The organism is Rhodococcus sp. IEGM 1305 (assembly GCF_030058635.1).
GTDB classification, from domain to species: Bacteria; Actinomycetota; Actinomycetes; order Mycobacteriales; family Mycobacteriaceae; genus Rhodococcus_F; species Rhodococcus_F opacus_D.
Map to the genome: position 1 here is coordinate 1 of NZ_JASHKX010000019.1, position 115,343 is coordinate 115,343.

Sequence of the window (115,343 nt, forward strand, 5' to 3'; positions counted from 1 at the left end):
TCGCGTGCGAGCTGTCCACGTCTGACGCTGGAACTGTGAGACGGAGAACGAGTAATGGCGATCACCGGATCGGTGACCATTCGCTCGTTGCGGCTCCTCGAGCTCTTCACCCCGTCCACACCGCGGCTGACCCTCAGCGATCTGTCGCGGAAGTCCGGATATCCGCTGAGCACCGTGCACCGGCTGACCAGCGACCTCATCGAATGGGGCGCCCTCGAACGTGACAGCAGCGGCCGCTTCACGGTCGGGCTCAAGCTGTGGGAGATCGCGTCGCTCGCCCCGCGCGGCACGATGCTGCGCGAACTGGCGATGCCGGTGATGGAGGACCTGTCGCAGATCACGCGGGAGAACGTCCAGCTCGGCATCGCCGAGGGCACCGAGGTCGTGTTCGTCGAACGCATCGCCGGACAGAAGGCCGTGCCCGTCCAGACCCGCGTCGGCGGCAGGTTCCCGCTGACGGCGTCCGGTATCGGCCTTGCCCTGCTCGCGTACATGCCCGCCGACGTGCAAGAGCGGGTGCTGAGCGGGCCAATCGAGAAGTTCACCGAGCGGACCGTCACCGACCCCGTCGTCCTGCGGCGGACGCTCGCCGAGATCCGCCGATCCGAGGTCGCGATCAGTGATCGTCAGGTGACCATGGACGCGGTCTCCGTCGCGGCACCGATCTTCGAGCGTCCCGGAGCGGCGGTCGCGGCCGTGTCGCTGGTGGTGTCGGCGGAGAACGCGTCGCTGAACGCGCTGGTCCCCCTGGTGCGTGCGGCCGGCCGGACGATCAGCCGCGCGCTGCGCCCTCGTCAGCCGTCGTAGCCGGCCGGGTGCGACGCTCCCAGGCCCCCGGGTCGGATGTCAGGGTGGTGAGGAAACCCGGCAGCTGCTCGTTTGCCACGTCCGCGAGGCTCACGTTTTCGAGCACGGCGCGCAGGTTCACCCGCACGGCGATCCACACGTCCTGCAGTTTGGCGGCCGGCCCGCAGTAGTCGACGTCCTCGGGGCGCTCCCCCCGCACCGACGCGAGCGGACCCTCGACGGTCCGGATGACGTCGGCGATCGTGATGTCCTCGGCGGGCCGGGCCAGCCAGTAGCCGCCGTCGGGTCCACGTCTGCTGTTGACCAGTCCCCCGCGCCGAAGGTCGGCGAGGACGGCCTCGAGGAACTTGTGCGGAATGGTCTGCGACTGTGCCAGGAACTCGGCCTTGGACGGGGACGGCCCGGCAGCGGCCAGTTCGATCAGCGTCCGCACGGCGTAGTCCACCTTTGCGGTGATGTGCACACCGAATTCCTACCACCCAAGTATGAAAACGGGCAACTCACGCTTCGCCGCGCGAACCCAGAATCTCCAGGTAGTGCGGGTTGTACATGACGCCGAGGATGTTGCCGAACGGGTCCACGACCGAGGCGGTGACGAATCCCGACTCACGTTCGGTGCGCGGCTCGTGCTCTTTCGCCCCCATCGACAGCAGCTTCTCGACGGCGGCGGTCACGTCGTCGACGTGCCAGAACACCACCACGCCGGACGGGCTGTCCGCTGCTGCGTGCGGGGCGTATCGACGGTCGATGATGCCGAGCTCGTGCTGGTAGTCGCCGATCCGGTATTCGATGTACGCCGGGTTCTCGGAGTCGGGGCGTTCGAAATAGGGGGCGATACCGAGCAGCGCGCTGTACCAATCGCGGGCCGCCGCGATGTCGTCGGCGAAGAGGCTGACGGTGGTGAGTCCTCGCAACATGATGAATCCCTTCGACTGATCCGGTTCTTGCTGACGGAATTCATTCTCCGCGGCAAAGTGCGCATCCAATGAGCACTTTGTCTGCCTCTTCGGATCGGGGCGAATAGTGATGCGTGTCACTCCGAGGTACATTGAACTGGACGATCGTCTTGTGTGGAGGAAGCAGCATGTGGGAGACCGTGACGTCGGCGTGGAATTCGGCGCTGCTGACGCCCCTGCACGAGCCGGTGACGCTGGCCATCCCGGCGTTCGTGCTGTTCCTCGCCATCGAATGGTTCGCAGCCCGGCACCTCGAGGACGCGACATTCGACCCCGACGGACGGTCCCGCCCGGTGCGCGGCGGTTACGAGCGCCGCGACGCGCGGGCGAGCGTGTCAATGGGCGCCGTGTCCATCCTGACGACCACGTTCTGGAAGCTACTGGCCCTGATCGGGTACTCCGCCATCTGGGTGTACCTCGCGCCGTGGCACCTACCCGCGGACGCCTGGTACACCTGGGCGATCCTCATCCTCGGCGTCGACGCGCTGTTCTACGCGTATCACCGGATGGCGCACCGCATCCGCCTGATCTGGGCCACCCACCAGGCGCACCATTCGAGTGAGTACTTCAACTTCTCCACCGCGCTCCGCCAGAAGTGGAACAACAGCGCCGAAATCCTGATGTGGATTCCGTTGCCGCTGATCGGCATTCCGCCGTGGATGGTGTTCATCGGATTTTCCGTGAACCTCGTCTACCAGTTCTTCGTCCACACCGAGCGCATCGACAAGCTGCCCCGGCCCGTCGAGTTCGTATTCAACACTCCCTCGCACCACCGCGTTCACCACGGCTGCGACCCCGAATACCTCGACCGCAACTACGCAGGCATCCTCATCGTGTGGGACCGGATGTTCGGCACGTTCCAACCCGAAACCCACCGCCCCACCTACGGACTCACGACACCGGTGGGCACCTACAACATCTGGAAGCTGCAGACCCGCGAATACGGTGCCATCGTCCGGGACTGGCGCCGGGCGTCGTCGTGGCGCGACAAGCTGGGCTACGTGTTCGGGCCGCCCGGGTGGGCGCCGTCAGGAACGCGCGAAGCTGACCAGGAAGTCGACCGTGCCGTTGCCGTCCACGGTCACGAAGCCCAGTGACGGCGGCGTCACACCGAAGTCCGTCCAGGTGACCGGGATGCTGCCCGAGGCGATGAGGTCGTCGCCGGAACGCAGCACGTCGATGTCGACGGTCACCGGACGCGACTGCCCCTTGAGCGTCAGCGTGCCCTGCGCGGAAACCGTTCCCACGGAACCGTCCGCAGGCAGCCCCGACAGATCGACCGGGGAATCGACCGTGAACGTGGCGGTCGGGAACGTGCCCGTGTCCATGACGTTGCCGCGGAACTGGTTGTCGCGGCGGGACTGATCGGTCGCGATGGTCGCCACCTGCACGGTCACCTCGCCCGCGGTGAGTTTCTCACCCTCGACGGTCGCGTTGCCGGTCACGTCGCCCGTCGACCCGACCACGGTGACGCTGGCGCCGTTGAGGATCTCGTGGACGGTGTACCCCGCGGCCGTCTGATTGGAGCCCTGCCCCGGCGTGACGGTCCACTGCCCGTCGACCGCTCCGGTGGCCGCCTCCGCGCCCTCGGTCGACACCGAGGCCGCCGGTGCGTCGTCCTCTGCGATGAATTGGCCGTAGAACCACGGGCCCACCAGCACCGCGATCACGACGATGACGACTGCGCCGACCAACCACCACAGCTTTTTCATGGGATCAGGCTAGTTGCAGCTTCAATGGATGTCACTCGGTACGACCTGGGAGAGGGCTGTGAACGTCGGTCACGGGACGATGGAATCGATGTAGCCGCCATCGACCCGCACCGCGGCGCCGGTGGTCGCCGACGCCTGCGCCGAACTGAGGTACACGACCATGTTCGCGATCTCCTCCGGCTCGATGAGGCGCTGCAGCAACGACTGCGGCCGGTACTTCCTCATGAACTCGCGCTGCGCCTCGTCCCACGGCAGGTCCGTGTCGACCAGGCTGTAGACGAAATCCTCCACGCCGCCGGTGTGGGTGGGGCCGGCCAGCACCGAATTGACCGTGACCCCCGTCCCCGCCGCCTCTTTCGCGAAGCCCCGCGAGACCGCCAGCAGCGCCGTCTTCGACATCCCGTAGTGGATCATCTCGGCGGGAATGACGATCGCGGAGTCACTGGCGATGTCGAGGACCCGGCCCCAGGACCGTTCGACCATGCCGGGCAGGACCAGGCGGGTCAGCCGGATCGCCGACAGCACGTTCACCTCGAAGTAACGCCGCCACTCGTCGTCGTCGATCTCCAGGGCCGGCTGGGAGCCGAAGATCCCGAGATTGTTGACGAGGATGTCGACGCCCGGAACGATCTCCAGGACCCGCCGCGCGCCCTCGTCCGTCGTGACGTCGGCGGCCGCCGGAACGAATTCGCCGTCCGGGACCTCGGCCCGCAGTCGTTCGATCGCCTCGCCCACGGATTTCTCGGTGCGGCCGTTGATCGCCACCCGCGCGCCGGAGCGGGCGAGGCCCGCTGCGATCGCGGCGCCGATGCCCTGCGTCGATCCGGTGACCAGCGCCGTTCTGCCCGTCGAGTCGATGCGCATGTCGCCTGCCCCTTCCCTCCAGGACACGCTAACGAATATCCCCGGCCCGGATACACAAAAAAGCTCCCCACCTGCGTGTGCAGGTGGGGAGCCTTGGCGGTGGCGGAGGGATTTGAACCCTCGGACGGGGGTTACCCGTCACACGCTTTCGAGGCGTGCTCCTTAGGCCGCTCGGACACGCCACCGCCGGTGACTTTACCGGATGTGACGCCCGAGCCCGAAATCGCCAGGTGAAGCCGTTTAACTCAGCTTGTCCTTGAGGTTCTTGGCGGCGTCCTTGACCTTCTCGCCGGCATCCTTCACCGCCGAGGACGCCTGGTCGGCCTTGCCCTCGTCGCGCAGGTCCGGATCGCCAGTGGCTTTGCCGGTGGCTTCCTTCGCCTGGCCCTTGAGGTCTTCCGCCTTGTTCGAAGCTTTGTCTGCGATTCCCACGAGATACCTCCGTGAATCCGATTTCGAACCCGGGGACGGGTCCGGCGGCGCCTCGTCGGCGCCTGTCTCCAGAGAAGCACGGGTCATGCGGACCCGGCCACATAGTGTCGAGTACCCCACGAAAGAGTTTGAAACCGGTCAGCGCCGTTCACGAAAGAAGTCTTCGAGGATGCCGGCGCATTCGTCCTCGAGAACACCGCCCCTGACCTGCGGTCGGTGGGTGAGACGGCGGTCGCGGACCACATCCCACAGTGAGCCGACCGCACCGGTTTTCGGCTCCCATGCCCCGAACACCACCCGGGAGATCCGGGCCAGCACGAGCGCACCCGCGCACATGGTGCACGGCTCCAGCGTCACCGCGAGCGTCGCCCCCTCGAGGCGCCACCCGTCGCCGTACACCCGCGCTGCGGCCCGCAACGCGATGATCTCCGCGTGCGCCGTCGGATCCGACATCGCCTCCCGCGAGTTCACGGCCCGCGACACCTCCACACCGTCGGCGTCGAACACCACCGCACCCACGGGCACGTCGGCGTCGGTGGCGGCGCGGGCCGCCTCGATCGCCGCGCGGATCATCCGCTCGTCGTCCTGAAGAGTCACGGCGCGTGGAACTACCGGGGAAGCTTGTCGAGAACCCCGGCCAGCTCCGTGGTGAACCCGAGCCGCTGCGCGATCATCCCGAGCTGCTCGTCGGGATACAGGTCCGTCTCGGACGTGATGACAGCCAGAACGGGTTCGGGCAGACCGAGGTCGGCGAGCAGCGACAGGTCGCCTTCCTCCCACGGCTCGATGTCGTCGAGTTCGTCCGGGTCGATGTCCGGGACCTCGACGTTGAGCGCCTCGAGGACGTCGGCGGCGATGTCGTAGTCGATGGCCGCGGTGGCGTCGGACAGCAGCAGACGCGTTCCCGACGGCGCAGGCCGGAGCACGACGAAGAATTCGTCGTCCACGTCCAGCAGACCGAAGAACGCGCCCGCGCTACGGAGGGCCCGAAGCTCCTCCTCCGCGACGCTGAGACTGGTCAGAGCAGCCGAAGTGAGGGCCTTGACCTTCCACCGGCCGTCCTCGTGTACTACCGCGACACCGAAGCCCTCCAGATCCTCTGCCCGATCCGAGGAGGCGCTGTTGTTTTCCGCGCGCTGTGCACCCATGAGCGCAACGGTAGCCCGCGGGGTGCCGGTAAATGAAGTCCGCACTCGAATGTGCCAACCTGTTCGGGTGTCTGATACCCCTTCCGCACCTCCGGTGTGCGTGCTCGGCCTGGGCTTGATCGGCGGTTCACTGCTGCGTGCGGCGGTCCGGGCCGGCCGCGAAGCGTGGGGTCACAACCGATCCGCGCCGTCCGTCGACGCCGCCCGGGCGGACGGTTTCGACGCCGACACCGATCTGGTCGCGGTGCTCCAGCGCGCGTCGGCCGAGTCGGCGCTGATCGTGATCGCGGTCCCCGTGCCCGCCGTCGCCGCCACCCTCACCGCGATCGCCCTGTACGCCCCGAACTGCTCGATCACCGACGTCGTCAGCGTCAAGGCGGAGGTCGCGGCGGCGGCAGCCCGTCAGGGACTCGCCGACCGCTACGTGGGCGGTCACCCGATGGCGGGAACGTCGGCGTCCGGGTGGAGCGTCGGCAGCGCCGACCTGTTCCGGGAGGCCGTATGGGTGGTCGGCACCGACGACGGCGTCGACCCCGCCATCTGGACACAGGTCGCGCAACTCGCGTTGGACTGCGGTTCCGTCGTCGTACCCGCCGAGTCCGCCGAACACGACCGGGCGGTCGCACGCATCTCGCACCTGCCGCACCTACTGGCCGAAACCCTCGCGATCACCGGTGCCCGCGGCGGACCGCTCGCCCTGGGTCTGGCGGCCGGCTCGTTCCGCGACGGCACCCGCGTGGCCGGCAGCGCGCCCGGACTCGTCCGGGCCATGTGCGAAGGCAACCGGGACGCCCTGCTGATCGCCCTGGACGAGGCGCTGGTACTGCTGCAGGACGCGCGGACCGAACTGGCGGACCAGTCGTCGACGGCGACGCTCGTCGAGGCCGGCCACACCGCTCGCCTGACGTACGACAACCAGGAGACGTGGGAGATCACCGGCATCGTTCCCGGCCGCGAAGGCTGGATCGACGACATGCGTGATGCGGGTCGGCGGGGAGGGCGGCTCCGCCGCCTGTGAGCCTTTCTGGTTGCCGGAGCTACCAAAAAGGCGCACGGGCGCGGAGCGCCTAGATCCGTTCGGCCAGGCCCGGGTAGTCGATGATGAACCCGTCACGGTCGACGGTCACCGAGGAACTCGACACCGGCGACAGCACGTGGATGCCGTCCGGACCGCTGCTGTAGGTGAGGATCGCGCCCTCGACCCGCAGGTCCAGGAGGTTCACGTAGACGACGGGGACCTCGACGTCCTCGGATCCGAGGTGCAGTCCGTACCGCCGGATGGGCAGGGCGTTGAAGAACGGGCTGAGCACCATGTCGACGTCGAGGGCGCCGTCAAACGTGGACCGCTGGTGGTTGGCGCCGTGCTCCACCATCCACGTGCCCTCTTCGTCGCGGCTGATCGACATCTGCCGTTCACCGGCCGCGACGGACGTCCGCAGCGACAGCCGGCGGGTGACGCCGCTTTCGTCGGTGACGAGGTCGTAGGACGCGCTGAACGCCGGATGCTCGGGGCACTCGCCGCCGATGATCCGGCCTGCTGCCTTGATGCGGTCGCCGCCCAGCTGGACGCGCACCGATTCCATTCGGGGTGCGTTGTCCGCCCGCCACGTCAGTACTGCGGGCCAGGTCGAGGCACCGGAGGCTTGGATGCTCACCTGTCTACGGTAAGCGACGACGGCTCCCGGGGTGGCAACGGGCCGAGTTTCGTTGCAGCAGAGTTGTCGAGAGCCAATGCCCGGGCTCGTTCCGTGACCGCGATGCGCGACGAGAAGACGACGAGGGCGCCGAGTCCGACCGCCACGTTCAGCAATGCCCCGAACTCCTGGGCGACGAAGTCGAACACCTCGGTGAGCAACACCGTGACCAGGGCCGCGGCCCGCAGGAACTGCAACGGCCACAGCTTCCCGTTCCGCAGTCGCACGATCGCCGACCAGCACAGGACGAACGCGATCGCGGACCCGGTGAGCTGGCCGACCGTCGTGATGTCCGTTCCTTCGTCGCCGCGGAGGTCCTCGTCGAGCGTGACCACGGCGCTGAGCAGTCCCAGGGTGGAGAACAGGGTGAGGAGTACGGCCGCGGTCCACAGCATGCCGGGCCCCTTGGCGAAGGCGGGGGTAGCGCGCCGGGCCAGCTCCCGGGCCGTGGGCACGGTCCGGCCGTTCCGGTCCGGGCAGTGGGCGAGCAGATCCCGAACCGATGTCAGCGTCGCCTCGTCCGCGCCGGCGGCGGCCGCCCGGCGCAGTTGCGCCAGCGCCTGCTCCCGGCGCACGTGGTCCAGACCACGGTCCAGGCCGCCGAGCGCGATGGCGGCGGCGTTGGCGACGTCCTCCGTCGGGGTCGGCGGCCGGACGTCGTGCAGCGACCGGTTGACCAGCAGCAACACGACGACCACCACGTACATGATCGCGACGGACGGCCGGTAGAAGTAGTCGTTGGTCTTGGTGACGAACTTGCCGATCTCGTCGAGGAACAACCCGAACCCGATGCCGCCGATCACCACGCCCAGGACGCGCGGTTTCATCCCGAGGAACGAGAACACGGTCACCAGGGCCACGACCATGCCGAGCCCGCCCCACAGGACGTGCGCGATGTGCAGCGACGAGCCCCCGACCTGCGGGTAACCGGTGAGGTGCAGGTAGGCGCGGGTGAGCAGGATCGTGACGATCCCGATGATGACGAACGCTTCGACGAGGCCGCTTCCCTGGGCGTCGCGCAGGAGGTGCGACCGGTTCCGGAAACCCGAGATCCGGAAACCCGAGATCATGGCGCCTCCCTGTGCTCCCACCTACACGAAGTCTATGTGGCTTCGCCACCCGTGAGTACTTATTAACCCCCCGCGGTTAACAAGTACTCACGGGTCGTTGGTCAAAGCAGGCACAGATCTCGAGTAACGTTCTCGGGTGACTGGTTCGTGAGGAAGGGTGCCGTGACGTCAACCGGGAGCATGGTGGGCCTGTTCGCCGGTATCGGCGGGCTCGAGTTGGGTCTGAGAGAGCACGGCTGGAACACCGAACTGCTCTGTGAGATCGACCCGGGCGCCCAGGCGGTTCTGCGTACCCGATTCACGGACGTCCCTGTGCATTCCGACGTCACCAAGCTGCGTTCCCTCCCCCAGGACATCGAACTCGTCGCCGCCGGTTTCCCGTGCCAGGACCTCTCGCAGGCGGGCCGGACCGCCGGTATCACGGGTTCGCGTTCCGGCCTCGTCGACGAGGTGTTCCGGTTGGTGAAGCGGAAGAAGGGTCCTCGCTGGCTCCTGATCGAGAACGTGCCGTTCATGCTGCAGCTGGGGCGCGGGGCGGCTATGAGGCATATCACGGACGCCCTCGAGGACCTCGGTTACACGTGGGCGTACCGGGTGGTCGATGCGCGCGCGTTCGGGCTCCCTCAGCGCCGCCAGCGGGTCCTGATGCTCGCCTCGCGCACCGAGGACCCCCGCGCGGTGCTGTTCGGTGAGGACGCCGGGGAACGCCCCGTCGACGACCATGCCGACTTCCCGTGCGGTTTCTATTGGACCGAGGGCACCCGCGGTCTCGGGTGGGCGGTCAACGCGGTTCCCACGCTGAAGGGCGGTTCGTCCGTCGGTATCGCGAGCCCGCCCGCCGTGCGACTGCCGTCGGGCGAGATCGTGACGCCCGGGCTCGTGGACGCCGAACGCCTGCAGGGCTTCGACCCCGACTGGACGGCGCCCGCCGCGCTGGTCCCCGGGTTGCGGAACAGTCATCGGTGGAAGCTCGTCGGCAACGCGGTGAGTGTGCGGATGGCGTCGTGGGTCGGTCGGCGTCTGCTCGAGCCGGCGGACTACGAGCGGGGTATCGAGACGCCGATGAAGCCCGGCGACGCGTGGCCGGTGGCAGCGTGGGGTAGCAATCGTCAGGCGTTCCGGGTGCACACCTCGACGTGGCCGGTGCAGGAGCCGTACGAGGATCTCAGCGGATTCCTGGAGGACACCCGGCTGCTGTCGGCCCGCGCGACCGCCGGCTTCCTGAAGCGGGCGCGGATGGGCAATCTGCGTTTCGTTCCGGGGTTCATCGACGACGTCGAGAGCCACCTCGACCGCATGGGCGGCTTCCCCGAGGCCGCCGCGTAGCGGACGGACCCGCGATGCCCGCCACCGATCCCACAACCAGCGCCCGGATGCGGGCGCAGCGGCGTCGCGACACCGCACCCGAACTCGCACTCCGCAGGGAACTGCACCGGCGCGGGGTCCGGTACTACGTGGACCGGGCGCCGATGAAGGGCGTCCGGCGGCGCGCCGACCTGGTGTTTCCGCGGCGGAAGGTGGCCGTGTACGTGGACGGGTGCTTCTGGCACAGGTGCCCGCAGCACGCCACGTTCCCGAAGAACAACGCGCAGTGGTGGGCCGAGAAACTCGCCGGGAACGTCACCCGCGACCGTGACACCGACACGAGGCTGACCGACGCCGGGTGGACGGTGGTGCGGGTCTGGGAGCACGAGAATCCGGTGGTCGCGGCGAACAGGGTCCAGGAAGCCCTGGACGACGCGTGACCCCCACTTCGCAGGCGGTGGCAGGTCGAGGTGTTGAATTTTCCACCCCTAGGGGTCTGGTCGCCGACGACGGATCGGTGCAGGATGGTCTCAACAGCAACCATTCGGACCCCCTTCGGAGGAGCATGATGATCCGCCGAATCGTCGCGGCGGCCTCCATTGCCTTTGCAGCAGCGGCCGTCCCACTCGTCGGTCCGGCACCCTTTGCGGTGGCTGCACCGGGCGACACCTACATCAGCAATCCCCCAGCCAACCCGACGGACCAGAGTTTCTGCGACGACCAGGCCGCCCTCGCGAACAACCTTGCCTCGAAGGGCGACTACGCGCGTGCCGACGGGGTCGTGTCGGCGGCGAACATGAGCGGTTGCCGCATCTACACGTTCTCCAGCCCGTAATCGGTTGCCGCTCCGGCAACGGGATTCCCTGTTCGGCGGGCCCGGCGGCCACAGTGGGAGCATGACCCAACCCGCACCTCGTCGAGCAGGTCGCGGACGTGGCCCCGGGCAGCGCCCTGGACGTGGGCAGCGGCGAGGGCGCCGACGCGATCTGGCTGGCGGCCCGCGGATGGAACGTCACCGGAGTGGACGTGTCCACGGTGGCGGTGGAACGGGCCGCCGCGGCCGGCGCCGACATCGCGGACCGGACGACGTGGGAGCAGGCCGACATCCTGGAGTGGGAGCCGCCGACCCACCGATTCGACCTGGTGTCGGCACATTTCATGCACCTGCCTGGGCCTGCCCGCGAGACCCTGCACCGTCGCCTCGCCGGAGCGGTCCGACGAGGCGGGCGACTTCTCGTCGTCGGACATCACCCTTCCGATCCGGAGACGTCCGTCGGGCGGCCCAATGTTCCCGACATGCTGTTCGCACCGGAACAGGTCGCTGCCGTGCTGGACCCCGCGGAGTGGGACATCCTGGTGTCGGCGGCACCCTCGCGTGAGGCGCACGACCCCGAGGGACAACCCGTCACCGTTCACGACACCGTTCTGCACGCAGTTCGCCGGGCCTGACGACGGTCTACTGTGTGGGCACGATCTGTTCCGAGTGCCGAGACGAGGACGCCGTGGCCGACTTGTTCGTGAAAGCCCTTCAGCTGCATCAGTTCGTCTACGAACGCAGCGGCGGATGGGTGGGGTATCGGTTGCTGTTCGGGATGCCGACCCTGCTGCTGCACAGTGTCGGCCGGAAGTCCGGGCAACCGCGCACGTCCGCGTTGACGTACGGCCGCGACGGCGCGCGCTTTCTGGTCGTCGCGTCGAAGGGCGGTGCGCCCACGTCGCCCGCGTGGATGCACAACGTGCTGGCCGCGCCGACCTGCGAGATCTAGGTAGGCCGCGACCACATCACCGTGGCGGCGCGGAAGGTTCTGCCGGGCGACCCGGATTACGACCGGATGTGGGCGACGATGAACGCGATCAACCACGGCCGGTACAGCGACTATCAGAAGAAGACGGATCGGCCGATCCCCGTCATCGCGCTCACCCCGACCCGCTGAGGCCTCAGCGGAACTCGTCGACGTGCGCCGACGCCCACTGCGCGAAGGTGGTCGCGGGGCGTCCGGTGAGTTGTTCGACGAGCCAGTTCGCCTGCTGGGGAGCGTCGACCAGGCTCGCCATCCCTTCCAGGTACCAGCGTGCGTACTCCCCCATCGCCGGCGTCAGGACGTCGACGGCCTCGTCCAGCGACACCTGCCGGTACTCGATGTTCCGGCCGAGGGCGGCGCCGAGTTGTCGGACGATCTCGGCGCGGGTGATCGTCTCGGGGCCGGTGAGTTCGTACGACGCGCCGACGTGCCCGGACTCGAGGAGAGCGACGGCCGCGACCTCGGCGATGTCGTTCATGGCGATCGGCGCGTTCGCCGCCGTCGGGTACGGCTCACGCACGGTGTCTCCTGCGGCGATCTGCGGTGCCAGGATTCCCGCGTTTTCCATGAACTCGCCGGGCCACAGGTGCGTCCACTCGATGCCGGACGCCTCGACGGCCCGTGCGACGTCACCCCAATGGCCGTCGTGAGGACCGGACAGGTCGACGACGTGCCGGACCCCGGCCTGCTTCGCCAGGGCGAGCGCGTCCGGGGCGGTGTCGGGAGTCGGTGCGAGGTAGAGGGAATCGACACCCTCGAACGCCGCGGGCAGGCTGTCGAGCCTGCGGAGGTATCCCTCGACGACGGTGACCGAGCCCGGAAGTTGCGCCTTGTCAGGATGATTCGTGAGGGCCCGGACGTCCGTCGCACCCCGCGCGAGCAGGTGGTCGACGAGCATTCTGCCGATGTTCCCGGTTGCCCCCGTCACGAGAATCGTCATGCCCAGCACGCTACCGCCGCGGGAGGGCATGTGAGTGGCAAAGTGTGCTCGCGCACGCTTTGCCACTCACATGGGGTCAGCTGGTCGGCGGGGCGGAGGTCGAGGATGTCGCCGGGGCCTCCGAGGGCGTCGGCGTGGCCGGGGTCGACGCGTCCGGATTCTGCACTCCGGCGCTGAGCTTGTAGATGTGTTCCGGCGAGATGATCTCCGTGACGGCCCCCGCCAGCGCGGTGCTCGGTTCGCTGCCCTGGTAGGGGACGTCGGTGTTGATCATGATCGCGAGGGTGGTCTCCTGCTCCGGAAGGTAGACGCAGACCGTCTGATACCCGGGGAGGCTGCCGTTGTGCCCGATCCAGCCGGCGACGTCGAAGATGCCCAGCCCGTAGCCGACGTCCGACGCCAGACCCGGCGCGTTGACCGTCTCGAGCCGTTGCGCCTGTGTGGCCGGCTGCAGCAGTGTGCCGGTGGCCAGCGCGGGCGCCCAGATGTGCAGGTCGTCGAGGGTCGAGATCATCGCGCCCGCCGCCCATCCCCAGGACGGATTCCAGTCGGTGGCCACGGCTTCCTTGTCGTCCAAGGTCTGCTCGGTGTAACCCTGCGCGTGCGGTTCGGGGAACGCGTTGGTGGTCGGGAAGCTCGTGTCCGCCATCTTCAGCGGCTGAACGATCTTCTGCGTCACGTACTCCGGGAGCGGCAGCCCGCTGACCTTCTCGATGACAAGTCCCAGCAGGGTCGTGTTCGTGTTGGAGTATTCGAATCCCTGCCCGGGTGGGAACGTCGCGGGTTGCGCAAACGCGTACCCCAGCAGTTGCTGCGGGGTGAACGCGGCCTGCGGGTCGCTGAGCAACGCCTTCTGGAAGTCCTCGTTCGCCGAGTAGTTCGCCAGCCCGCTCTGCATCCGGGCAAGCTGGCGCAGCGTGATCTGATCACCCAGCGGCACGCCCTCCACGTACTTCGAGATGGGGTCGTCGAGCGCAACCTTGTCTTCGTCGACCAGCTGCAACAGACCCGTGACCGTGAACGTCTTTGTCACACTGCCGATTCGGTGGAAGAAATCGGTCTCCATCGGCGCGCCCGTCGTCTTGTCGGCGACGCCGAACGCCTTCACGTAGTCGCCATCGGGCCCCCACACGCCCACAATCGCGCCGGGAATCGACGCCATCGACATCGTCTTCTCGATCGCCTCGTCGAGTCGGTCCGCGACACCGGGGTCGATCTGCGCGTCGGCCCCGGCGTTCGGTGATCCCGTCTGCGTCGTCGTGGAGGTAGCGGAGGTGCCCGTGGAGGAGGAGTCGTCGGAGCACGCCGCGGGCACTATCAGCAGCAGGGCCGCTGCGGCCGCCGCGAGGCCGCGTCGCCGATTCGTCCTGGTCACGACCTGAGCTGTCATCGTGCGTCCCGTCGTCGAGGTGCCCCTCCCGGGAACTTACTCCGCGACCGCCGGGTGAATGTACCTTTCGGCGCTTCTGAGGCGACCGGCGATACATTCGCCCTACTGTGCTCTGTCGGTCGCGTATTCGGCCAGCAGCCGCTTCTCCTTCTCCCGGTGCGGGTAGAAGAAGAACACCACCACGGCCCCCGCGCACACCACCAGGATCGCGGCGAGGTACGCCCGATCGTCGCCGTCGAGGAAGGCGTTGCGGGCGGCCGCGATGATCTGCTCGGCGTACTGCGGATAACGTTCCGCGAGCACTTCGGCGCTGGAATACGACTTCGTGAGCGCCGCTTGGGTTTCCGGGGTGATCTGGCTCGAGTCCGGCGACGAGGCGATCGTGGCCGACAGCGACTTCGCGTAGCCGGCGGTGAGCACCGCTCCGAGGATCGACTGCATGATCGCGCCGCCGAGGTCGCGTTGCAGGTCGGAGGTGCCGGACGCCATGCCCGCCCGCGACACCGGCACCGAACCGGTGAGCGACCGCGACGCCGGGGTGCCGGCGAACCCGACCCCGATGCCCACGAACGCGTACGCGAGAGCCACCCACCAGAAGGTTGCGTCCTCGTCCCACCACACCAGCGCGACAACCAGTCCGAGGACGACGAACAGGTAGCCGAGCAGCAGTGTGAACCGGGCGCCGTGCGATTCGACGAGTTTCGCGGAGCGGGGTGCGACGACGACCATCGCGACGGCCGCCGGAATGATCGCCGATCCGGCGGCGAGCGTGGAGTACCCGAGCACGTTCTGGAGGAACTGCTGCCCGATGAACATCGCACCCATCAACGCGCCGAACACGATCACCCCGCCGACGGCGGCCACCCAGAACGTCGGTCGGGCGGCGACGTGCAGATCGAACAGTGGGTGCGCCGCCCGTCGTTGCTGCAGGAAGAACGCGGCTCCCGCGGCGAGTGCGATCAACCCGAGACCGACGGCGAGCGCCCCGGCACCGTCCACCGGCGCGAAATTGATCGCGAGGATGAGGGCGGCGATGAAGACGACGGAGATGATGCCGCCGAGATTGTCGACGGGATCGGTCGTCTCGTTGACGTGGGCGGGCACCCACAGGATGGCGGCGACGAGGGCGAGAGCGGCGAGCGGAAGGGTCACGAGGAACACCGAGCCCCAATGGAAGTGCTCGAGCAGCGCGCCCGACACGATCGGCCCGAGCGAGGAGATCGCACCACCGAGCGCCGACCACAGTGCGATCGCCTTGGTCCGGGGCGGTCCCGACCACAGCGCGGTGATGATCGCGAGCGTGGTGGGGAACGCGAGCCCGGCGGAGACACCGCCGAGAACACGTGCGAGGAACAGTATTTCGAAGTTCCCGGCGAAGCCCGCGATCGCCGACGCCGGCAGCGACAGCGCCATGCCGAGCACCAGCATCTGTTTACGCCCGTAGCGGTCGCCGAGCGCCCCCAGATAGAGGACCGACGCGGCGAGCCCGAGGGAGTACGCCACGGCGACGAGGTTCAGCTGCGTCTGACTCGCGTCGAAAGCGCGGCCGATGTCGGGGAGCGCGACGTTCGCGACCGACAGATTCAGGTTGGCGACGGCGGCGACGAGGATCAGGGTCGCGAGGATCAGCGTCGCGCGGGCCGGCGCCTGCGTCGTCTCGGTTCGAGTCACTGTCGGCTCCCGGGGTTCTGGTCTCCTCGTGGAAGCCCCGAATCGGCCGCCGGTTCGGGGCTCGGTGCGAGCAGCGACGCGGCGAGCGGGAAGAGGAGGACGGTGATCGCGCCGGCCGCGACGAGCACGGAGGCGTTGGCGGACGTCATGTCACCGGAGTCGACGGCCACTCCGGTGACGGCCACGATCAGCGGCAGGCCGGTTCCCGCGTACAGCGCCAGCTGGGTGCGTTCGCGGGCGGTGAAGGGTGGATCCGTGCCGTCGGCACCCCGGTCGAATCTCCCGGCGAAATAGACCGGGCCTGCCCGCACCAGCAGGATCAGCAGGACGAACGCGATGAGGACGCCGGGTTCGGACGCCACCGCGGCGACGTCGATGGCCATGCCGGACGTCACGAAGAAGATCGGGATCAGGAACCCGAACGCCAGGCCGTCGAGCTTCGTTTCGAGCGTTTCGTCGCCTTCGGGCGTGGCCCGCCGCAGGATGAACCCCGCCGCGAAGGCACCGAGGATCGTGTCGAGCCCGAACGACGCCGCGAGCACGGTGAGTGCGACGAGGAGCAGCATGGTCAGTCGCACCGTGGTCTGCGACGTCGTCTCCGATCCCGACCGGATGATCGCGGTGATCCGGGAACCCTCCCGCCGCACTCGGGCGGGGATGAACGCGACCAGCACCGCCGCGGCCGTGAACAGTCCGAGGACCACGATGGACGCCACGGACCCTCGGGAGCCGAGCAGAACCGCCATGGCGACGACGGGTCCGAGTTCGCCGAACGCGCCGTGATTGAGGATCGTCCGGCCCAGCCGGGTGTCGAGGGCGCCCGCGTCACGAAGGATCGGGAGCAGCGTGCCGAGCGCCGTCGACGTCAGGGCAATGGCCACCGCGGTTCCGGCGTCGACCACGTGGACGAGGCTCAGCAGCGACACCACCGCGAACGCCAGGGCCAGCGAGACCAGCCACGTCAGCAGGGCCCTCCTGCCGCCGCGACCGGTGATCTCGGCCGTGTCGATCTCGTACCCGGCCAGCAGGAAGAGCAGACCCAGCCCCAGGTCGCGCAGCAGCTCGATCTCACTGCCCTCGACCGCAATGTCGAACACGTGGGGGCCGATGACGATCCCGGCGACGAGCAGAAGTACCACCTCGGGCACCAGCTTCCGGGGAAACAACCCGGCGAGCAGCGGGGCGATCACGGCGCATGCCACGATCCAGAACAGCGACGCTCCCACGGAAGGCATGCATCACCCCGTCTCTCGAACCGCCGGACACAGCACTGCGTTCGAGCCTCACAGAGCCCGGACGACGAGACATCATCCGTGAGGGATGAACGCCGCCGCGCCGCCGACATGCACCGGAATCGTCAGTAGAACTCGACGGTGTCGACGCGGTTGATCAGCTCCTCGCCGTCGAGGAACCGGGTGGCGTTGCGCGCGAACAGTTCCGCGATGAGGCGGTCCTCCGCGGGGTTCAACGCCGCGGTGTGCGGGCTGACCAGCACGTTCGGATGAGCCCACAGCGGACTGTCCGATGCCAGGGGCTCGGACGCGAACACGTCCAGCGCGGCGAACCCGACCCGCCCGTCCCCGATCGCGGCGGTCATGGCGACCTCGTCGACGACGGTGCCCCGGCCCACGCTCACCACCGTGACTCCGGGCTTGACCGCGCCGAATACCTTTGCGCTGACGAGGCCTTCGGTGGCGCTGGTTCCGGGAAGCGTCACGACGATGCCGTCGGCGTCCCCGACCACATCGGCCAGCCGGTCGGGGTGGACGATCTCGTCGACGCCCTCGACCGCGGTGTCGCGCCTGCTCGTTCCCACGACGGTGGCGCCGAGGGCCTTCAGCTTCAGTGCCGTCGCACGGCCGATGCTGCCCAGTCCGACGACGACGATGCGCTGCCCGGACACGGTTCCCATCGCCCAGCGGCCGCTCCACACCTTGTCGCGCTGCTGGGCGAGGAGACGCGGGAGGGTCTTGGCGCCGGCCAGCAGGCCGAAGACGGCGAACTCGGCCAACGGTTCCGCGTGCACACCGGCGGAGGTGCTGAATGCGATGCGGTCGAGTTGCTCGTCGGTGAGCCCGGCCGCCTTCACCTGGGCCCCGCCGCCGGCGGGCATCGTGTGCACCCAGCGGAGGTCGGGGTTGGCGCCTGCCGTCCTCGTCAGTGCCGCGGGATTCTCGTCGGGCACGCCGTACAGGGCGTGCGCCGAATCGACCAGGTCGTCGAAGGCCTTCTGCTGCTCCGCGGTCCGGGAGAACGACGGATCGCCGGAGTGATCACCCGGGAATCGGGAGGGCGGCAGCAGATCCTGCTCGCGGATGAAGTCGATGCGCGGTTCCGCCCGGGTGACGAGACTGATGAGCTCTTCGCTCACGGGGGTCGCGGCGACGACGCGGAGTCGCCCGTCGAGTGGCTTCGGGTCGTGTGCGCTCACTGCAGATTCCTCCGGTACGGGCCATTGCTGACCATATGTTCAGATCAAAAACTTTGCACTAATCATGTGATTCAGTCAACACTTTCAGTTATGTATGACAAATAGCCGTCCGCGCGGTATCGTCCTCGACACGCCAGTGACCTGGGTCACTACACCGACCTGTTTGTGACCGCGCTCGACGTGGTCCCGTCCCACAACGGAGCAGAAGATGTCCCCAGAATCGAAGATTCAAGTAGGCGCAGACTCGAAGATGCCGGAAGGCAGCAGCCACTCCACCCCACCGGTGCGCGCCTCCGACGACCCGGAGTACGCCGCAAACCTCAAACGCGCGACGCTCGCCAGTTCCATCGGCAGCGCGCTCGAGTACTACGACTTCGCCCTGTACGGCCTGGCGTCGGCACTGATCTTCGGCCAGCTGTTCTTCCCCGCCATGGGTGCGTCGGCCGCGTTGATGGCCAGTTTCGGCACGTACGCCGTCGGCTTCCTCGCCCGGCCCGTCGGCGGCCTGTTCTTCGGCGCCCTCGGGGACCGCCTCGGACGCAAGGCCGTCCTGATGATCACGATCGCGATCATGGGCGGTGCGAGCACGCTGATCGGGGTCCTGCCGACCGGCGCGCAGGTGGGCATCTGGGCCCCGATCCTGCTGGTCGCGCTGCGACTGCTGCAGGGCTTCGGCGCGGGCGCCGAACAGGCCGGTGCCACCACGCTGATGGCGGAGTACTCGCCCACCGAGCGCCGCGGATTCTTCTCCGCACTCCCGTTCGTCGGGATCATGGTGGGCACCCTGATGGCGTCCGGGGTCTTCGCGATCCTCGGCCAGATCGATCGCGAACTCCTCCTCGCCTGGGTGTGGCGGGTGCCGTTCCTGGCGTCGGTCTTCCTCATCGCGGTCGCCGTGTTCATCCGGCTCCGCATGCAGGAGAGCCCCACGTTCATCAAGCTGGAGAAGCAGGATCAGATCAGCGAGAGCCCGTTCCGGGAACTGATCGGCAGCTCGATGCCCAGCGTGCTCCGCGGCATCGGCCTGCGGATGGCCGAGAACGGCGGCTCGTACATCTTCCAGACCCTCGGCATCAGCTACGTCACGACCGTGGTGGGTGTCAGCAAGTCGATCGGACCGCTCGCCATCGCCTGCGGCGCCGCCATCGGCATGCTCGTCATACCGTTCTCGGGTGCGCTGTCGGACCGCTTCGGCCGGATGCGGGTGTACCGGTTCGGTGCGGCGCTGCAGCTCGTCCTCGCGGTCCCGTCGTGGTGGCTGCTCTCGCTCGGCAATCCGTACCTCGTGGTGGCGACGCTCGCGGTCAGCTACGGGATCGGTGTCAACGTGATGCTCGGCGCGCAGTGCGCGGCCCTGCCCGAACTGTTCGGAAATCGCCACCGCTACATCGGCGTCGCCGTCGCCCGGGAGACGAGCGCCATCCTCGCCGGCGGCATCGCCCCCTTCGTCGGCGCACTGCTGCTGTCGCTGCTGAACAACTCGTGGGTGCCGCTCGCGATCTACGTTCTGGTCCTCAGCGTCATCACGTTCGCCACCACGTTCGTGACACCCGAAACCCGTGGTCGCGACCTCGGGCTGGCCTGGGATGCGATGGCCGACCCGGTCCACGGACCGGATGTCGCGACCGCCGAGTCGAAGGCGCGGGTCGACGCATGAGGCTGGCCCGCATCGCCACCGACACGGGACCGCGGCCGGTGTGCCTGCGCGACGGTCGCTGGCACGAGGTGGCGGATCCGTACGCGGACACTCCGGCATTCACCGGACCCGCACACGACCTCGCCGGCGCACGGCTGCTCGCGCCCGCCGAACCGCGGGTCCTGCTCGGGATGGCCCACAACGGCGCACCCGGAGATCGCGACCTGCCGTTGCAGGCGTTCATGAAGTCGACGCGCACGGTGATCGGCCCCGACGATCCGATCGTCGTCGACGAAGGGCTGGGGCAGGTCAACGTGGAGGGCGAACTGGCCGTCGTCATCCGCCGCACGTGCCGCAGGCTTCGCCCGGAGGACGTCCCGTCCGCGATCCTCGGGTACACGATCGGCAACGACGTCACCGCCGTCGAGCAGATAGCGCTGGACGACAAGCTCACCCAGGCGAAGCACGGCGACGGTTTCACCCCGCTGGGACCGTGGATCGAGACGGATCTCGACTCCGGGGACGTTCCGATCACCGTGCGCGTCAACGGCGTGACCGTGGCGGAGGCGTCCACGCGGCAGCTCGCATGGAACGTGTCCGAGCAACTGGTCCATCTCACCCGGTATCTGACCCTCGGGCCGGGAGACGTCGTGCTCACGGGTTGCCCGTTCACGCTCGGCCCGGTCAAACCGGGTGACCGTGCCGAGATCACGCTCGGCGGTATCGGCACGCTGGCCAACTCGGTGCGTGCGCTGTGAACCTCTTCGATCTGTCCGGGCGCATCGCCCTGGTCACCGGTTCGAGCCGGGGAATCGGCTACGCACTCGCACGCGGCCTGGCCGAGGCGGGCGCCACGATCGTCCTCAACGGGGTGTCGGGTGAGCGTCTCGCACAGGCACGTGAGCGCCTCCGCGAGCAGTTCGGCGAGACACGCGTCCACGCGTACGCGTTCGACGTCACGGATCCCGAGCGGGTGACCGACGCTGTCGAACGGATCGAATCGGAGGTCGGGCCGATCGAGATTCTGGTGAACAACGCTGCGCTGCAACACCGTCAGCCGCTGCTCGACATCACCCTCGAGGACTGGAACAGGGTGCTCACCACCGACCTCACCAGCGCCTTCCTTGTCGGGCGGGCCGTCGCACGGTGCCAGATCGCCCGAGGGAGCGGCAAGATCATCAACGTCTGCTCGGTGCAGAGCGACCTGGCCCGGCCCACCATCGCGCCGTACACCGCCGCGAAGGGCGGACTGCGGAATCTGACCCGCGCGATGACGGCCGAATGGGCGGCGTCCGGGTTGCAGATCAACGGCCTCGCGCCCGGCTACATTCACACCGAGATGACGCAGGCCCTCGTCGACGACCCCGAGTTCGACGCGTGGCTCCGCGGCCGCGCGCCGGCAGGCCGGTGGGGCACCCCGGACGATCTCGTCGGTCCGGCGGTGTGGCTGGCGTCGGACGGTTCCCGGTACGTCAACGGTCAGGTGATCTTCATCGACGGCGGGATGACGTCGGTGGTGTGAGGATTTACCGGCCGACCGCGGTCGGCACTTCCCCGAAGGAGCGGCGGGTGTGCAGGACGAGTTCACGGAGCGCCGGACCAGCGAGACTCTTCCACACCAGCGCGAGCACGGCCGGGATGTCGACGTCGTCCAGTGCGACCGCCGTCAACCGCCCCCGGTAGTCCGTCGCCATCGACTCACTGAGGATCGCAACCCCCAGCCCGCGGATCGCGAGGTCGGCGACGGCGTCGGGCGCACTCGCCTGCAAGGCGATGTCGGGGCGGAGGCGGGCGGCCGCACACGCCTGGTCGAAGACCGTTCGGATCCCCGTTCCGGTCGGCATACATACGATCGCGTGGTCGCCGAGTTCGGCCAGGGTGACGCGCGAACGCCCGGCCAGCGGGTGCCCGGGCGGCACGGCCGCGACCAGCCCCTCGCTGATGATCGGGAAGGCGTCCAACCCGTCCGGCGGGGCGGTCGCGGTGCCCACGAGAGCGAGATCGATCGCACCGGCGCGGACCCGTTCGACGAGGCGGTCGGAACTGTCCTCGGTCAGCGTGATCTCGATCCCGGGGTGCGCGACGTGGAACGCGGACAGCGCGTCGAACAGCGGCTTCACCGTGCAGGCGGTGACCATCCCGACGACGAGCCGGCCCCGGATCAGCTGGTTCACGTCGTCCACGGCCTGCCGCATCGCGTCGGCCGAGGCGAGGGCCGCGCGGGCATGCACGAGCGCCGCTTCTCCCGCGGACGTGAGCGTCGCCGTCCGGCTCGACCGGTCGATCAGCGTGGCGCCGAGGTCGTGCTCGAGCTGCCGGATCTGCGCGCTGATCCCCGACTGGCTGATGTGGACGCGTTCCGCGGCACGGGTGAAGTTCGCTTCCTCGGCGACCGCGACGAAGTACTCCAGCTGCCTCAGTTCCATAAGCAGTAATTCTAGTATTCAGCAGAACTATCGGTTGGACTTCCGGTTGCGGCGACACCACTCTGGGATGTGACAGCAGTTCACCCACGAAAGGATCCCCGTGTCCGACCACGAGAAGGCCCTGAACCCCGAAGATCTCACCCGACTGTTCGTCGAGCGCAGCAACGCCGGCGACGCGGCCGGAGTGGCCGCCCTCTACGAGGAGAACGCCGTCATGGCGTATCCGCCCGGGAGCCGGACGGTCGGCCGGGCAGCCATCCAGAAACTGTGGGAGTCGGTGCTCGCGAACGCGCCGCACTTCGAACCGGAGACGCCACTCCCCACGCTGATCAGTGACGACATCGCACTCACGTCCACCCCACCCAAGGACGGATCCGGCGCGCGGGCGCAGGTCGTCCGCAGGCAACCGGACGGAAGCTGGCTCCGACTGCTCGACCAGCCGGAGTTCGTCCCGCCCACCCGCTGAGGTCGCGGCTGCGCCGACCCCTACACGGCATGAACTTCGTTGTCCACCATTGCATCTGCATTCGGATCGGTGGGACTATAGGGGTCATGCGCAGACCGCGTTGGCCGGCAGTAGCACCACCCACCACCGGAGGACACCAGGTGCACGGCCCCCTGCTGCTCACGGCCGAAGACCACCTCACGCTCGAGCTGTTCGAGGTGGTGGCGTTCCCGGACGGCCTCCACCTCCGGATGGCCCTGACCGCGACGGGCAGGCCCGCGGAGCTGGCGCAATACGAGACCCGCCCGCTGTCCGACCCCGACGATCCCTCGACGCGCTGGTCCTATCTGTCGGTGCGGGCGCGCGTCGACGACATCGAAGGCGAGGCCGATCCCTACCATCCGGCGGCGGCGTCGAAACCGTGCCGGAGCGGGCCGCCCGAGTACCGCACCGAACCGCACTACTGGCTGGACGCGATACCCGCGTCGGGATTCATCGCGGTCACCGCAGGCTGGCCACGGATCGGTCTCGGTTCGACCACCACCACGATCGGTCTCGAATCGAGCACGCGAACGTCGTGACCGATCCCGGCCGGCGTCAGGTGCAGCAGTTGGGGTCGAGGACCACCCGCAGTGCGTCGAGGGCGTCCGCCCGCGCACTGTAGAAGACGTTCATTCCGCGGCGGACGGGCTGGACCATTCCCGCCTTCTTCAGCTGGCCGAGATGGTGACTGACGGTCGACTCGGACAGGCCCACGCCGGTCGCGAGATCGCACGTGCACACCTCGCCGTCGCTCGCGGTCAGCAAAATCGACATCAGCTTGATGCGGACCGGGTCGGCCAGCGCCTTCAGGCGCAGCGCGAGGTGCAGGGCGGCCTCGTCGGTCATCGGGGCGGCCGAGACGGGCGCGCAGCAGATCGGCGCGGAGACATCTACGACCGGCAACGTCTTGGGCATGGCTCCATCGTCCCACCTTCTTGACATATGTCAAAAAGGTGGGACTCTATGGGTGCAAGCAATTCGACATATGTCACACAGGTGGAGGTTGTCATGTCCCGCGCCCAACTCGCCCTCAATGTCGACAATCTGGAGGAAGCAGTCACGTTCTACTCGAAACTGTTCGATACACAACCGGCGAAACTGAAGCCGGGCTACGCGAACTTCGCCATCGCGCAGCCACCCCTCAAGCTGGTGCTGATCGAGAACCCCGGCGAGGGCGGCACCATCAACCACCTCGGCGTCGAGGTCGAATCGAGCGCCCGGGTGCACGAGGAGATCACACGGCTGTCCGGGGAAGGCCTGTTCACCGACGAGGAGATCGGCACCACCTGTTGCTTCGCGACCCAGGACAAGGTGTGGGTCACCGGCCCCGCCGGCGAGAAGTGGGAGGTCTACACCGTGCTCGCCGACTCCGACACGTTCGGGTCGAGCCCCCGGCACCTCGACCCCGACGCCGAGGGGGCCACCTGCTGCGGCACCGCGGACGGGGCGAAAGCCTCCGCGGGCACGTCCTGCTGCTAGGCGGCGACGGCCCGGATCGGCGACAAAGAGAAACCCCGCCACCTGCATCACTGCAGCTGACGGGGTTTCTTTGTGCGCCCGAAGGGATTCGAACCCCTAACCTCTTGATCCGTAGTCAAGTGCTCTATCCGTTGAGCTACGGGCGCATGTTCTTCAGTTGTCTAGCTTGCACCGGCCGACTAGGCCCGGTGTGGCGGAGGCGAGAGGATTTGAACCTCCGGTCCCTCGTAAAAGGGACAACTCATTAGCAGTGAGTCCCATTCGGCCGCTCTGGCACGCCTCCCTGGGGTGGTTCCGATCCCTTCGGACCGCCGGTGCGAAAGATTACACACCTTTCCACCACAAAGGCAAAACGGCTGGTCAGAGCGCATGGATGGCCGCTTTATCGCAGGTGGCTGTCGAACCAGTCGAAGATCCGCCGCTGTGCGTCGACGATGGCCTGGGCACCCGGGTCGTCGTCCCTGCCGTCGGGCACCTGGGGCGGTTCGTCGGCCCGGTGCGCGAGGCCGGCATAACTCACGACGAGCCCCGCGACGTCCGACTTGGCGGTGGCGTCGCGCAGCCGCTCGACCTGATCGGGCGGCGTGGACGGATCGTCTTCCCCGTACAGACCGAGCCAGGGGGCCTTCAGGTCGGGGGCGGCGTGCACCAGCGCAGGCGCGTCCTCCGACAGCGGCTCGACGATCCCGCGGGCGGCGACACTCACGGCTGCGCCGACCGGACGCGTCGTCGCGACGAGCAGGGCGGCGGTCCCGGCGTCGTCGAAACCCAGCACGCCCACGCAGTCGGCGTAGATGCCCCGCGCGATCAGCCAGTCGAAGGTGGCGTCGAAGTCGGCGAACAGGGCGTCGCCGAACACCTCGACATCGCTCGGCGCCGGTTCCCGGTGGAAGAGGTGCGGCGCCACCGCCACCCACCCCTCCATCGCGAGCGAGCGCATCAGATCGAGGAGAGGTTCGCTGAAGGTACGCGACTCGTGCAGGACCACGATCCCGCCCCGCGCCGGACCGTCCGGTTCGACCGCGGTGAGCGGAACACGCACCTGAGGGCTTTCCGGCGCGTCTCCGGACGTCCGCAGGGCTGCACTGTCCCTGAAGAATCCCGACATGCCCCTACCTTGGCACGAAGGGGGCGTCGGCGCAGTGGATCGGGAGGCGCATAATCGCCTGGTGACTCCGCGAACCAGGGCAGACCTCGAGACGATTCCGGCCTACATCCCCGGCAAGAACTTTCCGGGCGCCATCAAGCTGGCGAGCAACGAGACCACACTGGGGCCGTTGCCGAGCGTGCGGGACGCCATCGCGGACGCCGCCGCCAATGCCAACCGGTACCCGGACAACGGTCACGTCGCCCTGATCGCGGCGCTCGCCGACCACCTCGGGGTGGCCACCGAGAACATCGCCGCGGGTTGCGGTTCGGTGAGCCTGTGCCAGGAGTTGGTGCAGGCCACCTGCAACGACGGTGACGAGGTCATCTTCGCGTGGCGGTCGTTCGAGGCCTACCCCGTGGTCACGCAGGTGGCCGGGGCGACGCCCGTCAAGGTTCCGCTCACCGCCGACCACGGTCACGACCTCGACGCGATGCTGGCCGCGATCACCGACCGCACCCGGCTGATCTTCGTCTGCAACCCGAACAACCCCACCGGCACCGCGCTGACGAATGCCGAACTCGAGCGGTTCCTCGACGCCGTCCCCGCCGACGTCCTGGTGGCCCTCGACGAGGCCTACTTCGAGTACAACCGGTCCGACGCCGACGGCATCGAACTGTTCCGCGGGCGCCCCAACGTGGTGGTGCTGCGCACGTTCTCCAAGGCCTACGGTCTCGCCGGCATCCGCGTGGGGTACGCGGTCGCCGATCCCGCGGTCGTCACCGCGCTGACCAAGGTGCACATCGCGTTCGCGGTCAATGCCGTCGCGCAGGCCGCCGCCATCGCGTCGCTGGCCGCGTCCGGAGAACTGCTGGCACGCACGGACGGGGTCGTCGCCGAGCGGAACCGGGTGCGCGACGCCCTGCTCGCCGCCGGGTACGAGGTGCCCGAATCGGCCGCCAACTTCGTCTACCTCCCGTTGGGCACCCACTCCGGGGCGTTCGCCGCCGCCAGCGCCGAGGCCAGTGTGCTGCTGCGCCCGTACGGCGACGACGGGGTGCGGATCACGATCGGCGATCCCGCGGAGAACGACGCGTTCCTCGCCTTCGCGACGAGCACCGAGGCCCGCTCGATCGCGAACGTCGCGGTCCGGGCGTAACGCTCGAGACGTAAACGTTACCCACGGGTATAACGCTCGTGACTCCTTGTTGGCAGACTCAGTGAGGTTTTGCCGAAGGGAGCCCCCACATGCGTCGCCGCGCCGCGCTCCGCACTGCCGTGCCGGCTGCCGGACTGGCGATGGCGCTGGCGATCTCGGTGACGGCGGGGCTGTCCGTGGCGCAGGCGCAGGACACCGCGGTCTCCGTCCGGCTCCTCGCCTTCAACGACCTCCACGGCAGCCTCGAACCGCCGCCCGGCATCCGCAGTCAGGTGAAGCACGCCGACGGCTCGCTGGTCCCGGCCGGCGGTGCCGCCTACCTGGCCGCGTACGTCGATCAGCTGCGCGGCCAGGCGACGCATTCACTGCTGTATTCGGTGGGCGACAGCTGGGGATCGTCGGCGCTCGAATCCGCGATGTTCCACGACGAACCGACCGTGCAGCTGCTCAACAGGATGGGCGTCGACGCGTCCGCGATCGGCAATCACGAACTCGACGAGGGATACACGGAGTTCCGGCGTATGCAGACCGGAGGCTGCCACCCCACCGACGGCTGCCGCTTCGGAAACACGTTCGAGGGCGCGAACTTTCCGCTCCTCGCAGCGAACATGGAGTTCGACGACGGCGCGCCCGCGACCCTGCCGTTCACCGTCGACTACGTCGAGGGAATCCCGGTCGGGGTCATCGCGACCATGCCCGCCGACACCGCGACGATGGTGACCCCGGAGGGGGTGGGAGGGCTGCGTTTCACGGACGAACTCGCGGCCGTCGACCGGACCGCGGATCTCCTCGACTTCTTCGGTGTGCGGGCCATCGTGCTGCTGATGCACAAGGGAGCCGAACCCATCGCCGACAACGGTCCCAATTCGTGCGAGGTGACATCCGGCCCCGCTCGCGACCTCGCACTGCGGGCGTCCCCGAAGGTCGACGTCATCTTCACCGCCGACAACCACCAGCAGTACAACTGCTCGTTTCCCGACCCGATGGGGAACCCGCGCGTCATGATGCAGGGCGCGTCGCACGGGCGCATCGTGTCGGTGGTCGACGTGTCGGTCGACCGCACCACCCGCGACGTCCTGCGCGACCGCGCGTCGGCGTTCAATCAGGTGGTCACCCACGACATCCCGTCGGACCCCGACATCCAGGCGCTCGCCGACGGTGCCGCCGCCCAGGCCTCCGAGATCGGTGCGGCGCGCGTGGCGTCGTTGTCGGGCGACCTCACCCGCGACGAGACCGGCAGCGGCGAGTCCACCCTCGGTAACGTCGTCGCCGACGCCCAGCTCGCGGCGGGGTCCGGGCACGGCGCCCAGGTGGCACTCACCAACCCGGGTGGACTCCGCGAGGATCTGCTGCGCGGCCCGGACGGCGCTGTCACCTACGGGCAGGCCTACGCCGCCCAGCCCTTCGGCAATACCCTCGAGGTCCTGGCAGTCACCGGCACGACCCTGAAAACTGCCCTGGAGCAGCAGTTCCAGCCGCGCGGAGACGGCACGATCACGGAGCGGATCCTCGCCCCGTCGAGTTCGCTGGCGTACACCATGAATCGTTCGGCGACTGTCGGCGAACGCATCTCGGACATCCGGGTGAACGGCGACGCCGTCGTCCCCGAGGGCACCTACCGGGTGGCCGTCAACAAGTTCCTCGCCGACGGCGGTGACGGTTTCGACGCTTTCCGCACCCGCGCCGAGGCCGTGCACGCGGGCTGCGACCTCGACGCGTTCACGGCGTATCTGGGGACGAATTCACCGGTGACGACACCGAACACCGACCGGATCACCGTGGTCGGCTAGAGACGCCGGTCAGACGCCGAGCGCGCTCTTCAGGACGGGCCACGACGTGCGCAGTTCGTCCTGCCAGTACGGCCACGAATGCGTGCCGAAGTGGCGGTAGATGAACGTCGCGGGGATCGCGAGGTGGGTCAGGCGCTGCTGGAACGTCTGCGTGCAGAGGTTCGCCGCCGCCTCGAGGGGGCCGCCCACCGCGATCGTGGACGCGATGTCTCCGCTGATCTCGTACGGTCCGGGGAGCCCGTTGCCCGTCGAGATGTAGATCTGCTTGCCGCGCAGGGCTTCGGCGTTCACCGAGGGGTCGTGCGCGGTCCAGGCCGGATCGGTGTCGGGACCCCACATGTTGGCCGGGTTGCCGCCCTTGAACGCCACCGTGCCCCGCACCGAGTCCCGCGAGCTGGGCTGGGTGTTGTCGAGGCATCCGCTGTAGGCGGCGAGCCCGCGGTAGAGCTGCGGGTGCCGGGTGACGAGGTTGGCGGCTCCCATCGCGCCCATCGACACACCCGCGACGGCATTGACGCCGTTGCCGCTGAAGTTCTTGTCGATGATCGGCGGGAGTTCGTTGGCCAGGAATGTCTCCCACTTGTTGACCCCCAGCGTGGGGTCGGGCTGCTGCCAGTCGGTGTAGTAGCTGGCGGTGCCGCCGACCGGGAGCACCACGTTGACCTTCTTGTCGGCGAAGAACTGGACCACGTCCGTCTTCTGCGTCCAGGTGCTTTCCCGGAAGTCCGACTCGGCGCCTGCGCTGACCCCGTCGAGCAGGTACAGCGACGGCCTGGATCCGCCACCGGCGGGGTGCAGCACCTGCACCTGCACGACGCGGCCCATGGCGGGGGAATTGATGAAGACGGCACTACGGGTGTCGGTGAGCGGCACGATCTTGTCGACGCTCGCGACGCCATTCAACGGAGGCGCGACCGGAGCAGGCGCCGGATCGGCCACTGCAGTGAACGCCGGCCCCATGAGGGTCAGTGACACTGCCAGACCGACGGCAGCCAATGCTTCGCGACGCATAAAGAAATCCCTCTTCCCCGGACTGTGTGGACCCCGATTGCACAGTACAAACTGCGTCCGGTCAACAAGAGCTTAGAGGTTTTGTGACAGCTGTGTGCTCCAGCGTGATCGGGTTGTAGTCATCACGGTCCGCGGCCGGTCGTCCGGGCTCATCCGCCTCGGCAGACGCACCCGTTTCACGCAGCCGAACCCCTTCCGGGGCCCTGACGGGTGCGGCTACTCAGAAGGGGTGCGTGTGGATGACTTGCCGTTACTTGGGCAGGGCGGACTTCAGCTGGTCGAGACCGTCGCCGCCGAGTTCGTCGAGCGCGGCGCGGCGACCCGTCATCGCCAGCACGAGCGCCAGCATCGGCCCGGAGACCTCGGGCCCCGATCCGGTGGACCAGTCGGTGTCGGTTGCCCGCAGCGTCAGTCCCGCGACCCGGGACTTCGACCCGATCAGCAGGTTCGAGTTCTTGTAGAAGTCGGCGACGCGGACGACCGCGTCCATCGGGTACTCGTGTGCGATCCCGAGCGGTCTGCGGATGTCCTCGGCGTGGACGATGATCTCGCCCAGCATGGCGTCGATCGGGCCGGGCGGGCGCGTGGAGTCACTCATGTGCGCCCGGAACTCGTCGAGCGACTCCGCCGGTGTTCCTTCCTCTTCGTGTGCGATGTCCTTCTCGAACATGGTGTTGATCCGGAATCCCGACCCGACGAGTTTTCCGACGAACTTCGGCGGCGTCATCTTCTCCGTCGCCGTGATGTGCGCGAACACGTCCCGCACGGTCCACCGTTCGCAGAGCGACGGCGTCGACCACTGGATATCGGTCAGCGGTTCGAGGTCGTCCACCAGGGCGCGGCGTTCGTCGTGAATCGTGGGCCAGGGGCTTGACGTTGTCATTTCTCACTCCCTCGTCGCCATGAATTCTCCCACCTCACGACCGCTGCGGCGAGACCCATTGCACAACGTGTTAGTCACGACTAACGTATTGGTCGTGCTCGATCAGTTGGAAGTCGCAGCTGAGCCCACCCGGAGACGCCTCATGCAACTGCTGACGTCAGGTGAACAGACCGTCAACAACCTCGCCGCACACTTCCCCGCGAGCCGGTCGGCGATATCGCAACATCTCCGGGTGCTCACCGAGGCCGGGCTGGTTACTGCGCGCAAGGACGGACGCTTCAGGTACTACCGGCTCGACCCACAGGGACTCGCGCAACTGCGCGCGTTGTTCGACTCCTTCTGGATCGACGAACTCGACCGCCTCGTCGCGGACGCCACCGAGGAAGCAGCTTCCAAAGGAGACAGCTGATGCCATTCGACAAGACCGTCGTCGTCCCGCTGGACCCGGACGCCACGTTCGACCTCGTCACCCGACCGGAACGCTTGCGGCGATGGCAGACCGTCGCGGCCCGCGTCGACCTGCAGGCAGGTGGCGAGTACCGGTGGACCGTCGTTCCCGGACATTCGGCCGCGGGCACGTTCCGCGAGGTCGTGCCCGGCAAGCGGGTGGTGTACACGTGGGGCTGGGAAGGTGACGACGAACTCCCACCGGGAGCGTCCACCGTGACGGTGACACTCACCCCCACCGCCGGCGGGACCGAGGTGCGACTCGTGCACGACGGACTCACCGACGAACAGGCCGTCCGCCACGCGGAGGGCTGGAACCATTACCTCGACCGTCTCGTCGCCGCCGCGCAGAAGAGCGACGCCGGACCCGACGACTGGGCGGCCGCGCCCGATCCACTCGACGAACTGTCCAGTGCCGAGGCGACACTGGCCGTCGTCCAACGCGTTCTGCGCGACGTCACGGCCGACGACATGTCCAAGCAGACGGCGTGCACCGAGTTCACCGTCTCGCAGCTCGCCGACCATCTCGTCGGTTCGATCACGGCCCTCGGAGGCGCGGCGGGCGCGACGTTCGACGACGACCCCGGCAAACCTGTCGAGGCCAGAATCGCCGACCTCGCGCAACCCGCGCTGGAGGCGTGGCGCACTCGCGGGCTGGACGGCACGGTGACGATCGGGACGAACCACCCTCCCGCCACCGTCGCCGCGGGAATCCTCTCGATCGAATTCCTCGTCCACGCCTGGGATTTCGCCGCAGCAATCGGCGGCGACGTGGCCGTATCCGAGCCTCTCGCCGAATACGTGCTGTCGCTGACCCACAAGATCATCACGCCCGAAGGCAGGAAGGCCGTCGGGTTCGATGACCCCGTACCCGCCCCGCACACCAGCGACGCGGTCACCCGGCTCATCGCCTACACCGGTCGCCGCCCCGTCCCGGCGGCCTGACACCTCACACGGAAAGGGTCCAGTCATGCCCATCAAGTCGGAATACGCCCAGGGAACACCGGACTGGGTAGACCTGCAAACCAGCGATCAGGACGCCGCCAAGAAGTTCTATGCGGAACTGCTCGGCTGGGAATACGACGACCGGCCGATGCCCGAAGGCCCCGTCTACTCGATGGCCACCGTGCGCGGCGAGAACGTCGCCGCCATCGCGCCACTACAACCCGATGCGGCCGCAGCCGGGGCGCCGGCGAATTGGAACACCTACATCGCCGTCGACGACGTCGACGCGACGGTCGCGAAGGTCCCCGGCGCAGGCGGCCAGGTCCTGATGCCCGCGTTCGACGTGGGGGAAGCGGGCCGCATGTCCTTCGTCACCGACCCCACCGGGGCGGCCGTCGGATTGTGGCAGGCGAACAAGCACATCGGCGCCACCCTCGTCGGCGACCCGGGCGCCTGCCTGTGGAACGAACTGAACACCGACGACGTCGACACGGCGCTCGCGTTCTACAACAGCGTCTTCGGGATCACGTCGTCGAAGATGCCGATGGGACCGGAGTACACCTACACGCTGCTGGAGGTGGGCGACGACCAGGTCGGTGGATGCGGTGAGCCGATGAAGCCCGGCACCCCGAACCACTGGCGGGTGTACTTCGCCGTCGAGGACGTCGACGCCAGCGCCGCGAAGGCCGTCGAACTCGGCGGCACGATCGTCGAAGAAGCGATGGACATCCCCACCGTCGGTCGCATGGCCGCGGTCACCGACCCGCAGGGCGCGATCTTCAGCATCATGACGCCCGAGGAACGTCAGGATCAGTAGACCGTGAAGATGCCCAGACCCTCCGAGGAGGACAAACAGTTCTTCCGGTCGCTGATCCCCGACACCCCCGGCATCGAGGTGAAGCCGATGTTCGGCAACCTGGGCGCGTTCGTCAACGGCAACATGTTCGCCGGACTCCTCGGACCGAAAGTCGGGGTGCGATTCCTGACCGAGCAGGCGAGGGACGAGCTGGCGTCGTCCGACGGCGTCGGCCCGTTCGGTCCGGGAGAAAAGCCGCTACGCGAGTACCTGGCCCTGCCGGACCGGTGGCGCGACACCCCGAACCGCGCCGCACCGTGGGTGGAACGCGCGATCGCCGAGATCGGCGCACTGCCGCCGAAGCAGCCGAAACCCCGGAAGAGGTAGAGATACGACAACAGCCCTGACCTGGAAGAAACCAGATCAGGGCTGCCGGTCGTTGGCGGAAGCGGAGGGATTTGAACCCCCGGTCGCTTTCACGACGCTCGCTTTCAAGGCGAGTGCATTCGGCCGCTCTGCCACGCTTCCGTGGGCGATCTTATCGGTAGGGAGGCGTCGGCGGGCAACCGGTCAGCGGTCGCCGATGGCCTTGTCGACGCGTTCGAACACCTCGGCGAGAACCTTCAGCTGAGACTTGGTGAGCAGATCGACGAGGTTGCTGCGCACCCCGGCCACATGGGTGGGGGCCGCCTCGGCCAGCCGGGCGCGACCTTCGTCGGTGATGACGGCGAGCACTCCGCGGCCATCTTCGAGGCACGTGTCGCGGGTGACCATGCCCTGCGCTTCCATCCGCCGGATCTGGTGGGTGAGTCGGCTGCGGGAGGACAGGACGCCGTCCGCGAGATCGCTCATGCGCAGCGAACCGTCCGGCGACTCGGACAGCAGCACCAGAATGCGGTAATCCGCCAGCGACAGATCGTGTTTCTCCTGCAGATCCCGGTTGAGGACGTCCATCAGCCGCTGATTGCCGTCCATGTACCCGCGCCAGGCGCGCATCTCGGCCGGGGTCAACCAATTGGTCGCGGCTTCGGCGTCGGAGGTTTCTGCTGTCACAGGTTCACAGTCTAGTAGTGCGACATTACTTTCCAGTAGCGTGCGGTCCCCGGGAACGCCGAGGGACCGCTGTGATCGGTCACATCCACCGGGCGCCGACGCATTTCGCTAGCGTCGTCCCCATGTATGCGATCACGATCGATCAACCGGGCGGCCCCGAAGTCATGAAGTGGGCGGAGCAGCCCGACCCGGAACTTCCACCCGGCCACGTCCTCCTCGACGTGGCCGCGACGGCCGTCAACCGCGCCGACCTGTTGCAGCGTCAGGGGTTCTATCCCCCGCCGCCCGGAGCCAGCGACATCCTCGGGCTCGAATGTTCCGGCACGATCGCCGAACTCGGCGAGGGAGTGTCGGGGTGGTCCGTCGGCGACCAGGTGTGTGCGCTGCTGGCCGGCGGCGGATACGCGGAGAAGGTGGCCGTCCCCGCGTCGCAGCTGCTCCCGCTGCCCGAAGGGGTGGACCTGCTCGTCGCCGCGTCGCTGCCGGAGGTCGCGTGCACGGTGTGGTCGAACGTCGTGATGGGCGCCGGACTGTCCCGCGGCGACGTGCTGCTGGTACACGGCGGTGGCGGCGGCATCGGCACCCACGCCATCCAGGTGGGCGTCGCACTGGGGGCGCGCGTGGCCGTCACCGCCGGCTCCGAGGAGAAGCTGGCGCGCTGCCGCGAACTCGGCGCCGACATCCTCGTCAACTACCGCGAAGCCGATTTCGTCGACGAGATCCGCAAGGCGACCGATGGACACGGCGCCGATGTGATCCTCGACAACATGGGTGGCTCGTACCTCGACCGCAACGTCGACGTGCTTGCCGCCGACGGCCGGCTGGTCGTCATCGGCATGCAGGGCGGCCGCAAGGGCGAACTGGACCTCGGCAAGTTGCTGTCCAAGCGCGGCCACGTGACGGCGGCCGGACTGCGGGGGCGGGCCGAGTCGGGACACGAGGGCAAGGCCGAGATCGTCGCCGACGTCCGCAAGCGGCTGTGGCCGCTGATCGCAGAGGGCGCGGTCCAGCCCATCGTCTCGGCGGAACTGCCCATCACCGAGGCTCCGCGCGGGCATGAACTGCTGGACTCGGCGGACACCGTCGGCAAGGTGATCCTGACGATCCCGCGGAACTGACGGTCTGCCTGCTTCCGTCGCCCGATGTGACATTCGTCCACTCGAGCGGAACGAATGTCACATTGGGCGCACCGGGCGGCGGACGCAGCGGGCAAAGCGGGCGGCGGGCTCAGCCCAGGGTGGCGAGCTCGTTCACGAGCTGGTCGATCTCGTAGCGGGTGGTGTACGGCGCGAGACCGATGGTGACGGCGCCGCCCTCGTCGTTGACGCCGAGTGCGTCGAGCAGCCGGGAGCCGCCGTGGACGCCGCTGACGGTGGCGATGCGCTTGTCGGCGAGGTGCGACGCGACCTTGTCGGCCGAGACTCCGGCGACGGTGAAGCTGAGCGTCGGGACCCGGCTGGGCGAGCGCCCGATGACCATGACCTGCGGCAGCCGCTTCAGCGACGACATGAGGTGGTCGAACAGGGTGTCCTGGTAATTCTGCAGCGAGCTGATGGACGTCTCGAGTTTCTGACGCCGGGAACCGGTGGCCGATTCGTCGAGGTTCGCGAGGAAGTCGATCGACGTGGTGAGGCCGGCGAGGAGCGCGAACTGGTGCACCCCGACCTCGAGACGTTCGACACCCCGCGCATACGGGTTGAGCGACACGGCGGGGATGCGGTCGAGGAGGGTGGGGTCGCGGAAGACGAGCGCCCCGACCTGCGGCCCGCCCCAGGAGGTGGCGCCGACGGCGACGACGTCCGCTCCGAGTTCGTTGATGTCGACGTGCGCGTACGGGGCGGCGCCGATCGCGTCGACGACCATCAGTCCCCCGACTTCGTGGACGCGGTCCGAGGCGACGCGGACGTCGGGCGCCGATCCGACGATCGGGGATGCGGCGGTGAGTGCGACGAGACGCGTCGTGGTGGTGATGAGGTCCTGGAACTGCCAACTGGGGAGTTCGCACGTCTCGATCTCGACCTCCGCCCACCGCACCTGGGCGCCGTAGCGGCTGGCGACTCGGAGCCAGGGCGCGACGTTCGCTTCCTCGTCGAGGCGGGAGAGCACCAGCCCGGTTCCGAGGCCGAGTCGCGTGCTCAGCGACTCCGCCAGCCAGGCGAGGAGAACGGATCGGTCGGGTCCGAGTACGACCCCGGCGGGATCACCTCCGACCAGGTCGGCGACGGCTGCTCGGGCCGCATCGAGTACCGCCGCACTGCGCCGACTGGACACATGTCGCCCGGTCGACGAAGAGGCAGACGCCCGGAAGGCCGTGGAGACAGTGCGCGACACCGCGTCCGGAATCTGCATGCCGGCCTGCGGATCGAGATGGATCCAACCGTCGCCGAGTGAGGGGATGAGTCCCCGAACGCGGGCAACGTCGTAAGCCATGCCCGACACTCTAAGACCCCAAGTCAATACGGTCGAAGCCAGCCGTCGATTGTTGTGGAGTGCAACAAAGGTGGAATGGGCCCAAATCGGACGCACCTTCGCACTGCCGAGCGGGAACAGCCAAGATGGAGGCATGACGAACTCGGAGAATGAACACGTCGTCGTGATCGGCCCCGACGGTCAGCCCATGGCCATCCCCGTCGCCGAGGCCGCGACCAAGCCCGAGGGCTCCGAATCCGCCGCGGACGCGAACGGCAACGGCACGGAGTCGGTGGCCGACATGGTGGAGCAGCCGGCCAAGGTCATGCGCATCGGCACGATGATCAAACAGCTCCTCGAGGAAGTGCGCGCCGCACCGCTCGACGACGCCAGCCGCAACCGGTTGAAGGAGATCCACAAGTCGTCGATCCACGAGCTCGAGCAGGGCCTCGCCCCCGAGCTGCGCGACGAGCTCGAACGTCTCACCCTGCCCTTCACCGACGACACCACCCCCACCGACGCCGAACTCCGCATCGCGCAGGCGCAGCTGGTGGGGTGGCTCGAAGGACTGTTCCACGGCATCCAGACGGCCCTGTTCGCCCAGCAGATGGCGGCCCGCTCCCAGCTCGAACAGATGCGTCAGGGAGCACTGCCTCCGGGCATCAGCATGGGCAACCCGCACGGGGCGCACAATCACGATCCGGGGTCGCAGTCGAGCGGTACCGGCCAGTACCTGTAGCAACGGGCGAAACAGCATGGAACTCGACTCCCGGTAGGCTCGGTGCCCGTGTCAGCATCCGCTATCGAAACCGAGGCCGCAGGCGGCCCGCTCCCGGCGTCCGACTCGCAGACCTTCCGTCGCGCGTTCAAGGACCTCAGGGACGGCTTCGCTCAGCGCGAGCTGTGGCTGAGCCTCGGCTGGCAGGACATCAAGCAGCGCTACCGCCGGTCGGTGATCGGCCCGTTCTGGATCACGATCGCGACCGGCGTGCAGGCCGCGGCGATGGGCATCCTGTACTCCGCCCTGCTGGACATCCCGCTGGACGAGTTCCTGCCGTACGTCACCGTGGGTCTGATCGTCTGGAACCTGATCAGCGCGAGCATCCTCGAAGGATCCGAGGTGTTCATCGCCAACGAGGGGCTGATCAAACAGTTGCCGTCGGCGCTGAGCGTCCACGTCTACCGGCTGGTGTGGCGGCAGCTGCTGCTGTTCGCCCACAACCTGGTGATCTACGTGGTCATGTTGTTCGCGTTCGGCGTGTGGCGGCACCTGACCTGGATGTCGCTGGCCGCGATCCCGGCGATCGCGCTGATCGTCGTCAACGCGGCGTGGGTGTCGATCATGTTCGGCATCTTCTCCACCCGGTACCGGGACATCGCGCCGATCCTCGGCAGCATGACGCTGCTGCTGTTCGTGCTGACACCGATCATGTGGACGACGCAGAGCCTCGAAGCCCAGGGCGGGCAGGCTGCCGAGCGCGTCAAGCTCGCCGAGCTGAACCCGCTGTTCCACTACCTCGACATCGTGCGCGCGCCCATGATCGGTCAGGACCAGCAGGCGTACCACTGGTACATCGTGCTGGCCATCACCGTCGTCGGGTGGGCCGCCGCCATCCTCGCGCTTCGCAAGTACCGGGCCCGAGTGCCCTACTGGGTTTAGGGGTCTGAAGCAATGACAGAGCATGTGAGTATCGAGACGCGGGACGCCTGCGTCGACTTCCCGATCTTCGACGCCAAGTCCCGGTCGCTGAAGAAGGCGTTCCTCGGCAAGGCCGGCGGGTCGATCGGGCGCAACAACTCGGACGTCGTGGTGGTCGAGGCCCTGCGCGACATCAACCTGTCGCTGAAGGAAGGCGACCGGATCGGCCTGGTCGGCCACAACGGCGCCGGCAAGTCGACGCTGTTGAGGCTGCTGTCCGGCATCTACGAACCCACCCGCGGCAGCGCGAGCATCCGCGGCCGCGTGGCCCCGGTCTTCGACCTCGGTGTGGGCATGGACCCCGAGATCTCCGGCTACGAGAACATCATCATCCGCGGACTGTTCCTCGGGCAGACCCGCAAGCAGATGCTCGCGAAGATGGACGAGATCGCCGAGTTCACCGAGCTGGGCGAGTACCTGTCGATGCCGCTGCGCACGTATTCCACCGGTATGCGCGTGCGCGTCGCGATGGGTGTGGTCACCAGCATCGACCCGGAGATCCTGCTGCTCGACGAGGGCATCGGCGCCGTCGACGCGGAGTTCATGAAGAAGGCACGCGTGCGTCTGCAGGCGCTGGTGGAGCGCTCCGGCATCCTGGTGTTCGCCAGCCACTCCAACGAGTTCCTCGCCCAGCTCTGCGACAGGGCGATGTGGATCGACCACGGTCAGATCCGGCAGCAGGGCGGCATCGAGGACGTCGTCCGCGCGTACGAGGGTGACGACGCCGCCGACCACGTCCGCCACGTCATCTACGAGATGGACCGGGAGAAGTCCGGGCTCACCGCTTCGGCCGAACGGGACGCCCGTAGCGACAGATCGAACGAGCGACCCGTTCGTACGGCCGCGGAAGCCGAGGCGGAGTCCGCGTGAGCGCTGCTGCCGAGCGGATCGTCGGTGTCGTCGTCACCCACAAGCGCCGCGAACTGCTGGCGGAGTCGCTGAAGGTCCTCGGCTCGCAGACGCGTCCGCTGGACCATCTGGTGGTCGTGGACAACGCCGCCGAGGACGACGTGCGTGAGCTCGTCGAATCGTCCGGGATCCCTGTCAGCTACCTCGGTTCGCAGCACAACCTGGGCGGGGCGGGCGGCTTCGCGCTCGGCATCCTGTACGCCCTCTCGCTCGGCGCCGACTGGGTGTGGCTCGCCGACGACGACGGACGGCCCGAGGGGCCGAAGGTCCTGGAGACGCTGCTCGACTGCGCGCAACGGCACGGGCTGGCCGAGGTCTCCCCCGTGGTCTGCGACATCGACGACCCCGACCGTCTCGCGTTCCCGCTGCGCCGCGGGGTGGAGTGGCGACGGCTGCGTTCCGAACTGTTCGCCGACGGCGACGACTCCGCCGACCTGCTGCCGGGCATCGCGTCGCTGTTCAACGGCGCCCTGTTCCGCGCGTCGGCGATCGACACGGTCGGCGTTCCCGACCTGCGTCTGTTCGTCCGCGGCGACGAGGTGGAGGTGCATCGCCGGCTGGTGCGGTCGGGGCTGCCGTTCGGCACCTGCCTGCAGACGGCGTACGTGCACCCGAACGGCGCGGAGGAGTTCAAGCCGATCCTCGGCGGCCGGATGCACACGCAGTACCCGGACAACGAGACGAAGCGGTTCTTCACCTACCGCAACCGCGGCTATCTGCTGTCCCAGCCGGGCATGCGGAAGCTGCTGCCGCAGGAATGGGTGCGGTTCGGGTGGTACTTCCTCGTCACGCGGCGTGATCCGCAGGGTCTGCGGGAGTGGATGCGGTTGCGGAAGCTGGGCCGTCAGGAGCGGTTCGAGCGCCCGTAATTCGGTTGCGCCCGGGTTCCGCCGGGTGGGAGCATCGTGGGGTTCCGGTCTGAGAATCTCGATGTGTTGCGAAGGAGTGAGTGTCCGATGACTGTCTCGTCGGTCGACGCCGTGTGCGTCCACTCCCCCTTCCCCCTCGCCTGACCGAACCCGCGCAGTGGTCCGGTCGGCGCTCATCGACCCGAGGATCACACCCACCATGTTCGACCCTGGACAACTCCTGCCCTACGGCTGGAACGACACACTTTCCGACACCTTCGACAACTACCCGGCCGACGGTCGCGAGCCCGGTCGGGTGATCCGCGTGGACCGCGGTCGCTGCGACGTCGCGACGCCCGCGGGCGTCGTCCGCGCGCTCGCGGGCGAGCACCCGCTCTGCACCGGCGACTGGGTGACGCTCCACCCTCACGGTGACGAGATTGCCGTCGCCGACCTGCTCCCCCGGCGCAGCGCGATCGTCCGGTCGTCCGCGTCCGGCCGGTCGGAGGGCCAGCTCCTCGCGGCCAACGTCGACACGGTGGTGATCGCCGCCGCACTCGACACCGCCCTCGATCTCGGACGCATCGAACGCCTGCTCGCCCTGGCGTGGGAGAGCGGCGCCCAACCGGTGGTCGCGCTCACCAAATCCGATACCGTGCAGGATGTTTCCCTCGCGACCGCGGAGGTGGCGGCGGTAGCGCCGGGTGCGACGGTGCTCGCGGTGAGCGCCGACACCGGCGACGGCATCGACGTCCTCACCGCCGTCATCGACGGAACGGTCGCGCTCATCGGACCGTCCGGCGCGGGCAAGTCGACGCTCGCGAACGCGTTGCTCGGCGAGGACGTGCTCGCCACCGGTCGTGTCCGCGAGGGCGACCACAAGGGACGTCACACGACGGCGCACCGCGAACTCCTGCCGCTGCCCTCAGGGGGTGCCCTGATCGACACGCCGGGACTGCGGGGTGTCGGCATGTGGGACACCGCCGACGGCATCGACAAGACGTTTCCCGAGATCGAGGAGTTCGCGGCGCAGTGCCGGTTCGCGGACTGCTCCCACACGGCCGAACCCGGCTGCGCGGTGCAGGGCGCGGTGGAGCGCGGCGCACTGCCCGAACGCAGGCTCGCCAGCTACCGCAAGCTGATTCGGGAGAACGGCTGGATCGCGTCTCGCACCGACGCGAGGCTCCGGGCCGAGCGTGAACGCGAGTGGAAGAGCATCGCCCGCTGGCAGCGGCAGATGTACCGCAGTCGCGGTCACTGACGCGGGCGTCCGACCCGCATCCCGGTTCGAGCGGTGAGCCGGGATGCGGACTGGCAACATGGGTATATGTTCGATCTTCGGAGAAAGGCCCGTCTCAAGCTTCAACGTGCCATGTCCGAGGTGGTGGCCGAATCGGATCGGCGGTCCCGCGAGCTCACCGAGAACCAGCACGACCAGACCCTGGCCGAGCTGAGCGCGACCAACCAGGAACTCGCGCGGGTGCTGTCCGAGCTGTCCGATGCCCGCATGGAGATCTCCGACGTCCAGCAGCGGCTCGGCGAACTCGAGCAGCAGGCCCGCCGCGACATCACGCAGGCGCTGGACGTGCGGGCCACGAACGAGGCCGCGGCGTTCGTGCTCGAGCACATGCCGAAGGCGCCCGTGTTCTGGAATCCGCAGGACACACTGCGCTACGGACTGTCGCAGGTGGAGGTCGAGGGACTGGCCCTCGAGTTCGGGGTGGCGTCGGGCACCACGCTCCGGATCATCGTCGAACAGTTGAAGGACGCCGAGCACGAGGTGTTCGGGTTCGACGTGTTCTCCGGTTTGCCGCAGACCTGGCGCACCGGATTTCCCGCCGGGGAGTTCGCGCAGCAGAAACTGCCGCACGTGCGGGGCGCGCAGCTGGTGCCCGGACTGTTCGAGGACACGCTGGCGGGCTTCCTCGAGAAGCACCCGGGTCCGGTGTCGTTCGTGCATCTCGACGCCGACCTGTACTCGTCCACGAAGTCGGTGCTCGACCGGCTCGAACGGCGGCTGGTCGCGGGCACGGTGATCGTGTTCGACGAGTTCTTCAACTTCCCGGGCTGGCAGGAGCACGAGTACCGGGCGTGGACGGAGTTCGTCGACCGCACCGGCGTCCGCTTCGAGTACCTGAGTTACACCGCGAACCACGAGCAGGTGGTCGTGCGGATCACCGCACCAGCTTCACCGCCTGCGTGACGTTGAACGTCGCGCGTTCGTCGATCCGCAGCCCGGACCGCGCGAGCACGGCGAACGCCTCGGTGTCCTCGAAGTGGTACGGCGGCAGCGTCCACACCTCGTTGGACGTGTGCCGGATGACGCGCTCGGTGTCGCGGTCGTAGTCGGTGAAGAACCAGACCACCGAGCAGGAGCCGATCGGGCCCGCGAGGTCCGGGACGGCGAGTTCGTCGTCCCACAGCGACCCCCGGCTCGCGGCCGTGGTCCCGAGCCCGATGTCGCGGGTGCCGTCGAATGCCTCCGGCCGCACGTTCTTCACGAGCCGCAGCGACGTGGGATTCCAGGCCGGTTTGTCGAACAGCACGCAGTCGCCGGGGCGGAGGTGTTCCCCGGCGAAACCGTTGACGGTGCTGAAGTCCATGCCGCTGGGTTTCGCCCACTGCTCGCGCTGGTCGAGGTAACTCGGCGATGCGGCCACCGCGAACACCGCGATCACCGCGGCGGACTGCCACCACTTCCGGGCCAGGGCGGCCAGGCAGAGTCCGCCGACGAGGGCCACCGCGGGCGTCGTGAATGTGAAGTACCGCGGGAGATACACCGGGCTGCGCAGAAGCGAATACGCGAGCAGCGTCGCCATCGGCACCGCGATCCACGGCAGCGCGACGGACAGCACCGGGGGCAGACGGCGACCGCGCACCAGCGCCACCGACCCGGCCACCACCAGGACGGCGAACAGCATCGCGAACCACGGTGCGCCGACGAACCACTGGTACTCGGCGACGGCCCGCGGCAGGTGCCCGTCGAGCGGCGGGATCCACGCCACCTGGACGGATTCGCGGCGCACCAGCACCACGAACGGCGCCGCGACCAGCGCCCCCGCTGCCGCGGCGGACGTCCATCCGAGCCAGGACCGCCGGGCCTCGCGCAGCAGCAGGATCGTCAGCAGGTGCGCGGGAACGAGGGTGATCAGGTAGACGAACAACACGATCGACACCGCCAGGGCGGCGGCGTACAGCGCCCACAGCCACCACCGCCGGAGCCTCAGTGCCGCAAGGAGAATCACGGTCAGCCAGACCGCGGCCGCCGCCGTGGCCGCGTAGCCGCGAGCCTCCGCGGCCGCCCACGTGACGCTGGGCAGGATCACGAACAGGATCCCGGACGGCACCGCCACCCGCCTGGTCGAGATCAGCGCACCGAGCACCACCACCCCTGCGCCCGCCGCGCCCGCGGCCAGGGCGCTCGGGAACCGGGCCGAGAACTCGGAGGCACCGAACGTCGCGAACCAGTAGCGCATCCCGACGTAGTACAGCCCGTGCACGGCATCGATGTGGCCGAGCAGATTCGACAGGTCGGGGCGGGACCGCTGACTCGAGTACAGCGTCGCGACCTCGTCGTACCAGAACGACGGACGCCAACTCCACGCCGCGCCGAGCACCACACCGACAGCGAAGACGAGGAACGAATCCCGGAGCAGCCCCCGCACATCGCGGGCCTGCAACGGTCCGGCCGACGTCACTGACCGTAGAGGCGAGCCCAGTTCTCCCGGCTGGTGAGCTGCGGCAACGCATCCCGGTACTGGCGCTGCGTCGACGCCGCATCCTCGCGGAACCGCTTCATCAGCTTCGCCGTCCGGGCCGTGAGCTCCCGGGCCGTCTCCTTGTCGCGGCGGCGCACCCGCACCCCGGACTGGGAGGCGTCGGTGATGACCGCGGTGTCGAACAACGACACGTGCCACCAGTGTGCCTCGGCCACAGGGATACTCGCGACACCGTGCTGGGTGCGGCCGAGCCACTGGTACGCGGCCCGCTTGGCGAGGACGAGGTCGATCTTGCTCTTGTCCGGCTCGAAACCGGCGTACCGGGTGACGAGGTCGGAGTTGCGGACACCGGGAATGTTCGACGCGGGGTGCTTGACGGTTTCGGGGAACCGCTTGCGCTCCTCACGGATCGACGCCAGCACGGCCTGACCGCCGTCCTCGAGCACCTTTGGGCCCTCGAGGAAGTCCTCGATACCGCGAATCATGGTGTACGCCAACCCGTACTGCATCGACACGAGGTACTGGGTGATCTCCCGCGTCATCCTCTTGCTCAGCGACTTGGCGTCGAAGTCACTGTGCAGCGCGGCCGCGATCAGCGAGTTGCGGATGCTGAAGTACTTGGCCCAGTCATCGCGGTCCTTCCAGTGGAAGTCCGCGTGCCACACACCGGCGTTGGGCAGGGTGACCGTGACGAATCCGGCGGCGCGGGCGCGGATGCCGTACTCGATGTCGTCCCACTGGAAGAACATCGGCAGCGGGAGCCCGATCTGCGCGACCACCTCGGCGGGGATCAGACACGACCACCACGCGTTGTAGCCGGCGTCGACGCGCTTGTGCTGCTTCTTCTTGATCAGGTTGATGTCGTGCCGCGACCCGGCCGCCCAGCGGCCCGCCTTCAGCTTCGACAGGTCCGCTTCCTCCGCGCTGACGTGCAGGTGCTCCGGGTTCATCAGGTACAGCATCTGCGCGCCGACGAGCGTCGGCTCGGTGGTGACGTTGGCGAATGCGTTCATCCGCAGGATCGACTCCGGCTCGCACAGGATGTCGTCGTCCATCAGGATCAGGTTGGCGTGCTCGTTGATGCCCGAGACCTCGTACATGCCGCGGGTGAATCCGCCGGCCCCGCCGAGATTCGGCTGCCGCAGGTAGACGAGCTTGTCGCCCAGGATCTCGGCGACCTCGGTGAACTTCTCCCGGTCCGACACGTGGTCGCTGCCCTGGTCGACCACGTACACGGCGTCGATGCCGGACGCCATCGTCGAGTCGTTCGCGATGGCGGCGACGGTCTCGGCGCAGTCGTCGGCGCGGTTGAACGTGCAGATCGCGATCGCGGCGGGCCGGATCACCGACGGCGCGGCGACGGTCCATTCCAGTTCGCTCACCGCGAGGGGGCCGTCGACGGCGGTGAACTCCACCCACAGGGAACCGCCGTCGAGGTACGCGTCCAGCTTCGCCGACAGCGTCGCCGTGCCCGAGCCGTCGATCTGCGTCGTCGCGAGGATGCGCGAGTTTCCGCCCGAATCGGAGCCGCGCAGCGCCACCACGGCGCGACCGTCGGCCTCGTGGTGGAACCCGACGGTCACGTCGGTGACCGTGGTCCAGCGCTGGTAGTAGCTGGCCGCGAACCGGCCGAAGTAGGTGTCGGTGTCGACCGTCGCACCCTTCTCGAGGTTCACGACGTGGCGCTCGCGGTGGGCGCGGCCCTTGACGATCCTGGCGTACAGGTCGTCCTTGACCCGGGTGGTCGGTCCCGTGAAGAGACCTCGCGCCACCACGAGGCGGTCGGGTGCGCGATGCTCGGTGAGAGCACTCCGTACCGCGGCCGTGCTCCCGTCCACAGGTGCTACCGACGCAGACTCGTTCATAGTGCTCCTACTGTTCCCCGCGAGAGGTGGGCTGGACCGCGCCACGGCGACGGCACGATCCTCTTCTCGGTTCGCAGGGTATCAACCCCGCGACGCGCTCCCCGACCATGCGAGGCGCCCTCCGTCCCGGTGACGGGCCCGCAGCCGGAACAGCCCCACCCCCATCGCGAGCACATCGGCCCTGGATATGCGGGTTTCGTGGCTGTCGTGATCTGCGCTCAGACGCACCGGGACCTCGACCGGCACGATGCCCGCCCGCTCCGCGAGGTAGACGAGTTCGGTGGTGAACAGGAACCCGGGCTCGACGAGGTCGGGAACCAGTCTGCGCATGAGGTCGCCGTCCATCAGGACGGTGCCCTGGGGGTCGCCCGTGCGCATCCCGAGAACCACGCGGCGCAGCGCCGCAAAACCCCACGTCAGGGTTCCCCGGAGCGCGCCGCGTCGCACCTGCGAGTCGGGGTGGGCCTTGGAACCGATCACGACTTCGGGCAGCCGGCCGTCGTGGCCGGCGGCGAGCGTCTCGGCACCGTCGAGGTCGTCGAACCCGAACGGCAGGTCGTCGGCGGTCAGCAGCACGTGCGCGCCGCGACTCGCCTCCGCTCCCGTCCGCAACGCGTTGCCCATGCCCTTCTCGCTCCGCAGGACGGTCAGCGACACGGGTCCGGGTGCCCAGTCGGCGGCCAGGCGGCCGCAGATGTCCACGGTGGCGTCGGTGGAACCGTTCTCCACCACGATGATCTCGACGTCGTGACCGGCCAGTCGTTCGGCCAGCCGGTGGACGGTCTGCTCGATGACGGCGGCGGAATTGTAGGCGGGGACGACGACCGACAGCGCCTTCGGCGCACGTGCGCCTTTCTGGTCGTGGGAACAACCGAAAAGGCGCACGGGCGCAGCCTAACTCGTAGGCTCGGAGTCCGTGGCACCCTCCGCGTCCGTGTCCTCGACGTTCACCCGATCGATACACCGCATGCCCGAGTGGATGGTGGCACTGGCGGTCGCGGTGGCTGCCGCGGCAATCGCGACGATTCCCCGGATCGTGTACGACCGCTTCTACTACGGCGGCGACATGCTGGAATCGTTCGTGCCGTCCTGGCACCGGATCGGCGCGGAACTCCTGGCCGGGCGGTGGCTCACCGTCAATCCCGACGCCTGGATCGGCGGAAACTACGCGGGCGAGGCCGCGTACGGTCTGTACAACCCGGTCAATCTGGCCAACTACATCCTGGCCGCGACATTCGAGAACCTGTCCGTCGCGGCGTTCGTGATCATGGCCGAGTTCCTCGCGCTGTTCGCCCTCGCCACGTATCTGCTGTGCCGCGAATACGGTGCTCGCCGCGGTCCCGCGATCCTCGCCGGACTGACCATTCCGTTCAGCGGTTTCACCCTGTTCTACGAGGCGGCGGGCTGGCCGTCCGGGATGATGGCCGTCGCGTGGGTGACGCTGTTCTGGTGGTCGGCGTTCCGCCTCTCCCGCGGTCGCACGAACCCGCTGGTCACCTTTGTGATCGGCGCACTGACGGTGAGCATGGGCAACCCGTACGCCGCGCTGGGTGCCGTCGTCGTTCTCCTCGGCATCGGGATCGGCCTCCTCGCGCAGCGGCAGTTCTTCCGGTTGCTCGTGCTGGTGATCACCGGCGCGTGCGCGGGCACCGCCGCGCTGGTGACGTACCTGCCGCTGTTCCTCAGCGTCGACGTCACCACCCGCGCAGGCAGCACCGGCATCTTCAACGACACGTTCCTGCAGCCGCAGAGCGGTGGCCTCGCGGGAATGAGCAGCCCGTCGTATCTCCCCGTCATCATGACGTTCGGCGGGCCGGTCGAGGTGATCCCGTCGCTGTACCTCGCGTGGTTCGTGCTGCCGCTGCTGCCGTGGCTGCCGTGGGGCCGGATCCTCACGCTGTTCGCGTCCGCGGAGTTCCGTCGCGCGCACGGGCGACCACTGATCAGCCTGCTCGTGATCGCGGTCGTCTACTTCCTCTTCACGTTCGGACCGTCGAACGTCGGGATGTTCCGGTGGCCGATCCGGCTCGTCGAATACCTGTACCTGTGCGTGGTGATCGGCCTGGCGCTCGCGATGTCGCTGGGCATCGCGCGCGACCGGGTGCGTCACCGGGCTACGGCGTCGGCGGTGCTGATCGCGCTGGGCTTTTACCTGGCGTTCTCGTCCTCACCCGCCCTGACGCTGCGGCACACCCTGTTCGCGCTGCTCGTCGCGGCGCTGTGCGTGCTCGCGTACACCGGCTGGCGCACGCGGGGCCCGAATGCTCTCGTCGCCGCCCTGGTCCTGGGCACCGTGGTGGTGGCCGCCGCGCAGGTCTGGTCCCTCACCCACGACGTCGAGCGCGACAGCCGCGTCGACCCGGCGAGCACGTCGGTGCTGTCCGAGCAGACGGACCGCTACCAGGGCACCGTGCTGCAACTCGCCGACCTGGACGACACGTCCCACGAGGACGTCACCGCCGGCCGGATCCTGTTCGGCAACGAGATCATGGCCTCGTCCGTCGAGGGCAGCATCAACGCCTACACCGGCATCGGGTTCACCGAGTTCCAGGAAGCCCTGTGCATGGACTACCGCGGCGCCGTCTGCCCCGGGGTGTACGCGGCGCTGTGGCAGCCCGTAAACGCGGACATCCCGATCCCGCTGATCGACTACCTGCGGGTGTCGACGCTCGTCGTGGAGCACGGGCTCGTGCCCGAGGTCGCGACAGCACCGCCCCCACCCGGCTGGCACGTCACCGAACGCAGCGACTCCCGGACGGTGTTGCAGCGTGACCGGCCGCTTCCCCTGCCCGGCCGCGTGGCGTTCGCGTCCGACGGCGTCCGGGTGCTCTCGTCCGACACGAGCGCGGTGACGGAGACCGTGCGGGTGGCAGGCAGCGGCGGCACCGTCTGGTTCGCGCGCCTCGCGTGGCCCGGCTACTCGGCCACCGTCGACGGCGAACCGGTGGACGCGACCGCGGGGTGGCACGGTCTGCTCGAGGTGTCGGTGCCGCCGGGTGACCACGAACTGGTCGTGACGTTCCGGCCGCCGCGGCAGAACCTGTCCGTGGCGGCGTTCGGCGCCGCGACGGTCGTGGTGCTGATCCTGTCCGTCGTCGATGCGGTGCTGCGCAGGCGCAGGCGCAGGCTCAGCGCGGAGACCACTCGGACGACGTGAACGCCGACGCCTCGGTGGAACCGGATCCCGCGACCGCCGCGGACGACAACGCGTCGGCGATCAGCTGGTGTCCGATCTGGTTCGGGTGGTCGCCGTCGTCGGCGAGCAGTCCGGTGGGGTCGCCGTCGCCCCACGTCCCCTTGAACGTGCTGAACAGGTCGACGTAGGTGGCGCCCTCGGCACCCGCGACCTCCGAGATGACGTCGTTGGCGCGCAAGGTCAGCACGGCGCTGTCCCGGAGGAACTGCGGGCCGTACAACTCGCGGGCCACGTCGCCGTCGGGGAAGACGTCCCAGTACCCGGTGACAAGCACCGCGGTCGGCTGCCCGGCCCGCAGTTCGGCGATGCGGTCGAGCACGGACGTCAGCGTGGTCTGCAGCTGCGGGAGAACGGGTTCGAAGCAGCCGAGGCCGTCGTCGCCACCGCAGTCGCCGTCCAGGTAGTCGTCGAGTTCGGCGTAGAAGTCGTTGGCGCCGATCGTGACGGTGACGAGGTCGGCGTCACGGACGGCGTCGGCGTCGTATTCGCCGGGTTCGAGGGAGTCGAGCAGGTCGGTGCTCGTCCAGCCCCCGACGCCCAGGTTGGCGACCTGCACCGGCAGCGCGTCGTCGCCGGACAGCTGATCGCCGAACAGTTCCACGAACGGCGTGCAGCCGGGGCATCCGTCACCGGCCGGGATGGAATCCCCCAGGCCCACGAGGGTCGCGGCCGGCGGCGGCGATTGTGGCTGCGGCTGCGCCACGGGCGGTGCCACAGTCGTGGAACAGCCGGCGAGGAGCGGAATCAGGACCGCTACGGGAACACCGAGAATCCAGCGTCGCACGGGGCCTCCCCATCACGTCCTGCGCCTCGGAGGGAGCGCTCGTCACCGGTCCGGACGAATCCTACCGACGGTCGCGCTCGGCTGCCGTTCCCCGCGGGACCGTGCGGACGTGCGCCCGCTCGCCCTGGGGACCGAACAGGCTGAGGATCTCCGCCGGTTGCGGTCCGGGGTTGCCGAACCAGTGCGGGACGTGGGTGTCGAACTCCGCGACCTCCCCCGGGGTCAGGATCACGTCGTGTTCGCCGAGCAGCAGTCGCAACCGGCCGGACAGGACGTACAGCCATTCGTAGCCCTCGTGGACCTGCAGGTTCGGGATGCCGTTCGGGTCACCCGGCGGGATCACGTGCTTGAACGCCTGGATCCCGCCGGGCCTGCGGGTCAGCGGGATGATCGTCGAGCCGTTCCGCTCCAGGGGCCGCAGATGGACGCGGGGGTCGCCGGTGGCGGGTGCGTCGACGAGTTCGTCCAGGGGCAGCTGATGGGCGCGGGCCAGCAGGAGCATCAGCTCGAGAGTGGGTTTCCGCTGGCCGGACTCGAGCCGCGACAGGGTGCTCACCGAGATCCGGGTGGATTCGGACAGCTGGGCGAGGGTCGCGCCGCGCTGCTGGCGGAGGGCTTTCAGCCGCGGTCCCACGGCGTCGAGGACGCCGTCCAGATCGGGTACGTCGTCGTTCACACCCACCATGTTGCCACAGCGGCAAACTTGCTTGCCAGTTTCGCTGGCTCCCCGGACAGTGGACGTCACGAGGTCGACGAACGAAGGAGAACGCGATGGAAGATAGTTACGACGTAGTGGTCGTCGGTGGCGGAGCGGCCGGACTCGGCGGGGCACTGACCCTGTCGCGGGCACGCCGCTCGGTGCTCGTGATCGACGCCGGCGCCCCCCGCAACGCACCGGCCGGGCACATTCACAACTACCTCGGCCGAGAGGGCACACCGCCCGGCGAACTACTGGCCATCGGACGCGAGGAGGTCGCCGGGTACGGCGGCGAGATCGTGACCGGCACCGTCACGTCCGCCGACAAGGTCGGGGACGCCCAGTTCCGGGTGACGCTCGCCGACGGCGCGACCGTGCGGGCGCGCAGACTGCTCGTGACCACCGGCCTCGTCGACGTGCTCCCCGACGTCCCCGGGGTGGCCGAGCGCTGGGGACGCGATGTCCTGCACTGCCCGTACTGCCACGGCTGGGAGGTCCGGGACCAGCCGGTCGGCGTCCTGGCCGGCAGTCCGCTGGCGGTGCACCAGGCGCTGATGTGGCGGCAGTGGACAGAGAACGTGACGCTGTTCCTGAACGACGCGAACGAACCCACCGGCGAGGAGTACGAGCAACTCGCTGCACGCGGTATCGCCGTGATCGACGGCGGTGTGGCCGGGCTCGACGTGCAGGACGACCGGCTGACCGGGGTCCGGCTGCGCACGGGTCAGGTCTTCCCCGTGACCGCCGTGGTGGTCGCACCCCTGTTCCGGGCCCGCGCCGACTTCCTCACCAGCCTGGGCCTGGACACGACCGAGATGGAGATGGCCGGACACGTGATCGGCACCGCCGTCGCCGCCGACGCGACCGGCGCCACCGAGGTTCCGGGGGTGTGGGTGGCCGGCAACGTCGCAGACCCGAAGGCGCAGGTGATCGTCGCCGCCGGAGCCGGCCTGAGTGCCGCGGCTGCACTCAACGCCGACCTGATCGCGGAAGACACCCGCCTGGCGGTCGCCGGAGCGCTCAGCCGGTAGCCGACACCGTCGCCTCGTGGACCACGCGATGCGCGGGCAGGATCGAGTCGCGCTCCGCGTCGGCGTCCCCCTCGCCGCCGATCAGACCGACGTAATGCGCGAGCTGGGCGGCGAGGGGTTCGTCGCTGTAGCGGAGGGTGGGGATCTCGATCACCGTCTGCTGCTTGTAGCCGTCGCGGTCGGCGGGCAGGTCGTCGTCGATGTGCCGGTAGATGGTGATGTCGCGGCGCAGAAGGTCGATCTCGATCAGGCGGTCCGGCTCCAACAGCGACAACTGCCGGACCTTCCGCTGACTCACCCGGCTGGCCGAGATGGTGGCCACCGCACCGGATTCGAAACGCAGCACCGCCTCCGCGCAGTCCTCGGCCTCGTTGCGCCGCGAACTGTCGTGGAAGTACCCGAACTCGGCCTTCACGCCGACGGGCGGTGACCCGACGAAACCGATCGCGAGGTCGACGTCGTGGATCAGCAGGTCGGTCGCGACGCCGGTGGGGATGCGGGAGACGAACGGCGAGTGCCGGATTCCGTTGACCTGCCACACGTCACCGGCGAATTCGCGGGCCGTCCGGACCGCCGGGTTGTATCGCTCGAGCAGGCCGCACATCAGCGGGACACCGGTCGCGGCCGCGCGCTTCACCAGATCCGTGCTCTCCTCGTACGTTGCGGCGAGCGGCTTTTCGACGAGCACCGGCTTGCCGAGGTCGAGGACGCGGCCCGCCAACTCGTAGTGGGCGGGTGTCGCCGCCGCGACGACGGCGGCATCGATCCCGTCCAGTTCGTCGAAATCCGCGGCCCACGTGGTGTCGAACCGTGCGGCGACCTCCCGCCCGTGTTCCTCCCGCGGTTCCACGAGCAGGGCGAGGTCACACAGCGGGGACTGCGCGAGAACGCGGGCGTGCAGCGAACCCATCTTGCCGGATCCGACGAGCGCGATCCGCGGTCGCGTGGACGTCATCACGCCTCCATCGCCTCGCGCACCGCGGCGACGATCCGGTCGACGTCGTCGGTGGAAAGTGCGGCGTGAACGGGGATGCTGAGGCACCGGCGGGCCACGGACGTCGCGACCGGCGTCGGTGAGGCGATCACCCGGGGATGCTCGCGGTAGCAGTCGTAGTCGTAGACGGTTTTCGGGTAGTAGACGCCGCTGCCGACGTCCCGATCGCTCAGGCGCTGCGCGAGGGTGTCGCGGTCGATCGGCGCATCGGGTGCGAGGATCACGGTGAACTGGTGCCACACGTGCCCGCGGCCCGCGAGTTCCGAAGGCAGAACGAGACCTTCGACGTCCTTCAGACCGGTCCGCAGCGCTTCGGCGTTGCGGCGGCGCGACTCCACCTGTTGCAGATAGGAACCCAGCTGCGGCAACCCGAGACTGGCCTGCAGATCCGTCATCCGGAAGTTCTGGCCCGCCATCTCGTATTCGTAGCGCCGGCGCATGCCCTGATTCCGCAGCACCCGCAACCGGTCGGCCACCGCGTCGTCGTCCGTCGTGACCATGCCGCCCTCGGCGGTGGTGAGATTCTTGGTGGCGTAGAACGAGAAGCAGCCGAGCCCGAAACTGCCCGCGCCCTTGCCGTCGAACGTGGCACCGTGCGCCTGCGCGGCGTCCTCGACGACGGCGAGCCCCTCGGTCTCGGCCAGCGGCATCAGCGCACCCATGTCCGCGGTCTGCCCGTAGAGATGCACCGGCATCAGCACCCGGGTGCGCTCGTTCACGCACTGCGCCGCGACGTCGGGGTCGAGCGCGAAATCGGCCTCCCCGATGTCGGCGAACCGGGCCGTCGCGCCGGAATCGAGAATCGCGTTGAGCGTGGCCACGAACGTGAACGGGGTGGTGAGCACCTCGTCGCCCGGTTGGAGATCCAGCACCCGCAGCGCCGCGATCAGCGCGGTGGTGCCGCTGTTGACGGCCACGGCGTGCCGGGTGCCGACGAGTTCGGCGAACCCCTCCTCGAACCTCGCGACCTTCGGTCCCTGCGCGACCATCCCGGATCGCAGGGTGTCGAGAACCTCGCGCTCGACGTCCTCTCCGAAAGAGATACTCGAGATCGCGATCACGGTTCCTCCGATAGATTGACGTGCGTTCACACCGTCTTCACAGATTGCACCCTCTTGAAGGTTCCCACGGTCTGCACGGCTCCTGGAAGGAATCGCCAACTTTCATGACCATCGGTGAAAACTGCGAGATCCACCCGACCGTCGTGATGGGCGACGGCGTCACGATCGGGGCCCGGGTGAGCATCGGACCGTATGCCGTCCTCACCGGCCCGCTCGACATCGGCGACGACTGCTGGATCGGCGCCCACGCGACGCTCGGGGCGCCGCCGGAATGGATCGGGAAGACCCATCCCCGCACGTGGACGGAGGTCAGCCCGCACCAGGGGGTCGTGATCGGCGCGGGCACCGTGATCCGGGAGATGAGCGCCGTCCAGCAGGGCGCCGAGCGGCCGACGACCATCGGGCGCGGCGGATTCGTCATGAACCACACGTCCGTCGAGCACGACGTCCGGATCGGCGAAGACTGCGTCCTCTCGCCGTCCAGCACCCTCGGCGGTCATGTGACCCTCGGCGACGGAGTCAATCTCGGCATGAGCGCGGTGGTGCATCAGCGGCGGGTGATCGGTGCGCGCGCGATGGTCGGAATGGGATCGGTCGTCGCCAAGGACATTCCGCCGTTCGCCACGGTGTTCGGCAATCCCGCCGCCCTGCGCGGCACCAACCGGGTGGGTATGAGCCGCGCCGGGATCGCCGACCGGGACATCGCGTCCGTGGCGGCGCTGTATGCCTCGGGGCGGCTCGACGCCGACGCGGAACTCCCGAACTCGCTCGCCGACGCGTTCGCTTGGTGGCGGGAGCTGGCGGTGAAACCGCTCGTTTCCTGATCCGGCGCCCGCCGATTGCTATCGTCGGAAACGAACGCTGCACTGCCGCAGCGCACTGCCGGTGAGGGGGTGGTCCTCGTGGACGCCGATCCCGAGATCGTCCCGGACCGCGGCGGTCGCGCCGTCCTGATGAACGCGCTGCGGATCCTCGTCACCCTCGCGATCGTCGTCGCCGTCGCGTTCGCCGTGAAATCGCAGTGGGCCGAGGTCAGGGACACGATCACCCAGCTGGACTGGTGGGCGCTCGCCGTCTCCGCGGTGTTCGTCTTCCTCGGCATGGGCGCGGCGGTGCGCGCGTGGCAGCACGCGCTCGGCGCCCTCGAACACCCGATCCCCGCCTTCGACGCCGCCCGCTGCTACCTGGTCGGTCAGCTCGGCAAGTATCTGCCGGGCAGCGTGTGGGCGTTCGTGCTCCAGACCGAGCTCGTGCGCCGGGCCGGGGTGTCGCGGGCCAACGGATTCGTCGCCGTCCTCGTCACCGTCGGGCTGAGCATCACGTCGGCGCTGGTCGTCGGGCTGCTGGCGCTGCCCGCCCTGTTCCATATCAGCACCGTCGCGGCGGTCGCGGTGATCGTTCTCGTCCCGATCGCCCTCGTCTGCTGCTATCCACCGGTGCTCACCCGGCTGGTGAACCTCGCCCTGCGGATCCTGCGGCGCGCCCCGCTGCAGCGGCAGCTGACGATGCACAAGATCGCGCGGGCCCTCGGCTGGTGCGCCGTCAGCTGGGTCCTCTACGGCGTGCACCTCTGGTTCCTCGCGTCGAGTTCGGTGGGATTCGCGGCGGGCACCCTGGTCCAGTGCATCGGCGCGATCGCCCTCGGCATGTGCGCCGGCGTGCTGGTGGTGGTCGCGCCGTCCGGCATCGGGGTCCGCGAGGCCGTCGTCGTCGCGGCGCTGTCCCCGTTCATGGACAGCGGGGTCGCGCTCGGGCTGGCCCTCGCATCACGCCTGGTGTTCACGCTGTGCGAGGTGCTCGCCGGGTTCGTCGCCGCGATCGCCGGTTCCCGTTCGCTGCGCAACGCCCTCGTCCACGAGGATTCCCGGGTACCGCAGCCGTCCTGAGGAGATCGCGATGACGGACGCCTGGGAGATCGATCCCGCGTACGAGCGCTACATCGGCCGCTGGAGCCGGCCGGTCGCAACGCAGTTCCTGCGGTGGCTGGCCGCGGGCCCGGACGAGATGTGGTGCGACGTGGGTTGCGGAACGGGCGCCCTCGCCCACACCGTTCTCCGCACGGCGGAACCGGCCCGGGTGGTCGGCGTCGAACCGTCGCGGCCCTTCGCGGCGGCGGCTCGGGCCGGCACGGACGATCCCCGGTTCGACGTCCGGTCGGGCACCGCCGAATCCATCCCCGCCGACGACGGCGAGTTCGACCGCGTGGTGTCCGGGCTGGTCCTCAATTTCGTTCCCCACCCGATCGACGGGCTCGCCGAGATGCGCCGAGTCACGCGAACCGGCGGGACGGTCGCCGGGTACGTGTGGGACTACGCCGAGGGGATGCAGATGATTCGCGCGTTCTGGGACGCCGCGCGCGAACTCGACGAGGCGGCGGCGAACCTCGACGAGGGCGTCCGTTTCCCGCTCTGCCGGCCGCAGCCGCTCCGCGATGCGCTGTCCGCCGCGGGGCTGGCCGGGGTGGAGGTGCACCCGCTCGACGTTCCGACCGTGTTCGCCGACTTCGACGATTTCTGGCTCCCGTTTCTGGGCGGGCAGGGACCGGCGCCCGGGTACTGCGCGTCCCTGACCGCCGGGCGCCGAGACGCCCTTCGCGACCTGCTCGATGCCCGCTCGAGGCGCGACGACGCAGGCCGCATCGCACTGACCGCGAGAGCGTGGGCGTTCCGCGGAACCGTCAGCCGATGACGGATTCCGTGGCCGCGTACGCCTTCTCCGCGGATTCCTTCTGCGTCCGCCACCACGACTCGTTGTCGCGGTACCACCGCACGGTGGCCTCGAGCCCGGTGCGGAAATCCTTGTATTGCGGCGTCCAGCCCAGTTCGGTGCGCAGCCGCGTCGAATCGATCGCGTAGCGCAGGTCGTGGCCCGGGCGGTCGGTGACGAAGTCGAGGTCGTCGGCGTCGCGGCCGAACAGTTCGAGCAGCGTTCCGACGACGGTCCGGTTGTCGACCTCGCCGTCCGCGCCGATCAGATACGTCTGACCGAGACTCCCCTTCTCCAGGATCGTCCAGACGGCCGCGTTGTGGTCGTCGACGTGGATCCAGTCGCGCACGTTCTTCCCGCTGCCGTACAGGCGGGGGCGCACCCCGTCGATCAGGTTGGTGATCTGGCGCGGAATGAATTTCTCGACGTGCTGGTACGGGCCGTAGTTGTTGGAACAGTTCGACAGGGTGGCCCGCACCCCGAACGACCGCGCCCAGGCCCGCACCAGCAGATCGCTGGATGCCTTGGTGGCCGAGTACGGGCTCGACGGGTTGTACGGGGTCGACTCGGTGAAACGCTCGGGGTCGTCCAGTTCGAGGTCGCCGTACACCTCGTCGGTGGAGATGTGGTGATACCGGACGTCGTGTGCGCGGACGGCCTGCAACAGCGAGAACGTGCCCATCACGTTCGTCTGCACGAACGGCGTCGGATCGGCCAGCGAATTGTCGTTGTGCGATTCCGCGGCGAAGTGGACCACCGCGTCCGAGTCCGCGACCAGACGGTCCACCAGCGCGAAATCCGCCACATCGCCGTGCACGAACTCGATGCGGTCGGCCACCGGGTCGAGCGACCGCCGGTTGCCGGCGTACGTCAGCGCGTCGAGCACCGTCACCTGCGCGTCCGGGCGCTCGGCGACCGTCTGGTGCACGAAATTCGCACCGATGAACCCGGCGCCGCCTGTCACGAGAAGCCTCATGTGCACCCACCCTAGTGGCGCGCCCGAGTTTCTATCCGACGCGAACACTGGAACACTGCGCACATGCGCGGAATCATCCTGGCAGGCGGTACCGGGTCCCGGTTGCACCCGATCACTCTCGGAGTGAGCAAGCAACTGGTCCCGGTCTACGACAAGCCGATGATCTACTACCCGCTCTCCACCCTGATGCTGGCCAACATCCGGGACATCCTCGTCATCACCACCCCGCACGACGCGGAGCAGTTCCGCCGGCTCCTCGGCGACGGCTCCCAGTTCGGGGTGAACCTCACGTACAAGGTGCAGGAGGAACCGAACGGCCTGGCGCAGGCGTTCGTGCTCGGCGCCGACCACATCGGCAACGAGTCCGTGTCCCTCGTCCTCGGCGACAACATCTTCTACGGCCCCGGACTCGGTTCCCGGCTGAACCGCTTCGAGAACATCGACGGCGGCGCCGTGTTCGCCTACTGGGTATCCGATCCCAGTTCCTACGGTGTGGTCGAATTCGACGACACGGGCCGGGCGATGTCGATCGAGGAGAAGCCTGCCACCCCGAAGTCGAACTTCTCGATCCCCGGGCTGTATTTCTACGACAACGACGTCGTGTCGATCGCGCGCGACCTGAGGCCGTCGGACCGCGGCGAGTACGAGATCACCGACGTCAACCAGGCGTACCTGCAGGCCGGACGGCTACAGGTCGAGGTGCTTCCCCGCGGAACCGCCTGGCTCGACACCGGCACCGTCGATTCGCTGCTCGAGGCGGCGAACTTCGTGCGCACGCTCGAACACCGGCAGGGGCTGAAGATCGGCGTTCCGGAAGAGGTCGCGTGGCGCCGCGGGTTCATCACCGACGCCGAATTGTGCGCCCGCGCCGACACTCTCGGCAAGTCCGGATACGGGGACTACCTCCTCGAACTTCTCGAACGCGGCAAGGACTGGTGACGTGGAGTATCGGGAACTGAAGGTTCCGGGCGCCTGGGAGATCACCCCGCGGCAGTTCGGCGACGACCGCGGCGTGTTCCTCGAATGGTTCAAGGGCTCGGAGTTCGAGGCCGCCGTCGGGCACAGCCTCGAACTCGCGCAGGCCAACTGCTCGGTGTCCGCCGCCGGTGTCCTGCGCGGCATCCACTTCACCGACAACCCGCCCGGGCAGGCGAAATACGTCACCTGCGTCAAGGGTGCGTTCCTCGACGTCATCGTCGACCTGCGCGTCGGGTCGCCGATGTTCGGGCAGTGGGATTCGGTGCTCATCGACGACGTCGACCGCCGTGCGATCTACCTTCCGGCCGGTGTCGGCCACGCGATCCTGTCCCTCGAGGACGCGTCGACCGTGATGTACCTGTGCTCGATCGAGTACACCCCCGCCCTCGACCACGACCTCCACCCACTCGATCCCGAACTGGGAATCGATTGGCCCACGGTGGGCCGGGACGGCAGCCCGCTGACGTTCCAGCTGTCCGAGAAGGATTCGGCCGCACCGTCTCTGAAGCAGGCCCTGGACGCCGGAGTGCTGCCCACCTACCCCATGTGAGTGTTTTTGCGTGCCCGAGCACTCGATGGCACTCACATGGGGTGGCAGGATGCGGACATGACAACTGACACCGGCGAGCGGTTGGAGGTCCGGCGGGCTGTCGCCGCGGACCCGGCGACGATCTTCGGCCTCCTCTGCGATCCCGTGGGACACGTGGCGATCGACAGTTCCGGGATGCTGATGTCCGCGGAAGGGGACCGCGTCACGGCGGCGGGCGACACGTTCGTCGTGCACATGGACCGCGACGCGTTGAACGACTTCGACCTCGGTCTCTACGACGTGACGGTGACGATCGAGACGTTCGTGCCCGACCGGGAGATCTCCTGGAAGGTTCTCGGCCAGATCCGGCCGCAGATCGGGCACGTGTACGGGTACCGGCTCGAGCCGATCGACGAGGGAACGATGGTGACCTCGTTCTACGACTGGTCGTCCATCGACCCGGTGTGGCGCGATTCCGGGATCTTCCCGGTGATTTCCGAGAATGCCCTGCGCGCGACGCTGGGCATCCTCGCGCGCACGGTCGCCCCCGGGCGTCCGCGACCACAAATCGATCCACAGAATTGAAACGTGTTCTAGTATCGAGTGCGTGAACTTCGTCGTCGTCGACCACCCCCGGCCGGGCATCGCCCTCGTAACGCTCAACCGCCCGGAACGCATGAATGCGATGGCGTTCGACGTGATGATCCCGTTCCGCGACGCACTCGAGGAGATCAGCAACGACAACGCGGTGCGCGCGGTGGTGATCACCGGCGCAGGCCGCGGCTTCTGCTCCGGCGCCGACCAGAGATCCGCGGGCACGCTCCCCCACGTCGACGGCCTCACCCCGCCGACCGTCGCCCTGCGGGCCATGGAGATGCTCGACAACGTGGTGCTCTCGCTCCGCCGGATGCACCAGCCGGTGATCAGCGCAGTCAACGGCGCGGCCATCGGCGGCGGCCTGTGCCTGGCGCTCGCCTCCGACATCCGGATCGCGGCAGACGACGCCTACTTCCGGGCGGCGGGAATCAACAACGGCCTGACCGCGAGCGAACTGGGCCTGAGCTACCTGCTGCCCCGGGCGATCGGCTCGTCCCGGGCGTTCGAGATCATGCTGTCCGGTCGCGACGTGCACGCCGACGAGGCCGAGCGGATCGGACTCGTGTCGCGGTGCGTGCCCGGCGAGGACCTCCTGGACGAATGCTTCGACCTCGCCGAGCGCATGTCGCGGTTCTCCCGGCCGGGCCTGGAACTGACGAAGCGCACGCTGTGGTCCGGGCTCGACGCCGCCTCACTCGAAGCCCACATCCACCAGGAGGGACTCGGGCAGCTGCTGGTGCGGCTGCTGACCGACAACTTCGAGGAGGCCACCGCCGCGCGGAAGGACAAGCGCGAACCCCGGTTCCGGGACCGGCGCTAGGAGTATCTTTCGGACATGTCGAAGCCACCTCTGACACCGAAAGCCGCCGAGATGTTCGCTCGGCCCAATTACGCCACCATCGCCTGCGTCCGACCCGACGGCCAGCCCGTGTCCGTGGCCACCTGGTACCTGTTCGAGGACGGCAGGGTGCTGGTCAACATGGACGCCGAGCGTCGACGCCTGGACTACCTGCGCGGCGACCCCCGCGTCAGCCTCACCGCGATGGACCCCGACGACTGGATCACCCACGTCAGCGTCCAGGGCCGGGTGGCCGAGTTCGTGGACGACGAAGAACTCGCCGACATCGACCGCCTCGCGACGCATTACACCGGCAAGCCGTACCCCGTCCGCGACCGCAAACGGGTCAGCGCCTGGATCGAGATCGACACCTGGCACGGCTGGGGATCGCTGAAACAGTCCTGAACCGACTCCGCGACGACGACAACCGGGCATGACGACCCCCCGCGTCGCAACGGTCCTCGCCGTGGCCACGGCGGTGATCGGCAGCCTGCTGCTGAGCGCACCACCGGTCCGCGAACCGGGGACGCCCGCGGCGACGGTCGCTCAGCCCGCAGCGCCTCCTCCGCCGCCGCCCGTGGTCCTGACCCCGGAGGAGGTCGAGGCCAGGGCGATCCCGGCGATCGTCACGCTCGTCGCGGATTCGGGCCTCGTCGAAACCGCGGGAACGGGGATCGTGCTCACCCCCGACGGCGTCGTCCTCACCAACCATCACGTGATCGACGGCGCCCTCGACATCAGCGCGGTGAGCCTGGGCAGCGGTGCGGAGTACGTCGCGGACGTCCTCGGGTACGACAGTTCCCGCGATGTCGCGGTACTCCGGCTCCAGGGCGCGGGCGACCTCCCGGTGGCGACCCTCGCGAAGGACACCGCCATCGGAATCGGCGACCCGGTGACCGCGGTGGGTAACGCGGAGGGAGGCGGGGTTCCGGTGGCGGCCCGCGGGTTCGTGACCGACGTCGAGCAGACGATCACCGCCCGCAGTTCCACCGACGGTTCCCGGAACCGGCTGAACGGGCTGATCCAGATCGACGCGGCCGTACGTCCCGGCGACTCCGGCGGCCCCCTCGTCGACGCCACCGCCGCCGTCATCGGCGTCAACACCGCGGGCAACGCCGACTCCGACCCCACGAAACCCGCTCCCATTCAGCCGAGATCGTATGCGGTGCCCATCGACATCGCGATGACGATCGTCGATCAGGTCCGCGCCGGAACCACGTCCGCCACCGTGCACATCGGCGACACCCCTCTCCTCGGGATCAGCGTCACCGACGACGATCGGGGCGCCGAAGTGCTCTGGGTCAGCATCGGCACCCCCGCCGACGACGCCGGCATCGAGATCGGAGACGTCATCACCGAATTCGACGGAACACCCGTCCGGTCCTCGGACGATCTCAGCGAACGCATGATCGCGCGGCACCCCGGCGACGAGGTCGCGGTGCGCTGGTTCGACGAGAGTGGACAACAGCGATCGACGACGATCGTGCTCGAGAAAGGCCCGCCGCGGTAGTCAGGCGGTCTTGTCCCGGGCGACACCGTCGTCCGGTCGCACGCGTGTCGTGACGAAACGCGCGATACGCCGAAGCACCGCACGGCTTTCCGGCAGACCGGGCCACAACGCCGGGAACGCGTGCACCTGGCCGTCCCAGATCTGCAGCGTCGTCGGAACACCCGCAGCGCTCAGCCGATACGCCATCAGCTCCGAATCCGACCTCAGCACCTCACCTTCCGCAGCGACCAGCAGCGCAGGCGGCAGACCCTCGAGAGTCCCGTTCACGGGCGACAGCGCGGGGTCGAGCACGCCGTCCACCTCGCCGCCGAGCTTGCCGATGGTGACGAGCGCCTCCACGGGCGCGAACACGTCGCGGGCGGCGTTGGCGTGCACCAGCTTGTCGGCGCAGTCCAGGTCCAGCAGCGGCGACAGTCCGACCAGGCCGGCGGGCAGATCGACGCCCTCCTCGCGGGCCTTCAGCGCGGTCGCGAAGACGAGGAACCCGCCGGCCGAGTCGCCGGCGAACACCGTCCCGCCCGCGCGGGCTCCGTTCTCCAGCAACCACTTGTACGCCGTCAGGCAGTCGTCGACCGAACCGCTGATGTTCGTGTCGGGCAGTTGCCGGTAGCCGACGTGCATCACCGGCAGCCCGGTCAGCTTCGCGATCGTCGCGACCACCGGCCGATGCGTGTTCAGCCCGCAACACAGGAACCCGCCGCCGTGCAGGTAGAGGACTACACCGTCACCCAGATCCGGAGACACCCCCGGCGCGCGCACGATCTCCGCGTCGAATCCGGGCAGTCGCACCTTCTGTCGGCGAATTCCGGACGCGGGACGGATCCCCGCCGCCAAGTCCAGCAACGCGGCCCTGCGAATCGCCGATTCGTTGATCGGGGCCATCCGCACCACAGGCCGGAGAAACCACCTGCACGCCTGGTAGAGAACCTGGGATTCGATACTCGGCCCCGCGAGCCTCGCCCCCGAACGGTACTGGACGATCGGTGTCCCGCTCCGCTGCTGCGCGGACGGCTTGCGGTCGTTCGGCACAGATTTCATGCCTTCTCCCCTGGTCGCCGGTACCCGTCGCCGTTGACGGATACGTAACTTCAACCTTGGAGTACCCGCCGCGGTCGTGTGTCACTCATGGTGGCTTCGGCCCCAAGTCGTTATCCCCTTTGCCCGAATCGTTATCGCAGGCGTGGCAAGTGGGCCATCGAGGGGTCGACTCAGCCGAAATCGAGCTCGTCGAGCTCGTCCACCACGGTGACCTTGCGCTTTCGCCCGCCCATCATCCTGCCGATGCCGCGACGCCCGCCGGTGTCCGCGCTGCCCGAGGGCAGGATCCGCTGCGGCGCCACCCGGGGTCGTGCCACGTGCACGGGGGGAAGCGTCGCGGCCGGGGGTTCGACGGTGTCGGGAGTCGCTACGGGTGCCCGGGGCGGGAGGGGAGGCCGGGGCGGGAGCGGAGCCGGCACCGCGATCGCGGGCGGCGGCGGCAGGACCGGTTCGAAGACCCGCTCGCGGCGAGGCACGTCCGTGTCCCGGAGATCGACGTCGTCGAGATCGACCACCCACCGCACCCGGTTCTCGAGGCCGCGGTCCTGCAGCTCGGCCCAGATTTCGTCGTGCCACGTCGAGGGTTCGCCGCTGCCGAACGCCCGGGAGTTCGCACTGACCCACACCACGTCCTCGGACGGGCGGCGATCGGCGATGTCCAGGACCGTCAGCCAGTTCACCGTGGCGGTGTAGCCGTGCCGCTTCTTGTCCACGTACGGGCGACGACGCTGCAACTCGCGACCGGCGATGTCGAGGTGCGATACGTGGGCCGGCTCGATCACGTCGCAGCCCATCGCCTCCAGCTGCCGGGCGAGCGAGTCGACGTACCCGTCGGCCTTGGCCCGGGCGGCGTCCACGAAGACCGACAGGTCCTCCCGGAGCCCGAGCCGGTCGTACATCCGCGCCTGGACGGTCAGGGCGTCGATCATGGCGACGGATTCCCGCTGGTACCGGTGCGCTACCTCGACGAGGACGAGGCGGGGAACGAGCACCCGGCCGCCGTGGTCGAGGGCGTCGCGGACGAACGTCTCGAAGCGCGCGTCTCGTGTGACGGCCGAGGTGTCGAGAACAATCAGCATTGATCGATTCTCACCGAACGCGCCTGCCGCGCCAGAGAAGTTGCTGAGTCGTTACCCAAACACCCGGATCGGGGTCATCGCAGCACCCATCGGGGCATTGCCGTGTGGTTGCCCGGCAGGCGCTAGTGGATCTTGAAGATCACCGCGCGCTGCACGACGAAATTGATGACCGTCGCCGTGCCCTGGGCGATGACGAACGCAAGCGGCAGACGCCACCATTCGTCGGGGAAAGCGTGATACATCACCCAGTTGAGGCCCACCTGCACGGCGAACGTGACCGCGTAGAGGATGACGACGGCCACGAAGCGGGCACGGCTCGGTTCGGCCTTGAACGTCCACCGGCGGTTGATCAGGTACGCGGTGGTGGTGCCCGCGATGAAGCTGATCGACTTCGCCACGTTCACGGGGAGCCCGACCACTTCGAACAGCAGGACGTACAGGCCGAAGTCGACGATCGCCGACAATCCGCCGGTCAGGACGAAACGGATGATCTGCGTCTTCAGGTCCAGTGCGTCGTCCGCGATGTTCTCGGTGACGGGGATCTCGACGGGGAGCGGAACGTGCGGTTCGTGCTCGTGACTCGGCTGGGTTTCTGACACGACGACGAGGCTAGCGCCCCGTGAGTACTTGTCGACCGCGTGCGGTGGATAAGCACGCACGGGCCCGCGGGGCCGGCCTCCGGGTACCCTCTACCTCGATGTCCACGACAGCAGAAGAGACGCCCACCCAGGCGCTCCCCACACAGACCCGCACCCTCACCGGCTGGGGACGCACCGCGCCCACCACCGCGCAGGTGCTGTCCACTCCCGACGTGGAAGTGATCGCGCGAGCGGTCGCCCAGGTCGCGGAGCAGAACGAGTCGAAGCCCGCTCACCTGCAGCGTGGGGTGATCGCCCGCGGCCTCGGCCGCTCCTACGGCGACCCGGCGCAGAACGCCGGTGGCCTGGTCATCGACATGAATGCGCTGAACCGGATCCACCGCATCGACCGCGACACCCACCTGGTGGAGGTCGACGCCGGCGTCAACCTGGACCAGCTGATGAAGGCGGCCCTGCCGTTCGGTCTGTGGGTTCCGGTGCTGCCGGGCACCCGGCAGGTCACCATCGGCGGCGCGATCGGCTCCGACATCCACGGCAAGAACCATCACAGCGCCGGCAGCTTCGGCAACCATGTGGTGTCGCTGGACCTGCTCACCGCCGACGGCAAGGTGCGCACGCTGACGCCGAAGGGCGGCCGCAACGACCCCAGGGGCGCGCTGTTCTGGGCGACGATCGGCGGCATGGGCCTGACGGGCATCATCCTCAAGGCGACCATCAAGATGACGCCCACCGAGACGGCGTACTTCATCGCCGACGGCGACGTCACCCAGACGCTCGACGAGACCATCGCGCTGCACAGCGACGGCAGCGAATCCAACTACGAGTACTCGAGCGCCTGGTTCGACGCCATCGCGGCGCCACCGAAGCTGGGTCGCGCGGCGATCTCCCGCGGTTCGCTCGCGAAGCTCGACCAGTTGCCGGCCAAGCTGCAGAAGAACCCCCTCGCGTTCGATGCCCCGCAGCTGCTGACGTTCCCGGACGTCTTCCCGAACGGCCTTGCCAACAAGTTCAACTTCTCGATGATCGGCGAGCTGTGGTTCCGGAAGTCCGGCACCTACCGCGACAAGGTTCAGAACTTGACGCAGTTCTACCACCCGCTCGACATGTTCGGTGAGTGGAACCGCGCCTACGGATCCAACGGGTTCCTGCAGTACCAGTTCGTGGTGCCGACCACCGCGGTCGAGGAGTTCAAGGCCATCATCCGCGACATCCAGAAGTCGGGGCACTACTCGTTCCTCAACGTGTTCAAGCTGTTCGGCGAGGGCAACCAGGCCCCGCTGAGCTTCCCGATCCCGGGCTGGAACATCTGCGTCGACTTCCGCATCAAGCCCGGCCTGAACGAGTTCGTCACCGAACTCGACAAGCGGGTCCTGAAGTTCGGCGGCCGCCTCTACACGGCCAAGGACTCGCGGACCACCGCCGAGACCTTCCACGCCATGTACCCGCGGATCGACGAGTGGATCGCCACCCGCCGCAAGTACGACCCCACCAATGTCTTCGCCTCCGATATGTCCAGAAGGTTGGAACTCTAGTGATCAACGCTGTCGGGAACCCCCAGACTCTGCTGCTGCTCGGTGGCACCTCCGAGATCGGTCTCGCGATCTGCGAGGAGTACCTGAAGAAGGCGCCGATGCGGGTGATCCTCGCCGCGCTGCCGGGTGATCCCGGTCGCGATGCCGCCGTCGCCCAGTTGAAAGCGGCCGGCGCCAACGCCGTCGACGTCATCGACTTCGACGCCGTCGACACCGAGAGCCACCCGAAGGTCATCGACGAGGCGTGGGCGAAGAGCGACGTCGACGTCGCCATCGTCGCGTTCGGCCTGCTCGGCGACGCCGAGGAACTGTGGCAGAACCAGCGCAAGGCCGTCCAGATCGCCGAGGTCAACTACACGGCCGCGGTGTCGGTGGGCGTGCTCGTGGGCGAGAAGATGAAGGCACAGGGCTTCGGCCAGATCATCGCCATGTCGTCCGCCGCGGGCGAGCGCGTGCGCCGCTCCAACTTCGTGTACGGATCCACCAAGGCCGGACTCGACGGCTTCTACCTCGGACTCGGTGAGGCGCTGCGCGAGTTCGGTCCGCGCGTCCTCGTCATCCGTCCCGGCCAGGTCCGCACCCGCATGTCCGCGGACGTGAAGGAAGCCCCGCTCACCGTGAACAAGGAAGACGTGGCCAAGCTCGCCGTCACGTCGGCGGAGAAGGGCAAGGATCTCGTGTGGGCGCCGGGCGCCTTCCGCTACGTGATGATGATCCTGCGGCACATCCCGCGACCGATCTTCAAGAAGCTGCCCATCTAAGCTTCGCCCTCGTGACGGAAGCAGACGTAGCACCGGCCCGACGGTCCCTGTCGACAGCTGTCGAAATGCTGCTGGGGGCCGTCGCGGCCGCAGTGGTGGCGGCGGTCGGACTGTTCGCGTTCGCGCGGGTGCAGTGGCCGGCGTTCAACTCGTCCAACGTGACCCAGGCCGTCACCACGGTCGGCCAGGTCGTGGCCATCGCCGGTATCGCGGTGTCCGTCCTGCTCGTACGACTGCACCGGGCCCCGCGGTTCGCCCGGCTGCTGTCGTGGGCGAGCCTGTCCGGGTTCGTGACCGTCACCCTCGGTCTGCCTCTCGCAGCCACCAAGCTCTACCTGCACGGCGTCTCCGTCGACCAGGAGTTCCGCACCGAGTACCTCACCCGGCTGACCGACTCGGCGGCGTTGCGCGACATGACGTATGCCGACCTGCCGCCGTACTACCCGGCCGGCTGGTTCTGGGTGGGCGGGCGCGTCGCCAACCTCCTCGGCATGGACGGCTGGGAAGCCTTCAAGCCGTACGCCATCGGATCGCTCGCCGTCGCAGCCGTCGTGGCACTGGTGTTGTGGAGCAACCTGATCCGCCACGACCTGGCCATCGTCGTGTCCCTCGCGACCACGGCACTCGTCCTGGCCTACGGATCACCCGAACCGTACGGCGCCGTCATCACCCTGCTGATCGGTCCCGCACTCGTCCTCGCCTGGGGCGGGCTGAACCGCGTCGACGGGCGCGGCGGCTGGGGCGCCGTGATCGGCACCGGACTGTTCCTCGGCCTCGCCGCTACGTTCTACACGCTGTATCTCGGGCTCGCCGCCTTCGCGATCACCCTGCTCGCACTGCTCGCCGCGACCCTGCGGATACGCGCCCGGAAGTCGTGGCGGGCGGCGATCGATCCGCTGGTCCGGCTGATCGTGATCGCCGCCGTGTCCGGCCTTCTCGCACTGACGGTCTGGTTGCCGTATCTGCTGAAGGTCGTGGGCGGTTCGCCCGCGGCGTCGGGAACAGCGCTGCACTATCTGCCCGAGGCAGGCGCACATCTGCCACTGCCGATGATCCACTTCTCCCTCACCGGGGCACTGTGCCTGCTCGGCACCATCTGGCTCGTCGCCCGCGCGTCGACGTCGCGGCGCGCGCAGGCACTCGGCGTCGGGGTGGTGGCCATCTACCTGTGGTCGCTGCTGTCGATGGCGGTCACCGTGCTCGGCAGCACCCTCCTCTCGTTCCGACTCGAGCCTGTGCTGATCGTCCTGCTCGGCGCAGCAGGTGTCTTCGGATTCGTCGAATTCGCAGGCTGGCTCGTGCTCGCGACCAGCGACAACCCGCGGGTCAAGGGGGCGGTCCTGGTGATCGGCGTGCTGGGCGCGCTGTCGTTCGTCCAGAACATCCCCAAGTTCCTCGACTCCGACATCGCCGTCGCCTACACCGACACCGACGGCAACGGTGAACGCGCCGACCAGCGCCCACCCGGCGCCGCCGCTCACTACGCGGCAGTCGACGAGCTGATCCAGGCGCAGGTCCCCCGCGACCGCGACGACACGGTCGTCCTCACCGCCGACACCAGTTTCCTCAGCTTCTATCCCTACCTCGGGTTCCAGGCGCTGACGTCGCACTACTCGAATCCCCTGGCGGACTTCGCCGGACGCGCCGGGACCATCGCGGACTGGAGCGAACTCGAGACGCCCGACCAGCTGGTGACCGCACTCGACGCGGCGCCGTGGCGCGCCCCCGACGCGTTCGTGTTCCGCCAGGGCCCCGACGGGTACACCTTGCGGCTCGCCGAGGACGTGTATCCCAACGATCCCAACGTGCGCCGCTACACCGTCACGTTCCCGAAAGAACTGTTCGACGACCCCCGATTCACGGTGTCGGAGACCGGACCGTTCGTGGTCGTCACACGAAACTGATCGGTCTGTTCACGTTTATCGCGCCAACCTCGCGGGAACCCCGCAGCCAATCAGGGAGGCGGGTATTTCCCGCGCCCCGAGGGGAATTGTCGGGTCGTCGCGAGGAGCGGTCATGCCGGATGCAGTGGAGCCTCGACGTGCCGATAGCGGTGCCGAAGACTATCTCCTCGGCACCGCCGGCGGTGAGGTGGTCGTGCATGCCGGACTCGCCGTGACGATCGGAGCGATCGTCGGTGTCTACGCCGGGCACTGGGTGCTTTTCGTAATCGCCTTGCTCGGCGCCGCCGTATGGATCACCGGCGACGCCGTCGTCCATGTCAGTCGACAAAGGTCGCCGGACATCAGTCCGGCGACCCCTGTCAGGCACCCTGTCGGGCGGGCTGCCTAGTTGAGCTTCTGCGGCACACCGTAAGTCATCACGGTGTCACCGTTCTCCGTCACGGCCATTGCGTACGGACGGATGGTGACCGGCCCGATAGCACCGGAGATGGAGCCATGAACTCCCTGCATCCTGACCACAGCGGCCGATCCGTCGAACTCCTGACCCTCGAGGATCGGAACGGTGGTGATTCCACCGGGCTCCAGGTCGATGTCGAGTTCCTGCGACGGAATGATGTCACCGGCGAGTTCGACGTTCGTCCCGGCATTCAGACCCAGCGAGAGCTCCGGGAGGAGTCCCAGGTCGATTCCGTTGCTCGACCCGATCGCGAACCCGAGTCCGGGCGTGTTCAGGACGATCGTCGCGCCGGCCAGTGCGACCGGGTAACCGATCTGATAGCCGACGGTGAGCTGAGTTCCCTCGAACTCTTCCGCGTTCGGCCCGGTGATGGCGACCCCGGCGTAACCGTTGTGGAAGAACTCCACGCTGGTGGGTACGCCGTCCAGCGGCGGAACTGTCTGATACTGCGTGTCGCCCTGCACGACTTCGATGCGATTTCCCTGTGCATCGATCACGGAACTGGAATTGTCCACGCCGGCCGACGCGGTGCCATTGCCCATGACCATGGCGAGCGCGGCGATGCCAGCGACTGCCACCGAGCGTGTAAACCGTTTGTACCCAAATCGAGATGTGCTGATGTCCGTCATGCCGACCCCATTCAGAGTGCACTGCAACCGATACGAAAAAGCATGCTGAGCGTAACCAGTGGGGCAGGAGAATATCCTTGTATTGATCAGAAGTTCACAAATCAACTTGATGTGATACACGCAACAATCACGAGATCGCAACCAAGGAAGCTCTCAGCGACCTCCGGTACCCTCGGTCGATTGACATCGACCCGAGAACCGGAGGCGCAGCTGCGTGACTGAGATACTCACCCAGGTCGAGACCACTCGGCAGGCAGAGAGCACCAGCACCACTGCTCGCCCTCTCCGCTCCCGTCTCCGGCCGCACCCGGCCGATGTCGCGGCGGTCGTCTTCTACGTCGGCCTCGCGGCATTCGTGTTGGCCCGCCAGTGGAAACACCTCGGGACCGGCTATCTGGTGCGCAGCGGCCAGGACCAGACGATGTGGGAGTGGTTCTTCGCGGTCGCCGCACGCTCACTGGTCCATCTGGACAATCCGCTCTCCAGCGACCTGCAGAACTACCCGCTGGGCGTCAATCTCATGGGCAACACGGCGATGTTCGGCATCAGCATTCCGCTGGCGCCGGTCACGCTGTTGTTCGGACCGAACGTCACCTTCACTCTCGCGCTCACACTTGGCCTGTCGGGCACGGCAATTGCCTGGTATTGGGTGTTTTCGCGGCATGTCGTGTCGTCGCGACTCGCGGCCGCCGTCGGCGGTGGTCTGTGCGGTTTCGCCCCCGCCCTGATCTCGCACACCAACGGGCACCCCAACTTCGTCGCCCTGTTCCTGTTGCCCTTCATCGCGCTGGCCGTGATCAGGCTGGGCAGCGGTGCGCGCCCGGTGCGCGACGGCATCGTCCTCGGCTTGCTGATCGCCTATCAGATCTTCCTCGGCGAAGAACCCCTGCTTATCTACGCGCTGGCGTTCGCGGTTTTCGGTGCCGCCTTCGCGGCGTCGCGTCCGCGCGCGGCATTCACGGCGGTCACGCGCAGCATCAAGGGTTTCGCGATTGCCGGCGGCGTCGCGCTGGCCATCGCCGCCGTGCCCCTGTGGTGGCAGTTCTTCGGGCCCGACAGCTACCGGGCGATCGAACACGGCCCCGTCGGCAACGACACCGAAGCGTTCACCAGCTTTCCGACGTCCTCGCTGGCAGGCGAGCCCGGGTCCGCCGAGTTCAGCATGAACGCCACCGAGGAGAACGCGTATTTCGGCTGGCCCCTGCTGATCCTCCTCGGCCTGTCGGCCCTGTGGCTGTGGCGCATGCCGCTGGCTCGCGCCGCGGCCGCGACCGTCGCAGTGATGGGCGTCCTGTCGCTCGGAACTTCGCTGACGATCGGTGGCTGGGACACCGGAATTCCCCTGCCGTGGAAGCTGATCTCACACCTGCCGCTCCTCGAATCCGTACTCGAATCGCGCTTCGCGATGGGCTGCCTGCCCGCCGCCGCCCTGCTGCTCGCGCTGGGCACCGACCGCGCCCTGGCGTCCGCCCGAGAGGGCCAGCGGACCACCACCCTGCTGTGGGTCGGCTGGCTCGCGGTGGCGCTGCTTCCGCTGGCGCCCACGCCGCTCGCCGTCGTCCAACGCGATACCGCACCGAGCTTCTTCACCGACGGCACGTGGCGGGAGTACGTCACCGACGGCTCCGTCGTCACGGTGCCGCTTCCCTCCCCGGAGAACGCGCGGATGCTGCGCTGGCAGACCGAGCAGGATCTCGCATTCCCCATCGCCGGTGGGTATTTCGTCGGCCCGGCCGGCAGCGAGGACAGGGGTAAGTACGGTCCCGACGACCGCCCCACCGCCCTACTGCTCGCGTCCGCGCAGTCGTCCGGCCAGGTGCCTGCCATCGACGAGGCCACGAAAGCCCAGGCACTGGCGGACCTGAAATTCTGGAACGCCGACGTCCTGGTCCTGCCGCACACCCAGAACGATCGCGTTCTGCGCGAAACGGTCCAGCAGCTCGTCGGGGCACCCGCGAAGCCGGTCGACGGCGTGTGGGTGTGGGACGTGCGAGCACTGACGTAGGAAAGTTCTACCGCGTCAACACTTCCGGTCCGTCCTCACCGATGGCGACGGTGTGCTCGCTGTGCGCGGCACGGGCGCCCGTCGCCGTGCGGAGCGTCCAGCCGTCGGCCTCGTGCCGGTAGTCGTCGGTGCCGTCGGCGATGAGCATGGGTTCGATCGCGATCACCATCCCGGGACGCAACAGCATCCCCTTCCCGACGCGACCCTCGTTGGGCACGTGCGGATCTTCGTGCATCTGCCTGCCGATGCCGTGCCCGCCGTGGTCGGCGAGCATGCCGTACCCCGCGCCGCGCGCGAACAGTCCGATGGCGGCACCGATGTCTCCCAACCGTTTTCCCGGCCGGGCGGCCGCAATACCGTGCGCGAGAGCGGCTTCGGTGGCCTCGACGAGGGCGATGTCGGCCGGGTCGGCCGTTCCCACGACGAAACTCACGGCGGCGTCCCCGCACCAGCCGGCGAGCCTGGCGCCGCAGTCGATGCTGACGAGGTCACCGTCGCGGAGTCGGTACTCGCCGGGAATGCCGTGCACCACCGCATCGTTCACGCTCGCGCAGATGACCCCGGGAAACGGGCTGGGCGCCCAGTTCGGGTGATAGTTCAGGAACACGGGCTCCGCCCCCGCGTCGCGGATCACCGTCGCGGCCACCGCATCGAGGCCCTGAAGTGTCACCCCGATCGCGGCCGCCTCGCGCACTGCGGCCAGGGCGTCGGCCACCACCCGGCCCGCCGCGCGCATCGCCTGCACCTCGGCCGCCGACTTCAACTCGACCACGGCTCACCCTCCACGTCGGGATCCAATTTCTATACCGGTATTACTATATGGCACATGGTGCGTGTGCCGTTGACAGCAGAGGAACTCGAACGCGGGCAGAGGCTGGGTGAGCTGCTGCGATCCGCGCGGGGAGACATGAGCATGGTCACGGTCGCACTCGACGCGGGCATCTCCGTCGAAACCCTGCGCAAGATCGAGACCGGACGCATCGCCACACCCGCGTTCTTCACGATCGCCGCGGTCGCCCGGGTTCTGGACCTCTCCCTCGACGACGTCGCCGCGGTCGTGACCTTCGGTCCCGTGAGTACTTCTTAACCGCCGCGCGTTAACAAGTACTCACGGGTGGCGGAGCCACCATCGCCTAACATCGTCCTGTGCCGTCCCAACCCCCGCCGCCTGACCTTCGGACCATCCGCACTTCCCGGCTCGTCGCGATCGTCACCGGCCTGATCGGGTTCGTGCTCGCGCTGGCCACCCCGTTCCTCCCGGTGAAGCAGGACGCCGCGTCGATCGACTGGCCGCAGGACGGCACCGTGAACAGCGTCGAGGCGCCACTCGTCTCGTACACACCGCTGGACATGCAGGTGACCGTGCCGTGCTCGGTGTTCACGCAACTCGGACCCGACGGCGGCACCGTCGTCTCCACCCTCCCGAATCGCGCGCCCGACTTCGAGAAGAACGGCCTCGTGGTGAAGGGCGGCGCCGGCGGCACGGTCGACGTCACGATTCGCGGCATCTCCCTGATCTCGGCGGACGCCGCGGATGTCCAGGGCTGCACCGCCCTCACCGTCACGTCCGACCACCAGCGGACGTCGGCGGAGATCACGGGCACCGCCGAACCCCTCGCCGGTTCCGTCGAGGGCGACCAGCGCCCGCAGATGGTCGGCCTGTTCACCGACCTGCAGGGGGCGGCGCCGTCAGGGTTGAACGTGCACGTCCACCCGGACTCCCGATTCTCGTCCAGCCCCACCCTGCTCAAACTGCTGGCGATGATCGTGTGCGTCCTCGCAACACTGACGTCGCTGTACGCGTTGCACCGTGTGGACGGCATCGACGGTCGCCGCGCGCGCCGCTTCCTGCCCGCGCACTGGTGGAAGTTCACCGGTGTCGACGCCGTGGTGATCGGGACGCTGCTGCTGTGGCATGTGGTCGGCGCCAACACCTCCGACGACGGTTATCTCCTCGGCATGGCGCGGGTGTCGGAGCATTCCGGCTACATGGCCAACTACTTCCGCTGGTTCGGTGTCCCCGAGGCGCCGTTCGGGTGGTCGTACGAACTCCTCGCGGCGCTGGCGAAGGTGAGCACGGCGAGCATGTGGATGCGACTGCCGACGCTCCTCGCCGCCCTGCTCTGCTGGATGGTGATCAGCCGGGAGGTCATTCCCCGCCTCGGTGTGGCCGTGCGGCGCAACAGAACTGCCCTCTGGACCGGCGGGCTGGTCTTCCTGGCGTTCTGGTTGCCGTACGACAACGGGCTGCGTCCCGAACCGGTCATCGCGCTCGGCGCCCTCCTCACGTGGTGTTCCATCGAGCGCGCCATCGCCACCGGACGACTCCTCCCCGGTGCCGTCGCCGTGCTCATCGCCGCGTTCTCTCTCGCGGCCGGACCGTCGGGCCTGATCTGCATCGCCGCCCTGATCGCCGGTGCGCGGCCGATCCTGCAGATCGTCATCGCGCGCGGCCACCGGGTGGGATTCGCGTCCCAGATCCTGCCGATCCTCGCCGCGGGAACCGTCGTCATGGTGGCCGTCTTCGCGGATCAGACATTGGCGACGGTGCTCGAGTCGACGCGGGTCCGCACCGCCCTCGGCCCCAACGTGGCCTGGTTCGACGAGCGGCTGCGCTGGGATTCGCTCATGGGGATCTCGCCGGACGGCTCGCTGGCCCGCCGCTTCGGCGTGTTCGTGATGCTGCTGTGCGTCGTGGTCTGCGTGATGCTGATCCTGCGCAAGGGGAAGGTGCCCGGGACCGCGATCGGACCGTCCCGCCGAATCCTCGGCATCGTGTTCGCGTCGCTGCTGCTGATGATGTTCACGCCCACCAAATGGACCCACCACTTCGGTGTGTACGCGGGTCTCGCCGGCTCCGTCGCGGTGCTCGCCGCGGTCGGGGTGGGAGCCGCGAGCATCCGCTCCAAACGGAACCGCACCCTGTTCGCCGCGGGTGTCCTGTTCATCCTCGCGGTCGCGTTCACCAGCTCCAACGGCTGGTGGTACGTGTCCAGCTACGGCGTCCCGTGGTGGGACAAGCCGCCGATGATCGCGGGCAAGGGCTTCTCCACGCTGTTCCTGGGCCTCACGGTCCTGACGCTGCTCCTCGCCGCCTGGTACCACGTCCGCGAACCGTACGAGAGCGGCAAGAAGCCCAACGGCAAACGTGCCCGGATGCTGGCGCCGTCGCCGCTGACCGTCGCGGCCGGTGCCGTCGTCCTGTTCGAGGTGCTGTCGCTGCTGAAGGGTGCTGTCGCGCAGTACCCCGGGTACTCCATCGCGAAGGCCAACATCGAGTCGGTGACCGGCAACTCGTGCGCGCTCGCCGACGAGGTCCTCGTCGAGACCGACCCCACCGCCGCACTGCTGCAGCCGCTCACCCCGGTCACCGACCCGAACGGCGCAGGCGCGTTCGGCACGACGTCCGCGGAGGGCTTCACCCCCAACGGCATCGCCGACGACCTCACCGCCGACTCCGAGAAGATCGCCACCGGCGGCGCGAACACCGTCGACACCGAGACCGACGAGACGACGACGGGCACCAGCTCCGGCACCGGTGGCGGTACCGAGGCCACCGCCGGCGTCAACGGCAGCACCGTGACGCTGCCGTTCGGCCTCGACCCCGCCCGGACCCCGGTTCTCGGCAGCTACCAGCCGGGCGGGGATCAGACACCCGCCTCCCTCACCACCGGCTGGTACGGGCTGCCCGACCGCAGCGACGACGCACCGATCCTCACCCTCTCGGCCGCCGGGCGCATCCGGTCGGTCGACGCGGACGGCGTCGTCACCCCCGGTCAGAGTCTGAAGGTCGAGTACGGGGTCACCGGCCCCGACGGGTCCGTCACCGCGCTCGGCACCGTCGACCCGATCGACATCGGGCCGTCCCCGTCGTGGCGCAACCTGCGCGTGCCACTCGACCAGCTGCCCGCCGAGGCGAACACGGTCCGGCTCGTCGCGGACGACCCGGATACCGACCCCGGCCAGTGGCTGGCGGTCACACCGCCCCGGGTGCCGACGATGCAGACCCTGCAGACCGTCGTCGGCTCCAGCGACCCCGTGCTCCTCGACTGGGCCGTCGGGCTCGCTTTCCCCTGCCAGCGGCCCTTCGACCACCGCTACGGCGTCGCCGAGGTCCCGCAGTGGCGTGTTCTCCCCGACCGCATCGGCGCCGAGTCCACCAATGCCTGGCAGGACAAGTTCGGCGGCGGCCCGCTGGGCTGGACCGACCAGCTGTTGTCGGCGAGCACCCTGGCCACCTACCTGTCGAACGACTGGGACCGCGACTGGGGCTCGCTCGAGCGGTACACACCGCTCGACGAGTCGGCGACGCCCGCGCGGGTCGAATCCGAACAGGTGACCAGGTCTGGTACCTGGTCGGCCGGACCGGTGCGTTACTACTAGAAGTGTCCCTACCCTCTGGTAGGCGGCAATATGCCTACTCAGGTTCCTGACATACCATCGACAACCGTGCCCGACGCTCTGACAACTTCCGTCTCCGACGCCGAATCCACTTCGCCACCTGCTCGCCAGGACCGGCGGAGTGAATACCGGACCGCTCGTCTGATCGCCATCGTCACCGGACTCATCGGGTTCGTGCTGGCAGTGGCCACCCCGTTCATGCCGGTGCAACAGACCACCGCAGCGGTGAACTGGCCGGAGAACGGCGTCGTCGGCGACCTCGAGGCACCGCTGATGTCGCAGGTCCCGGTCGACCTGTCGGCGGCGATCCCGTGTTCCGCCGTGGCCGGGCTCCCCCCGCAGGGCGGAATCCTGCTGGCCACCGCCCCCGCACAGGGCGAGGGTGCGGCACTGAATGCGATGTTCGTGCGGGTATCGGACAGGTCGGTCGACGTGCTCGACCGCAATGTCACCATCGCGACGGCGCCGCGCGAACAGGTGCAGTCGGGCGCCTGCACCGAGATCCGCATCACGTCGAACATCGACGCGACGTCCGCCGAATTCGTGGGTCTGACCACTCCGACCGGTGACCCGATCGCCGGTTCCCTCACCGGCGACCTCCGCCCGCAGGTGGTGGGCGTGTTCAGCGACCTCCGTGACGGGGCGGCGCCGGCAGGCCTGTCGTTCACGATGAACGTCGACTCCCGGTTCTCGTCGAGCCCCACGCTGATCAAGCTCGTCGCCATGATCGTGGCCCTCCTCGCCACGGCCGTCGCCCTGGTCGCCCTCGGCCGCCTCGACGGCACGGACGGGCGCGGGCACCGCAACTTCCTGCCGTCGCACTGGTGGAAGTTCACCGGACTCGACACGATCGTCGTGGGCACGCTGGTTCTGTGGCACTTCATCGGCGCCAACACGTCCGACGACGGCTACCTGCTCACCATGGCCCGGGTCTCCGACCACGCCGGCTACATGGCCAACTACTTCCGCTGGTTCGGTGTCCCCGAGGCGCCGTTCGGCTGGTACTACGACGTCCTGGCCGCGATGGCGAAGATCTCGACGGCCAGCCCGTTCATGCGACTGCCCGCCCTCATCGCCGGCATCCTGTGCTGGATGGTGATCAGCCGGGAGGTCGCTCCGCGCCTCGGCCGGTCCGTCCGGCGCAACAAGGTCGCGCTCTGGACCGGCGGACTCGTCTTCCTCGCGTTCTGGCTGCCCTACAACAACGGGCTGCGGCCCGAGCCCATCGTGGCGCTCGGCGCCCTGCTCACGTGGTGCTCCATCGAGCGTTCCATCGCGACCGGACGTCTCCTCCCCGCGGCTGTCGCCGTCCTGATCGGCGCGTTCACGCTCGCGGCCGCCCCAACGGGACTGATGTGTGTGGCCGCCCTGCTCGCCGGCGCACGTCCGCTCGTCCGGATCGTCGTCAAGCGCCACCGCCAGGTGGGGACACTGCCACTGCTGGCTCCGATCGCGGCCGCGGGCACGATCGTCCTGGTGGTCGTGTTCGCCGACCAGACCGTCGCCGCGGTGATGGAGGCCACCCGGGTCCGCACCCTGATCGGCCCGAACCTCGAGTGGTACAAGGACTTCCTGCGCTACTACTACCTCTTCGTCCCGACCGTCGACGGTTCCGTGGCTCGTCGTTTCGCGTTCCTGACGATGATCCTGTGCCTGCTGACGACGCTGTTCATCCTGTTGCGCCGCAAGCGGATTCCCGGCGCCGCCACCGGCCCGTCGTGGCGTCTGCTCGGTGTCGTGTTCGGCACGATCTTCTTCATGATGTTCAACCCCACCAAGTGGACCCACCACTTCGGGGCGTACGCGGGCATCGCCGGTTCCCTGGCCGCACTCACCGCCGTCGCGGTGTCGGCGTCCGCGCTGCGGTCGCGCCGCAACCGCACGATCTTCCTCGCCGGCCTGCTCCTCATGCTGGCCCTGACGTTCGCGGGCATCAACGGCTACTGGTACGTCTCGAGTTACGGGGTGCCGTGGTTCGACAAGACCGTCTCCATCGGCGGCCGCCAGTCCAACACGTTCTTCCTCGTCCTGTTCGCGCTGGCCGTCGCGCTGGCCGCCTGGCAGTACCTGCGTGAGGGATTCGCGGCGCCACCCGCCCGCGCCAACACCGAGAAGGGCAGGCGGATCAGGAAATTCGCGGCCGCCCCGCTCACCGTCATCGCCGGCATCATGGTGCTGTTCGAGGTCCTCTCGCTCCTCAAGGGCGCCGTCTCCCAGTACCCGGCGTACTCGCTGGCACGCTCGAACTTCGACTCCCTCACCGGGCAGACGTGCGGACTCGCCGAGGACGTCCTCGTCGAAGGCGACACCAACGGCGGAAACCTCACACCCATCAACGATCCCGCGCAGCCGCTGGCGAACCCCGCCGACCCGCTCGGCGGAGCCGATCCCGTCGGCTTCTCCCCCAACGGGGTGCCGTCCGACCTGACCGCCGACTACGTCGAGGTCAAGCAGGGCATGGGCAACACCGACAACCAGAGCGTCGGGCCCAGCTTCGAGACCGGATCGAGCGCCGGAACCAGCGGCGGCACCGGCAACGTCGGCGTCAACGGCAGTACCGCCAAGCTGCCGTTCGGACTCGACCCCGGCACCACACCCGTCATGGGCAGCTACCAGGAAGGCGTGCAGGAACCGGCGACGCTGTCGTCCAGCTGGTACGCACTCCCCGAGCGCAGCGACGACGCCCCGCTGATCGTCATGTCCGCCGCGGGCCGCATCTGGTCGGTCGACTCGACCGGCGCCCTCACCTACGGTCAGTCACTGCTCCTCGAATACGGCAAGCGTCAGCCCGACGGCACCGTGCAGGCCCAGGGCACCTACCTGCCCAAGGACATCGGTCCCGCACCGTCGTGGCGCAACCTGCGCGTCCCGATCAGCGAACTGTCCCCCGACGCCGACTCTGTTCGGATCGTCGCCAACGATCCCAACCTCACCGGCGACCAGTGGCTGGCCTTCACCCCGCCGCGGGTTCCGAAGCTCGAGACCCTCAACTCGACGATCGGCAGCTCACAGCCGGTGCTGCTGGACTGGGCCGTCGGGCTGCAGTTCCCGTGCCAGCGTCCGTTCGACCACCAGTACGGTGTCGCGGAGATGCCGAACTACCGCATCCTCCCCGACCGCCCGCTGGCCGTCAGCTCGACCGACACCTGGCAGTCCCCGGAGAACGGTGGCCCCCTCGGCTTCACCGAACTGCTCGCCAGCGCCACGGCCATCCCCACCTACATGCGGGACGACTGGGGCCGCGACTGGGGCTCCCTCGAGCGCTTCGACCGGTATTACCCGGACGCCACCGCGGCCACGGTCGACACCGAGACCGCCACCCGATCCGGACTGTGGAAGCCGGGCACCCTGCGGGTGTACAGCAGCCCCTAGACCTGCCTGCCTGCGCCTGCCCTGCTTGCGACGCCCGATGTCACACGCGTTCACTCTGACTGAACGAATGTCACATCGGGCGCCGCGCCGGGCGGTCCGAAACGGCGAAAAGCTCCGTCGCCCGCGGAGTTGTCCACAACCTTCCGTCCATCCACAGGGCAATTTCCGACGTGGGCTTTCCGGCGACGGTCCGATTCGCCCGCGGCATGCTCGGACCCATGCGACGAGGAACCTGGGCCGAAGATCTCTCTGGGATAGCCGCCGTCAGCCGCGGCGGTGTGATCCGCGCGGCCACCCTGGAACGGCTGGGGGTCGCGAAGGGCACCATCTCCGCACGCTGCACCGACGGCGGTCCCTGGCAGCGGATCCTCCCCGGCGTGGTCCTGCTGCACAACGGGCCGCCGACGACGCTGCAGCGCAATCTGGCGGCGCTCGAATACGGCGGTCCGGACGCGCTGCTGTCGGGTCACGCCGCGCTCGCCGCGTTCGGCTACACGTCGTCGGCGGCCCGGAACGACGTGCTGCTGCTCATCCCGTCCACCCGGCACCGTCGGGACTGGGCGTACGTGAAGGTCGAGCGGACGTGGCGCATGCCCTCACCGGTCCACCGGGGGCTCCTGCGCCTCGCTCCCCCGGCGCGCAGCCTCCTGGACGCCGGACGTCGCACGCTTCAGGCCGACAGCTGCCGGGCGCTCCTCGCCGGCGGCATCCAGCGCGGCGACGTGACCGTCGACGAACTCGTTCGTGAACTCGCGCACGGCAGCGACCGCGGAAGCCGCCTGCCCCGCGCGGTCCTGCGTGAACTGAGCGACGACGCGCATTCCGTCGCCGAGGTCCACGCGCAGAAGGTGTATGCGACGAGTGGTCTTCCGCCGATGCGGCACAACGTGGACGTCCTGTCCGCTGCCGGGCTGTGGATCGCACGTCCCGACGGCTGGCTGGACGATGTCGCCGTCGCCTGGGAGATCGACTCGCTGAAGTACCACTTCTCGCCCGAACTCCACGAGGCGACGATGAGGCGGCGGGCGCGCATGCAGCGCGAGGGCATCATCGTCGTGACGCACCTGCCGAAGCAGATTCAGGCCGACCCGGCGACGGTGCTCGCGGACCTCCGCGCGGCGCACACGCTCGCGGCGTCGCGCCCGCGGCCGCCGGTGTTCGTCCACACCGAACCGAAGCTGCGGTCGGCATGAGTCACCTACAGAGGCATCAGATCGTGCTTGCGCGGGTTGCGCTGCACCTTCTTGTCGCGCAGCATCGTCAGCGCCTTGCGAATCTCGAGCCGGGTGGTGGCGGGCTCGATGACGGCGTCGATGTAGCCACGCTCCGCCGCGATGTACGGCGTCGCGATGTTCTCGTTGTAGAAGTTGATCAGCTGCCTGCGGACGGCGGGAGCGTTCTCACCCGCGGCCTCGATCTGCCTGCGCCCGATGAGGTCGACAGCACCCTCCGCGCCCATCACCGCGATGCGGGCGGTCGGCCACGCGAAGTTGATGTCGGCGCCCAGCTGCTTCGAGCCCATGACGGCGTACGCGCCGCCGTACGCCTTGCGGATCACGACGGTCACCTTCGGGACCGTCGCCGTCACGAACGCGAAGATGAACCGGCCGCCACGCTTGATGACGCCGATCCGCTCCTGTTCGAGGCCGGGAAGGAACCCGGGCGTGTCGACCGCGAACACCAGCGGGATGTCGAAGGCGTCGCAGATGCGGATGAAATGCGCGGCCTTGTCCGAGGCCTGGGCGTCCAGCGCGCCCGCCGCGACCAGCGGCTGGTTGGCGATCACGCCGACCGTGCGCCCGTCCACGCGGGCGAAGCCGGTGATGATGTTCAGCGCCACCTGCCCGCCGATCTCGTGGAACTCACCGTCGTCGAATATCCGCAGCAGGATGTCGTGCATGTCGTAGCCGGCGTTGTCGGCGTCCGGGATGAACGTGTCGAGGTCGCGGTCGGAGTCCGTGATCTCCGGTTCCAGACCCGGGTTGACCACCGGCGGCTTCTCCATGCAACTCGACGGCAGGAAGCTGAGGTACTTGCGCACCCACTCGAACGCGGCCTTCTCGTCGGCCGCCACATGGTGCAGGTTGCCGTACTGGGCCTGGTTCCGGGCGCCGCCGAGTTCTTCGAGACTGACGTCCTCGCCGGTGATCTTCCGGACCACGTCGGGTCCGGTGACGAACATGTACGACTCCTCGGTGGCCACCAGGACGTCGGTGTTGATCGGCGCGTACACCGCACCGCCCGCGCACTTGCCGAGGATCATCGAGATCTGTGGGCACATACCCGACAGCGGTTCCTGCCGACGGCCGAGCTCCGCGTACCAGGCCAGCGACGTCACCGCATCCTGCACCCGCGCTCCACCGGAGTCGTTGATGCCGACGCAGGGGCAGCCGATCTTGGCGGCGAACTCCATGATCGCGGCGACCTTGCGGCCGAACATCTCGCCGACGGAACCGCCGAACACGGTCTGATCGTGCGAGAACACCGCGACCGGGCGTCCCTCGACGGTTCCGTGGCCGGTGACCACGCCGTCGCTGTACAGGGCACCCGGATCACCGGGCTGGCGCATCAGGCCGCCGACCTCGATGAAACTTCCCGGGTCGAGCAGCATGTCGATGCGTTCGCGCGCGCTCGGGATGCCCTTCTTCGCGCGCTTGGCGATAGCCTGTTCGCCCGCGGGTTCCTTTGCCGTTTCAAGCTTTTCGCGCAGTTCGGCAAGCTTCTCTGCGGTGGTGGTGGTCACTGATGCGCTCCGGTTCCGGCGGCCTGGATCGCCGCCAGCTTCTTGGTGAGGTCGGCACCGACCTTCGCGATGTACGGCTCGTCGACGATCTGGATGTGATCGCCGCCCACGTGGATGATCTCCAGGTTCTTCACCGCGTCGCCCCAGCCGCCGTCCGGCTTCCGGGTCTTGAACGCGGGCTCCAGGTTCATCACGTCGTCGTGGTAGCGGTCGGCCATGTACAGGACGACGTCGCCGTCGTACTGCTCGAGCTCGGCGGTCTGGATGGCCCGGTTGTCGAGCCACGACGTGCGCTGGTGCTCGATGATTCCGCCCGGAATCTTCGTGCCACTCAGCTTGAGCAGTTCCGTCAGGATCTTGATCTGCTCTTCGTCGCTCTCTGCCGCGGCGAGTTTGTCGTACGGCAGCGGGTAGTCCACGTTGTACGTCTTCTTCGCGAACGCGGCGTACCGCTGCCAGCGCTTACGGATCTCGTCCGGGGTGTCCTCGACCTTCTCACCGGCCATGACCGTGTCGATCAGGCCGACGATCCGGACGTCGGCGCCCGACTCACGCAGCAGCTTCGCCACCGCGTAGGCCAGCACACCGCCCAGCGACCAGCCGTACAGCACGTACGGTCCGTCACCCTGGATCTCGCGGATCAGCGGCAGGTACTCCACCGCCCGGACCTCGATCGGACCCTCGGTGCGCTCGAACCCGTACATCGGCGTGCCCTCGGGCAGACGCTTCAGCAGCGGCTCGTACGCGACGGTCGAACCACCGGCCGGGTGGAACACGAACACGGGGACGGCGTCGGATCCTTCCGGGCGAGGCCGCAGCGCGCGGACCAGCCCGTCGATCTTGCCGGAATCCTCGAGGAATCCACGCACCACGTTAGCCAGTTCCTCGATGGTGGTGGAGTCGAGGACGTCGTCGAACGTGATTTCACCGTTCGCGCGTTCCGACAACCGCGCCGCCAGCTTCTCGGCCGTCTCGTCGTTCAGGATCGGCAGCGTGTTGAAGATGCCCTTGGCGGACTCGCCGGTGACGACGGCCCACGTGGCGAACGTCAGACGCTCGGCGGCATCGCGCGGCGGAACGTCGGAACCGGTCGCGTCGGCGAACGCCTCCTTGCTGTCCACGGGGGCCGTCTCGGGAGCCGCGGCCGTCGCCGGCACCGGGGTAGTGGCGAGGATCGCCTCGGCCTCGGCCTCCACGGACGTGTCCTCGGCGTCGAGCGGGGAGCCGGAAGCCTCCGAGTCACGGTCGGCCTCCGCGCCCTCCGCGGCCTCCTCCGCCTCCTTCTCGGCCTTCTGCTTGTCCGCCAGCGCCTGCACCTCTTCGCGGTTCTCGACCGCGTAGCGCAGGTACTTGCCGACCTCCATCAGATTCGCGTCCCGGACCGCCTGCAGCTGCAGCTGCGGGATGTCGAACTCGTACTCGACGCGGTTCTTGATGCGGACGGCCATCAGCGAGTCGAGGCCCAACTCGATGAGCGGGATCTCGGCGGGCAGGTCTTCCGGGGCGTAGCCCATGGACTCGGCGACGATCAGCGCCAGACGGTCTTCGAGGGTCTGCGAACCGTTGGGGTCCCACTTCTCGCCGATATCCTCGACGACCTCGGGCAGCTCCTCCACCGGGGAGGTCGACTGCACCGGCGGCGCGACGACGGGTTCGGGAAGCGCCTCACCGGACGTGACGGCGGCATCGAACAGCAGCGTGAAATTCGGGCCGCTCTTCGCGTGCACCTGCAGCGACGCGCCACCCGGATGCGAGTTGAGCGTGGTGGTGAGCGTACCCTCCGCCGGAGCGTGGGCGTGCAGAACGGACGCGGCGAGCGTCACGTCCGACAGCACCTGCGACGCGGCGGCGGTGACCAATGCGGGCAGGTCGGTGACCGCGCCGGCCTGGACCTCCCACACGTGGCGGCCGTCGGGCAGCGACACGTGCGCACCGGGGACGCGGGTGTTGCCGCTGGAATCGATGCGGGTCTCCACCCAGTACGGCTTCCGGATCCACGCGGTGCGCGGAACGGACGCGAAGTCGCCCTCGGGGAGCAGCGACGACAGGTCGACGGCGTGCCCGTGCACGTACAGCTGCGCGAGCGCGGCGAGGACACCGAGCGGCTCGTCCTCCTTGCGCTTGAGCGTCTGGATGAGCTGCATGTCGTGCAGACCGGCGTCGAACGCGGTGGCGGCGACGGACATCAGGGCCACCGGGTTGGGCGCCAGCTCCACGAACGTGGTGTGCCCGCTGCCCACGGCGAGGCGGACGGCATTGGTGAAGTACACGCTGTGGCGCAGACCCTTGGTCCAGTACTCCTCGCGGTGGATCGGCTCGTGGCCGGCGCGGTAGTACGTGTCCTGGTCGACCGACGAGTACACACCCAGCTTCAGCTTGGTCGGCTCGATGCCCGCCAGTTCCGCGGCCAACTCACCCAGCAGCGGATCGACCTGGGAGGTGTGGCTGGCGCCCTTCGTCTTGAGGACGCGGGCCATCTTCTCCTCGCCCTCGGCGCGCGCGACGATGGCGTTGACCTCAGGCTCGGGGCCACCGATCACGGTGTGCGTCGGGGCCGCGTACACGCAGACCTCGAGGTGCGGGAAGTCGGTGAGGACGGTCTCGATCTCGGACGCGCTGTACTCGACGAGCGCCATCAGGCGGATGTCGTCGCCCTCGAGCGTGGCCTCGGCCTCACCCATGAGGCGGGACCGGGCGCAGATGACCCGCACCGCGTCCTCGAGCGGCAGACCACCCGAGATGTACGCGGCAGCAGCCTCACCCATCGAGTGTCCGACCACGGCCTCGGGCTCGGCGCCGTGGTGACGCAGCAGGGCCGCCAGACCGATCTGGATGGTGAAGATGCCGACCTGGGAGGTCTCGACGTCGTAGTCGATCGCGTCGTCGAGGAACTTCTCCTTCATGGAGTAGCCGGCCTCGTCCTCGATCAGCGCGTCGACCTCGTCGATGGCGGCCGCGAAGACCGGGTTCTCCAGGTAGAGCTGCTTGGCCATCTTGCGGTGCTGCGAACCGAAGCCCGACAGAACCCAGACGGCGCCCTTCGACGACGGCGAATCCGCCGAGAACACACCCTGCCCCGGCTTTCCGGCGGCGATGGCGCGGAGCCCGGTGACGGCCTCGGAGCGGGTCTTCGCCAGGACCACGGCACGCGAGCGACCGTGGTTGCGGCGGGCGAGAGAGCGCGCGACGTCGGCGAGCGGAGTGGTGCTGCCCTCTTCGGTCTCCAGCCAGTCGGCCAGATCCGCGGCGGCACGGCGACGACGCGACGGCAGCGCACCCGACACCGCGAGAACGACCGTCGGCTCGACGGCCTCGGCGACCAATTCCTCGGCGGGAACAGCGGGCTCGGTGACCTCGGCCGCGTCGTCCGCGGCAGGCCCGGTGTACTCACGCACGACGACGTGCGCGTTGGTGCCACCGAACCCGAAGCCGGACACACCGGCGACGGCCGTGCCCGTGTAGCGCGGCCACGCCGCACCCTCGGGAATGACCTGCAGGTGCGCCTTGTCGAACGCGATGTACGGGTTGGGTCCGGCGAAGTTCAGCGTCGGCGGCAGGGTGTCTTCCTGCATCGACAGCACGACCTTGATCAGGCCTGCGGCGCCTGCGGCTGCCTCGAGGTGACCGAAGTTGGTCTTGGCAGAGCCGAGCAGCGCGGGCTGGTCGTCGGCGCGTCCACGCCCCACGACGCGTCCGAGCGCATCCGCCTCGATGGGGTCGCCGAGGATGGTGCCGGTGCCGTGCGCCTCGATGTAGTCGACGCCGGCCGGGTTGATGCCCGCATCCCGGTAGGCGTGGCGCAGGACGTCGGCCTGCGCATCCGGGTTCGGCGCCGCGAGACCGTTGGAGCGGCCGTCCTGGTTGACCGCGCTGCCGGCGATGACGGCGAGGATCTCGTCGCCGTCCCGCTCCGCGTCCTCGAGACGCTTCAGGACCACGAGACCGCCGCCCTCGGCGCGAATCATGCCGTCGGCGTCGGAGGAGAACGCCTTGATGCGGCCGTTGGGGGCCATCACACCCAGCTGGTCGAAGCCCAGCGTGGCGGGCGGCGCCACGAGCATGTTCACGCCGCCGGCGAGCGCGAGATCCGACTCACCGGACCGCAGCGAGCGCACCGCCTGGTGCACCGCGACGAGCGAAGACGAGCACGCCGTGTCGAGGGCGATGGACGGCCCGCGGAAGTCGTAGAAGTAGGAAACCCGGTTGGCGACGATCGACGTCGACGTACCGGTCAGCGCATACGGGTGCGCGTGGACGGGGTCGCTGACCGCGAGCAGCTGGTAGTCGTTGGCCGAGCTGCCGATGAACACACCGACCTGCTCACCCTTGAGGTCGCTGGCCGGGATGCGCGCGTGCTCGAGTGCCTCCCACGTCAGTTCCATCGCGAGGCGTTGCTGCGGGTCGACGTTCGCGACCTCCAGCGGGGACATCGCGAAGAACTCCGCATCGAAGGTCTTCACGTCGTCGAGGTAGCCACCCTGCGTGTTGGCCTTCTCGACGGCCGCCTTGATCTGCGGGTCGGAGGTGAACTCCTCCCAGCGCCCCTCGGGCAGGTCGGAGATGCCGTCGCGGCCCTCCGCGAGCATCTGCCACATCTCTGCAGGAGTCTTACCCGCGCCGGGGAAACGGGAGGCCACGCCCACGATCGCGATGTCGTGCGCATCCGACGTCGGCGCCGACGCGTAGTACGCGGCGTCCGCGGAGTCGTCGAGCTGCTCGGGTTCGCCCTCGATGATGCGGGTGGCCAGCGACGCGATGGTGGGGTGCTGGTAGGCGACGGTCGCGGTGAGCGTGACGCCTACCAGTTCCTCGATCTCGCCGCTGAGCGCGACGGCGTCGCGAGACGACAGACCGAACTCTTCCATCGGACGGTCGTCGGTGATCTGACCGACCGGTTGCCCGGTTGCGTCGGCAATCCAGTTACGCAGCCACTCGCGCAGCTGCGCGACCGTCATGTCACCTGTGCTGCTGGTCCGGTCATCATCTTTTTCAGCCATCAACTCACCAAGCTACCCGTCAGGAAGTGGACTATTCGGAAACGCTATCGGGGAAGGCCGTCTGCGTGTATCCGCCGCGCAGGGTGCCTTCGATGTAGCTCGCCTTGCACGCGCGGCGGGCGATCTTGCCGCTCGACGTACGAGGAATCGAGCCCGCGGGCACCAGCAGGATGTCGCGCGCGGTGACCCCGTGCCTGCTCGACAACGCCGCCCGCACCGTGTCGGCGATCGGCTGGGGGTCGGCCTTGCCCGCACCCGGTGCGCGCTCGGCGACGATCACGAGCTGCTCGGAGGAGTCGCCCGCGTCATAGTTCAGACCCGAATGTGTGTTCTCGAACACGACGGCGGGCAGCTGGTTGGCCGGGACCGCGAATGCCGCGACGAAACCGGGGCGGAGCGCGGTGCTCGCCTCCTGCGCCGAGTACTCGAGGTCCTGCGGGTAGTGGTTGCGGCCGTCGACGATCACGAGGTCCTTGACGCGGCCCGTGATGAACAGCTCGCCGTCGATGTAGACGCCGTAGTCGCCGGTCCGCATCCAGTTGGCGTCCTCGGGCGTGCCCTCCGCGTGGCTGCCCTCGGCGAGCCGGTTGGTGAGCTTGTTGTGGAACGTCTCGGCGGTCTCGTCGGTGCGACCCCAGTAGCCGATCCCGATGTTCTCGCCGTGCAGCCAGATCTCTCCGACCCGGTCGTCGGGCTGCTCGATCCGCGACTCCGGGTCGACGATGGCGGCCCACTGGCTGCGGGCGACGTAGCCGCACGACACCTGCGGGATGGCGTTCTCGGCGTCCTGGTCCACCTTCACGACGCGACCGGCGTTGAGCTCGTCGCGGTCGACGTAGATGACGCGGGCCTCGTCCGAGTGCCGGGTGGAGGACACGAACAGGGTGGCCTCGGCCATGCCGTACGAGGGCTTGATCGCCGTCTTCGGCAGGCCGTACGGCGCGAACGCCTCGTTGAACTTGCGCATCGACGACGTGGTGACCGGCTCGCTGCCGTTGATGAGACCGATCACGTTGCTCAGGTCGAGGCTCTCACCGTTCTTCGGCAGACCGCGGGCGGCCGCGTGCTCGAACGCGAAGTTGGGTGCGGCCGCGAACGTGCCCGCACCGTCGGAGACCGCTGCCAGTTCCTTGATCCACCGGTACGGCCGCTGCACGAACGCACGCGGGCTCATGATGGTGATGTACTTGCCGCCCAGGGCGGGCAGGATGACGGTCAGCAGACCCATGTCGTGGAACAGCGGCAGCCACGTGACGCCGCGCGAATTCTCGGTGAGCTCGATGGAGTCGACCATCTGCAGCGCGTTGGTGCCGACGGCGCGGTGCGTGATCTCCACACCGGCGGGCACACGGGTGGAACCGGACGTGTACTGCAGGTACGCGACGTCGTCGAGATCGATCTCGGGGCGCACCCAGGACTCGCCGACGCTGTCGGGGATGGCGTCGACGGCGATGATGCGGGGGCGCTGGGCGGCGGGGAGGGACCGGAAGAACTGTCGAACACCCGCGGCGGAGGAGGTGGCCGTGAGGATGGCGGCAGGCGTGCAGTCACCGAGGACGGCGTGCAGACGGTCGGTGTGGCCGGGTTCGTCGGGGTCGAACAGCGGCACCGAAATCGTTCCGGCGTGGATGGCGGCGAAGAAGGAGATGACGTAATCGAGACCCTGCGGCGCCAGGACTGCGACACGGTCGCCGGGCTTGGTGACCTGCTGGAGGCGAGCCGCGACGGCGCGCAGGCGGTGGCCGAACTGTTCCCAGGTCAGCTCCTGTGCTTCGCCGTCTCTGTCCCGCGAATAGTCGATGTAGCGGTATGCCAGCTCGTCCGAGTTCTCCCGGGTGTGCCGCTGGACGTAGTCGACCAGCGTGCTTCCCGAGTCGAGCCTGATATGGCCCTTCTCGTCGATAAAATCATCGAACTTCGCGTTCATTCCATCTCCTCCGAAGCGATCACACAGGCATGCCACCGGCATGACTGCGCCCCAGACTTCCTTCGCCGAATCGGATCTTGTACAACTCGTGGGGAATGACGTAACACGCCACTCACCCGAATAAGTTCATCGATTCCAAACCATCGATATGTTACAGATTGGCATCGCCGCCCTCGGTACGCTGCGTCTACTCGCCCTTCAGTTGCGAGATGATCGGCGCGAACGCATCCATCTGTGTGGGGAACACACCGACGTAAGACATTGTCGTCTTTTCTCGCACCATACGTATCTGATCGGCGATCTCCTCGAAGCTTCCGATCGCGAGATACGGCGAGCTCAGGATGTCTTCGACGGACAGTTTGGTGTCGACCTCGATGTTCGGCGGGAAGCCCTGATCGAGTGCGGCGAGCGCCATCTCGGCGGTCTGCTCACGGTCGTCGGTGATGACGATGGTGGTGATCGTCCAGTTCAGTTCGATGTCGTCGAACCGGTCGCCGGCAGCCTCCCGGATCCGGTCGACGCGCTCCATCGTCTTCTCGAGCGTGACACCCGAGAGCAGGAGCTTGCCTTCCTTGCTGGTCGGCGTCGCCACGGAGATGATGTCGGCGTACTTGGCCGCGAGCGCCAGCATCTTGGGGCCGCCGCCGCCGACGGCGATCGGGGGACGCGGGCCCTGCCGCGGTCGCGGGCTGCCCGTGAGGCCCTTGATCTGGTAGTACTTGCCGTCGAAGTTGCACTCCTGGCCGCGCAGCAGCACGTCGAGGATCTGCAGGGTCTCCTCGAGCTTGGCGATCCGGATGCCCGGGCGCTCGTAGTCGATGCCGCCCTTGTCGAACTCTTCCTTCATCCAGCCTGCGCCGATGCCGAGTTCGAGGCGACCACCCGACAGGACGTCGATGGTGGCGGCGTCCTTGGCGAGGATCGCCGGGTGCCGGAACCCGTTCGCGAGGACGGCGGTGCCGAGCCGGATCTTGTCCGTGGCGATCGCGAGTGCACCCAGAGCGGCGATCGGTCCCACCTGGTTACCCAGGTGGTCGGGGATCATGAAGCTGTCGAACCCGAGTTCCTCGGCCTTCTGCGCGAGCTTGACGAACCGACGCGCGCCGCCCTCGTCCGCGTTGCCCTCTCCGCCTGCTGCGAATCGGAACTTACGCAACGAGCTGGCGTCGGAACTCATGAATAGCTTCTCCTGTGGTGAAACGCCCGCGTTTCAGGACGTGAACATCGGTGGGGTCGGGCACCGGTGATGCCGCAACAGTGCAGCACTCTACCGGTGCCGAGAAACGCACACTACCGGCCAGTACGCGTCTCGCCTATCTGTTTGGGACGTTTCACGGCTCACCGACCACGGTGAACCCATCCGCCACAAAATCAACTGTGTGCCGGGGTCGGAGCGGCTTCGATCTTCTCGGCAGCCCAACCGGCGATCCACTGCGTGGCCGTGGTGCCGGAGTCGTCGACGACGTACGAGTTGTACAGCGCGTGGACGGGGTTGTTGTTGTACTCGAGCAGACGCAGACCGCTTCCGATCCAGTTGCTCGGTTTCAACGCCTGCGCCGGGGCGTCACAGATTCCGTCCGACGGGGCGCAGATCTCGACCGCCTGGTCGGTGAGATCACCGAAACCGCCGGGGCGGGGACCGGTCATCGTGATTCCCGGGATCTGCAGACCGGCCAGCGACAGTTCGGCTCCGACACCGGCGACCGGCTGCCCGATATTCGTGGCGGCGGCCGGGTCGCGGCGACCGTCGGCGATGAGCCCGACACCCAGTACGAGATCCGCCGGAACAGGACCGTCACCTGCGCCGATACTCGACGCGACGTCGCCGGCGATGACCGCGCCCTGGGAGAATCCGGTGAGCAGGAAGCTGGTCAGCGGGCACTCGGCGTGACGACGGATCAGGATGTCGTTGGTGGCGGCCGTGCCCGCGCCGCGGCTGTTGTTGTACGACTGCTGCCCGTCCGGCGGGAAGGCGACCGGGTTGGAGAACTGTGCGACGTACGGAACCGTGTACACATCGGCGCGCGACGGCTCGAACTGCTCCTGCAGCGGCCGCGACACGTTGAGCATCAGCGACGCCGGGTTGGCCGTCGGGTTGTACGGGTCGTCGACGGCGCTGGACTCCCACGTGCCCGGGACGACCACCACCTGGACGTCGGGGCAGCTGGCCGGCTGGGCGTTGGGACGCTCGGGACCGGGAGGGGTCGGGATCGGCTTGGGCAGCCGCCCTGCGAGGAGATACCAGAGCGCGATCACTGCGACGAGAATCACCAACAGGATCACGATCAGCACCATCAGCTTGCGCAGGAGGCTGCTCTTCTTCTTCCGCGTTCCGCGCCCGGTCAACGACATCGGCGTCTACTTGCAGTACGTCGCGTGGGCGACATCCATGTAGGTCTGTGCGTTGGCCGTCGCCTGCTCCTGGGTCAGTTCCTGACCCGCAGCCGACGCCTCGGTGCCGACCATCGCTGTGACGAACACCATCGCTTCGGCGTCGCTCTTGCCTTCGGCCTTGGCCTGGCAGATGAAGTCGGCGGTGCTCACGGCCATGGTGCCGTCAGCGGCCGGCTCGATGCCCTTGCTCTTCAGCGCGTCGAGGAACTTCTGGCCTTCGGCGCTGACCGGGACCTCGGCGGGGCCGGGGAAATCGCCCGGAACTTCCTCGGGCTGCTGCGGCGGCGCGGTCGCCGCCTCACCCGGGCTCGTCACCGGCGCGGAGGCCGAAGCCGAGGCGCTCGCGCTGGGCGCGGCGGACGCCGAACTCTCGGCGGAACTGGACGCCGCAGCCGACGTCGCGGCGCTGGTGGACGGGTTCGACGTCGCCGTGGAATCGTCGCTGCCGCACCCGACCAACAATCCGCTCGCTGCGACGGCGAGCGCGCCTACGGCGATCGCCCGTCGGAAGGTGGTGCTGATACGTGAGTGCTGCGGCATCTATTTCCGTCCTTGCTTTCCAAGTCGTTGTCTCTCGACAGGGTACAGACGCAGATCGGGCGGAAGCCGGGTCCGCTGGACCCCGCCCCGCCCGCTGCGCGTGAGATTTCTAGTGCGGTCCGGCCATCAGTGAATCTCGGCCTTGTTGTCGATCACTGTGACGTAACCGGTCTGGAAGTTCTGCTGAACTCCGCCGGGGATGGCGAATTTGTCGCTGATCGGGAAGCCGAGCCGGCCGCCCTCGTAGCCGGCGCTCTTCCAGGCGTCGAAGATCGGTCCGTTCTCCACGGCCCACGCACCCGACAGCGGACTCCAGTAGATGTTGCCGCCCTCGAACTGGTTGAACCGGCCGCCGTCCTTCACCGCGATCTCGCTGGTCTTCGGGAATCCGAGCCACCCGCCCTCGTAACCGAGTTCGGCGTACTTGCCCATGATCATTCCCTGCACGCGGTGGGTGCCGTTCGCCGGACTGAAGTACATGGCGCCGATCTCGAAGCCCTGCACCGCGCCGTCCTTGCCTGGCGTCGGAACTTCCTCGGCCACCGGGTATCCGAGCGGTCCGCCCTCCCAGCCCTGACGTGCCCACTCGTCGCGGATCGCGCCGCGGACGGCGTGCGCCCCGGTCTGCGGCGACCAGTACACGGACCCGTGCTCGAAGTGGTTGAAGCGACCGCGACCGTCGGGGGTGGCCAGTTCGGGCGTCGTCGGGTAGCCGAGCGGCCCACCCGGACCACCGGTCGCCTGGTAGACGCCGCCGATGGCGCCGGCCACCGGCTGCGCGCCGGTGTCGGACTTGGCGAAGATCCGGCCGTTGCGGAAGTCCTGGACCGTGCCGCCCGCGAGGCTGTACTCGGGGGTGAGGCAGTCGCCGATCCACGGGTTCGCGCCGGCGACCCCGGCGATGGAACCGCCTGTGGTGCATACCGGCTTGTCGGGTTCGACGTCGACGGCGCTGGCGAGCTGCGGCCACAGCTGGTGGAGCTCGAACTGCCAGTACGGCCATGAGTGCGTGCCGGACGGCCGGTAGTTGACCTGGGCGGGGATGCCCAGCTTGTTGAGCTTGGTCGCGAAGGTCTGGGACGTGAGCCGCGACAGGATCTCGAGGCCCATGCCCGCGTAATTGGTGCTGACGCCGGGGATTCCGGAGGGCTGGTCGTACGGGCCCGTGGTTCCGCTACCGCTGGAGATGTACAGGCTGACGCCCTTGAGCTTGTCGGCCAGCAGGTAGGGGTCGTGTTCCTCCCACGCCGAACTGGTCGGGGGACCCCACATCGCGTCCGCGTCGAATCCGCCCGCGTCGCTCATCGCGTACGCGACGGCCTGCGGCATGCCGAGCGCGGTGGTGGTGAGCATGCCCGACAGCGACGCGGCGAACGTGAAGAATCCCTGGTTGCGGGCCGCGAGGAACATCGCGGAGGTGCCGCCCATCGAGAGTCCGATGACGCCGCGGGTCTGCGTGGTGCGCCAGTCGCTTTCGAGGATCGGGGGCAGTTCCTTCGTGAGGAACGTCTCCCACTGGTAGTTCTGACCGTTGTCCTGGGCCACCCAGTCGGAGTAGAAGCTGGACTGGCCGCCGACCGGGAGGACGACGTTGATGTTCTTGTCGGCGAAGAACGATTCGGCGTCGGTCTCGAGCGTCCAGCCGTTCTCGTTGTCCTGCGCGCGGAGTCCGTCGAGCATGTAGACGGACGGGAACTTCTCGGTGGGCTTCGAGTTCCAGTCGCGCGCAAGCAGCATCTGCACCTGGATCGGCACGCCCATCGACGGGGAGTTGATCCAGATCGCCACGCGACGGTCGGTGAGCCAGTCGACGTGATGGATCGTCGCGCCGCCCGGGGCCTGTGTGGCCACCGGAGCGTGCGCGGCGGCGGGCGCAGCCGAGACGGTGGCGGTCTGGGTGAACCCGACCGCCACCGGCACCACGAGCACAGCGGCAAGCGAGGCCAGCGTCCGCCTTCGAACATTTCCGGCCGACGAACGCTGACGTTCTGCCTTGAACAGGCCTACTCGCATGACGTTCACTCTCTCTCTGCGCGTCGAGGCCAACACGGAGCACGGCCTCGCGTTCCGGTTCTTTCTACACGCAAACGACAGACGAGTGGGAGTGCCGCGCTGTTACAGCTGGTGCAATTGTTACTTCCGAGCTACCCGATCGTGTTGCCGAGGTCGCCGGCCAGATCGTGGATCTGCTGCTGCCAGTAACGCCACGTGTGGATGCCGCGGGGCGGGAAGCTGTAGGTGACGTTCTTCGCGCCGAGGGTCGCCATCTTGACCTGGAAGGCACGGGTGTTCGCCAGCGACAGCGCCTCGAGGCTCGCACCGGTGCTCGCGTTGAAGACGTCCATGAATCCGGTCGGTGCGGCTCCGCCGGGGGCGGGGATGCCGTTGGCGGCCGACACCCACAGGCGGGTGTTGTTGTCGCGAAGCTTGTTCGCGAACACGAACGGGTCGTTGCGCAGCCACGCCGGGTTCCACGGCGGGCCCCACATCGAGTCGACGTTGTAGCGGCCGGCGTCGAGCATCGCGATGCGGATCGCCTCACGCATGCCGGGAGCCGAGATGTTCAGGTAGCCGGACAGCGAGCCCGCGTAGTTGAACTGCTCGGGGTGGTAGGCGGCGAGGGTCAGGGCGGCGCTGCCACCCATCGACAGGCCGATCACGCCGTTACGGGTGGACTGGAACCCGAGGCGGTTCGCCAGTGCGTCGCGAAGTTCCTGAGTGAGGAACGTCTCCCACTTGTACGGGGTCTTCTGGCCGTTGAGGTTCGAGTTCGAAATCCAGTCGGAGTAGAAGCTGGACTGTCCGCCGACCGGCTGGACGACGTTGATGTTCTGCGACGCGAGGAACGGGCCCGCGTCGGTGTTGACCTCCCAGCCGCTCAGGTCGTCCTGCGCGCGCAGACCGTCGAGCAGGTAGACGACCCGGTTGGTGTTGCCGTCGGCGGCACGCCAGATGCGGCTCTTGATCGGTCCCATGGCGGAATCGACCCAGAAGTCCTGTGCGGCGGGGTCGAAGGCTGCGGATGCCGTTGCGCCGCCGCCCACCATGGTCACGCCCAGTGGCAGTGCGACCGCCAGAGCAATCGCGGCGGCGGTACGCCTGGCCCATCCGCTTGTTCTCGTCGAACCCCCAACTCGCATGAACTCGTCTTCCCTCCGCTTGATCCGTCTCGCGCCGCGGCCGCGGCAACCTCTCGATAACTCTCGTGAAAATCTCACGTACAGACGCCACCCGCGCAGCGCTCGCTGCGCGGGTGGCGTCTCGACGGGATCACCTTACTGACAAAACGTTCCGTTGTGCACTCCCGGGGAAGGGAATCCTGGGTTTTCCCTCACGTTCCCGGTCCGGGCACATGCACTCCAGAGCGCACGAGTGCCGCCCCGCCGGTGAGGCGGGGCGGCATTCGTCACGAGGGTGGCGTCAGATCACCAGGCGCCCAGTGTGTCCAGGATCTGGCCGCGCGCCTTGAACAGCTCCGAACCCCAGTACGGCCACGAGTGCGTGCCGTTGGCGGGGAAGTCGAAGGTGGCCGGGACACCGAGGGTGGCCAGACGCACCTGGAATGCGCGGGTGTTGGCCAGGGCGAGAGCCTCGAGGCCCATGCCGTTGGCGGTGTTGTAGTAGTCGATCGGAGCGCGCGGGTGGTCGAACTCACCGGGCAGACCGCTGGCAGCCGAGATGAACATCGACAGGCCGTTCAGACGCGGCGCGAACACGAACGGGTCGTTGCGCAGCCACGCCGGGTTCCACGGCGGGCCCCACATCGCGTCGACGTTGAAGCGGCCGGCGTCGAGCATTGCGACGCGGATCGCCTCACGCATGCCGGGAGCCGAGATGTTCAGGTAACCGGACAGTGAACCGGCGAACTTGAACTGGTCGCGGTGGTACGCGGCGAGGGTCAGGGCAGCACTACCACCCATCGACAGGCCGAGGACGGCGTTGTTCGTGCGCGAGACGCCGTAGTTGGCCAGGAAGTCGGGCAGTTCCTGCGTCAGGAACGTCTCCCACTTGTACGTGACGGGCTGACCGTTGAAGTTGCTCGCCGAGTACCAGTCGGAGTAGAAGCTGGACTCGCCACCGACGGGCATGACCAGGGTCACGTTGTCGTTGCGGTACTGGTCGAACGCGTTGGTCTCGAAACTCCACGCGTTGCGGTCGTTGCGGGCGCGCAGTCCGTCGAGCAGGTACAGGGCGGCGCTACCGCCGCGGGCTGCCCACTGGACCTGGACCTTGATCGGTCCCATGGAAGAGGGAACCCACAGTTCCTCGTAGCCACCGGCCGGCGCGGTCTTGGCGGGACCCGCGTGCGTCGGTGCTGCTGCGGCGACGGCTCCACCAGCGATTCCTGCGCCCATAGGCAGTACCAGTGCGACGGCTCCGATGGCCATCGCACGCTGCTTGAGGCGCTGAGACAACCTCGGTCTGGCAAAACGCATGAATACTGCTCACTCTCTTCGTCTGCGGACTCCGCCACTGGGCGGCTCCGGCGGATTCCGTCGGGGAACAGGCGACCTGCCGGCCCGGGCGTTGAAGCCGGGTCGGCAGCGGACCTCTTCCAAGTCACACTGCGCTCGGTGGACTGTATGTCACACGAACTTCCCTGACAAACGCTCACGGAGCGCTTTTCGAGGAACTTCCAGACCACCGTCACGATGACTCATCATCGACGTACATCGTCGCCGACAGTTCCCGCGTTACACAAACGAGATCTGATGTTCCGACATCGAGATCTACCCGGGACGCCCCGGTGACACCCGCCCCGCCCGGTTCGCCCTATTTGGCCGGTTCCGGGAACGGCGGCTCGAGATTGCACCGCTGAATTTCATATGCGGGCACTCGCTCGAATCGATAACTCGCGAAATGCAGCGCATCCTTGAAATTCTGCTTGAATCGCGGCCACGTCAGTTCCGACCGGTACGACGTCAGCAGGTCCTGCGTCTCGGGGCACGTGAGCGCGACCCGCGCCTCGGTCACCCATTCCTCGTCGAGGAATCCGGGCATCCACGGGTGCTTGTCGATCATTCCCGTGTCCACCACGACCCAGTCGGGGTAGAGGGCCTTGTCGTGCCCGATACGGCCGTCGTCCAACCGCTCGGTGTGCGCCGCGAGCGGGTAGGCGAGACCCATCTGGTCCAGCACCCGCACGTCGAGTCCGACGTTCATGCTCGTCATGCCCAGGTTCAGGAAGTACACGGTGTGGCCTGCGCCGCCGTCCGGGATCGGAAGGGGCGGAGGAACGACGAACCAGTACGTGTAATCGGCGGACGGGATGAGCAGGCCACCGTCGGGGGTGTCCGAGATGGTCTGGACCATGGCGCGCATCCGCGGGTAGTCCAGATAATCGTCCGCGCGAATCGGGTGCGCATGACCGGTGTTGAGAACGTAGAAGGCGCGTTCGTCGACAATTCCGGACCGTCCGATAACGACGCCCTCCGGCATTCCCGTCGTGTTCGACGCGAAGAATGCCCACACAACGGTGCCGACCCACAGGGAAGCCATTGCGAGGAAAATCGACGATTCCCTATTACGCCCCCACGCGGCCCGGTCCGGAATTCGCACCGGAATTACGGCGACGGGAACGATGAAACAGAACAGAACGGGGAGAAGAACGCGGCCGTGCATGAAGTCGCCGCCGACGCGCAACGAGTACAGACCGAGGATCAGCCCGCTCGCGAGAATGAAGACGACGACGGCATTCTGAGTCCGCAGCCATCCGCGCAGACGCGTCAGCCGATTCCCCTCGGTGTGACGAACACCATCTTCGATGGACTTGTCCCGGCCCCGCCAGGCGATCACGGCGCCGGCGAAAAGGAAGACCAACGGCAGCCACAGCAGGTACGGGCCCAGCAGATTCCAGAGGTAGGCGAAACCCTGCGCCCACTTGGCGCCGCCGGCGTCCTTCGACACCGCGGTGTTCGGGTACGGGAGGGCGTAGTAACCCATGCGCCAGATCTGGTAGCCCACCGGAACGATGCCGGCGACGAACACCATCGCCACGCGCACCACCCACGTGAGACCGGGCGCGAGGAAGACCATGGCCAGCGACAGCACACCCAGGATCGCCAACTCGGGGCGCACGAGGGGCCCCATGCCCGCGACGAACGAGAGCACGAGCACCGAGGTGGTGGACGGGGTGGTCGCCTGACTCCATCGGACCAGCAGCAGCCAGAGCAGCGCGATCCAGAAGATGACGAGGCAGCTTTCGAGACCCGACGTCGCGAAATCGCGGGCCGGGGGCACCGCGATGTAGACGAGCACACCGGCGGGCATCAGGAACAGCGTGCCGCCGCCGGCGAAGGACCCACCGCGGTACAGGCGCGCGGTGCCGAACATGGCGAGCACGATCGCCGCCGTGGACAGGATCAGCGCGATCGTCAGGACGACGTATTCGAGCCGGGCCTGGGAGAGCCAGCCGAACGCGTAGACGATGTACGTCCACGCGGTGCTGGTGTTGGCCTCGACACGCTCGCCCGAGTTGAAGACCGGACCGTTGCCTGCGAGGAGGTTGCGGACCGTGCGCAGCACGATCAGGCCGTCGTCGGCAATCCATCGCCGTTCCCAGGCACCCCAGAACATCAGGAGAGCCGAGACGGCCACACCCCCGAGGAAGACCACCCTCGAGAGGATGGCCTTCCGGTGGCGTTCGGTGGTCCGCTCCGCGGCGGCGTCCGAGTCCTCGGCGCCTCCTACCAAGTCAGACGAGGTAGACAGCGACACCCACCACTCCGATCCAGGCAATCGCGAGGAGTTGGAGCACGCGGTCGCCCAGCGCAATCTCCTCGGGCTCCCCCGCCTCACCGCCGTCGACGTCCACGGCGTAACGCAGGATCGCGATGGTGAACGGCACCATGGAGATGGCGTACCAGTTGGTGGCCTTCAGGTCGTCCTGCTGGAACGCCCACAGCCCGTAGCAGAGCACGACCGCGGTGGCGCTGAGCGTCCAGACGAAACGCAGGTACGTCGTGGTGTAGTTCTCGAGGGATTTGCGGATCTTCGCGCCGGTGCGTTCGGCGAGCTGCAGTTCGGCGTACCGCTTACCGGCCGCCATGAACAGCGAACCGAAAGCCATGACCAGCAGGAACCACTGCGACAGTGCGATCTCGGCGGCCACACCACCGGCGATGGCGCGCAGCAGGAACCCGGACGAGACGATGCAGATGTCGAGGACGGCCTGGTGTTTGAGACCGAAGCAGTAGGCCAGCTGGATGCCGATGTAGACGGCCATCACCACCGCCAGCTGCCAGTTGGCGAGGAACGACAGGGCGATCGACGCACCGAGCAGCACGACCGCCATGCCGAACGCCAGGTTGACGGGCAGCACACCGGCCGCGATGGGACGGAATCGCTTGGTGGGGTGCGCGCGGTCGGCCTCGACGTCCATCGCGTCGTTGACGAGGTAGATGCCGGACGCTGCCATGCAGAACACCACGAAGGCGAGTGCGACGGGAAGCAGGACGTCGGATTCCGTCGCCGTGCCCGCGGCGACGGGAGCTGCGAGGACGAGGACGTTCTTGACCCACTGACGCGGGCGAACGGCCTTGACGATGCCTGCCGCCAGGGATGTCGGGGGTCCGGTGACGACGGCCGGTTCCTCGCTCATTTCTCTCCAAACTTCTGCTCGGCCTTCAGCACCGCGACCGCAGAGGCGGCCCCCAGGGCAGATCCGGCGAGCACATCGGTCGGGTAGTGCACTCCCAGAACGAGCCGGGAGAGCAGCATCGGCGGTACCAACAACGCAGGCAAGGGTAGCCCGGTGAGGCGGCCGAGCAGCACGGCAGCCGCTGTCGTGGACGTCGCGTGCGACGACGGGAAGCTCAATTTGCTGGGCGTCGACACGTTGACCTGGATCGACGGGTCGTTCGGCCGGGGGCGGCGGACAATGCGTTTGATCACGATCGACGCGGCGTGGGCGCCGACGGCACCCACCGCGACTCCCGCCCACTGCCGGCGACGAGGCTTGTCGAGTGCCGCGCCGATGCCGGCGACGGCCACCCACCCGAGGGCGTGCTCACCGAAATGGGACATACCCCGTGCCGTCGAGACGACGCCGGGACGGCTCGCGATCGTCGATTGGACGGCCTGCAGGATCTGGACCTCACTTGATGCCGAAGACACGTTCCCACCTCTCCTTGCTGGTCAGGGCAGGAACGGCGTCCTGGTACTCGCGCTTGAGTTCGGGGAAGCGCTGGGCCAGTTCGCGGCGCAGCCGGATCGCTTCCTTCAGCAGCGCGAGCGCCAGCTTGGGGTTGCGCTTGCGGTAGACGACTCCCCGCCCGTCCGCGGTGGTGACGGTGACGCCGTCCACCTGGGACAGCAGGAACCACCGCGCGTCGATGGTGGGCACGTTGAGCTGGGGGCGCTCGTGGTGCTGCTCGTGCGCGGGCTTGACGTTGTGGATCAGACCCTTGCCGAGGCGCACGATCTTCGCGAGCGGGTTCGTGGGCAGGCCGACCGCGCCGACTTCCTCACCGGAAGGCAGCGGCAGGCTCGTCGACGACGGCAGGACCACCGCGTCCGGGTACTCCTTGCGCATCGCGTGGACGTTGCCGAGCGCGGTGGGGAGCAGTTCGAAGATGTGCTCGGGGCCCTGCAGGAAGTCGGCGATGGCCTGGTTCTGGATCGCGACTGTCGAGTATTCGAGGCACAGCAGGTGCTTGATCGTGGCCTTGACGGTGTTGATCACCAGGCCGCGGCCGTTGCCCGGCATGTGCAGGGACGCGACGACGAGCCGGTTCCGCAGGTGGAAGTACGCCTGCCAGTCGATGGCGTCGTCCTTGTCACTCCACGCCATGTGCCAGATCGCGGCGCCGGGCATGGTGACGGTCGGGTAGCCGGCATCACGGGCACGCAGGCCGTATTCGGCGTCGTCCCATTTGATGAACAGCGGCAGCGGCTGACCGAGTTCCTCGGCGGCCTGCCGCGGGATCATGCACATCCACCAGCCGTTGTAGTCGACGTCGATCCGGCGGTGCAGCAGACGCGAGTTCTCGCGGTCGCTGAGCGGGTAGCGGGAGAAGTCGTGGTCGTACTCGACGTTCGGGGCGGCAGTCCACATGAAGATGGACCGGTCGACGACCTCGCCCATCGAATGCAGGTGACTGCGCTCCTGGAGGTTCAGCATCTGCCCGCCGACGAGCATCGGCGTCTTCGCGAACCGCGACATCGCCAGCGCGCGCAGGATCGAGTCGGGCTCGATCTCGATGTCGTCGTCCATGAACAGGATGTGCTGGCAGTCGGTGGTCTTCAGCGCCTCGTACATGATCCGGCTGTAGCCGCCGGACCCGCCGAGGTTCGCCTGGTCGTGGATGGCCAGCCGGTCGCCGAGCGCTTCGGCGGCCTCCGTGAAGCCGGGCTCGTCCTTGACCTTGCGGGTGCCCTGGTCCGGGATGATGACCGCCTTGACCACGTCCATGACGAGTTCGTCGGACGCCAGCGCCGTCAGTGCCTTGACGCAGTCGGTGGGCCGGTTGAACGTGGGGATGCCGACGGCGACGGTGGCCTCACCGGGGGCATCGACCGGTGCGTACCAGCCGGCGCTCTCCAGCACGACCTCGGTGTCGGTGGTGATGTCGAACCAGATCCAGCCGCCGTCCTCGAACGGGGCGAGTTCGATCTCGAACTCCAGCGCGGCGTCACCGTCCTGGAACTCGCGGCCCTCGACGTGGATGCGCGACGAGTCGGCCTTCGAGCGGTACACGTCGATGCGGCAGTGCCCCGACAGCTCGAGACGCAGCACCACCGAGTTCAGGGTGCTCCACCGGCGCCAGTAGCTGGCCGGGAACGCGTTGAAGTAGGTGCAGAACGACGCCTCCGCCTCGGCGCCGACCGACAGCGAGGTGCGCGACAGCGAATGCGCGCGGCGGCTGTTGGTCTTCGCCTCCTCCAGGTAGAGGGTGCGGACGTCGAGCGGCTCACCGGCGCGCGGCAGGATCACCCGTTGCAGCAGCGACTTGCCGAGTAACGGGGCGTCGTCGGTGACCTTCTCGGACTCGAGCAGATGTCGGGCGCTCATTCGGCATCCCCCACGAGGGCCGCACCGGATTCGAAGTGCGGTCGCAGGGAGTTGTCGAACATCGACAGCGCGCTGGCGATCGCCATGTGCATGTCCAGGTACTGGTAGGTGCCGAGACGGCCACCGAACAGAACCTTGTTCGACGCCATCTCCTCCTTCGCGCGGTCGCGGTAGGCGGCGAGCATCGCGCGGTCGTCGGGAGTGTTGATCGGGTAGTACGGCTCGTCCTTGCTCTCCGCGAACCGCGAGAACTCCCGCATGATGACCGTCTTGTCCTTCGGGTAGTCCCGCTCCGGGTGGAAGTGGCGGAACTCGTGGATCCGGGTGAAGGGCACGTCGGCGTCGTTGTAGTTCATGACCGGGGTTCCCTGGAAGTCACCGGTCTCCAGCACCTCGGTCTCGAAGTCGAGGGTGCGCCAGCCCAGCTCGCCCTCGGAGTAGTCGAAGTAGCGGTCGAGGGGGCCGGTGTAGACGACGGGGGCGTCGGGGCTCTCGGCGCGCAGGTCGTCGCGGACGTCGAACCAGTCGGTCTCGAGCCGGACCTCGATCTTCGGGTCCTTCGCCATGTTCTCGAGCCACGCGGTGTAGCCGTCGACGGGCAGGCCCTCGTACGTGTCGTTGAAGTAGCGGTTGTCGAACGTGTACCGCACCGGCAGGCGGGTGATGTTGCCCGCGGGCAGGTTCTTGGGGTCCGTCTGCCACTGCTTGGCGGTGTAGTCGCGCACGAACGCCTCGTACAGCGGCCGCCCGATCAGGGAGATCGCCTTCTCCTCCAAGTTGGACGCAGATGCGGAGTCGATCTCGCTGGACTGCTCGGCGATCAGCTTCCGCGCCTCGTCCGGGGTGAAGTAGCGCCCGAAGAACTGCGACACCAGGCCCAGCCCCATCGGGAACTGGTACGCCTGCCCCTTGTGGAGCGCGAACACGCGGTGCTGGTAGTTCGTGAATTCGGTGAACTGGGTGACGTAGTCCCACACCCTCTTGTTCGAGGTGTGGAACAGGTGCGCACCGTACTTGTGGATCTCGATGCCGGTCTCGGGCTCGGCCTCCGAATAGGCGTTTCCGCCCAGGTGATGACGTCGGTCGAGCACCAGCACACGCTTACCCAGCTGTGTTGCTGCACGCTCGGCGACGGTCAGTCCGAAAAATCCGGAGCCGACGACGATGAGGTCGTACCGGCCAGGGGCGGTTGTCTCTGGGGTTGCAGCGGTCACGATGAACCAGGGTAAGCGACTCCGCCGCCCGTGCGCGGCCAAGGGGGGCAAGCACCCCCTCGGCACGCACGAGGAGTTCTCCCTGTATTCACCGGTTCTGCAGACCTCGTTGTTCCCGCCGACGCGGCGATCGCGCTTGATGAGCGGGTGCGCATCGTCCAGCTGGCGAACTTCTACGGACCGCGGTCCGGTGGGCTCCGCACCGCCCTCCACAACTGGGGTCAGGGCTACGTCGAACGCGGACACGAGGTGATCCTCGTCGTCCCAGGTCAGCGCGACTGCGAGGAGCTGCTGCCGAGCGGGGTCCTGCGGATCACCCGGTCGGCTCCCACCATCCCCGCGACCGGGGGTTATCGCGTGGTCAATCCGCGGCGGGTGGCCGACGTGGTCAGCGGTCTGCGGCCCGACGTCCTGGAGGTGTCCGACCGGCTCACACTGCGCGGTTTCGGGGGCTGGGCCCGCGCCCGCGGGGTGCGCAGTGTGGTCGTGTCACACGAACGCCTCGACCGGCTGCTCGGCCAAGTCGCTCCGCGCCGCGTGGCCCGCGGCTGGGCCGATGTCGCGAACCGCCGGATGGCACGCAACTATGACGCCGTGGTCTGCACGACGGACTTCGCGAGCGAGGAGTTCACCCGCATCGGGGCCCCCAACCTGCACCGGGTCCCGCTCGGTGTGGACCTGACGATGTTCCACCCCGGCAAACACGACCAGGTGATGCGCGACTCGTTCGCCGACCCGGCGCAACGCTTCCTTCTGCACTGCGGCCGGCTGTCGGTGGAAAAGCAGGTGGAACGGAGCATCGACGCCGTCCGGCTGTTGCGCCGGCAGGGTCACGACGCCCGGCTGGTCATCGCCGGGGACGGCCCGCGGCGCGAGGCGCTGCAGTACCGGGCCCGGGGGCTCCCCGTGCACTTCACCGGGTTCATCAGCGACAAGGGCCGCCTGGCGTCGCTGTTCGCGTCGGCGGACGTGTCGCTGGCACCCGGACCGCACGAGACGTTCTGCCTGTCGGCGCTCGAGTCGCTGGCGGCGGGCACCCCGGTGGTCGCGTCACAGTCGTCGGCGCTCGCCGAGATCATCACACCCGGCTGCGGCGCCCTGGCCCGGGACCGCGGTCCTGCGTTCGCCGAAGCGGTCAGCGGCATTCTCGCGATCCCCTCGCACACGCGCCGGGCGTCGGCCCGCCGGCGGGCCGAGGACTTCGGCTGGGGCGAGTCCGTCGACGGGATGCTCGCGGTGCTCGAGGGAACCGGTCCTCGCTGCCCGGCCTAACTGCCGCCCGTCGGTAACCACTCGCGCAGCACGCTGGCGTCGATCACCTGTGCGCCCAGCTTCTTGGTCCAGATGATGGTTCCGTTGGTGTACATCCGGAACTTGCCCGCCTCCGACGGCAGCATCAACTCGGGACCGATCGGCGCTCCCAGCGTGCTGTTGACGCCGCCGAGTTCCTTGTACTTCTCGGCGATCGGCGAACCCTCGGTGGTGCCGACGGTGTCCTCGTCCTCGCCCGCGGACGCGAGGGTGGACTCGGGTTCGGGGGCGACCGGCGGCGCGGGGACGCCGAGCCCGTCACCGACCGTGAACCAGTCGGACTTGAGCTTCAGCTTCGACCGCGCCTCGGCGCCCGTCGCCTCGGCGGTGCCCGACGATCCGACCACCTTCACACCGGTGACGCGTCCGCCGTCGACCCCGAAGTTGTTGCGGGTGACCACCTCGAACGATTCGAGGTCTCCGACGTTGAACGCGGATGCGATGTCGCCCGCGGTGAGGGTCACCGTCCAGTCGTGGTTCGGCGACACGGTGTCGCCCTGGTCCTCGACGGCCGGGAACTCGCCGCCCGCGGTGTATCCGCCTGTGGACGAGGAGAATTCGGCGGCGACGGGCTTGTTGTCCTTCGTCAGGATCATGCCCTTGGTGGAACGGACGGCGTCGGTGGTCCGCGGGTCTTCCTTCGCCGAACCCCCGTACACCTGGCAGCTCTGGGTGTCGCAGGTCTTCGCCCACTCTTCCCGGTTCTCGGCAGCGGCGTAGGAGCGGGCCGCGACGGCCTGCGCCCGAAGTGCCTCGGCCCCACCGGTGTCGGCCCAGCCGGCCTTCGCCTCGGCGGGCACGACACCGAGGAGGTAGTCGTCCATGTCGAGGACGTTGACGGTGCGCACGGCGGCGCCGTCGAGTGCGACCCCGAGGGCGCCGCGATAGGGGGTGTCACCGGCGCACAGCTTCAAGTGCTCGTTCGCGGGACGGTCCGGGGCCAGGTCGACCGGGTCCACCCACGGGTGGTCGGTGGCGTCCTGCCACAGGACCTCGCCGGCACATCCGCGGGTGACCACGACGTTGGCGCCGCCGTCGGCGGTCGGCGTGAGGTGGACGGCCTCCCCCGGACCGACGGGTTTGCCGGCGACGACGGCGCCGGCGTCCGAGTAGACGTCGAGCGGCTGATCGTCACGCGCCTGCAGCCGGACGCTGATCTGTGCGTCGGCGAGGGTGCCGAGCGTGGTGCCGCCGTAGTAGTGGCCGAGGATGCGCTCGGCCGCCCACCCCTGATCCTTCGCGTATCCGTAGGCACCCCACTGGCCCATTCCGCGGCCGTGGCCGTTGCCGTGGCCGGAGAGCGTGAACGGCGTGTCGGAGGCGACGGTTTCCCGGACGTCCTGGCCGGGGGAGCGCAGGTGCACGACGACGCCGGTGACGGCGCCGATGACGAGGACGGGTGCGATGCCGAGCGCCGACGCGCGCAGAAGCTTGGCCCGGAATCCGCGCGGGGCGGGAGGGCCCGCGATGTACCGCCTCCTGCGGGTCCAGGCAGGCCTACCTGCACGAACCCCGAATTCGGTCTTCGCCATCACTGCACTCCTCATCGCTGAACAACGAGCGCTGAGACGGGGCGTGCACCTCGTCTCAGCGGGTCCGAGAAATTCGGGATAAAGTCTCAATGTAAGGTTGAGCGTTATGGACCTGTGTGACTAGTGTGGCAAGAGTGGTTGGAGTTAGCAACAACAGTCTCTTCAGTCACACGAGCATCACGAGTTGCAGACACGCGAGGTCGCTCGCAGGAAACTACAACTGAGGAGAGTCCCCCTTGCCGCACCGTCGACCGAAGCCCTCGATTGTCCTCGGGGCTGTCGCCGCTCTGGCTGTCGCAAGTCCCGTTGCGGTCTACGGCATCAGTAGCGCACCCTCCGACGTCAAATCCACGAACGAAACCTCCAACTCCGCAGTGTCCACCGAGATCGCGCAGGTCGTGCTGTCGCAGATCCCCGACATCGTGATCCCGCTGAAGGAACTGACCGGGCTGAACCTGCCCGACGTCAACATCGGCGACCTGCGGAACCTGAAGATCCCGCCGTACCTCCACATCCCCAGCAATGTGCAGCTCCCCGGCGGAATCCAGATCCCGAACCTGCAGATCCCGTTGAAGCTCCCCGCGCCGGCCGACGTCTCCGACCCCGCGATCCTGCCCCCGGCCGATCAGCAGCCCGGCGCGATCGTCAAGGAACTGTCCCGCGACACCCCGTTCAGCATGGTGGCGCTCACCTCCGAGACCCTCGCGTCCGCGGAGTCGAAGGTCCGCGCGCTGCAGGCCGACGGAACGTGGGGACAGTGGGTCTCCCCCGACATGATCGACACGCGACGCACGGACAAGACGGCGTCGGACGGCAAGGTCGCCACCGAACCCGTCTATGTCGGGCTGACGAAGGCGATCCAGATCCTGACCCCCACCTCGACGCCCGCACCGGCCGGTGCACCCGCTGCAGTTCCCGCTCCCGCACCGGCACCCGAAGCCCCTGCTCCCGCAACGGCTCCCGCCGCCGGAGGTGCCGCACCGCTCGGTTACACCCCAGCCGCCGTCAACACGCCGTTGCGGCAGCAGCCGGCACGCGCTGGCGCCGACGACGTCACGGCCGTCCTCATCGAACCGGGCAGCGGCCCCGGCGACGCGACGCTCGGCGACATCGCGAGCCCGCTCGACAGCGGCGGTCCCAAGGTCATCAGCCGCCAGCAGTGGGGTGCCGACGAGTCCATCCGGTGCCAGGACCCCGACTACGACGACTTCATCGGCGGTGCCACCGTGCACCACACCGCAGGAGCCAACGACTACTCGAAGGCCGAATCGGCCGAGATCGTCCGCGCGATCTACGCCTACCACGCGCAGACGCTGGGCTGGTGCGACATCGGATACAACGCACTGGTCGACAAGTACGGCCAGATCTTCGAGGGCCGCGCAGGCGGTCTCGACCGTCCGGTCCAGGGCGCGCACGCCGGCGGGTTCAACGAGAACACCACCGGAGTCGCGATGATGGGCGACTTCTCGTCCGAGGATCCGCCGCAGGCCACCCTCGACGCTGTCGGCAAGTTCCTCGGCTGGAAGCTCGGCAAGGCCGGACTCGACCCACTCGGTGAGACGACGATGTACTCCGAGGGCACCGAATTCACTCCCTACGCGGAGGGTGAGGCTGTCGATCTTCCGGTGATCTTCGCGCACCGCGACGTCGGCAACACGTCCTGCCCGGGAGACGCGGCGTACTCACACATGGACGAGATCCGGCAGATCGCGGCGGCCAGCCTCGGCGGCGGCAACGCCTCGCTGGCCGCGGACGCACCCTCGGGTGAGGCTCCGGCGCCGTCCGGCGGTCCCGGCACGGACGCCAGCTCCAGCCTCGGTTCCGGGATCCCCGCCCTGGTCAACGAACTGCTGCGGCTCACCGACCCGTCGCCGGTCGCCCAGAAGTGGGTGGCGGAAGGCGGCGACACCGGCCGGCTCGGCCAGGCCATCACCGGACTGCTGCAGGCCAAGGCTGGGAACTCGGGCGCACAGTTCGCCAACGGCGCCATCTTCACCTCGCCCAACGGCGGTGTGTGGGCGGTCCTCGGCCAGATCTTCAAGACGTGGCAGAATCTCGGAGCCGACAACGGCGAACTGGGTCTGCCGACCAGTGACGAGTACCCGATCCCGGGCGGTCTGCGCACCGACTTCGAGAACGGTTCGCTGATCTTCAACGAGATCACCGGCATCGTCACCAAGGTGCTGAAGACGTACAACGACACGTATGCGGAGGCCTACAAGAACGGTGCCCGGGTCGATGCCGCGGCCCCCGTCGCACCGCCCGCGGACCCGGCGCAGGTTCCGCCGGCTCCGGCAGAGCCCGCTCCGGCTCCGGCTCCGGCTCCCGAACCGGCTCCCGCACCCGCTCCCGTCGAGCCGGCACCGGTTCCGGCCGGCTGATCGGGTTTCACCCTCTCGGGCGCTGGTGGTCTCAGGACCACCAGCGCTCGAGTACTTTCGCGACCCCGTCGTCCCAGTTGGTGGCCGTCACCTCGTCGGCGGCGGCCTTGGCGTCGGGGTGCGCGTTCTCGACGGCGACACCCCGGCCCGCGAGGTTCAGCATCGGAATGTCGTTGGGCATGTCACCGAAGGCCACGATGTGCGACGCCGTCACGCCGAGCCGTTCCGCCACCAGCGCGAGACCCGACGCCTTCGTGATCCCCGACGCCGACAGTTCGATCAGCCCGTTGTCGGTGGAGAACGTGACATCCGCCCGGCGACCGATGTGCGGCGCCAGCGCGTCGACCATCGCCTGACTGGACATTTCCGGCACCCGGATCAGCAACTTCACCGCGGGGGCCGCGACGACCTCGTTCTCGGACATCTCGGTGTTGTCGGGGTTGAGCCAGGCGTGCTGGTAGCCGGGTGAGCTCACGAACTGCGGTGTCGCGGCGTCGTGGGCGCTGACCCCGACACGCTCGGCCGCGAGCCCGGCGCCCGGCAGCACACGGAGCGCGATCTCCGACAGCCAGGTGAGGGTGTCGACGTCGAGGGTCGCGGCGCTGAGCACGCGGTCGCTGTCGCTGTCGTAGATGACGGCACCGTTCGCGCAGACGGCGAGCGGCGCGTAGCCGAGGCCCTCGACCACGGGATGGATCCAGCGCGGGGGCCGGCCGGTGGCCAGCACGAACGGCGTTCCCGACGCGACCACCGACGCGACGGCGTCGCGGGTGCGGGCGCTGATGCGCTCGTCCTCCCCGATCAGGGTGCCGTCGACATCGGACGCTACAAGGCTCGGTCGGTCTGGGCTCACCCAGCCATTCTGCCTGCCGAGTCCGCGGCGCCGCCGGGCGGCCATTACCGGGTCCGCCGTTCCTCGGCTTCGCGGCGGTCCATCTCGGTGGCCTCCTCGATGGTCGGCGCGCTACCGCCGAGTCGCCGGGGCACCCAGTACGCGCCCGCCGGATGGTCGAATCCGCCCTGAACCCGGCGCAGGATCGCGTCCATCTCCGTGTGCAGGGTCGCGGTGAGGGCCTCCGCCGGTTCTCGCGGCTCGATCGGCCTGCCGACCTCGACGGTCACCGGGAACCGATGCCGCCCAAGTTGTCTCGGCTGCCCTTTGGTGGCGATCCGATGAGCGCCCCACACGATGACGGGCACGAGCGGCACCCGGGCGTCGATCGCCATGCGCGCCGCACCCGACTTCAGTTCCTTGATCTCGAAGCTCCGGCTGATGGTCGCCTCCGGGTACACACCCACCAATTCGCCCTCGCGCAGCCGGTCCACCGCAGCGAGGTACGCGCCCGCGCCTGCGGTCCGGTCGACCGGGATGACCCCGCACCCGCGCATCAGGAACGCCATCACCGTGTTGTTCGCGAGTTCGGCCTTGGCCATCAGCCGCAGTCTGCGGTCCACCGCACCGACCGCCAGTGCCAGCTGGACGAAGTCCAGGTAGCCGGTGTGATTGACCGCGAGCACCGCACCACCCTCGGTGGGAATGTTGTCCAGGCCGACTCGCGTCATCCTCAATCCCTGGAACAGGGACAACGCCTTGGCCGTCGACTCGACAGCCGCGTAGACCGGCTCCACCGCCACCCTCTAGCTACCGGTCTCCCGGGCCCGACGGGACTGCGCCTTCGCCTCGGCGTCGGCGGCGTCCATCTTGTTCGCTTCGTCGAGCGTCGGCGCGCTGCCACCGAGGCGCGCGGGCACCCAGTACTCGCCCGCCGGGTGGTCGTAGCCCTGCTGGAGGTCGGCGAGCATCGTCGTCATCGTGGCATGCAGCTTCGCGGTCAGCTCGGCCGCGGGTTCGAACGGCTGGATCGGCTCACCGACGGCGATCGAGATGGGAGTGTTCGTGCGGCCCAGCCGCTTCGGGAACCCCTTGGTCCACACCCGCTGCGCCCCCCAGATGACCACCGGGATGATCGGGACATTCGCCTCGATCGCCATGCGCGCGGCACCCGACTTGAATTCCTTGATCTCGAAGCTCCGGCTGATGGTGGCCTCCGGGTACACACCCACCAGTTCGCCGCGGCGCAGGAAGTCGACGGCCGCCTTGTACGAATCCGCGCCGGCGGCCCGGTCGACCGGAATGTGCTTGAGCGCGCGCATAATCGGGCCCGAGATCTTGTTGTCGAACACTTCCTTCTTCGCCATGAAGCGGACGTACCGCTTCACCCTGCGGGCCGGAAGTCCGGCGTAGGTGAAGTCCATGTAGCCGGTGTGATTGATCGCGATCACCGCCCCACCCGTCGACGGAATGTGCTGATCGCCCTCGACCGTGAACTTCAGCCCCTCGAGGGCGAATACGGTGCGGGCGATGCCGATGACGGTTCGGTAGACGGGTTCCACAATCGGCTAGCGTAGCCGGGTATCCGCGATCTGGCCCGCCGTCGGGGACGGACGTTCGGTGGGGAGTCGAGAGAAAGGGCGCGCTGGAGATGGCTGGCAGGGGCAGGAGGGCGCTCATCGCGCCGGTCGTCGCGGTGATCCTCGGCGCGGGGGTGGCGTGCGATTCGCAGTCCGGCATCCCGACGGACGAGCCCCCGGCCGACACCGTGTCCGCGCCCACATCCGCCGCCGAGCCCACGACCGCCACGCCGCCTGCCCCGGTGCCGCAGGTGATCGTCGGCGAGGTGCCCGGCAACCCCGCAGCGGTCGACGCGGTCCGCGCCTGGGCCACCGACCTTGTCACCCGGCCCCGGACCGTCCCCGCGAAATGCTGGACGCTGCCGCCCGCCCAGGCCGCCGACCAGTACGCCGACACGTCCGCGATCCTCGGGGCGCTCGCGCAACCCGGCGTCGACGGACAGTTCGCGGTGTCGTGGACCGGCGGCGGCACCACGGTGTCCGTCAAACGCAGCGAGATCGCCTCCGGCTACGCCTGCCCACACGTCCACCCCGCCGGGACCGTCGACTTCTACACCCCCGCCGACGCCGAGTACGCCGTCGCCCGATTCCTGTCGCGGGAGTCGGGCGCGCCGGTGAACAGGGCAGACACCGAGACCGCCTACCCGCTGATCTGCCCCGGCTTCAGCCCCTGGGACCCGTCCGGCACCGGCAACGGAGGCCGGCCGCCACTCCAGCTCGACCCCGACGTCCTCGCCGGGACCACGGCGTTCGCCGCCGACGCGATGACCGCCACGCCGGTCCGCGGCGACTACCTGGAAGTGTCCGTTCCGGTCACCGACGTGTCGGGGGTGACGAACACCCGGCAGGTCACGCTGTCCATCGGCCCCGACGGCTACTGCCTGGGCGAAGTGACCTGACCGCACGTGAGTGGCACGGTGTGCTGGAGCGCGCATTGCCACTCACCTGGGGGGAACGCCTACTCTGGAACAGTCGCTCAGCTCCCAGGAGGCATACCAGTGCAGGTCACCAGCGTCGGACACGCCGGATTCCACATCCAGACCGAGGCAGGCTCGATCCTGTGCGACCCCTGGGTGAACCCCGCGTACTTCGGGTCCTGGTTCCCGTTCCCGGACAACACCCAGCTCGACTGGGACACCCTGGGCAACTGCGACTACCTGTACGTGTCGCACCTGCACAAGGACCACTTCGACCCGGAGAACCTGAGCAAGCACGTCAACAAGGACGCGACGGTGCTGCTCCCCGACTACCCGGTGCCGGACCTCAAGCGTGAACTCGAGGCGCTGGGCTTCCACAACTTCTTCGAGACCGAGGACTCGGTCAAACACAAGGTCACCGGCCCCAAGGGTGACCTCGACATCATGATCATCGCGCTGCGCGCCCCCGCGGACGGTCCGATCGGCGACTCGGGTCTCGTGGTGTCCGACGGCGAGACCACGTGTTTCAACATGAACGACGCACGCCCCGTCGACATGGACGTCCTGCACGACGAGTTCGGCAAGATCGACATCCACCTGCTGCAGTACTCGGGCGCCATCTGGTACCCGATGGTCTACGACATCCCCACCAAGACGAAGGCCAACTTCGGCAAGCAGAAGCGTCAGCGCGGCATGGACCGCTGCCGCAGCTACATCGAGCAGGTCGCGGCCACGTGGGTGGTGCCGTCCGCCGGACCGCCGGTGTTCCTCGACGACGCCCTGCGCTACCTGAACGACGACCGGGGCGACGAGGGCAACATCTTCCCCGACCAGATCACGTTCCTCGAGCAGATGCGGATCCACGGCAACGACGGCGGCATCCTGATGATCCCGGGGTCCACCGCGGACCTGAAGGGCGGCGAGCTGACGCTCACGCACCCGATTCCGGACGCCGAGGTCGACAAGATCTTCTCCGACAAGGCCGCGTACATCGAGGACATGGCGAAGCGCATGGCGCCGGTCCTCGCCGCCGAGAAGGCCACGTGGGCCCCCGCCGAGGGTGAGCCGCTGCTGGAGGCGCTCAAGGCGAAGTTCGAGCCGATCATGAAGCAGTCCGACCTGATCTGCGACGGCATCGGCTACCCCGTCGGCCTCGTGATGGGCGACGAGACCGTCGTCCTCGACTTCCCGCAGCGCACCGTCCGCCCCCGCGGCGAGAAGGACGGCAAGTACCGCTACGGCTTCCGGATCGCCCCCGAGCTGGTGCGGACGGTGCTGCGCGACGACGAGCCCGACTGGGTGAACACGATCTTCCTGTCCACCCGCTTCGAGGCGTGGCGCGTCGGCGGATACAACGAGTTCCTCTACACGTTCTTCAAGTGCCTCACCGACGAACGCATCGCGTACGCCGACGGCTGGTTCGCCGAGGCCCACGACGACTCCGCGTCGATCGAACTCGGCGGGTACGAGATCCAGCGCCGCTGCCCGCACCTGAAGGCCGACCTGTCGAAGTTCGGCGTCGTCGACGGCACCAACCTCACCTGCAACCTCCACGGCTGGCAGTGGGACCTCGAATCGGGGCGCTGCAAGACGTCCAAGGGCCACGAACTGCGGTCCACGAAGCTCTGACCCCGGCGGGCGAACGTACCCTTCGGCGCACCTGAGGCGTCGAAGGGTACATTCACCCGGCAGAGGGGGCGTCGGCTCGGACGGGCGGCAGCCACCGACGCACCAGGACCGCCGACAGCAGCACCGGAACGGCGAGTGCCGCGACGAGCGTCGTGACCGACAGCCACAGCGATCCGACGGCGACGCCCGCGTAGATCAGCACCGCGGCCACCTCACCGAACAGTCCGGCCACCGATGTGACGGTGGCGCGTGCGGGACCGGTGATCGCGTCCTGCACGCGCGCTTCCGACACGATCATCGCGTTGCCGAGGATGCCGTAGCCGACGCCGAGCGCGAGGAATCCGGGGACACCGCCGAGCAGCGCTCCCCCACCGAGCAGGATCGCGGCGAGGGCGACGGCCCGCCCCATCGTCACGGCACGTATCGACGCCGTGCGTCCGGCGAGGGCTGTGCCGACGACCTGACCGCTCACCGTGATCGCGACCAGCAGCGGTACGGACGCCGTCGCCGTTCCACCGTCGCGCGCGAGTAGCCCGAAGTACTCGTCGAACGCCAGGAACGCGATCAGCACTGCCGACAGCAGCACTCCGCGCCGGACCACCGCCTCGCGCGTCACCTCGCCGAGGCCGGCCCGCAGCATCGAGGCGTACCGGGCACCGAGTCCCCGTCGTTCGTCCGCGGCTTCGAGAGTCTCGTCCGCCTCCTCGACCTTCGGCGCCGCGGGCAGCAGCAGGGCGAAACAGCCGTGGACCACGGTCGCGCCGACGCTGACCCACCCGACCAGTGGATATCCGCCGAGGATGTAGAGCGGCGCCGCCGTCAGGGTCGCGAGAAGGTTGCACACCATGGCGCCGGAGTTGGCGTAGCCGAGCAACCTCGCGAAGTCACCGGCAGCGCCGCGCGCCACGAGTTCGTCGTACAGCAGCGCCTCGAACGTGCCCGACTGGATGGCGCCGCTGATGCCCCACAACACGAATCCGGCGGCGAATCCCGCGTACGACGGCACGACGATCCATACGGTGAATCCGGCCGTGTACAGCACGGATGCGAACACCAGGAGGCCACGTCGAGACACGGTGTCGGCCCACGCTCCGGACGGCACCTCCGCGACGAAGGACACGACCGACCAGATGACGAACAGGGACGAGATCTGACCGACACTCAGTCCGTGGTCGGCGAACAGCAGGTCGTACAGACCGTAGAGCGGGATGAGGTCGCGCGTGGACACGTAGCCGACCACGCGGACGGCGAGAGAACGCTGCGAACTGGGTCAAGGCTGGGCGGCGGGATATCTCACGCGCCCAGTTTCGCACTCCGCACCGGGGGTGTCACCCCGTTTTCGGCCTATCCGACGGTCGGCGGCTGATCGACGAGCTGGGCCATGTAGAGCTGGTCGCCCATCTTGTCCATCAGTTCGATCTGCGTCTCCAGGTAATCGATGTGATCCTCTTCTTCCCCGAGGATCGTCTCGAGCAGTTTCGCCGACGTGGCATCGCCCTTGTCGCGGCACATCTGGATGCCCGGACGCAGGCGCTCGACGACCTCGACTTCGATGGAGAGGTCGGAATGGAACTGCTCGCGCAGGTCCTGCCCGATACGCAGCGGCAGCAGCTTCTGATAGTTCGGAAGCGCCTCGAGAAACAGGATCCGGTCGGTGAGGATCTCGGCGTGATTCATCTCCTCGATGGACTCCGCCCGAGTCTTGTCCGCCAGTTTGGTAAAGCCCCAATTGGCCTGCATCTTGGAGTGCAGGAAATACTGGTTGATCGCAGTCAGCTCACTGGTCAACTGTTCGTTGAGAAGAGCAATTACTTCGTCGTCGCCGCGCATGACTTCTCCGTTCGCCCCGGTTGAGGCGAACGTACCACCGGCAATATCCCGCGATGTAGAGAATCGCGGGATTCAGTTGTGCTGCGGTTTCGTCACGCGGCCACGCTGTTCGCGGCCGACCGCTCCAGAATCTCCTTCAACCGATCGACGCAGGTCCCACATCCCCATCCGGCGCCGCAACGCTCACCGATGGCATCCGCGCTGTCAGCTCCGGCGGCGCAGTGCTCGTGCACTTCGTCTTCCGTCACTGCCTTGCAGATGCACACGAACATGTGGAGCTCCTTACCAACTCGATTAGGTAAGGGTTACATCATTTCGTCGTTCGCGCAAGGGTAGCCTTCCCAAAAATCCTGAGCCTGCGTTATGGCTTCAGGACATCCGTCCCGACGAACGGCACGAGCGCCTCGGGCACCCGCACGGTGCCGTCGGACTGCTGGTGGTTCTCCAGGATGGCGACGATCCACCGGGTGGTGGCGAGGGTGCCGTTGAGGGTCGCGGCCGTCTGCGGCTTCCCGTTCTCGTCGCGGTACCGCACACCGAGACGACGCGCCTGGAACGTCGTGCAGTTGGACGTCGAGGTGAGCTCGCGGTACGCCTGCTGCGTGGGCACCCAGGCCTCGCAGTCGAATTTGCGGGCCGCCGACGACCCCAGGTCGCCGCCGGCCACGTCGATCACCCGGTACGGCACGTCGATCGCGGCGAGCATGTCGCGCTCCCACGCGAGCAGGCGCTGGTGCTCCGCGTCGGCGTCCTCGGGCTTGCAGTAGGTGAACATCTCCACCTTGTCGAACTGGTGGACCCGGATGATGCCGCGGGTGTCCTTGCCGTAGCTGCCGGCCTCGCGGCGGAAGCAGGTCGACCAGCCCGCGTACCGCTTGGGGCCGTCGGCGAGGTCGAGGATCTCGCCCGAGTGGTACCCGGCCAGCGGGACCTCGGACGTGCCGACGAGGTACAGGTCGT

General features: G+C 68.2%; 105 protein-coding genes, 4 tRNA genes and 2 pseudogenes (1 of these 111 running past the window's edge). 51 read left to right on the forward strand and 60 right to left on the reverse strand.

Translation table 11 applies throughout. The features are described 5' to 3' along the window. The first annotated feature begins 54 nt into the window (after positions 1-54). Positions 55-807 (forward strand): IclR family transcriptional regulator, encoded by a 753-nt coding sequence (locus tag QM693_RS23335; protein WP_283353560.1) that lies wholly within the window; start codon positions 55-57, stop codon positions 805-807. Here QM693_RS23335 and QM693_RS23340 read toward each other — a convergent pair. Both QM693_RS23340 and QM693_RS23345 read right to left on the reverse strand, forming a co-directional pair. Next, positions 773-1,270 (reverse strand): RrF2 family transcriptional regulator, encoded by a 498-nt coding sequence (locus QM693_RS23340; RefSeq protein WP_005248742.1) that lies wholly within the window; start codon positions 1,268-1,270, stop codon positions 773-775. The genes QM693_RS23335 and QM693_RS23340 overlap by 35 nt on opposite strands. Positions 1,271-1,307: 37 nt before the next feature. After that, positions 1,308-1,724 carry a VOC family protein gene (locus tag QM693_RS23345; RefSeq protein ID WP_280781814.1) on the reverse strand — a complete coding sequence of 139 codons (417 nt, stop codon included), beginning with the start codon at positions 1,722-1,724 and terminating at the stop codon, positions 1,308-1,310. A gap of 167 nt (positions 1,725-1,891) precedes the next feature. Here QM693_RS23345 and QM693_RS23350 point away from each other — a divergent pair, with 167 nt between their 5' ends. Beyond that, on the forward strand, positions 1,892-2,860 hold the full coding sequence (locus tag QM693_RS23350) for a sterol desaturase family protein (RefSeq protein WP_280781815.1): 969 nt from the start codon (positions 1,892-1,894) through the stop codon (positions 2,858-2,860). Here the strand turns inward: QM693_RS23350 and QM693_RS23355 are convergent. From QM693_RS23355 to QM693_RS23380, 6 genes are all read right to left on the reverse strand, one after another. Next, a complete protein-coding gene (locus QM693_RS23355; protein ID WP_283353561.1) occupies positions 2,792-3,475 on the reverse strand; it encodes a YceI family protein in 684 nt (227 codons plus the stop codon). The two genes, QM693_RS23350 and QM693_RS23355, sit on opposite strands and share 69 nt — an antisense overlap. Before the next feature lie 69 nt (positions 3,476-3,544). Continuing rightward, positions 3,545-4,339 (reverse strand): SDR family NAD(P)-dependent oxidoreductase, encoded by a 795-nt coding sequence (locus QM693_RS23360; RefSeq protein WP_280781817.1) that lies wholly within the window; start codon positions 4,337-4,339, stop codon positions 3,545-3,547. 94 nt (positions 4,340-4,433) lie between these two features. Further along, positions 4,434-4,524 (reverse strand) — tRNA-Ser (locus QM693_RS23365). 55 nt (positions 4,525-4,579) lie between these two features. Next, positions 4,580-4,771 (reverse strand): CsbD family protein, encoded by a 192-nt coding sequence (locus QM693_RS23370; protein WP_280781818.1) that lies wholly within the window; start codon positions 4,769-4,771, stop codon positions 4,580-4,582. 138 nt (positions 4,772-4,909) lie between these two features. Next, a complete protein-coding gene (locus tag QM693_RS23375; RefSeq protein ID WP_005561213.1) occupies positions 4,910-5,368 on the reverse strand; it encodes a nucleoside deaminase in 459 nt (152 codons plus the stop codon). Between the two features lie 11 nt (positions 5,369-5,379). After that, positions 5,380-5,919: a tRNA adenosine deaminase-associated protein gene (locus QM693_RS23380; RefSeq protein ID WP_037228037.1), complete on the reverse strand. Its 540-nt coding sequence runs from the start codon at positions 5,917-5,919 to the stop codon at positions 5,380-5,382. Between the two features lie 49 nt (positions 5,920-5,968). On the opposite strand from QM693_RS23380, the gene QM693_RS23385 reads away from it, so the two are divergent. Further along, entirely contained in the window at positions 5,969-6,937 is a 969-nt protein-coding gene (locus QM693_RS23385; RefSeq protein WP_283353562.1) for a prephenate dehydrogenase, read from the forward strand. Positions 6,938-6,986: 49 nt separating this feature from the next. Here QM693_RS23385 and QM693_RS23390 read toward each other — a convergent pair whose 3' ends face one another. Together QM693_RS23390 and QM693_RS23395 are read right to left on the reverse strand one after the other, a co-directional pair. Further along, a complete protein-coding gene (locus tag QM693_RS23390; protein ID WP_283353563.1) occupies positions 6,987-7,574 on the reverse strand; it encodes a putative glycolipid-binding domain-containing protein in 588 nt (195 codons plus the stop codon). Then, positions 7,571-8,683 carry a hypothetical protein gene (locus tag QM693_RS23395; protein ID WP_283332852.1) on the reverse strand — a complete coding sequence of 371 codons (1,113 nt, stop codon included), beginning with the start codon at positions 8,681-8,683 and terminating at the stop codon, positions 7,571-7,573. The genes QM693_RS23390 and QM693_RS23395 overlap by 4 nt, the downstream gene beginning before the upstream one ends. Positions 8,684-8,863: 180 nt before the next feature. On the opposite strand from QM693_RS23395, the gene QM693_RS23400 reads away from it, so the two are divergent. The 5 genes and pseudogenes from QM693_RS23400 to QM693_RS23420 all read left to right on the forward strand — a co-directional run bounded on the left by QM693_RS23400 (position 8,864) and on the right by QM693_RS23420 (position 11,922). Next, positions 8,864-10,009: a DNA cytosine methyltransferase gene (locus QM693_RS23400; protein ID WP_005561219.1), complete on the forward strand. Its 1,146-nt coding sequence runs from the start codon at positions 8,864-8,866 to the stop codon at positions 10,007-10,009. Between the two features lie 14 nt (positions 10,010-10,023). Continuing rightward, positions 10,024-10,428 (forward strand): very short patch repair endonuclease, encoded by a 405-nt coding sequence (locus tag QM693_RS23405; protein ID WP_283353564.1) that lies wholly within the window; start codon positions 10,024-10,026, stop codon positions 10,426-10,428. A gap of 128 nt (positions 10,429-10,556) precedes the next feature. Then, positions 10,557-10,823: a hypothetical protein gene (locus QM693_RS23410; RefSeq protein ID WP_280781821.1), complete on the forward strand. Its 267-nt coding sequence runs from the start codon at positions 10,557-10,559 to the stop codon at positions 10,821-10,823. A gap of 89 nt (positions 10,824-10,912) precedes the next feature. Further along, positions 10,913-11,437: pseudogene (locus QM693_RS23415) on the forward strand (class I SAM-dependent methyltransferase); the annotation flags it as partial. 53 nt (positions 11,438-11,490) lie between these two features. Further along, positions 11,491-11,922, forward strand: a pseudogene (locus tag QM693_RS23420) (nitroreductase family deazaflavin-dependent oxidoreductase). 4 nt (positions 11,923-11,926) lie between these two features. Here the strand turns inward: QM693_RS23420 and QM693_RS23425 are convergent. The 5 genes from QM693_RS23425 to QM693_RS23445 form a co-directional block, all read right to left on the reverse strand. Next, complete coding sequence (locus QM693_RS23425; protein WP_283353565.1) at positions 11,927-12,730, reverse strand: NmrA family NAD(P)-binding protein; 804 nt, start codon at positions 12,728-12,730, stop codon at positions 11,927-11,929. A gap of 76 nt (positions 12,731-12,806) precedes the next feature. After that, entirely contained in the window at positions 12,807-14,120 is a 1,314-nt protein-coding gene (locus QM693_RS23430) for a serine hydrolase domain-containing protein (protein WP_283353566.1), read from the reverse strand. Between the two features lie 102 nt (positions 14,121-14,222). Beyond that, positions 14,223-15,791, reverse strand: a complete 1,569-nt coding sequence (locus QM693_RS23435) for an MFS transporter (RefSeq protein WP_283332692.1) — start codon at positions 15,789-15,791, stop codon at positions 14,223-14,225. Further along, positions 15,788-17,026, reverse strand: a complete 1,239-nt coding sequence (locus tag QM693_RS23440) for a cation:proton antiporter (protein ID WP_283353567.1) — start codon at positions 17,024-17,026, stop codon at positions 15,788-15,790. Before QM693_RS23440 ends, QM693_RS23435 begins: the two co-directional genes overlap by 4 nt. Before the next feature lie 122 nt (positions 17,027-17,148). Further along, positions 17,149-18,222, reverse strand: coding sequence for a D-2-hydroxyacid dehydrogenase (locus tag QM693_RS23445; protein ID WP_283353568.1), 1,074 nt, complete (start codon positions 18,220-18,222; stop codon positions 17,149-17,151). A 208-nt stretch (positions 18,223-18,430) separates the two neighbouring features. Here QM693_RS23445 and QM693_RS23450 point away from each other — a divergent pair, with 208 nt between their 5' ends. Genes QM693_RS23450 through QM693_RS23460 form a run of 3 tightly spaced genes read left to right on the forward strand, consistent with a single transcriptional unit; the run spans position 18,431 to position 21,380 of the window. Continuing rightward, on the forward strand, positions 18,431-19,879 hold the full coding sequence (locus QM693_RS23450) for an MFS transporter (RefSeq protein WP_477950736.1): 1,449 nt from the start codon (positions 18,431-18,433) through the stop codon (positions 19,877-19,879). Next, positions 19,876-20,616, forward strand: coding sequence for a fumarylacetoacetate hydrolase family protein (locus QM693_RS23455; protein ID WP_283353569.1), 741 nt, complete (start codon positions 19,876-19,878; stop codon positions 20,614-20,616). The genes QM693_RS23450 and QM693_RS23455 overlap by 4 nt, the downstream gene beginning before the upstream one ends. Beyond that, the gene (locus tag QM693_RS23460; protein ID WP_283332686.1) at positions 20,613-21,380 is read left to right on the forward strand and encodes an SDR family oxidoreductase; all 768 of its coding nucleotides are present in this window, start codon (positions 20,613-20,615) and stop codon (positions 21,378-21,380) included. Before QM693_RS23455 ends, QM693_RS23460 begins: the two co-directional genes overlap by 4 nt. 4 nt (positions 21,381-21,384) lie before the next feature. On the opposite strand, the gene QM693_RS23465 is transcribed toward QM693_RS23460, so the two are convergent. Next, entirely contained in the window at positions 21,385-22,284 is a 900-nt protein-coding gene (locus QM693_RS23465) for a LysR family transcriptional regulator (protein WP_283332684.1), read from the reverse strand. Positions 22,285-22,384: 100 nt separating this feature from the next. On the opposite strand from QM693_RS23465, the gene QM693_RS23470 reads away from it, so the two are divergent. Then, positions 22,385-22,750, forward strand: a complete 366-nt coding sequence (locus QM693_RS23470; RefSeq protein ID WP_283332683.1) for a YybH family protein — start codon at positions 22,385-22,387, stop codon at positions 22,748-22,750. Between the two features lie 86 nt (positions 22,751-22,836). Continuing rightward, a complete protein-coding gene (locus QM693_RS23475; RefSeq protein ID WP_280781832.1) occupies positions 22,837-23,310 on the forward strand; it encodes a hypothetical protein in 474 nt (157 codons plus the stop codon). Between the two features lie 16 nt (positions 23,311-23,326). Here QM693_RS23475 and QM693_RS23480 read toward each other — a convergent pair whose 3' ends face one another. Then, positions 23,327-23,686 carry an Rv2640c family ArsR-like transcriptional regulator gene (locus QM693_RS23480; RefSeq protein ID WP_283332681.1) on the reverse strand — a complete coding sequence of 120 codons (360 nt, stop codon included), beginning with the start codon at positions 23,684-23,686 and terminating at the stop codon, positions 23,327-23,329. Positions 23,687-23,779: 93 nt separating this feature from the next. On the opposite strand from QM693_RS23480, the gene QM693_RS23485 reads away from it, so the two are divergent. Then, on the forward strand, positions 23,780-24,250 hold the full coding sequence (locus QM693_RS23485; protein ID WP_283353570.1) for an ArsI/CadI family heavy metal resistance metalloenzyme: 471 nt from the start codon (positions 23,780-23,782) through the stop codon (positions 24,248-24,250). Between the two features lie 73 nt (positions 24,251-24,323). On the opposite strand, the gene QM693_RS23490 is transcribed toward QM693_RS23485, so the two are convergent. From QM693_RS23490 to QM693_RS23500, 3 genes are all read right to left on the reverse strand, one after another. Continuing rightward, a tRNA-Arg gene (locus tag QM693_RS23490) sits at positions 24,324-24,396 on the reverse strand. A gap of 45 nt (positions 24,397-24,441) precedes the next feature. Next, a tRNA-Ser gene (locus QM693_RS23495) sits at positions 24,442-24,533 on the reverse strand. Positions 24,534-24,632: 99 nt separating this feature from the next. Continuing rightward, positions 24,633-25,358: a dienelactone hydrolase family protein gene (locus QM693_RS23500; protein ID WP_283353571.1), complete on the reverse strand. Its 726-nt coding sequence runs from the start codon at positions 25,356-25,358 to the stop codon at positions 24,633-24,635. 61 nt (positions 25,359-25,419) lie between these two features. Between QM693_RS23500 and hisC the strand changes: the two genes are divergently transcribed. Together hisC and QM693_RS23510 are read left to right on the forward strand one after the other, a co-directional pair. Continuing rightward, positions 25,420-26,496 (forward strand): histidinol-phosphate transaminase, encoded by a 1,077-nt coding sequence (hisC, locus tag QM693_RS23505; RefSeq protein WP_283353572.1) that lies wholly within the window; start codon positions 25,420-25,422, stop codon positions 26,494-26,496. An 89-nt stretch (positions 26,497-26,585) separates the two neighbouring features. Then, positions 26,586-28,286: a bifunctional metallophosphatase/5'-nucleotidase gene (locus QM693_RS23510; RefSeq protein WP_283353573.1), complete on the forward strand. Its 1,701-nt coding sequence runs from the start codon at positions 26,586-26,588 to the stop codon at positions 28,284-28,286. Between the two features lie 9 nt (positions 28,287-28,295). Here the strand turns inward: QM693_RS23510 and QM693_RS23515 are convergent, their stop codons facing one another. Both QM693_RS23515 and QM693_RS23520 read right to left on the reverse strand, forming a co-directional pair. After that, positions 28,296-29,297: an alpha/beta hydrolase gene (locus QM693_RS23515; RefSeq protein WP_105413986.1), complete on the reverse strand. Its 1,002-nt coding sequence runs from the start codon at positions 29,295-29,297 to the stop codon at positions 28,296-28,298. 250 nt (positions 29,298-29,547) lie between these two features. After that, positions 29,548-30,180, reverse strand: coding sequence for a maleylpyruvate isomerase family mycothiol-dependent enzyme (locus QM693_RS23520; RefSeq protein WP_283353574.1), 633 nt, complete (start codon positions 30,178-30,180; stop codon positions 29,548-29,550). A gap of 94 nt (positions 30,181-30,274) precedes the next feature. On the opposite strand from QM693_RS23520, the gene QM693_RS37890 reads away from it, so the two are divergent. From QM693_RS37890 to QM693_RS23540, 4 genes are read left to right on the forward strand one after another with little or no spacing between them, the layout of a single operon-like run. Then, positions 30,275-30,589 (forward strand): ArsR/SmtB family transcription factor, encoded by a 315-nt coding sequence (locus tag QM693_RS37890; RefSeq protein ID WP_283353575.1) that lies wholly within the window; start codon positions 30,275-30,277, stop codon positions 30,587-30,589. Beyond that, positions 30,589-31,572 carry a TIGR03086 family metal-binding protein gene (locus QM693_RS23530; RefSeq protein ID WP_283353576.1) on the forward strand — a complete coding sequence of 328 codons (984 nt, stop codon included), beginning with the start codon at positions 30,589-30,591 and terminating at the stop codon, positions 31,570-31,572. Before QM693_RS37890 ends, QM693_RS23530 begins: the two co-directional genes overlap by 1 nt. A 25-nt stretch (positions 31,573-31,597) precedes the next feature. Continuing rightward, the gene (locus QM693_RS23535) at positions 31,598-32,389 is read left to right on the forward strand and encodes a VOC family protein (protein ID WP_280781841.1); all 792 of its coding nucleotides are present in this window, start codon (positions 31,598-31,600) and stop codon (positions 32,387-32,389) included. 3 nt (positions 32,390-32,392) lie between these two features. After that, positions 32,393-32,755: a TfoX/Sxy family protein gene (locus QM693_RS23540; RefSeq protein WP_349307518.1), complete on the forward strand. Its 363-nt coding sequence runs from the start codon at positions 32,393-32,395 to the stop codon at positions 32,753-32,755. A gap of 53 nt (positions 32,756-32,808) precedes the next feature. On the opposite strand, the gene QM693_RS23545 is transcribed toward QM693_RS23540, so the two are convergent. After that, positions 32,809-32,896, reverse strand: a tRNA-Ser gene (locus QM693_RS23545). Between the two features lie 42 nt (positions 32,897-32,938). Next, a complete protein-coding gene (locus QM693_RS23550; protein ID WP_005248780.1) occupies positions 32,939-33,421 on the reverse strand; it encodes a MarR family winged helix-turn-helix transcriptional regulator in 483 nt (160 codons plus the stop codon). Positions 33,422-33,543: 122 nt separating this feature from the next. Here QM693_RS23550 and QM693_RS23555 point away from each other — a divergent pair, with 122 nt between their 5' ends. Continuing rightward, positions 33,544-34,539: an NAD(P)H-quinone oxidoreductase gene (locus tag QM693_RS23555; RefSeq protein WP_280781843.1), complete on the forward strand. Its 996-nt coding sequence runs from the start codon at positions 33,544-33,546 to the stop codon at positions 34,537-34,539. Positions 34,540-34,648: 109 nt separating this feature from the next. On the opposite strand, the gene QM693_RS23560 is transcribed toward QM693_RS23555, so the two are convergent. Continuing rightward, positions 34,649-35,851, reverse strand: coding sequence for a cysteine desulfurase-like protein (locus tag QM693_RS23560; protein WP_105413992.1), 1,203 nt, complete (start codon positions 35,849-35,851; stop codon positions 34,649-34,651). Between the two features lie 133 nt (positions 35,852-35,984). Between QM693_RS23560 and QM693_RS23565 the strand changes: the two genes are divergently transcribed. From QM693_RS23565 to QM693_RS23590, 6 genes are all read left to right on the forward strand, one after another. Continuing rightward, positions 35,985-36,569 carry a bacterial proteasome activator family protein gene (locus tag QM693_RS23565; RefSeq protein WP_105413993.1) on the forward strand — a complete coding sequence of 195 codons (585 nt, stop codon included), beginning with the start codon at positions 35,985-35,987 and terminating at the stop codon, positions 36,567-36,569. 48 nt (positions 36,570-36,617) lie between these two features. After that, positions 36,618-37,490 (forward strand): galactan export ABC transporter permease subunit Wzm/RfbD, encoded by an 873-nt coding sequence (gene wzm / locus QM693_RS23570; protein WP_280781845.1) that lies wholly within the window; start codon positions 36,618-36,620, stop codon positions 37,488-37,490. A 12-nt stretch (positions 37,491-37,502) separates the two neighbouring features. Continuing rightward, positions 37,503-38,399: a galactan export ABC transporter ATP-binding subunit Wzt/RfbE gene (wzt, locus tag QM693_RS23575; protein ID WP_005571489.1), complete on the forward strand. Its 897-nt coding sequence runs from the start codon at positions 37,503-37,505 to the stop codon at positions 38,397-38,399. Next, complete coding sequence (gene glfT1, locus QM693_RS23580; RefSeq protein ID WP_007298361.1) at positions 38,396-39,307, forward strand: galactofuranosyltransferase GlfT1; 912 nt, start codon at positions 38,396-38,398, stop codon at positions 39,305-39,307. Before wzt ends, glfT1 begins: the two co-directional genes overlap by 4 nt. A 157-nt stretch (positions 39,308-39,464) precedes the next feature. Further along, positions 39,465-40,547, forward strand: a complete 1,083-nt coding sequence (gene rsgA, locus QM693_RS23585) for a ribosome small subunit-dependent GTPase A (RefSeq protein ID WP_283332667.1) — start codon at positions 39,465-39,467, stop codon at positions 40,545-40,547. Positions 40,548-40,613: 66 nt separating this feature from the next. Beyond that, on the forward strand, positions 40,614-41,489 hold the full coding sequence (locus tag QM693_RS23590) for a class I SAM-dependent methyltransferase (RefSeq protein ID WP_105413996.1): 876 nt from the start codon (positions 40,614-40,616) through the stop codon (positions 41,487-41,489). Here the strand turns inward: QM693_RS23590 and QM693_RS23595 are convergent. From QM693_RS23595 to QM693_RS23605, 3 genes are all read right to left on the reverse strand, one after another. Further along, positions 41,461-42,984, reverse strand: a complete 1,524-nt coding sequence (locus QM693_RS23595; protein WP_283353578.1) for a glycosyltransferase family 39 protein — start codon at positions 42,982-42,984, stop codon at positions 41,461-41,463. The genes QM693_RS23590 and QM693_RS23595 overlap by 29 nt on opposite strands. Then, complete coding sequence (locus tag QM693_RS23600) at positions 42,981-44,870, reverse strand: glycosyltransferase (RefSeq protein WP_280781849.1); 1,890 nt, start codon at positions 44,868-44,870, stop codon at positions 42,981-42,983. Before QM693_RS23600 ends, QM693_RS23595 begins: the two co-directional genes overlap by 4 nt. Positions 44,871-44,951: 81 nt before the next feature. Continuing rightward, entirely contained in the window at positions 44,952-45,755 is an 804-nt protein-coding gene (locus tag QM693_RS23605; protein ID WP_283353579.1) for a glycosyltransferase, read from the reverse strand. A gap of 82 nt (positions 45,756-45,837) precedes the next feature. Here QM693_RS23605 and QM693_RS23610 point away from each other — a divergent pair, with 82 nt between their 5' ends. Then, on the forward strand, positions 45,838-48,027 hold the full coding sequence (locus tag QM693_RS23610) for a glycosyltransferase family protein (RefSeq protein WP_349307519.1): 2,190 nt from the start codon (positions 45,838-45,840) through the stop codon (positions 48,025-48,027). Here the strand turns inward: QM693_RS23610 and QM693_RS23615 are convergent. After that, a complete protein-coding gene (locus QM693_RS23615; RefSeq protein WP_283353581.1) occupies positions 47,999-48,850 on the reverse strand; it encodes an SGNH/GDSL hydrolase family protein in 852 nt (283 codons plus the stop codon). The two genes, QM693_RS23610 and QM693_RS23615, sit on opposite strands and share 29 nt — an antisense overlap. A gap of 61 nt (positions 48,851-48,911) precedes the next feature. Next, the gene (locus tag QM693_RS23620; protein WP_283353582.1) at positions 48,912-49,535 is read right to left on the reverse strand and encodes a helix-turn-helix domain-containing protein; all 624 of its coding nucleotides are present in this window, start codon (positions 49,533-49,535) and stop codon (positions 48,912-48,914) included. Positions 49,536-49,621: 86 nt separating this feature from the next. On the opposite strand from QM693_RS23620, the gene QM693_RS23625 reads away from it, so the two are divergent. After that, positions 49,622-50,578 (forward strand): NAD(P)/FAD-dependent oxidoreductase, encoded by a 957-nt coding sequence (locus QM693_RS23625; protein WP_283353583.1) that lies wholly within the window; start codon positions 49,622-49,624, stop codon positions 50,576-50,578. Here QM693_RS23625 and QM693_RS23630 read toward each other — a convergent pair. Beyond that, entirely contained in the window at positions 50,568-51,533 is a 966-nt protein-coding gene (locus QM693_RS23630) for a Gfo/Idh/MocA family protein (protein WP_283353584.1), read from the reverse strand. The genes QM693_RS23625 and QM693_RS23630 overlap by 11 nt on opposite strands. Continuing rightward, positions 51,533-52,633 (reverse strand): DegT/DnrJ/EryC1/StrS family aminotransferase, encoded by a 1,101-nt coding sequence (locus QM693_RS23635; RefSeq protein ID WP_283353585.1) that lies wholly within the window; start codon positions 52,631-52,633, stop codon positions 51,533-51,535. Before QM693_RS23635 ends, QM693_RS23630 begins: the two co-directional genes overlap by 1 nt. 104 nt (positions 52,634-52,737) lie before the next feature. On the opposite strand from QM693_RS23635, the gene QM693_RS23640 reads away from it, so the two are divergent. From QM693_RS23640 to QM693_RS23650, 3 genes are all read left to right on the forward strand, one after another. Then, positions 52,738-53,457 (forward strand): DapH/DapD/GlmU-related protein, encoded by a 720-nt coding sequence (locus tag QM693_RS23640; protein WP_283353586.1) that lies wholly within the window; start codon positions 52,738-52,740, stop codon positions 53,455-53,457. Between the two features lie 69 nt (positions 53,458-53,526). Continuing rightward, entirely contained in the window at positions 53,527-54,519 is a 993-nt protein-coding gene (locus QM693_RS23645; protein ID WP_317569577.1) for a lysylphosphatidylglycerol synthase transmembrane domain-containing protein, read from the forward strand. A 10-nt stretch (positions 54,520-54,529) separates the two neighbouring features. Then, the gene (locus QM693_RS23650) at positions 54,530-55,321 is read left to right on the forward strand and encodes a class I SAM-dependent methyltransferase (RefSeq protein WP_283353588.1); all 792 of its coding nucleotides are present in this window, start codon (positions 54,530-54,532) and stop codon (positions 55,319-55,321) included. On the opposite strand, the gene rfbB is transcribed toward QM693_RS23650, so the two are convergent. Beyond that, entirely contained in the window at positions 55,311-56,315 is a 1,005-nt protein-coding gene (rfbB, locus tag QM693_RS23655; protein WP_283353589.1) for a dTDP-glucose 4,6-dehydratase, read from the reverse strand. The genes QM693_RS23650 and rfbB overlap by 11 nt on opposite strands. A 63-nt stretch (positions 56,316-56,378) precedes the next feature. On the opposite strand from rfbB, the gene rfbA reads away from it, so the two are divergent. Genes rfbA through QM693_RS23685 form a run of 6 tightly spaced genes read left to right on the forward strand, consistent with a single transcriptional unit; the run spans position 56,379 to position 60,767 of the window. Further along, the gene (gene rfbA, locus QM693_RS23660) at positions 56,379-57,254 is read left to right on the forward strand and encodes a glucose-1-phosphate thymidylyltransferase RfbA (RefSeq protein WP_283353590.1); all 876 of its coding nucleotides are present in this window, start codon (positions 56,379-56,381) and stop codon (positions 57,252-57,254) included. Between the two features lies 1 nt (position 57,255). Next, positions 57,256-57,843 (forward strand): dTDP-4-dehydrorhamnose 3,5-epimerase family protein, encoded by a 588-nt coding sequence (locus tag QM693_RS23665; protein ID WP_283353591.1) that lies wholly within the window; start codon positions 57,256-57,258, stop codon positions 57,841-57,843. Positions 57,844-57,900: 57 nt separating this feature from the next. Continuing rightward, positions 57,901-58,407 carry an SRPBCC family protein gene (locus tag QM693_RS23670; protein ID WP_283353592.1) on the forward strand — a complete coding sequence of 169 codons (507 nt, stop codon included), beginning with the start codon at positions 57,901-57,903 and terminating at the stop codon, positions 58,405-58,407. 22 nt (positions 58,408-58,429) lie between these two features. Further along, entirely contained in the window at positions 58,430-59,239 is an 810-nt protein-coding gene (locus QM693_RS23675; RefSeq protein WP_009477166.1) for an enoyl-CoA hydratase, read from the forward strand. A 15-nt stretch (positions 59,240-59,254) separates the two neighbouring features. Next, positions 59,255-59,662 carry a TIGR03618 family F420-dependent PPOX class oxidoreductase gene (locus QM693_RS23680; protein WP_105414012.1) on the forward strand — a complete coding sequence of 136 codons (408 nt, stop codon included), beginning with the start codon at positions 59,255-59,257 and terminating at the stop codon, positions 59,660-59,662. Between the two features lie 28 nt (positions 59,663-59,690). After that, positions 59,691-60,767: a S1C family serine protease gene (locus tag QM693_RS23685; protein ID WP_283353593.1), complete on the forward strand. Its 1,077-nt coding sequence runs from the start codon at positions 59,691-59,693 to the stop codon at positions 60,765-60,767. Here the strand turns inward: QM693_RS23685 and QM693_RS23690 are convergent, their stop codons facing one another. The 3 genes from QM693_RS23690 to QM693_RS23700 form a co-directional block, all read right to left on the reverse strand. Continuing rightward, on the reverse strand, positions 60,768-61,805 hold the full coding sequence (locus QM693_RS23690) for an alpha/beta hydrolase (RefSeq protein WP_105414014.1): 1,038 nt from the start codon (positions 61,803-61,805) through the stop codon (positions 60,768-60,770). A gap of 170 nt (positions 61,806-61,975) precedes the next feature. Next, on the reverse strand, positions 61,976-62,884 hold the full coding sequence (locus tag QM693_RS23695) for a PIN domain-containing protein (protein WP_283353594.1): 909 nt from the start codon (positions 62,882-62,884) through the stop codon (positions 61,976-61,978). Positions 62,885-63,006: 122 nt separating this feature from the next. After that, positions 63,007-63,483 (reverse strand): GtrA family protein, encoded by a 477-nt coding sequence (locus tag QM693_RS23700; RefSeq protein ID WP_009477153.1) that lies wholly within the window; start codon positions 63,481-63,483, stop codon positions 63,007-63,009. A gap of 98 nt (positions 63,484-63,581) precedes the next feature. Here QM693_RS23700 and dprE1 point away from each other — a divergent pair, with 98 nt between their 5' ends. The 4 genes from dprE1 to QM693_RS23720 all read left to right on the forward strand — a co-directional run bounded on the left by dprE1 (position 63,582) and on the right by QM693_RS23720 (position 68,068). Continuing rightward, entirely contained in the window at positions 63,582-65,015 is a 1,434-nt protein-coding gene (gene dprE1, locus QM693_RS23705) for a decaprenylphosphoryl-beta-D-ribose oxidase (protein WP_280781865.1), read from the forward strand. Next, on the forward strand, positions 65,015-65,776 hold the full coding sequence (dprE2, locus tag QM693_RS23710; RefSeq protein ID WP_005248822.1) for a decaprenylphospho-beta-D-erythro-pentofuranosid-2-ulose 2-reductase: 762 nt from the start codon (positions 65,015-65,017) through the stop codon (positions 65,774-65,776). Before dprE1 ends, dprE2 begins: the two co-directional genes overlap by 1 nt. A gap of 11 nt (positions 65,777-65,787) precedes the next feature. Next, positions 65,788-67,680 carry a galactan 5-O-arabinofuranosyltransferase gene (locus QM693_RS23715; RefSeq protein ID WP_283353595.1) on the forward strand — a complete coding sequence of 631 codons (1,893 nt, stop codon included), beginning with the start codon at positions 65,788-65,790 and terminating at the stop codon, positions 67,678-67,680. A 112-nt stretch (positions 67,681-67,792) separates the two neighbouring features. Beyond that, the gene (locus QM693_RS23720) at positions 67,793-68,068 is read left to right on the forward strand and encodes a hypothetical protein (RefSeq protein WP_283332647.1); all 276 of its coding nucleotides are present in this window, start codon (positions 67,793-67,795) and stop codon (positions 68,066-68,068) included. Here QM693_RS23720 and QM693_RS23725 read toward each other — a convergent pair. After that, positions 68,065-68,766, reverse strand: coding sequence for an MspA family porin (locus QM693_RS23725; RefSeq protein ID WP_280781868.1), 702 nt, complete (start codon positions 68,764-68,766; stop codon positions 68,065-68,067). The two genes, QM693_RS23720 and QM693_RS23725, sit on opposite strands and share 4 nt — an antisense overlap. A gap of 214 nt (positions 68,767-68,980) precedes the next feature. Between QM693_RS23725 and QM693_RS23730 the strand changes: the two genes are divergently transcribed. After that, positions 68,981-70,771 (forward strand): glycosyltransferase family protein, encoded by a 1,791-nt coding sequence (locus tag QM693_RS23730; RefSeq protein ID WP_283353596.1) that lies wholly within the window; start codon positions 68,981-68,983, stop codon positions 70,769-70,771. A gap of 7 nt (positions 70,772-70,778) precedes the next feature. Here QM693_RS23730 and map read toward each other — a convergent pair whose 3' ends face one another. Then, positions 70,779-71,543, reverse strand: a complete 765-nt coding sequence (gene map / locus QM693_RS23735; protein ID WP_283332645.1) for a type I methionyl aminopeptidase — start codon at positions 71,541-71,543, stop codon at positions 70,779-70,781. 54 nt (positions 71,544-71,597) lie between these two features. Between map and QM693_RS23740 the strand changes: the two genes are divergently transcribed. The 4 genes from QM693_RS23740 (at position 71,598) to QM693_RS23755 (ending at position 79,737) form a co-directional block, all read left to right on the forward strand. Further along, positions 71,598-71,858 carry a helix-turn-helix domain-containing protein gene (locus tag QM693_RS23740; protein WP_005572349.1) on the forward strand — a complete coding sequence of 87 codons (261 nt, stop codon included), beginning with the start codon at positions 71,598-71,600 and terminating at the stop codon, positions 71,856-71,858. Between the two features lie 59 nt (positions 71,859-71,917). Further along, the gene (locus QM693_RS23745; protein WP_283332644.1) at positions 71,918-75,154 is read left to right on the forward strand and encodes an arabinosyltransferase domain-containing protein; all 3,237 of its coding nucleotides are present in this window, start codon (positions 71,918-71,920) and stop codon (positions 75,152-75,154) included. A 66-nt stretch (positions 75,155-75,220) separates the two neighbouring features. Further along, positions 75,221-78,544 (forward strand): arabinosyltransferase domain-containing protein, encoded by a 3,324-nt coding sequence (locus QM693_RS23750; RefSeq protein ID WP_280781872.1) that lies wholly within the window; start codon positions 75,221-75,223, stop codon positions 78,542-78,544. Positions 78,545-78,762: 218 nt separating this feature from the next. Then, positions 78,763-79,737, forward strand: a complete 975-nt coding sequence (locus tag QM693_RS23755) for a hypothetical protein (RefSeq protein WP_283353597.1) — start codon at positions 78,763-78,765, stop codon at positions 79,735-79,737. A 5-nt stretch (positions 79,738-79,742) separates the two neighbouring features. Here QM693_RS23755 and QM693_RS23760 read toward each other — a convergent pair whose 3' ends face one another. The 14 genes from QM693_RS23760 to glf all read right to left on the reverse strand — a co-directional run bounded on the left by QM693_RS23760 (position 79,743) and on the right by glf (position 102,371). Further along, positions 79,743-81,287 carry an acyl-CoA carboxylase subunit beta gene (locus QM693_RS23760; protein WP_005565873.1) on the reverse strand — a complete coding sequence of 515 codons (1,545 nt, stop codon included), beginning with the start codon at positions 81,285-81,287 and terminating at the stop codon, positions 79,743-79,745. Then, positions 81,284-86,242, reverse strand: coding sequence for a polyketide synthase Pks13 (gene pks13 / locus QM693_RS23765; protein ID WP_283353598.1), 4,959 nt, complete (start codon positions 86,240-86,242; stop codon positions 81,284-81,286). The genes QM693_RS23760 and pks13 overlap by 4 nt, the downstream gene beginning before the upstream one ends. Before the next feature lie 73 nt (positions 86,243-86,315). Then, positions 86,316-88,211, reverse strand: coding sequence for a long-chain-fatty-acid--AMP ligase FadD32 (gene fadD32, locus QM693_RS23770; protein WP_283353599.1), 1,896 nt, complete (start codon positions 88,209-88,211; stop codon positions 86,316-86,318). Between the two features lie 187 nt (positions 88,212-88,398). After that, positions 88,399-89,388, reverse strand: a complete 990-nt coding sequence (locus QM693_RS23775) for an LLM class F420-dependent oxidoreductase (protein ID WP_005248835.1) — start codon at positions 89,386-89,388, stop codon at positions 88,399-88,401. A 194-nt stretch (positions 89,389-89,582) separates the two neighbouring features. Beyond that, positions 89,583-90,563: a cutinase family protein gene (locus QM693_RS23780; protein WP_283353600.1), complete on the reverse strand. Its 981-nt coding sequence runs from the start codon at positions 90,561-90,563 to the stop codon at positions 89,583-89,585. A gap of 6 nt (positions 90,564-90,569) precedes the next feature. Beyond that, complete coding sequence (locus QM693_RS23785) at positions 90,570-91,145, reverse strand: DUF732 domain-containing protein (RefSeq protein ID WP_005260437.1); 576 nt, start codon at positions 91,143-91,145, stop codon at positions 90,570-90,572. 126 nt (positions 91,146-91,271) lie between these two features. Then, a complete protein-coding gene (locus QM693_RS23790; protein WP_283332642.1) occupies positions 91,272-93,158 on the reverse strand; it encodes an alpha/beta hydrolase-fold protein in 1,887 nt (628 codons plus the stop codon). A 131-nt stretch (positions 93,159-93,289) separates the two neighbouring features. Beyond that, the gene (locus tag QM693_RS23795; protein WP_280781876.1) at positions 93,290-94,285 is read right to left on the reverse strand and encodes an alpha/beta hydrolase; all 996 of its coding nucleotides are present in this window, start codon (positions 94,283-94,285) and stop codon (positions 93,290-93,292) included. Between the two features lie 285 nt (positions 94,286-94,570). After that, on the reverse strand, positions 94,571-95,581 hold the full coding sequence (locus tag QM693_RS23800; protein WP_283332640.1) for an alpha/beta hydrolase: 1,011 nt from the start codon (positions 95,579-95,581) through the stop codon (positions 94,571-94,573). Positions 95,582-95,918: 337 nt separating this feature from the next. Next, the gene (locus QM693_RS23805; protein WP_283353611.1) at positions 95,919-97,838 is read right to left on the reverse strand and encodes an arabinofuranosyltransferase AftB family protein; all 1,920 of its coding nucleotides are present in this window, start codon (positions 97,836-97,838) and stop codon (positions 95,919-95,921) included. Between the two features lies 1 nt (position 97,839). After that, positions 97,840-98,745, reverse strand: a complete 906-nt coding sequence (locus tag QM693_RS23810; protein WP_280781878.1) for a decaprenyl-phosphate phosphoribosyltransferase — start codon at positions 98,743-98,745, stop codon at positions 97,840-97,842. Then, the gene (locus tag QM693_RS23815) at positions 98,742-99,260 is read right to left on the reverse strand and encodes a phosphatase PAP2 family protein (RefSeq protein ID WP_009477133.1); all 519 of its coding nucleotides are present in this window, start codon (positions 99,258-99,260) and stop codon (positions 98,742-98,744) included. Before QM693_RS23815 ends, QM693_RS23810 begins: the two co-directional genes overlap by 4 nt. Continuing rightward, a complete protein-coding gene (locus QM693_RS23820; RefSeq protein WP_280781879.1) occupies positions 99,241-101,157 on the reverse strand; it encodes a glycosyltransferase in 1,917 nt (638 codons plus the stop codon). Before QM693_RS23820 ends, QM693_RS23815 begins: the two co-directional genes overlap by 20 nt. Then, a complete protein-coding gene (gene glf, locus QM693_RS23825; protein WP_005248845.1) occupies positions 101,154-102,371 on the reverse strand; it encodes a UDP-galactopyranose mutase in 1,218 nt (405 codons plus the stop codon). The genes QM693_RS23820 and glf overlap by 4 nt, the downstream gene beginning before the upstream one ends. Before the next feature lie 147 nt (positions 102,372-102,518). On the opposite strand from glf, the gene QM693_RS23830 reads away from it, so the two are divergent. Further along, positions 102,519-103,643: a glycosyltransferase gene (locus QM693_RS23830; protein WP_283332637.1), complete on the forward strand. Its 1,125-nt coding sequence runs from the start codon at positions 102,519-102,521 to the stop codon at positions 103,641-103,643. On the opposite strand, the gene QM693_RS23835 is transcribed toward QM693_RS23830, so the two are convergent. After that, the gene (locus QM693_RS23835; RefSeq protein ID WP_283332636.1) at positions 103,640-105,214 is read right to left on the reverse strand and encodes a SpoIID/LytB domain-containing protein; all 1,575 of its coding nucleotides are present in this window, start codon (positions 105,212-105,214) and stop codon (positions 103,640-103,642) included. The two genes, QM693_RS23830 and QM693_RS23835, sit on opposite strands and share 4 nt — an antisense overlap. Before the next feature lie 236 nt (positions 105,215-105,450). Here QM693_RS23835 and QM693_RS23840 point away from each other — a divergent pair, with 236 nt between their 5' ends. Beyond that, positions 105,451-107,595 (forward strand): N-acetylmuramoyl-L-alanine amidase, encoded by a 2,145-nt coding sequence (locus tag QM693_RS23840; protein WP_283332635.1) that lies wholly within the window; start codon positions 105,451-105,453, stop codon positions 107,593-107,595. A gap of 31 nt (positions 107,596-107,626) precedes the next feature. On the opposite strand, the gene QM693_RS23845 is transcribed toward QM693_RS23840, so the two are convergent. The 3 genes from QM693_RS23845 to QM693_RS23855 are packed head-to-tail and all read right to left on the reverse strand — an operon-like array spanning position 107,627 to position 109,989. Further along, positions 107,627-108,448: a Cof-type HAD-IIB family hydrolase gene (locus QM693_RS23845; RefSeq protein WP_005248850.1), complete on the reverse strand. Its 822-nt coding sequence runs from the start codon at positions 108,446-108,448 to the stop codon at positions 107,627-107,629. A gap of 44 nt (positions 108,449-108,492) precedes the next feature. Then, a complete protein-coding gene (locus QM693_RS23850; RefSeq protein ID WP_283332634.1) occupies positions 108,493-109,224 on the reverse strand; it encodes a lysophospholipid acyltransferase family protein in 732 nt (243 codons plus the stop codon). A 9-nt stretch (positions 109,225-109,233) separates the two neighbouring features. Further along, positions 109,234-109,989 (reverse strand): lysophospholipid acyltransferase family protein, encoded by a 756-nt coding sequence (locus QM693_RS23855; RefSeq protein ID WP_007298314.1) that lies wholly within the window; start codon positions 109,987-109,989, stop codon positions 109,234-109,236. Between the two features lie 89 nt (positions 109,990-110,078). Between QM693_RS23855 and QM693_RS23860 the strand changes: the two genes are divergently transcribed. Together QM693_RS23860 and QM693_RS23865 are read left to right on the forward strand one after the other, a co-directional pair. Continuing rightward, positions 110,079-110,906 (forward strand): hypothetical protein, encoded by an 828-nt coding sequence (locus tag QM693_RS23860; RefSeq protein ID WP_283353601.1) that lies wholly within the window; start codon positions 110,079-110,081, stop codon positions 110,904-110,906. Positions 110,907-111,005: 99 nt separating this feature from the next. Continuing rightward, on the forward strand, positions 111,006-112,553 hold the full coding sequence (locus tag QM693_RS23865) for a Rieske 2Fe-2S domain-containing protein (protein WP_283353602.1): 1,548 nt from the start codon (positions 111,006-111,008) through the stop codon (positions 112,551-112,553). A gap of 52 nt (positions 112,554-112,605) precedes the next feature. Here the strand turns inward: QM693_RS23865 and QM693_RS23870 are convergent, their stop codons facing one another. The 4 genes from QM693_RS23870 to serS all read right to left on the reverse strand — a co-directional run. Then, positions 112,606-113,793: an MFS transporter gene (locus tag QM693_RS23870; RefSeq protein WP_283353603.1), complete on the reverse strand. Its 1,188-nt coding sequence runs from the start codon at positions 113,791-113,793 to the stop codon at positions 112,606-112,608. 104 nt (positions 113,794-113,897) lie between these two features. Beyond that, complete coding sequence (gene bfr / locus QM693_RS23875; protein WP_280781890.1) at positions 113,898-114,383, reverse strand: bacterioferritin; 486 nt, start codon at positions 114,381-114,383, stop codon at positions 113,898-113,900. Positions 114,384-114,475: 92 nt separating this feature from the next. Further along, entirely contained in the window at positions 114,476-114,655 is a 180-nt protein-coding gene (locus QM693_RS23880; protein WP_009477119.1) for a (2Fe-2S)-binding protein, read from the reverse strand. 89 nt (positions 114,656-114,744) lie between these two features. Beyond that, positions 114,745-115,343: the end of a serine--tRNA ligase gene (gene serS / locus QM693_RS23885; protein ID WP_105414036.1), read on the reverse strand. The gene runs 658 nt beyond the window's last position; the window shows 599 of its 1,257 coding nt (coding positions 659-1,257); its start codon lies off the right edge, out of view; its stop codon occupies positions 114,745-114,747.

Excerpts from the sequence above, each read along its gene's own strand:
- QM693_RS23335 (WP_283353560.1), top strand. The coding sequence starts at position 55 with ATGGCGATCACCGGATCGGTGACCATTCGCTCGTTGCGGCTCCTCGAG.
- QM693_RS23345 (WP_280781814.1), bottom strand. The coding sequence starts at position 1,724 with ATGTTGCGAGGACTCACCACCGTCAGCCTCTTCGCCGACGACATCGCG.
- QM693_RS23350 (WP_280781815.1), top strand. The coding sequence starts at position 1,892 with ATGTGGGAGACCGTGACGTCGGCGTGGAATTCGGCGCTGCTGACGCCC.
- QM693_RS23355 (WP_283353561.1), bottom strand. The coding sequence starts at position 3,475 with ATGAAAAAGCTGTGGTGGTTGGTCGGCGCAGTCGTCATCGTCGTGATC.
- QM693_RS23360 (WP_280781817.1), bottom strand. The coding sequence starts at position 4,339 with ATGCGCATCGACTCGACGGGCAGAACGGCGCTGGTCACCGGATCGACG.
- QM693_RS23380 (WP_037228037.1), bottom strand. The coding sequence starts at position 5,919 with ATGGGTGCACAGCGCGCGGAAAACAACAGCGCCTCCTCGGATCGGGCA.
- QM693_RS23385 (WP_283353562.1), top strand. The coding sequence starts at position 5,969 with ATGTGCCAACCTGTTCGGGTGTCTGATACCCCTTCCGCACCTCCGGTG.
- QM693_RS23395 (WP_283332852.1), bottom strand. The coding sequence starts at position 8,683 with ATGATCTCGGGTTTCCGGATCTCGGGTTTCCGGAACCGGTCGCACCTC.
- QM693_RS23400 (WP_005561219.1), top strand. The coding sequence starts at position 8,864 with ATGGTGGGCCTGTTCGCCGGTATCGGCGGGCTCGAGTTGGGTCTGAGA.
- QM693_RS23405 (WP_283353564.1), top strand. The coding sequence starts at position 10,024 with ATGCCCGCCACCGATCCCACAACCAGCGCCCGGATGCGGGCGCAGCGG.
- QM693_RS23410 (WP_280781821.1), top strand. The coding sequence starts at position 10,557 with ATGATCCGCCGAATCGTCGCGGCGGCCTCCATTGCCTTTGCAGCAGCG.
- QM693_RS23425 (WP_283353565.1), bottom strand. The coding sequence starts at position 12,730 with ATGACGATTCTCGTGACGGGGGCAACCGGGAACATCGGCAGAATGCTC.
- QM693_RS23430 (WP_283353566.1), bottom strand. The coding sequence starts at position 14,120 with ATGACAGCTCAGGTCGTGACCAGGACGAATCGGCGACGCGGCCTCGCG.
- QM693_RS23440 (WP_283353567.1), bottom strand. The coding sequence starts at position 17,026 with ATGCCTTCCGTGGGAGCGTCGCTGTTCTGGATCGTGGCATGCGCCGTG.
- QM693_RS23450 (WP_477950736.1), top strand. The coding sequence starts at position 18,431 with ATGTCCCCAGAATCGAAGATTCAAGTAGGCGCAGACTCGAAGATGCCG.
- QM693_RS23455 (WP_283353569.1), top strand. The coding sequence starts at position 19,876 with ATGAGGCTGGCCCGCATCGCCACCGACACGGGACCGCGGCCGGTGTGC.
- QM693_RS23465 (WP_283332684.1), bottom strand. The coding sequence starts at position 22,284 with ATGGAACTGAGGCAGCTGGAGTACTTCGTCGCGGTCGCCGAGGAAGCG.
- QM693_RS23475 (WP_280781832.1), top strand. The coding sequence starts at position 22,837 with ATGCGCAGACCGCGTTGGCCGGCAGTAGCACCACCCACCACCGGAGGA.
- QM693_RS23480 (WP_283332681.1), bottom strand. The coding sequence starts at position 23,686 with ATGCCCAAGACGTTGCCGGTCGTAGATGTCTCCGCGCCGATCTGCTGC.
- QM693_RS23485 (WP_283353570.1), top strand. The coding sequence starts at position 23,780 with ATGTCCCGCGCCCAACTCGCCCTCAATGTCGACAATCTGGAGGAAGCA.
- QM693_RS23500 (WP_283353571.1), bottom strand. The coding sequence starts at position 25,358 with ATGTCGGGATTCTTCAGGGACAGTGCAGCCCTGCGGACGTCCGGAGAC.
- QM693_RS23510 (WP_283353573.1), top strand. The coding sequence starts at position 26,586 with ATGCGTCGCCGCGCCGCGCTCCGCACTGCCGTGCCGGCTGCCGGACTG.
- QM693_RS23515 (WP_105413986.1), bottom strand. The coding sequence starts at position 29,297 with ATGCGTCGCGAAGCATTGGCTGCCGTCGGTCTGGCAGTGTCACTGACC.
- QM693_RS23520 (WP_283353574.1), bottom strand. The coding sequence starts at position 30,180 with ATGACAACGTCAAGCCCCTGGCCCACGATTCACGACGAACGCCGCGCC.
- QM693_RS23530 (WP_283353576.1), top strand. The coding sequence starts at position 30,589 with ATGCCATTCGACAAGACCGTCGTCGTCCCGCTGGACCCGGACGCCACG.
- QM693_RS23535 (WP_280781841.1), top strand. The coding sequence starts at position 31,598 with ATGCCCATCAAGTCGGAATACGCCCAGGGAACACCGGACTGGGTAGAC.
- QM693_RS23555 (WP_280781843.1), top strand. The coding sequence starts at position 33,544 with ATGTATGCGATCACGATCGATCAACCGGGCGGCCCCGAAGTCATGAAG.
- QM693_RS23560 (WP_105413992.1), bottom strand. The coding sequence starts at position 35,851 with ATGGCTTACGACGTTGCCCGCGTTCGGGGACTCATCCCCTCACTCGGC.
- QM693_RS23565 (WP_105413993.1), top strand. The coding sequence starts at position 35,985 with ATGACGAACTCGGAGAATGAACACGTCGTCGTGATCGGCCCCGACGGT.
- wzt (WP_005571489.1), top strand. The coding sequence starts at position 37,503 with ATGACAGAGCATGTGAGTATCGAGACGCGGGACGCCTGCGTCGACTTC.
- QM693_RS23590 (WP_105413996.1), top strand. The coding sequence starts at position 40,614 with ATGTTCGATCTTCGGAGAAAGGCCCGTCTCAAGCTTCAACGTGCCATG.
- QM693_RS23600 (WP_280781849.1), bottom strand. The coding sequence starts at position 44,870 with ATGAACGAGTCTGCGTCGGTAGCACCTGTGGACGGGAGCACGGCCGCG.
- QM693_RS23610 (WP_349307519.1), top strand. The coding sequence starts at position 45,838 with ATGCCCGAGTGGATGGTGGCACTGGCGGTCGCGGTGGCTGCCGCGGCA.
- QM693_RS23620 (WP_283353582.1), bottom strand. The coding sequence starts at position 49,535 with ATGGTGGGTGTGAACGACGACGTACCCGATCTGGACGGCGTCCTCGAC.
- QM693_RS23625 (WP_283353583.1), top strand. The coding sequence starts at position 49,622 with ATGGAAGATAGTTACGACGTAGTGGTCGTCGGTGGCGGAGCGGCCGGA.
- QM693_RS23630 (WP_283353584.1), bottom strand. The coding sequence starts at position 51,533 with ATGACGTCCACGCGACCGCGGATCGCGCTCGTCGGATCCGGCAAGATG.
- QM693_RS23640 (WP_283353586.1), top strand. The coding sequence starts at position 52,738 with ATGACCATCGGTGAAAACTGCGAGATCCACCCGACCGTCGTGATGGGC.
- QM693_RS23650 (WP_283353588.1), top strand. The coding sequence starts at position 54,530 with ATGACGGACGCCTGGGAGATCGATCCCGCGTACGAGCGCTACATCGGC.
- rfbB (WP_283353589.1), bottom strand. The coding sequence starts at position 56,315 with ATGAGGCTTCTCGTGACAGGCGGCGCCGGGTTCATCGGTGCGAATTTC.
- rfbA (WP_283353590.1), top strand. The coding sequence starts at position 56,379 with ATGCGCGGAATCATCCTGGCAGGCGGTACCGGGTCCCGGTTGCACCCG.
- QM693_RS23670 (WP_283353592.1), top strand. The coding sequence starts at position 57,901 with ATGACAACTGACACCGGCGAGCGGTTGGAGGTCCGGCGGGCTGTCGCC.
- QM693_RS23680 (WP_105414012.1), top strand. The coding sequence starts at position 59,255 with ATGTCGAAGCCACCTCTGACACCGAAAGCCGCCGAGATGTTCGCTCGG.
- QM693_RS23685 (WP_283353593.1), top strand. The coding sequence starts at position 59,691 with ATGACGACCCCCCGCGTCGCAACGGTCCTCGCCGTGGCCACGGCGGTG.
- QM693_RS23690 (WP_105414014.1), bottom strand. The coding sequence starts at position 61,805 with ATGAAATCTGTGCCGAACGACCGCAAGCCGTCCGCGCAGCAGCGGAGC.
- QM693_RS23695 (WP_283353594.1), bottom strand. The coding sequence starts at position 62,884 with ATGCTGATTGTTCTCGACACCTCGGCCGTCACACGAGACGCGCGCTTC.
- dprE1 (WP_280781865.1), top strand. The coding sequence starts at position 63,582 with ATGTCCACGACAGCAGAAGAGACGCCCACCCAGGCGCTCCCCACACAG.
- QM693_RS23720 (WP_283332647.1), top strand. The coding sequence starts at position 67,793 with ATGCCGGATGCAGTGGAGCCTCGACGTGCCGATAGCGGTGCCGAAGAC.
- QM693_RS23725 (WP_280781868.1), bottom strand. The coding sequence starts at position 68,766 with ATGACGGACATCAGCACATCTCGATTTGGGTACAAACGGTTTACACGC.
- QM693_RS23740 (WP_005572349.1), top strand. The coding sequence starts at position 71,598 with ATGGTGCGTGTGCCGTTGACAGCAGAGGAACTCGAACGCGGGCAGAGG.
- QM693_RS23755 (WP_283353597.1), top strand. The coding sequence starts at position 78,763 with ATGCGACGAGGAACCTGGGCCGAAGATCTCTCTGGGATAGCCGCCGTC.
- pks13 (WP_283353598.1), bottom strand. The coding sequence starts at position 86,242 with ATGACGGTCGCGCAGCTGCGCGAGTGGCTGCGTAACTGGATTGCCGAC.
- fadD32 (WP_283353599.1), bottom strand. The coding sequence starts at position 88,211 with ATGAACGCGAAGTTCGATGATTTTATCGACGAGAAGGGCCATATCAGG.
- QM693_RS23775 (WP_005248835.1), bottom strand. The coding sequence starts at position 89,388 with ATGAGTTCCGACGCCAGCTCGTTGCGTAAGTTCCGATTCGCAGCAGGC.
- QM693_RS23780 (WP_283353600.1), bottom strand. The coding sequence starts at position 90,563 with ATGTCGTTGACCGGGCGCGGAACGCGGAAGAAGAAGAGCAGCCTCCTG.
- QM693_RS23785 (WP_005260437.1), bottom strand. The coding sequence starts at position 91,145 with ATGCCGCAGCACTCACGTATCAGCACCACCTTCCGACGGGCGATCGCC.
- QM693_RS23790 (WP_283332642.1), bottom strand. The coding sequence starts at position 93,158 with ATGCGAGTAGGCCTGTTCAAGGCAGAACGTCAGCGTTCGTCGGCCGGA.
- QM693_RS23795 (WP_280781876.1), bottom strand. The coding sequence starts at position 94,285 with ATGCGAGTTGGGGGTTCGACGAGAACAAGCGGATGGGCCAGGCGTACC.
- QM693_RS23800 (WP_283332640.1), bottom strand. The coding sequence starts at position 95,581 with ATGCGTTTTGCCAGACCGAGGTTGTCTCAGCGCCTCAAGCAGCGTGCG.
- QM693_RS23810 (WP_280781878.1), bottom strand. The coding sequence starts at position 98,745 with ATGAGCGAGGAACCGGCCGTCGTCACCGGACCCCCGACATCCCTGGCG.
- QM693_RS23820 (WP_280781879.1), bottom strand. The coding sequence starts at position 101,157 with ATGAGCGCCCGACATCTGCTCGAGTCCGAGAAGGTCACCGACGACGCC.
- QM693_RS23835 (WP_283332636.1), bottom strand. The coding sequence starts at position 105,214 with ATGGCGAAGACCGAATTCGGGGTTCGTGCAGGTAGGCCTGCCTGGACC.
- QM693_RS23860 (WP_283353601.1), top strand. The coding sequence starts at position 110,079 with ATGGCTGGCAGGGGCAGGAGGGCGCTCATCGCGCCGGTCGTCGCGGTG.
- bfr (WP_280781890.1), bottom strand. The coding sequence starts at position 114,383 with ATGCGCGGCGACGACGAAGTAATTGCTCTTCTCAACGAACAGTTGACC.
- QM693_RS23880 (WP_009477119.1), bottom strand. The coding sequence starts at position 114,655 with ATGTTCGTGTGCATCTGCAAGGCAGTGACGGAAGACGAAGTGCACGAG.